Genomic DNA, 115,343 nt, shown 5'->3' with positions numbered 1-115,343 from the left:
AGGCGGCCGCGTCGGCGTGCAGCCCGGCCAGGACGGAATCGGAGCGGGTCACCCGGTCTATGAAGGCGTGGACAGCCTCGGTCTGTTCCCCGTCCACATGCGGATGCGCTGCGCGCCCGGCGTCCAGGACTGTCGCCACCGCCTCCGTCAGCCGCTGCCCCAGTTCCTCACGGCCGGGCAACTCCCGGACGATCGTCGCCAGATGCCGGTGCAGCCACTCCGCGGCCCCGGGCTCGGCGAGACGGTCGCGCAGGCCCAGCAGGACCGCCCGCGCGTCGTCGGTGACGGTGTCGGACGACGACGGCGGCAGGCCCGCCACGAAGACGCTGTGGACTCCGGCCCCGTTCAGAATGTGCCGTAGGGCCGCTGCCCCCCGCCGGCCGACGACAGCTTCCGAGTGCGCGTCGACAAAGTCCAGGTACGACCGCCGCGCTACCTCGCGAGCGGTGGCGTCCAGCAGCACCCTCTCGGCGGCCTGCCACGCCTCGGCGGCCTCCGCGAAGTCGCGGTTGGCCGCGGCCCCCCGCGACTTCGCGGTGGCCAGCGCGGTCTCGTGCCCTCTGAGTCGATCGACCAGATCGCGGTACCGCGACTCGAACAGCCGTGCCGCGGCCAGTGGGCGGTCCATCTCGAAGGCCGCGGCCGAGAACGCCTGCTCGGCAAGCCCCCGGGCGGCCGACTCCCATTCGGCGGCCAACCGAGGGGCGGTCTCCGGGTTCTCCCGTGTCCACCGGGCGGAAAGGCCGCCGAGCCGTCGCCGGATCGCCGCCACCTGGTCGGCGAATTCGGAGCGTAGCCGGAACTCCCGGATGAGCTCGAGGTAGGTGTTGTGCCGCGCGGGGTCGTTGTCACTCCGGTCGAACGCCTCGCCGGCGCGACGGAGGAAGTCGTCGAGGACTTCTCCCTGGTGTTGGCTGAAATCCCCGCTGAGGACACGGTGGTGGAAGTCCGTGGTGAGGTCCGGCCGGTTCGCCGGCGGCGAGGAAGGACCGGGGCGGCCGGGGCGCTGCCCGTCCGTGATCTGCCCGGCGGGCTGCGGGTACCGCTTGCGGATCATGTCCAGGAGTTGGCCCCGTACCCGGTCGTGAACCGCGCGGACGGAGCGGCTGATCTCGCCCGCACCGACCCACTCGGCCGTGCGGTGCAACCGCTTGCCGACGGCGTCGGCCAAGGCGCCCTCGCCCCGGTTGGTGCTGATGGGGCGGAGCAGGCCCGCGAGGTCTTCGGTCAACCGCCGGGCGAGCTCGTCGAGCTGGGCGAACTCCCACTCGTCGACCACCTGCCGGCGCCAGGCCGCTCGATGCTCGCTGACGGCCCGGTCTGCCAGTGTGGTGAGCGAGGCGACCATTTGCCGGTCGGAGAGGTGGCGGTCGAGTGCCGTCCGCAGGCGATCCCGGGAAACGATCCAGGCGCGATGCTCGGCAGCCCCGAACTCCTCGCTCTTGGCGACATGTCGATCGAAGATCGTGAGTAGGTCCTGCTTGATGGCCGCGCTCTCCGCATCGGTGACGCCGGGACCCGTGCCTGGCAGCCGGGCCACGGCCATCAGGTGGTCGATGAGCGTGGCGAACGCGAGGCGGGCCGCCGCCTTGCGCGCGTGCGACCTGACCCAGCCGTCCGCACGGGTCAGGTGCCCGGCGAGGACGTCCGGCCAGGGCGGCTCCGATCGGCCCGGTGCCCGCGACCCGCCGGCGGCGTCCTGGTTCACCTTGACGTGGTGCTCCCGCAACGCCGTGGTCACCATGTCGAGGAAGGCCCGCTCCGACGCCGGGTGCTGGCTGGTGTCGGCCGGCCCGCGCCGTGCCGCCACGGCGACGCGGGACTGGATCCACGCGTCCGCGACGGACAACTCGCCCGCGACGTGTCGTTCCCAGTCGGCGCGGTCGAAGTGCCAGGACTTGGCGCGGCGCTGGATGGCGTCACTGCGGAGCAGAGCGGCGAAGTCGCCGGCCGCCTGTCGGGCGGCGGCAGCATCCGGGCCGGTGAACCGGGCCACCAGCTTGGCCGTGACGTCGTCGACCCGTGTGGTCACCACCGCCAGTTCGGCGACGAAACCGGAGCTTCCGGATACGGAGATCGGGTTCGTGGCCACCGAGCGCAGGAGATCGGTGCGCAGTCCGTCGGCGACGCCGGCCACCCTGACGACGGCGGCACCGATCTCCTGGGCCAGAGACTTCTGTTCGGCGACCCCGAGGGACGGAAGCGGCGCCGGCCGCCCCACGTCGAGCAACGGCCGGAGCACGTCGTCGACGGCGGCGGTGAGATGCCCACGTGTCGCATCGTCCACCGCCAGATCCTCGATGAGCGCCCTGGCCCGTCCGCCGATCAGGTGTGTGCTCAGCCAGGCGTCCGCGGTCACGAGGAACCCGTCGAGACGGAGGTCCCACGTGCGCGCGTCGTCCTCGGTGAATCGCTCGAGCCGTGGGTACGCCCTCTCGAAGTGATCAACGACTTTGGCGTGCAGGGCCGCGGCCGCTTCCTCGGCAGCCGGCCGGGTCAACTCCGGCTGCCGGGCGAGCACGAGCGCCGTGGTCTCGTCGACCTTCGTCGGGATCCGGGCGAGCGCGGCCGACCTGCGCTCGTGGGTCGCCTTCCAAGCGGAGGCGCCGTCGAGGTGCTGTTGTAGCTTCCTGGTCCAGGCTCGGTCATCCAGTTCCCACCACCGTGGCCTGTGGGCGTCGAAGTCGGCCAGGATGTGGTTCAGGAGAGCGGCGCCGGCCGGGCCGTCACGCAACTCCTCGTGACGCTCCAGGCGCCGCCGCAGTGCATCGCGCGCGGACTCGCCCGTCGGCACCGGGACCGGTTCGGCCGCAAGCAACCAGACGGCGTCCGCCGCCCCCTCGCGTACGGCGGCGTGCACCTGATGATGGTCCTTCCCACGCGGGGCGCGCGGCTGTAGATGCGAGGTAAGGAACGTCGCCAGGCGATGCTGTTCCGCCTTCTCGAGGCGGGGCCAGAGCCGTGCGGAAGGCGCCTCGCCGAGCGTCGCGGGCAGCGTCAGCACATTGGCGATGCGCTTCTCCACCTCGCCGTCGACCGATCGGGTGATTGCCGTGCGCTCCGCTGGTGACAACCGGGCTTCGTCCCGCAGCCGTTGGTCCACCATCCGCGTGACGTCCTGCCGTAGCTGCTGCCCGAGCATGTCTACGGCAAGCCAGGAGTCCACCCCTTCGGTCAGCGAGCGGGCTTTCTCGCGCCACTGCGCCGCAAGGCTGTCGGTGAAGTGGTGGCTTGGCGCTCCGAGCGTCTGCCGTACCGCGTCGGTGAAGTGGCCGACCGCGGCGTCCGCGGCGGTCTCCTGACCTTCCTTGATGGTCATCCTTGTCAGCGCCTCGTTCGCGTTGCGCCGCGCGTCGGCGACCAACTGCTCGTGGAGCTCGAACGAGCGGCTCCAGGTGTCCCGGTTGGCGACATTGTGCTCGAAGCTTTGCCACCACGGCGCCCGGTCGAAGTTCCAGTCCTCGGCGTACGCGGCGTCGAAGCGCGCCAGTTCGGCATCGCGGAAGGCAGCCCCCGCGGCGTCGTTGGTGACGATCTCGCGCAGGCGCTGCTCGAGCGCGGCTCGTTCGGCCCTGCCGGCGGCCTCGTCCAGGACCGGACGCTCTGCCGCCGCACGCACCAGGTCGTTGCGCAGCGCCTCGCGGATCCGGCCCAGATGGTGGTTGGGCCTGCCCGGAAGGTGCGCGATGAACCGCGCACTGATCTCTGTCACCAGTGCCTCTTCGTCCACCCAGGTCGCGTTCAGTGCGCTGCGGCTGATGGTCTGGTAGCGGGAGAGCACCTCCTCCACGCTTCCGGTCAGGGCGGCGATCAGGTGCGGCCGGGGATTCTCACCCTCGGCATGCCAGCCGTTGCGGCGGGCCTGCTGATGCACGTGTGCGTGGACGAGCTGGCCGCGGACGTGGACCGTGAGCCATCCGGAGAGCGTCTCGGCGTGCGCCTGGTACCACTCCCTGATCTCTTTCACGTCTGCTGCGATGTAGGACTTCCCGGGGGCGGTGCGTTCACTTAGGTGCTGCTGGGCCTTTCGACGGAACGTGTCGGCGGCATTCTGCAGTTCGTCGTTCATCCAGTCCCGGCGTGGAATCTCCTGCATCGCGCGGCCCAGGTCGGCGTCGAGCTTGGCGGAGAGTTCGGTTTTGAGCAGGTGCATCGGCACCCAGGAACGGAACGAGCCGATCGCCTCGTCGTAGCGCTCGCGCCACTTTCCGTGATCGAGGGGTCCGGGCATCTGCGGATAGGTCGAGTGGAACAGATCGTCCACCGTCTTCTTGAAGGCGGCACCGGCCTCGAGGTGTTCATGGGTGGGCTCGCCCGGCGTGATCTTGGAAAGCTGGTCCCTGAGGTCGCGGTCGAGTAGGTCGGACAGCCCGCGTTCCTCCTGGATCCGTCGAGCCGACGGCACGATGGCGGCGTGCAGCGCCTCCGGCTCCAACCTTTCCCGGAGCGTGGTCGCCCACCGGGTGCGGTCGAAGTTCCAATCCTTGGCATGCAGCGCATTCAGATCGGCAAGAATCCGCTCACGGACGAGGGCGGCTGCCGCCTTATGATCGGCGCTCTGATCGATGGTCGTGGGCGGATTTTCCCGCCACCGTTTCAATGCCTTGTCGAACGCCTCGGCCGCCTGGGTGTGTGCTGTCGGCAGACGGGTGGCCGCCACCGGGCTCTGCCGGAGCGACTGCGTCAGGACATTAATCAGTGCCACCACGTCCGGACTGCGCACGCTGGCGGGGAGACGGCCCTCCACCTCCTCCACCAACCGGATCTGCTCGGCGGGCCCGACCGCCCCGGGGGCCAGCAGGTGCGCCCGCAGGCCGAGAAGCGGCGTCAGGGCCCCCGTGACCGCCTGCCGTGCCCGCTCGAGGCGCTCGCCGTGCAGGCCGGCGACAACCATCCCCTCGGCCCGGGCTCTCACCAGATACACGCTGGCCCAGGAGTCGGACGAGGCCATGGCTCTGGCATAGCGTTCCTGCCACGCCTTGTGGTCGGCGAGGCTCGGTACCGTCGGATAGGTCGAGCGGAACAGGTCACGCACGGCGGACGTGAAATGTGCGCTGGCAAACTGGATCTGCACTTGTGGCGTCCGGTTCTGCTCCATCCGACCCATCTGCCGCAGGACGGCGCGATCAAGATCCTCGCCCAGCGCCAGCTGCTCCCGGATGCGCCACCTCGTCGCCGCTATGGACACGCTGAGACTCGCCACTGCGGAACGGAACTCCCGGTGTCGCTCCGCATGGTCGTGATCCCAGCCCTGGGCATACCGGGAATCGAGTCGGTCGAGGATCCTGTTCCGGACGGTGGTGGCCGCGTCCCGGCTCACGTGGTCACCCGCCGGCACCGTGTCCAACAGCCCGGCCAGGGCGCGGTCCAGCTTCTGCTCCGCCCTGGCGCGTTCGGCGGCGAACCCGGTCCCGGCGGCGAAGGCCGCCGGTTGCAGACCCGCGAGCTGCGCGCCCACCCGGGCCTGTACGTCGGCCACCACGGAGGCCGCTGCGCCGGCTGCCGCGTCGGCCGCCATGCCAGCCTCCACGCCGGGCACCGTCGCCGCGACCAGGTCCGGCGCCTTGACGTTCTGCCATATCTGCGACAGCAGGCTCTGCTGCTCCGCGGTCCCGAGTGCCGCCGGGAGGCCCTTGGTGATCTGCCCCTGTAGGGCACCGTCGAGGTGGGTCTTCAGCGCGTCGACGGAGCCGCGCACCTGCTCCAGAGCGTGCGCTCCGAGACCGGCCGGCGTCCCCTCGGCGAGCGCCCGATCCACGACCTCCGCCACACGACGGCGCATCAGCTGCGCCGTCAGGTGCGCGTCGGCGGTGCGAGACAGCGTCGCGTACTGCTGCCGCACGGCGTCGAGGGCCTCGACGCTCCCGGACGCCGCCTTCGCCGTGTCGTCCAGGCTGCTGAGGAACCGCGTCGACACGGTCTGCGCGGCGTTCTGCAGCTCCCGCAGGTCGGCGCCGGACACCTGGAACCGGCTGATCGCTGCCTCGAGTTCTCGGCGCAGGGCTGACCCCAGCTCCTCCCGCAGCCCTCTCCACCGCCGCTCGTTCAGGGCGCGGCCGAACTCGTCACCGTGCGCCTTCTCCCGCTCCAGCCACCACCGCCGGTCCGCCGCTCGCGACAGCGAGGTGTCGTGAGCGGCGAGGAACTCCTCGCGATGGACGACCGCCACCTCGGCGACGTACTCGGGGCGCTGAAAGCCGACCGAACGGGCCGAGGCGGCGAATTCGATCTCCTGGAACTCGGCCGCGGCGGCCCGCAGGTGTGTGTCGGCCACGCTCAGGTGATCGGTGTGGCGCCGCAGGTCGGCGCGGAAGGCGTCCTTGCGGGCCGCCCACTCGGCGTCGAGTTGTACGCGGGGCACGTCACCACGATCGGCGGCGTGGAAGATCTCGTCGTGGGCGCGCTTGAGGCTGATCGCCAGATGGGTCTCGGCGAGCGGCCAGTACCTGGTCTCCAGGGAACGGTTCGCGTCATCGAGCGTGTTGAGCGCCCGCTCATTGGCCATGACGTCGTCGAGCGCGGCGCTGACCCGTCCCTCGCGGGCGATCTCGTCGAGTTCGGCCCGGAGCCGGTCGCCGGTCAGGCTGTCGAAGGACGACCTGAACTCCGCTACCCGCGTCTCGGCCCGGTCGCCGGTGACGTCGGCCAACCTGTCCTGCGCCATCGCCTCCGCGCGTTCGCGCACGCTGTGTCGCAGCCGGGTGAGCTGGGCGTCGGTCAGGTCGGGAGTGAAACCCTCCGCTCGGCGTGCCGCATTTCGCGCGGCGACCGCCTCATCGACCCGTATGTTGATCTGATGCGCGAGCGCCAACCTGGCCTCCGCACCCACGGAGCCGAGGGCCTTCACCTCGCTCTCGATCCCGGCGCTGGTGGGTAGCCGGAATTCCGCGCCGGCCCCGGAGCCGCCGGTGGGCCGCCACGGATTCTCCGCGGCAACTGTGCCGGCCTCGACGTCGATCCTCGCCGCGGCGCTCAGGAACCCGGGATCGTGCTGGACAAGCAGGTCGTACGCCGCTCGTACGTCTGTCTCTACCTTGAGCGTCCGGTTCGGCGCGAGAAGCTCGTCCAGCCGCGTCGCCCAGACGCTCTCCACCGCGGGCGCGTCCGGCGACCACCGCTCCATGCTCAGGTCACCATCGGCGCCGAACAGCCTCTCGTGCTCCTGCCGGACCATCTGGCGCGCGGTGGCGCGCAGTTCCGAGAGAACCACAGCCGGAACGGGAAGGTCGTCGGTGGCCGTGACAGCGAGGGCGACACGGTCGCCGTGTGCACCCGCTTCCCATCCCGCCAGGTAGCGCTCGACGCGCCGGGTCAGCTCCACGTCCAGCAATGTGTCGAGACGCTCCCGGATCTGCTGCTCGGGGGTCGGCTCGCCCCCGGTGGCAACCGGAGCGCGCGGCACCGCCACGTCGCCCTTGGCGACGTCGTCCAGGGACCGGGTGATGAAGGCCTCGTACCGCTCCCAGAACGCATCGCGTACCGCCGTGTCGGACTCCGCGTCCCGGACGCCGAGCAACCGTGTGCGGTCGCCCGTCGCCAACAGCCGGTCGAACACCTCGTCGACGCGGGCGCGGGCCGCACCTGCCTGCTCGTCCCACAGCGCCCGGGCATCGAGTCTTTGCTGGTGGGTGTCGATCAGCTTCTGGTAGGCACCCTGGAAGCCGACCACGTCGGAGTGATCGTGCCAGGTGGTCTCGCCCAGATAACGCTTCGTCAGGGCCCGGACGTCGGCGAGGAACGCCTCCTGAACGGCGTCGTAACCCCGCGTCGACGGCACCATCGCATTCCCGGTCGCCCCGACGGGATCGAATTCGTCCCGCGCGCGCCCCAGGAGCATCTGCACGGTGTTGTGCAGGTCAAGCTGACCTTCGGTTTTCTGCCGCCGGACCGCGTCGGGGCTCTCGTTGACCGGACCCTGCATCGGTGCGCCGGCTTCGTCCGGGCGCCCGCCCAGCCAGACGATCCGGTCGCCGCCACGGGGCGGCAACTGCCGCGCGAAGGCTTCCGCCTCAGCGGCCACCCACGGCGGGGTGGGTTGTCCCTTGACGCCGACGACCACGTCGCCGTCGCGTGCGTAGGCGCCGCCGCGGATGTCGACGGCCTGGTCGATCGGTGCGTTCGGCGGCCGGAACCACACACCCAACCGATCGGACACCCGCGTCCAGCCGTCGAACAGCGGGCGGGAGCCCAGGCTGCCCGGCTGCCCGGGACCGGCCGGTGCCGCTGGTCGGGGGCTCCCGCCGGACGGGCGGATGTGCCACTCCGCGGCCAGGTGCGGCAGCGTCGGCCGACCCTCCGCGTCGACAGGTGTCGCCCGCGCCGCAGCCGACAGGTCCGGTTCGGGGGGCCCGGCCATGGCGACGGTCAGCCCGATCCGATCCGCCAGGGCCGCCTGTTCCACCGGTTTGAGGAAGGGGGCGTGCACCACGGTGCGCGGCCGTACCGCCGGCGTGAGCCCGGACAGGGGCGCCTCCGGGTCGACGCCGGCGCCGAACACCACCCGGTGGCGGCCGGGCAGCTCGGAGAGCTTGGCGGCGGCTGCCACGATCTCCCGGTCGGCGGGAATCTGGGTGCCGTCCACATGGACGACGGTGCGGCCGCTCATCGAGGTGATGCCCGCGCCGCTGCCTTGCAGGTGGGACCGGATCACGCCCGCTTCCACCGACGGTGAGCGGCCCGGCCGTACCAGGTCTGCCGCGACGTCGCCGGCCGGCAGCGGCTGTTGTGCCACGACGGCGCGTTCCCGCACGTACGCCGCCGCCAGGCGGCTCACCGCGTCGTCGGGCACCAGCGCCATCGCGCGCGGATCCAGGCGGCCGAAGTCGGCGAGCGCGGGATGGCCGGCCACCGGCGGGGCGGCCGGCCCGTCGCCAGGCGTGCCCCCGCCCGGCGTCGCCGGCGGCCGGACCTCGTCCACCGGCTTCGGCGCCGAACCCGCCGCTGTCCGGCCCTCCTGGACGGCCCCGTCGGTGAAGTAGCGCGGAATCCGGTCATGCATGTCCCGCTCGAACGAGTCCCACCGCCGCAGCGTCTTCGCGTCGAACGCCGGCCCCCGGTACGACAGGTGCCCGCCGGATCGCAGCAGATCGGCGACCCGGGCGTGGATGTGTTCGTGCGCCCGTTGCAGCGCGGCGACCCGGTCGGCCTCACCCACCCCGCGCGCCGCCGCGTCGGCGTATGCCTGCTCGATGTGTTTGTGCAGGCGGGCCGTCTCGTGGTGGGCGACCCCCTGTTGGACCAGCTGAGCGCGCAGGTTGCGTAGACCATCGGCGAAGGTGATCTCCGCGAGCTGGAACTGCCTGCTCCGGGGACCCAGGCCGGCGGCGATGACAGGCCCGAACGTCCGGTCGAACAGGCCGTCCACCGCCGCGCCGTGCTGCGCGCGGAAGCGTGCCGCGTTCTCTGCGCCCAGGGATTCGAGCGAGAACAGACGTTGCTCCCCGTCCGGCCCGCGCGAGCGCCCGGCCAGATATCCGGCATGCCGCTCCGCCTTCGCGTACTCCACCGCGATGTTGGGCCGCAGGCCTTCGGCGCTCGCCGCCGAACGAAGCGCCGCGGTGTATCTGGTGTCCACCTCCCTGACCGAGGCGGGTGGGGGAGACGGATGCGTGACGTACGCCGTCTGCGCCTCACGGACGAAGTACCCGCCGAACTTCTGCTTGAGGGCGCGGAACTCCTTGTCCCGGCCGGTGGCCCACTTCTGCGCCGCCCGCTCGTCGTCGCCGTGCAGAACGCGTCCCTCGGCGAGCGTGCGGTCCCGGTCGACGGCCAACGCCGGAGAACGCACCTCGGGGGATTCCCCGGACCGGTGCGCGCGCAGGCCCGCCCGGAAGTCGTCGATCGCCTCGAGAACCTTCCCCGGTGACCGGCTGCTGAACCGGTCGGTGAGGGCGGCTGTCTCCTTGGGCCCCATTCCGGCCCGACGGGCGATGTCGGCGGCGACCTTCCCGAGCGCGTCCTGCATCTCGCCGTGGCGCAGCTGGCCGAAGTCGCGGTGCACACCATGCCGGATCTCGTCGATGTGCCGGGCCACCCCGGCCTCGGCGGCGAAGAAGTCGACGAACCGGTCCAGCCGCCGGGCGGCCAGCGCGTTGTGCTCGGCCACCGGGTTCGGTGCCAGTTCCCGCAGGGCCATCCCCTTGACCGAGGGCCAGAAGTCCTGCCGCATCTCGCTGAGGCGTTCGGATCGCCAGGCGCGCTGGCGCGCACCGTCGGTCACACCCCGTACGCTGCCGTCGCCCACCTCGGCGAGTCGGTCGTGCCGAACGGTGTTGTTCTTCGCCGCCGTCTCCAGCAGCGCGTGGGCTTCACGGACCCTCGCCGCACCGTCGACGCCCGTGCCGACGCCGTGCTGCCCGGGGCGGGAGTCGGCGGGTGCGCCGGGGTGGCCGCCCACTGCCCGGGGGAGCTCCGGCGCCACGGGCACAGGGGCGTCGACGGGATTGCCCGCGACGCCGGGCTGCTGGCGGAGCTGCGCCGGCTGGGCGGCGACACCGTGGCCGCCGTTGGCACCCGCCGCCGTACGCTCGACGGCCAGCGGCTCGCTGCTCACGCCGGGATGGCCGTCGCGTGGTGGGGTCGCTGGCGGGCTGCCGTGCTCGGTGGGCAGCCGGCCGGGTGCCGTCGGATGCGCCCCCTCGGCGGGGACGTTGCGGGTGCTGGCGGGGGCGGTCGTTTCGGTGGGGACGTTGCGGGTGCTGGCGGGGGCCACTGTTTCGGCGGGGACGTTGCGGATGCTGGCGGGGGTGCTTCGGGAGCCCTCCGGGAGGTTGCCCGGCGCGCCCGGCTCGGTGGCCTGGACCCGGCTGGGCGCCGGTGACTCATGTCCGGCCTGGAGGCTCGGGCCGGTGCCCCGCTCGCCGGGAGCCGGCGCCCGGGGGCCGACCGATGCGGCGTCGGGCACCGGGCCGGGCGTCTCGGCCCGCGCCCCCTCCGCGCCGGGCGGCCCGTCGGCGCGGAAACCGGCTGGGGCGGTGGTGGTGGCGTGCGGGGGCGGGGTGGTGGGGTGCGGGGTGGTGTGCGTCGGTGCGCTGGCGCTGGCGCTGGCGCTGGCGCTGGTGTGCGGGGGTGGGCTGGCGACCTTGCCGCCGTCGAAGACATCGTGGGGGGTCATCGGCATGCGCCCCGGGGTCGGCTGGGCCAGTGACCGCGGCAAGTCGTCCAACACGCGCTGCACCCGCGCCGGGTCCGGCCCGCCGCCCACGGTCACTCCCGGATCGACCTGTCGCACGGAGACCGGCAGCTCGCCGACCGGATGCGTCGCGCCCACCCGGCCCGTGCCGGGGCTCCCCGCGTCGAGGTGCGGGGTCGGCGGCAGCGGCGACGATGAGCCGTGCGGCGGGTCGACGCGACTCGCCGACCCGGCCGGCGACGACACGGTTGGTGACGGTGGCTCGCCGTGAGCGGTGGTGGGCCGGCCGGCGTCGAGCCGGGCCGGCGCGATCGCGTGCGGCCCGGCCGGCGAGGGAAGTGACCCGCCTGGGGTGTCCCCGACGGGGAGCGGGCGGCTGGTCGGCGGTGGGGACTGGGCGCCGACCGAGGGAACTCTGTCGATCTGCCGGTCGGTGTCCAGCCGCGCCGCGGGGTTGCCACGAACAACTGACGTGTTGGCCTGCGGAGCCATCGGCACCCCGGCACCGCTGCCGGCACTGGCGACATGGGTCTCCACTCTGCCCGCGACGCCGGGGGACCCGCCCCCGATGTCGACCCTGCCAGAGATGTTCGCCGCGGTCTCCGGGTTGACGGCCGTGCTGCTGACCGCCCGGGACGGGTTGACGTTGATGTCCAGGCCGAGGTTCCCGGTGGCCGGGCCGCCGACATTCGTCTGCGCCGGACGCACGGACATGCTGAGGTTGGGCATCGCCGTGTCGCCCGAGCCGGTGCCGGGACGCTGGACGCTGTGCAGGCCGGTGCTCTGCTGATTCGGCCTGGCCACGTTGGACGGCAGCGTGGCCGGCACGTCGGTGATGCCCGGGTTCGCATCCATGGCACGCAGCGCGGAATAGTTGATCGAGAACAGGCCGCCGAGCAGCGCACCGAGCCCGACGCTGATTCCTTCGTACTTGTTGATGTGGAAGGTGCTGTCGGTGGCGAGCGCGCCGATGCCCTCGGCGACCATGTCGATGGCGAAGGCCTCGATGCCGTAGACGACAAACCCGGCGAGGAACTCGACGAACATGCGCCCCAGCGCGCTGGAGAGGCTGACGATCCGGGGTACCACCTGGACGGCCAGCCAGGTGATCGCCGCCGGGATGAGGAAGAAGTCCAGCGGCAGCATCACGAAGAACAGCAGGGCGCTGACCAGCGCCATGATGAACTGCTTCTCGAGCTCCTTGATCCGCTTCTCGGTCTGGTTGGCCATGTACCGGAGCTGGTTGGCCCAGGAACGCGCCGAGTCGGCGACCTGGCCGAGGACGACGTTGAGGCCGTTCGCCGCCTTACCGGCCGCCGGACCCGCCTGGCCCGACCAGACCGTGGAGTTGACCGCCGCCAGCACGTTCTGGCCCAGCAGCACGAGCCGGTCGGCCTGGGCGTCCCACTCCGCGGCCTCGGCCCGCAGATTCGCGGGATCCGGAAGAACCGGTTCGACGCTGGCCACGACCGCCTATTCCTCCGCAGTCCCGGTCAGCCGACGCCGGGGGGCAGCGGCAGGGGAGTCGTACCCTCCGTGCTGAGCCTGTGGGTCTCGCCCCTGTCGTCCACCCACGTCGCGGCCTCGACCCGGTAGATCTCCTTGTGTGCCTTGCCCTCCTCGTCGATCCGGGTCTCCTCGACGCCGTACGCCCAGACGGTGATCGTCTCGCCGTTGTGCTCGTACGTGAAGTCGGTGAGTTCCGGCTTCGGCGTCTTTTCGCCCTCGTACAGCAGGTGGATGCCTCCGGACGAATCCTGCCACTGACCCACGATGTCGCGGTTGTCGTACCGGACGCCGTTGTGGTTGTCGTAGTGGATCGAGATGGGGCCACCGTCGACGTCCTGGGGGACCTGGGCGCCGGGTTCGGCGGGGGCGCCGAGCTCGTTGAGAAAGTCGTCGAAGATCTTCGTGACGGTCATCTCGGCCTCGTAGTAGCTGGCGGAGGCGTGCACCGCGACAGCCCGGGAGAGCCGCATGATGCCGGGCTGGTCCTGATCCTCGGTGGCGCCCTTCTTGCCGAACATCTCGTTCTGAGCCGTCTGCAACCGGTCGTTGAACTCCTTGGCCGCCTCGGAACTGCTGCCGGTCCAGCCCAGCTTCAGTTCCTCCCAGACGTCGCCGATGCTCTTCCAGTTCTCCTCGATGTCGGCGATGACGCCGGGCATCCACCGATGGGCATACTGGTACATGGCGTTGGGATAGATGACGAACGTCTTCTCCGGGGCGGAGCTGTTGTAGTCGGACGGAGAGTTCGCAGAGAACTCGTTCGGCACGATCCCTGTCCCTCCGCGCACTGACGTCAGCCTTGAGCCGATGTTACGTAACCGCCGGCCGGGCGGACAGTTCCCCGTTCGCGTACGCGCCCGTCACCCCAAGAGGGACGTTGTCCCCGCCGCCAGCACCGGCGAGCATTCGGGGATGGCAGAATCGGACGACTATGTCATCAATCCTGCGGAGAACCAGGACGGCGACAAGCTCGTCGACCTGACCCAGAACTGGCCTACCGCACGCACGGTTACCGGTGAGAGTTCCGACCTCGTCACTCCACCGCCGGCCCCGGAGGTCAAGCAGGAGTCCGACGGCAGCTACTACGTTCTCGGCGAGAACGACGAACACATCCCCACCGACGGCCAGGGTGTGCCGACTCCGAAGACCGATCCGACCAGCGGGGAACCCCTCGACCCGGCGGAACCGGGCGATGTCACCGTCAAGGTGAATGTCGGCAGTCTCTACGACGCCGAAACCGCGATTCTTAGATTGACCAACGCGGCGATTGACGACTTCGAGAGTTTCAAGAACGGCCGCCTGGACAACGAAACGTGGGTTTTCTATGCCAAGAACAGGGAGTCGACCATACCTCGTCACTATTTGGACGAAACCGAGGCCGGTGAGGAGTGGATGATGCCCACAGAGGCCTACGGGCCGGACGTCGAGGATCCGGATCCGGAGAAGACGGCCGAGATCGTCCAGACCCAGAACGCGTTGCTGCAGGCTATCGGTGGCGCCATCCAGCGGGTCGGTCGGTTCGCCGGCATGTACAACGACGCCGCGCAGATCTACGCCGCGGCTGACCGTAGCTCCTGGATCGACTGACATCGGTCACGCAGCAGATCGCCGCGGCCCTCGGGGCCGCGGCGGAGCTGCTTCGCCAGGTCAGCGGGTGGGTAGCCACGTCTTGACGTTGGCCCACTCGCAGTCGGAATAGTTGGCCCAGCTCAGATTGAGCGCGTAGGCGATCTTTCCGAGCACCCCGGTCGGGCCGAACAGGCCGTCAGCCGCCAGGTTCCACTCACCCTGCAGGCCTTCGTAGTGCGTCTTGGCCGTACCTGTCCAGGTCTGTGAGATCGGCCCCAGCTGTGTCTTGAGATCCTCCAGCCGCTGGGTGATCTGATCCGCCTTGGCGTTGATGTCGTGGCCCGCCCTCTCAAGTTCCATCGGAACCTTGAGATTGCTGGACGCGGGATCCGGCATTGTCTACTCCTTGTCTGCCGTGCGGCCGCCACCGGCTCCTGCTACAGGCGGGCGCCCGGGATGTCGCCGTTGACCGCCTGCAACTGGTTGATGTTCGCCCACTCGGCGTCCTCGTAGTTCACGGCGTTGCCCCGCAGGCCGCTCGCGATGTCGGTCAACGAGTTGTGCAGCATCCGGCCGTAGATGTCGAAGTCCGTCATCAAGGCGTTCCACTGATCCGCGGCCACACCGCCCCAGATCGAGTGCATCTGGGTGACGTACGCCTTCAGGCTGGCCAGTTCGGCATCGATGTCGGTCGCCGTAACGTCACAGCTCGTCGCCGCCGCGGTCACCATTTCCGGTGTTACGTTGACCGGAGTCATGCCCATGGATGTTCACCTGCTCCCGATCTCTCATGACATGCCGGTCAAGAGTCGCGTGACAGCGCGGCGTCAGTCGACGTCCCGCTTAGGGGGACAGCATCTGTGCCACGCCGCCTACTTCGGCGGGGGGCGGTTGCCGTCGGATGACGTCGGCGAGGATCTGCGCCACGACGGCCGCGTTGTAGGTGTCGGAGGACGACGCCGGAATCAGGTTGTTGAGGTTGCCGCCCTCGGCTTCGAGGTAATGGTCGTACGATTTCTGCATCGCCGTGACAGAGTCTTTCAACACCTCGTTGATTTTGTCGGAGGCCGCCTGGAGAGTGGTGGCCGATTCGGCGAAGGGGTCGCCCGCGGGGCTGTCCCAGGAGTCCGTGATGGCGCTGTAGTGGTTCTTGATCGACCTGAGGTCCCCCTCGATGCGCTCCTGTCGCTGCGCCACCATCTCCTTGGCGAGCTTCAGCTTCGGGATCTCCACCGCGAAGGCCGCCGGCACACCGTCGACGATCTGGAAGATCGGGCGGCCGGCGGCGTCCGTACCGATGATGCTCCAGTGACCGTCCGGCGTGATGAAGGTCGACTCCGTGATCCCGTTCGGGTCGTACTTGATGGTGACCTGCTCACCGTCCCTGGTGCCGTACAGCGGGCGGCCGTCGGCGTCGAAATCCGTGTAGGTCCAACCGCCCTGCTCCAGCTTCACGACGTCCCCGGCGGTGTCGCGGGTCAACACGGTCGTGGCGCCCTCGCCGTCCACGTACGTCCAGACACTGCCGTCCCTGTTGTACTCGATCATCACCGACTCCGGCTTCCCGCCGTCCTCGCCCGGCTTCGACCCCCGCAGCGGCCGGTCCAGCGAATCGAACTCGCTGAAGGTCCACCCGCCGCTGGTCATCAGAATGACCCGATCGTCGGTGTTCTTGGTGATGACTGTGACATTGCCCGTGCCGTCGTCATAGGTCCACCGGCTGCCCGCCCCGGTGTACTCGACCTTCACCGTCTCACCGGGCGCGCCGATCCTGTTGCCGCTCAACGGCTTGCCGTCGGCGCTGAACTCGGTGAAAGACCAGCCGCCCACGTCCATGCGCGTCGTGTTGCTCAGAGCATCACGAAAGATGAGCGTCTTGTCGCCCGTACCCTCGTCGGTGAACGTCCAGGTGCTGGTGCCGTCCTGGTTGTAGGTCACGTCGATCGTCTGTGCGGGCCTGCCGTCCCTCGCCGGGACGAATCCGTGCGAGGGGTCGCTGTTCTCGTTGAAGGCGTCGTACACCGTGCCGTCAGGGAGCTCCTGCCGAATGACGCGATCGTCAGCGTCGCGGAAGACGTTGGTCATCCCGTCCGGACCTGAGTACGTCCACTTCGACCCCGATGCCGAGTATTCGATGGTCACGTCCTGGGGGCCGCTCTTGCCCGGCGCCTGACCGTGTGTGGGGTCACCATCGCTGTTGAACCTGTCGTAGACGGTTCCGTCGGACATTTCCTGCCGGACAACGTGATCCTGCGCATCTCGGTAGACGGTCGTGGAACCGTCCAGGTCCGAGTATGTCCACTTCGATCCGGCGGGGGAGTACTCGATCGCCACGTCCTGCTGTGGATTGCCGTCACTCGCCGGCACGGTGCCGTGGAGCGGCCTACCGTCGGCGTCGAACCGATCGAACTCGGTGCCGTCGGACGTAAGCATGCGCAGCGGGTTGCCTTCGGCGTCCCGGTTGAGGGTGGTGCCGTCGGTGTAGGTCCAGGTGCTCGCGTCCCCGTGGTAGGCGATGGCCACGTCCTGCCCGGGTGAGCCGTCTTCGCCGGGCATGGTGCCGTGGGTTGGTCGGCCGTCGGCGTCGAACCGGTCGAAGGTGGCGCCCTCGGAGGTGCGCATGTGGGTGACTTGGCCGTCGGCGTTGCGGTTGAGGGTGGTGCCGTCGGCGTAGGTCCAGGTGCTCGCGTCCCCGTGGTAGGCGATGGTGACGTCCTGCGCGGGCTCGCCATCGGTGCCGGGCATGGTGCCGTGGGTTGGTCGGCCGTCGGCGTCGAACCGGTCGAAGGTGGCGCCCTCGGACGTACGCATGTGCGTGACTTGGCCGTCGGCGTTGCGGTTGAGGGTGGTGCCGTCGGCGTAGGTCCAGGTGCTCGCGTCCCCGTGGTAGGCGATGGTGACGTCCTGCGCGGGCTCGCCATCGGTGCCGGGCATGGTGCCGTGGGTTGGTCGGCCGTCGGCGTCGAACCGGTCGAAGGTGGCGCCTTCGGAGGTGCGCATGTGGGTGACTTGGCCGTCGGCGTTGCGGTTGAGGGTGGTGCCGTCGGTGTAGGTCCAGGTGCTCGCGTCCCCGTGGTAGGCGATGGCCACGTCCTGCCCGGGTGAGCCGTCTTCGCCGGGCATGGTGCCGTGGGTTGGCCGACCGTCGGCGTCGAACCGGTCGAACGAAGCGCCCTCGGAGGTGCGCATGTGGGTGACTTGGCCGTCGGCGTTGCGGTTGAGGGTGGTGCCGTCGGTGTAGGTCCAGGTCGAGGCGTCACCGTGGTAAGCGATGGTCACGTCCTGCCCGGGTGAGCCGTCTTCGCCGGGCATGGTGCCGTGCGTCGGTCGGCCGTCGGCGTCGAACCGGTCGAACGAAGCGCCCTCGGAGGTGCGCATCTGCGTGACCTGGCCGTCCGCGCCGCGGTTGACGGTGGTGCCGTCGGTGTAGGTCCAGGTGCTCGCGTCACCGTGGTAAGCGATGGTCACGTCCTGCGCGGGTGAGCCGTCTTCGCCGGGCATGGTGCCGTGGGTTGGCCGGCCGTCGGCGTCGAACCGGTCGAACGAAGCGCCCTCGGAGGTGCGCATCTGCGTGACCTGGCCGTCGGCGTTGCGGTTGACGGTGGTGCCGTCGGTGTAGGTCCAGGTCGAGGCGTCACCGTGGTAAGCGATGGTCACGTCCTGCCCGGGTGAGCCGTCTTCGCCGGGCATGGTGCCGTGGGTTGGCCGACCGTCGGCGTCGAACCGGTCGAACGAAGCGCCCTCGGAGGTGCGCATCTGCGTGACCTGGCCGTCGGCGTTGCGGTTGACGGTGGTGCCGTCGGTGTAGGTCCAGGTCGAGGCGTCACCGTGGTAAGCGATGGTCACGTCCTGCCCGGGTGAGCCGTCTTCGCCGGGCATGGTGCCGTGGGTTGGCCGGCCGTCGGCGTCGAACCGGTCGAACGAAGCGCCCTCGGAGGTGCGCATCTGCGTGACCTGGCCGTCGGCGTTGCGGTTGACGGTGGTGCCGTCGGTGTAGGTCCAGGTCGAGGCGTCACCGTGGTAAGCGATGGTCACGTCCTGCCCGGGTGAGCCGTCCTTGCCGGGCATGGTGCCGTGGGTTGGCCGGCCGTCGGCGTCGAACCGGTCGAACGAAGCGCCCTCGGAGGTGCGCATCTGCGTGACCTGGCCGTCGGCGTTGCGGTTGACGGTGGTGCCGTCGGTGTAGGTCCAGGTCGAGGCGTCACCGTGGTAAGCGATGGTCACGTCCTGCCCGGGTGAGCCGTCTTCGCCGGGCATGGTGCCGTGGGTTGGCCGGCCGTCGGCGTCGAACCGGTCGAACGAAGCGCCCTCGGAGGTGCGCATCTGCGTGACCTGGCCGTCGGCGTTGCGGTTGACGGTGGTGCCGTCGGTGTAGGTCCAGGTCGAGGCGTCACCGTGGTAAGCGATGGTCACGTCCTGCCCGGGTGAGCCGTCTTCGCCGGGCATGGTGCCGTGCGTCGGTCGGCCGTCGGCGTCGAACCGGTCGAACGAAGCGCCCTCGGAGGTGCGCATCTGCGTGACCTGGCCGTCCGCGCCGCGGTTGACGGTGGTGCCGTCGGTGTAGGTCCAGGTCGAGGCGTCACCGTGGTAAGCGATGGCCACGTCCTGCCCGGGTGAGCCGTCTTCGCCGGGCATGGTGCCGTGGGTTGGCCGACCGTCGCCGTCGAAGCGGTCGAAGGTGGCGCCCTCGGAGGTGCGCATGTGGGTGACCTGGCCGTCGGCGTTGCGGTTGAGGGTGGTGCCGTCGGCGTAGGTCCAGGTGCTCGCGTCACCGTGGTAAGCGATGGCCACGTCCTGCGCGGGCTCGCCATCGGTGCCGGGCATGGTGCCGTGCGTCGGCCGACCGTCGCCGTCGAAGCGGTCGAAGGTGGCGCCCTCGGACGTACGCATGTGCGTGATGGCGCCGTCGGCGTTGCGGTTGAGGGTGGTGCCGTCGGTGTAGGTCCAGGTCGAGGCGTCACCGTGGTAAGCGATGGCCACGTCCTGCCCGGGTGAGCCGTCCTTGCCGGGCATGGTGCCGTGCGTCGGTCGGCCGTCGGCGTCGAACCGGTCGAACGAAGCGCCCTCGGAGGTGCGCATCTGCGTGACCTGGCCGTCCGCGCCGCGGTTGACGGTGGTGCCGTCGGCGTAGGTCCAGGTCGAGGCGTCACCGTGGTAAGCGATGGCCACGTCCTGCGCGGGCTCGCCATCGGTGCCGGGCATGGTGCCGTGGGTTGGTCGGCCGTCGGCGTCGAACCGGTCGAAGGTGGCGCCTTCGGCGGTGCGCATGTGGGTGACTTGGCCGTCGGCGTTGCGGTTGAGGGTGGTGCCGTCGGCGTAGGTCCAGGTGCTCGCGTCCCCGTGGTAGGCGATGGTCACGTCCTGCCCGGGTGAGCCGTCTTCGCCGGGCACGGTGCCGTGGGTTGGGCGGCCGTCGGCGTCGAACCGGTCGAACGAAGCGCCCTCAGTGGTACGCATCTGTGCCAGGGCGCCGTCGCCGTTGCGCTCGACGGTCGTGCCGTCGCCGTAGGTCCAGGTGCTCGCGTCACCGTGGTAGGCGATGGTCACGTCCTGCCCGGGTGCGCCGTCCTCGCCGGGCACGGTGCCGTGCGTCGGCCGGCCCTCGCCGTCGAACCGGTCGAACACTGCGCCGTCAGCGGTCTGTTGACGCACCGGGTCACCGTCGGCATCGCGGGTGACCCGGCTCCCGTCGCTGTACGACCAGGTGCTCAGGTCACCGTCGTACGTGATGGCTACCCGGTCGCCGGACCCGGCGAGAACGGCCTGTCCGGGGCGGCCCGCCGCATCGAAGTGGTCGAAGACCGTGCCATCGGGGGTGACCTGGCGGATTGCCCGGCCGTCCGGGTCGTACGTGACGACCGAGCCGTCGGACATCGTCTGGGTGCTCTCCGGCACAACGCCTCCTCGCATGCGCAGACTGCTGCGATCGAAGGCTAGGAAGGGGGCCGGGAACGGCCGCAATCCCTTCTTCGGGGCGGGGTACGTCCTCGACGGGGCGACCGGCAGATTTTTTGCTCGACCGTGAACCGGGGACAGCCGCCCGCCGTTTGATGGCTGCCCTCACCGTGCCCGGGTGGGGGGCAGAAGCCTGGAGGAGCACGTGTTCACAGTTGCGATCGTCGCGGAGCATCCGATCTCCCGCGCCGGCATGGAGAAGTTGGCGTCCGACGACGCCAGCATGCGGGTGGCGGCCGCCGTCGCGTCGGTGGCGGAACTCGACCGGACACCGGACTCGTACGACGTGGTGGTGTTGGATCTTCCGCACATCGACGTGGCGACGGTGGCTCAGATAGCGCAGGTGGCCACCGTGGGTCGGCCGCTGATCAGTGCGGCGTGGACCGGCTCGCCGACGTTGCTGGCCACGATCCGGGCGGGCGCGCGCGGCTGCATCAGCCGGTTCGCCGAGCAGGGCGACGTGCGTGAGGCGATGCGGGTGATCGTGCAGGGCGGCTTCTACCTGTGTCCGAAGATGGTGGGCCGCTTCCAGTCGGAGCTGACCAACTCAGGTGACGAGGACACCAACGGCCTGGCGCCGCGGGAGATCGAGACGCTGCGTCTGATCGCGTCGGGGTTCACCCACTCGCAGATCGCGACCCGGATGGGCCTGTCGCAGGCCACCGTCAACACGTACGCGAAGCGGATCCGCGCCAAGCTCAACGTCAACAACAAGGCCGACCTGACCCGGATGGCGATCGAGCTCGGCCACTACTCGCAGGGCCGGCGGTCCACCTCGGCCGCGTGACCGGCTGACGTGGACCGCCGGTTCAGAAGAGCGTGCGGCCAAACCAGACGAGGTCGCTGAAGACGCCGAAGACGCCCATCGTCAGGGGGGCCACGGCCACGGCGGCGATCGCCCCGATCACCTCCGACCGGCTGCGCTTGCGGGGCTTGCGGGGCCGGTCGGCGTGCGGCTCCGGCTGGTCCGCGGGGGACCGCAGCAGGATGCTCGTGCCTATCCCGATGGCCAGCACGACGAGCCCTGCGACGAACAGCAGCGCCTGGGCGGCGGTCCCGGTGACACCGATCAGGCGCACCATCGGGATCAGCAGCGTGAACAGGCCGATCATCGCGGCGCCGCCGGCCATCAGCAGTTCGTTGGTGAAGGCGGCGTGTCGCGCCCGGGCCAACAGCCCGATGGTGAGGATGACGGCGCTGGCGAGGGCGAAGGCGCGGCCGGAGAGGGCGAGCATCGGCAGGGTCACGGCGAGCGCGAGCGTGGGCCCGGCCATCACCACGGCCAGCACGCGGCTCGAGAACGACACCATCCGGGTGGTGGCCGCCGCTGCCGCCTGCCGGCCCTTGGGGACCCGGTTGCCCCAGGCGGTGAGCATGGCGGCGATGCGCCGGGAGATGGCGAGCAGACCGACGGCGACCGCGGCGACCAGGGCCGCCGTTTCGACCCGGTCGGCCTCCAGGCCGAACGCCAGCGGTACGAGGACGGCGGCGACGGCCAGTTGCGCCTCGACGGCCATCAGGACGACGCCGGGACCGGCGGCGAGGGCCATCAGCACGGCCAGGTTGGCGCCGGCCACGGCGCCGGTCCACCGGTGACCGGGTCCGAGGATGTTCTCCGCGATCTGCATGCCGGAGACCGCGAAACACGGCACCGCGGCCAGTGCGACGACGTGCGTCAACCAGCCCGGGACCGCGCTGGGGCGTTGGCGCAGGCCCCAGCCCGCGCCGAGCAGCAGCAGCCCGACGAGCAGCAGGGTGATCGCCGAGGCGGCGTTCGCGGTGGTGCGCCAGCCGGTGAGGACGGCCGCCGCGATCAGCCAACCGAGTCCGAGGGCGAGAATGACGGGCCCGGCGTGCATCCGCTGGCGGCGTAGCCGTCCGGCCTCGTCGGCGACGACCTCGTCGACGTCCATGACGACGGGTGGGTCGCCGGGTTCCACCGCGATGTCGCGCAGGTACAGCACCTGACCGTCCAGGATGCCCATGTCGGCCAGAGTGGCGTCGAGGGGGATCGCCGGTGCGTAGGCCGGCGCCAGCGACCAGGCGGCGGGCATGGCCGGGGATTCCTCTTCGCCGCACAGTGCGACGAGCTGGGGAACGAACTCGCCGATGGGTGTGGTCGCGGGAACCGCAAGGTCGATGCGCTGCCGCGTGCCGACGACGGTGATCCGGCTCTGCTCGGTGGCCATCACGTTCACCTTCCGTACGGGTGGGGGGTCGTCATGTGGTGGCCGTCACCGCGGCCGGGGTGGGGTCCGTGACGGCGACCTGGATGAGCCGGCCCGGGGCGCCGCGGCGGACGAGGACGCCGCGTCCCGGGGGGCGCTGGGCGGCGCGTTCGTCGCCGAGCACCACGCCCTCGCGGTGGTCGCCGGAGAGCACCACGCCGCCGGTCCCCATGTCCCGGATGCCGGAGATGAGGGGATCGCTCATGAACCGGGAGACCCCGGCCACCCGGCGGGTCAGTAGCACGTGCAGGCCGATCTCCCGGGACTGCGGGATGAACCGGGCCAGTGGCTGCAACGGGGACGACGCGCCGCCGCCGATCATGTCGTAGTCGTCGACCACGACGTACAGCTCGGTGCCCTCCCACCAGTCCCGCGCCCGTAGCTGGGCCTGGCTGAGGCCCCGTGGCGGCACCCGTTCCTGCAACTTCTCCACGACCTGCTTGACGTAGACCTGCGCGCTCGCGGAGTCTCCCGCGTACGCGCCGAGGTGCTCTTCGGGGACCACGTCGAGCAACGAGCGCCGGTAGTCGAACAGCACCACCCGGACGTCGTACGGGGAGGTCCGCTCGGCCAGCCCGGTGAGGAACGTGCGCAGCAGCGTCGACTTGCCGGAGCCGGCGTCGCCGTACACCAGGAAGTGCGGGTTGTCGCCGGTGAGGTCGATGCTGACGGTGTCCATGTTGGGCTCGGCGATGCCGATCGGCACCGCGTCGCCGGCCGGTGCGGCATCCAGCTCACCGACCCCGATGCGCGTCGGCAGCAGGCGCACGGCCGGCGCACGGGTTCCGCTCCAGTGGCTGTCGATCGCCGCCAGCGCCGCGTCCTGGGCCTCGCGCAGCCCGTCGGTGGTGTCCTGGCCGTCCAGCCGGGGCAGCACGAACTGGAAGAAGGCTCCCGGCGCGCTGATTCCCCGACCGGGGACGTCGGCCGGCACCCGCGAGGCGACCCGGCGGTTGATCTCGGATTCGCTGGGGTCGTTGAGCCGCAGCTCCACCCGGGTGCCGATGCTGTCGCGCAGGGCCGGCCGGATGTCGTTCCAGCGGGCCGCGGTGAGGATCAGGTGCACGCCGGCGCCGAGACCACGGGCGGCGATCTCCGTGACGATCCCTTCGGCGTGTTCGTACTCGCCGCGCATCGCGCCCCAGTTGTCGATGATCAGGAAGACGTCCGCGGCGCGGATGCCGGCGGGTAGCGTGCCGGCCCGGCGCCGGTCCCGGAAGTCGGCGATCGAGTCCACGCCGAGGGAGCGTAGGACGTGTTCGCGCTTCACGATCAGGCTGCGGATCTCGCTGAGGATGCGGTGCGTGAGTTCGGCGTCGTGGCGGCCGGCGACCGAACCGACGTGCGGGGCCTGGGTGAAGGCGTGCAGGCTGCCACCGCCGAAGTCGATGCAGTAGAACTGCATCTCGTCGGGGGTGTGGGTGAGCATGCTGGAGAGCATGATGGTGCGCAGCAGGGTGCTGCGTCCGGTACGCGGTGCGCCGACCGCGGCGATGTGCCCGTGCGCGCCGCCGAAGTTCATCATCAGCGTTTCCTGCTCCTGCCGGTGCGGCAGGTCGAGCAGGCCCAGCGGGATCGACAGGCTGCCGCTCATCGGCCAGTGCGCCGCGGCGTAGCCGCGGTCCTCGTGTGGCCGGGGTCGGCCGACGAGGTGGTCGAGGGCGAGCGCCCGGGGCAGCGGCGGCAGCCAGACCTGGTGGGCCGGCGTGCCGACCGTGTGGAGCCGGTCGACGATGATCTGCAGCTCGGTCGGGCCGGTCGCGGCGTGCGTCTCGGTGTCGCCGGCTTCGTGCTCGATCTGCTCCGACGCCGTCCGCAGGTCGAAGGGCGCCAGGGTGGGACCCTGTCCGCCGCTGGCCGCGGCGCGCTCCTCGGAGCTGAGGTACGGCGTGGAGACGTGCGCCACACGCAGCCGCTCGTAGATGGACTCGTCCACCTTCAGGTATGCCGAGCCGGGGATCGACGGGAGCTTGTAGGCGTCGGCGTTGCCGATCACCGTCCGACTCTCGGAGGCGCTGAACGTGCGCAGGCAGATCCGGTACGACAGGTGTGAGTCCAGCCCTCGCAGCCGTCCCTCCTCCAGCCGCTGTGACGCCATCAGCAGGTGCATGCCGAGGCTGCGGCCGACGCGGCCGATCTGGGTGAACAGCTCGGCGAAGTCGGGGCGACCCGACAGCAGTTCGCTGAACTCGTCGACGATGATCAGCAGGTAGGGCAGGGCAGCAAGCGGCTCGCCGAGGGTGTCGGTCCGGCCCGCGGCGCGCCGGACCTGGTACTCGCGGATGTTGTCGACGTTCCCGGCGTCGCGCAAGGCCTGCTGCCGCCGTTGCTGCTCACCCATCAGCGCGGCCAGCACCCGGTCGATCATGGCCGCGTCGTCGGCCAGGTTGGTGATCAGCCCGGCCACGTGCGGCAGCCCGCTCAGCGGCGCGAACGCGGCACCGCCCTTGAAGTCGATGAGGACGAAGCTGAGCAGGTCGGGCGGGTGGGTGAGGGCGAGACCGGTGACGAGGGTACGCAGCAGCTCGCTCTTGCCGGAGCCGGTGGCGCCCACGATCAGCCCGTGCGGGCCGGAGCCGCCCTGGGCGGATTCCTTGATGTCGAGGACGACCGTCTCACCGTCACCGTTGGTGCCGATCGGGGTGCGCAGCAGCCCGGGATCGGTCGGCCCCACCCAGCGGCTGGTGACGTCGACGGAGAACGGCTGCGGCCCGAGCACCATCTCGCTGAGCGCGGTGACCCGGGAGAGCACCTGTTCGCGTTCGTCGCTGAGCCGCAGCGGCGCGAGATTGCGCGCGATGAGCTCGGCGAGGTCGGGGGTGACGGCGTCCGGCGTGCAGCCCAGCGCGGGCGCGGTGACCAGGGCGGGATCGCCCTCGGTGAGCAGTTCGCCGTTGCCGTCCAGCCGGATCCGCAGGTCGACCCGGCTGGGCTCGTCGGCGTCCCGGTCGGCGAGGAAGATCAGCGTCACCCCCGAGGCGGCTCCGGCGAGGGTGAGCAGGGCCCGCATCAGGTCGGAGCGCCCCCACTCGGAGACCGGTTCGAAGCTGGTGAAGACCATGATCAGCCGCCGGACGCGCGGGGCCTGGCCCCCGACGCCCTGCAGCCGGCCGCGGTTCTGCAACTCGGCCCGCTGGGCCACCTCGCGGTGCAGGAACGGGGCGAGCAGTTCGGGCTCGGGCGCGACGAGCGACACGGTGCCGGCCTCACCGCGTACCTTCGGCTCGAAGGTGTGCGGCAGCCATTTGGCCCAGTTCCACTGCGGTGATCCGCCGGTGTCGACGGCGATCGTCACGTCGTCCGGGGCGTGCAGCACCGCGATGTGGCAGAGCAGGGCCCGCAGCAGCGGCTCGGTGCGCGCCACCCCGCCGGACAGGCTGATCACCCCGGCGCTGCCCACGTCGATCACCATCGGCTGGTGGTCCACCCGGCCCATCCGGTCGATCAGGTTGGTGGCCGCCTGCAGGGAGTCCCAGTCGTACTCGGCCAGCGGGTCCAGCCGGTCGTCGATCTGGATGGGGGTGGCGAGCTGCACCGCGCCGTGGCCCAGGCGTACGTGCAGGAAGTCCTTGTCGTGCTGCCGGCGCTCCCACACCCGGTGCCGGGTGGTGGTGATGGACCACAGCCGTACCGGTTCCGGGTTGGCCAGGGCGGCGACCGTGCGCTGACTCGCCGCCACCGCCCGGGCGCTGTCCCGCGACAGCTTCAGGTGCGCGCGGTAGCGGGCCCGCTGTTTGCGTACCGCCTTGCTGGCGACGCTGCGCTGGTTGGCGCGCATCGCGATCACGGCACCGGCGGACGTCACGAAGAACAGAACCCCGATAATGATCATCGCGGGTCGCCCGAACGTCACCATGTACGCCGACATGCCGATGCTGCTGAGCAGCGGCAGGACCAGCGTCCAGCCGTTGTTCTGCGGATTGTCCTGCGGCTCCTCGGGCGGGGTCGGCAGCACCACCCGGTCGGTCGGCAGGTCGGGCAGCAGGAACCGGGCCGGGCGGTGGAAGGCGAAGCGGCTCACTGTTCTCCTCAGCCACGGACGTCGACGTCGACGAGATCGCTCGGCTCCAGGGTGCTGAGCTGCTCGTCGGTCGGGTCGGCCAGCGCGGTGACACGTCCGGCGTGCTGCTCGGTCATCTGCTGGAAGAGCTTTCGCGCGAACCGGCCGTTGCCGAAGCCCTCGCCGCGGTCGACCGCCGCCAGGTAGTCCCAGAGCGTCGCCCGGGCCTCGTCGGACAACCGGTAGTCGTGTTCCCGGGCCTGGACCTCGACGATCCGCACCAGTTCGTCGGCGGAGTAGTCGTCAAAGGTCAGCGTGCGGGAGAACCGCGACGACAGGCCAGGGTTGGCGGCGATGAAGTGCCGCATGTGCTCCGGGTAGCCGGCGACGATGACCACCACCTCGTCGCGGTGGTCCTCCATGAGCTTCACCAGGGTCGAGATGGCCTCGTACCCGAAGTCGCTGCCCTGCCCGTCCGGCACCAGGGCGTACGCCTCGTCGATGAAGAGCACCCCGCCGAGGGCGCGGCGGAACGCCGCCTGGGTCTTGGGCGCGGTGTGTCCCACGTACTCGCCGACCAGCGTTCCCCGGTCCACCTCCACCAGATGGCCGCTGGTCAGCATGCCGAGCTCGGTGAGGAGCTGGCCGTACAGCCGCGCCACGGTGGTCTTGCCGGTGCCCGGGTTGCCGGCGAAGACCAGGTGCCGGGACATCGGTGGCGGCGACAGCCCGGCCTCGCGGCGGCGCTTGACCATCTGCACCAGCTTGACCATCGTGCCGACGTCCTGCTTGACCCGGGTGAGGCCGACCAGGCCGTCGAGCCTGGTGAGCAGCTGATCGAGGTCGCCCGGCTTCGCCGCACCGCGGTCGGCCCCCGCCACCCCGTTCGCGACCGATCGGAGATCGCGCCCGGCGGCGGGCAGCGCGCGGGTCACCGCGCCGGAGGCGGGGAAGGTCGCGTCGGCGACGTCGGTGCTCCAACAGCCCTCGTACGTCGCGGCCGCATCGTCGGCCCGGCTGACGTCCTCGTCGGCGTGGTGGACGTGGCAGCGTACGAGGGTCGGATCCGCGCCGGAGCCCACGTAGATCGCCGGGTACTCGGTGCCGGACACCTCGCAGTCCACGAACCTGCCGTGTGCCCCGGCGGCGAAGTAGAGCCCGTTCTTCCGGCAGTCCGCCACCCGCAGCCCGCGGACGCTCGGCCGGGCCCCACCCCAGACGGCGAGGCCGCTGCCGCCGGCGCCGGCGACCGTGCACTCCTCCAGCAGCGGCTCGGCCCCCTCGTCCAGGAAGAACCCGGCCGCGCCGCAGCCCGAGACACGGACGTCCTGCACCGTGGGTGCGCCCCCGGCGGCGATCTCGACGCCGGTCTGCGTCACGTCGCGGATGTCGCAGTCCCGCAGCAGCGAGCGGTGCGGGGTGTCCAGGTGCACACCCACCTTGCCGCCGGTGATGGTCAGGCCCTCCAGGACGACGTCCGCGGTGTCGCTGATCTGCACCCCGCGCAACTCCGCGCCCTCCACCGCGCCGCCCCGCACCCGCACCAGCGACCGGTCCACCGCCCGGATGCCGATCTCCGGGGTCACGGCGACTACGCAGCCGGACAGCGCCACCGAGGCGGCACCGAGGACGTGCACGGCCGTGCGACCGGAGCGGCGCAGCTCGCAGTCGCGCAGCAGCACCCGCCCGCCGGAGGCGTACAGGGAGTTGGCGGCGGAGTCGTGGAACCTGGCGCCAGCGGCCCGGACCTCCGCGTCGTCGCAGACGGCCAGCGCGGTCTGCGCGCTGTCGGTGATCCGGATGTCGGTGAGCTCGGCGCGGGACTGGTCGGCGGCGAGGACGCCGGCCACGCCGGCCCGCTCCACCTGGGAGTCGGAGAGCAGCAGCTGGGCGGTGCCGCCGAGCCGGATGCCGGCGCCCTCGGTGCGGCTGACCCGGCAACGTTCCAACCGCACCCCGCCCACGGCGCCCGCCTCACCGGTGCCCGTCTGCGGCACCTTGAGCGGCGGCAGCGGCTGCCACCAGCCCGCCGCGAAGGGGGCGCCGTCGTGCACGTGGACGCCGTCCCCGGCCAGGTCGTGGACCGTGGTGTCCCGCAGGTGCGCCTGCCCGGCCCCGGTCACCTCGACACCGGCCGGCCCCACGTGCCCGATGTCGCAGTGTTCCAGCACCGCCGTCGCGCTGTCGCTGACCCGTACGCCGACGCCCGTGACGGCGTGCAGGACGGCTCGGGACAACTCCACCCGGGCGGCGCCGGAGGCGGCGATTGCGGCGCCGTCCACGCGCTCCAGCCGCAGGTCGTGTGCCGCCAGCTGAGCGCCGTCCCGCGCGGCCAGGCCGACGCCCACGGTGTCGGAGACGGTGCATCGGCGCAACGTCACCGCCGCGCCGCCGCTCACCTCGACCCGCCCACCGGTCACCACCGTCTCGTCCAGCGTGAGCTGACCGGCGGTCACCTCGACGGCGACGGCGTCCGCCCGGGCGCCGCGGACCGTCAGGCCCCGCACCAGCGCGGTCCCGGAGCGCACCGCCAGCGCGGGACCGTCCGGGCAGGCCAGCTCGACGGCGCCGCCGCCGTCCTCGGCCACGATCGTGACCGACCGGTCGAGCACCAGCCGTTCCCGGTAGACGCCGGGCGCCACCGTGATGACCGTGCCCTCCCTGGCGGCCCGGACCGCCGCCCCGATGGACCGGTGCCGGCTCCACGGGCGCGTCGAGACGCGTTCCACCCGTCCGCTCGTGGTGATGCCGGACTCGGCGCTCGCCGCGACGCTGCGGCCCGGGCCGTCACCCACCGCAGTCCACCTTCAGCTGGCCCAGCATCAGCCGGCTGTCGCGGTCGCCGCGGCTGCCCGCGGGATCCAGTCGGACAGCTAGCTCGGTCTGGTTGACGGGAAACGAGCCGACGTCGACCCAGCGGCCGGCCTGGGCGCCGACGTCGACCGTGAAATGGGCGTACGCGACGCTTCCCGCACCGGGCATGACCGAGTAGGCGACGTCGCCGGCCCGGGGGACACCCGGGGCCGCGGCCGGCACGTGCACGAAGATCCGGCACGCCCTAGTGCCCGTGGGTGGCCGGAACCACCAGAGCGCCGACTGTCGGCTCTTCTCGTCCCGCATGGTCCGCAGCGGCGCGGTCGCGTACATGCCGCGGCAGCCGTCCTGCGCCCAGCCGCCGGAGCCCACGGTGCGCCAGTCGCCGTCGCGGCCCTCCGCCGTGAAGCCCCGGTCCGGCGTCGCGGCGCAGTCCCAGCCCGCGACCGCCGCCCACCTGTCGACCCGCGCCGGGGCGGGGGCGACCGCCCTGCCGTCGGGCCGCCTGTCGCCGGGTTTGAGCGGACGGATGAGGTTCCAGAAGACGCCCACCACGATGGCGACGACCGCGACCAGCGCCGTCACGGTCATCAGCGTGGGCCAGCGCACCGTGAGGCGTTCGCTGGCCGGCACCTCGGTCGCGTGCTCGACGAACGCCCGGACGAACTCGTTGCGCTGGGTCAGCTTGGCGGACGGGGCGCCCGGGTCGCGCGGCGGCATCACCACCGGCGGCCCGGAGCGGATGCCGGTCATGACGCGTCGGGACGCTGCTGGGGCGACCTGGCCCCGATCGATGCCTTCGGCAGGGCCACGGTCTCGCCCCGGGTCCCCGGCTCGGCGCTGACCACGGACGCCGGACTGTCGGCCTGCTCGTCGTCCGGGTCGGGCTTCCCGCCGTCCGGCGGCGGCGGATCACCGCCGGCTTGACGGGAGACCGATGGCGCCCGGGGCACGGAGGCCGGCGGCAGGGTGCCGCTGCGCCCCGTCGGTGCGGCGGTCACCGGCCGGGGAGCGTCGTCGTCACCGTCGTCCTCGTCGTCCCCGGTCTCGTCGCGCAACAGCCGGCGGATCCGGAACACGAGCAGCACCGCCGCCGCGAGCGCGACCAGCGCCACGATGGCCAGCAGGGTCGACCGTCCGCCCGAGCCGCCGGAGGTGACCTTTCCGTCCGGCTCCCGGCCCGACGAGGCAGCCTCGGCCTCCTCGGGCAGCACCTTGGTGACCGCGGTGGCGGGACTGATCATGCCCCAGCCGTAGCGGCCGTCGGGCTGCGCGCCGTCGCCCATCTTGTCCGAGGTCACCTGGAGACGACGGGCGACCTGCTCCGGGTTCAGGTCCGGGTACGCGGCCCGGACCAGCGCGACGGTGCCGGCGACGAAGGCGACCGCGTACTGGGTGCCGCTGCCCGCGACGGCGCCGACCCCGGTGATGCCGACGCTGTTGACGTTGACACCCGGGGCGACCACGTCGATGCCCCCACCGCGGTAGTCGGCGGCGCGCTGGCCGTCGACGGCCACGCCACCCACCCGCAGGACACCGGGGCCGATCGCCGCGTCCGGGTTGACCGGCACCGAAGCACGTGACGCGCCGACCACCACGACGACGTCCCGGTCGACCGCCGCCATGATCGCCTTGGCCACCTCGGGCTTGGTCGTGTCGACGAAGTTGCCCAGCGCGATGACGGTCGCGCCGGCTTCGACGGTGGCCTCGATGGCCGCTGCGCCGTCGGCCGGCTGGACCTTGGCGTCGTTGCCCACGACCCGGACCGGCATCACCGTGGCCTCGGGGGCGACGCCCTTGACGCCGTCACCCTTGGTGGACTGCCCGACCACCAGAGCGGCCATGGCGGTGCCCGAGCCGAGGCAGTCGGTGTCGCCGCGGCCGCTGCCGCTGACGATGTCCATGCCGACGGCCACGTGACCACTGAGCGCCGGCAGACTGCCGTCCACACCGGAGTCGATGATCGCCACGAGCTGCCCCTTGCCGCGGCTCTGCGGCCAGGCCTGGTCGGCGGCCAGGCGCAGGCTCGCCCAGTCGGAGCGGCTGCTCGACGCCGCCCTGGTCGCACACTGCCCACCCTTCGCGCGGCGCGGCGCCAGCGCCTTGCTCGGGACCGTGGCGGCACCGGCGACCCGCGCGGGTGAAACGGTGGGTGGGGCCTTGGCGGTCGGTGTCGCCCTGGGCCTGTCGGGCTTCGGTTCGACCGGCGTGGCCGGGGCCTTGTCGGGCAGCACACCGTACCGGACGCCCTCGCCGACGGCGTCCCACGGCAGCACCAGCAGCCAGCCCGCCCGCAACCGGTCCGGGTCCCTGAGGATGCCGCCGTCGGGTTGCCGGCGGCCCGTGTTGAGGTTACGGATCTCGACGGAGCGGGCCCCGTCGTTGAGGAACCGGGCGGCGATGCTGGTGAGGTTCTCCGGCTCTCCCTGGTACGACGACCCGACGGCGTAGAACTTGACGTATTCGTCGGCGGCCGAAGCCGGGGCCGCGGCTCCCACGATCAGAGCCATCATGACGCACACCGCGAGGTAGGCACCGCGTGCCGACCGGGTGATCCCGAACATTCCCACTTCCCTTTGTCGTCGCCCAGGGCGGATCCGCACACAAGACGGCGGATACGGCGCCGTGGTTCACGGCCGGAACGCTTTCTGCGCCGGCGTCGCGATCCCGTCCTGCCACGCCGCCATCCGGCGCACCCGCTGCGAAGGCGGACGTCAGCGCGGGGCCGCGGGCGAGGCCCGGGGGAGATGCACCGTGACCGCCGGAGGGCCGTTCGCCGCGCTGACCGTCACGAAGGCCAGGTCGCCAAGTGCCCCCGGCAGGTCACCGGAGACCTCCTGCACGCCGTCGGTGCCGGTCCACTTCGCGATCTCGCGCGCCTGGCCGTCGAGCGTCACCGCGTACAGCTGGTAGTCCGTGCCCGCGCGCAGGCCGGTGACCGTGACCCGCACCCGCACCCCGCCGTCGGTCTCCGACGCCAACACCGAGGCGGTCGCACCGGTGCGGGGCTCACTCCCGGTCGCCGCGACCGTCACCACCTCCGGCCCGGCCTCGTCGCTCGCCCGCTCCATCACGAAGAGGGCGCCGAAGCCGACGAACAGCACCACCGCGAGCGCAAGACCGGCCCGCATCAGCGCGAGCCGCTGCCGCCGCGGCCGCGGTTGCCGCCCGGGCCCGGCGGGCACCGAACGCCCGCCGGCCGGCCGGACCGCGTCGGCACGGCCGCGGCGGGGAGCGGGCGCCGCCGGCCTGGCGACCGGCGACGCCTCCCCGACAGCGACATCGTCGGTGAGCAGCGCGAGGGCGGCGACGACCTCGCACACCTCGCCGGCCGCCGCCCGGCACTGCGCGCAGTCGCGCAGGTGCCGGTCGACGACGTCACTGTCAGCCGGATCGAGGGCACCCATGTAGTGCGGACCCAGCAGGTCCGTCACATGTTCACCCGGGGCGAGTGGGTCCGGCACGCCGCTCAGCTTCCCGGTCCGCCGCGCCCGGCCGGCATCACTGCTTCACGAATCGCCACTTCTGGTCTCTCTGGTTGTCACGGCGCTCCAACTGTTCGACCCAGTATCCGTTCCAGGTGGTGCCGTTCTCCTTCGGCGGGCCCAGGTCCTCGCCGAGCAGCTCCATCACCTGGCCGGAGTGCCGGTTGGTCATGACCACGTTCCCGCCGCCGACGTCCTCGATCAGCCACTGCTGATTGTGGTCGTTGTCGTCACGCGCGTACACCGCCATCTTCGCGTTCTGCTGCATGGACCGGTCCTCCACGGCCAGCGCCATGTTGTTCCACGCGTTCGCGATGACGACGTGCCGCCTGTCCGGCGCCGGATAGAGCCGCCAGCGCTGGTCCTCGTACCCCTCGTCCTTCCACAGGTGGACCCGGCTGCCGGGCCGCGTGTTCTGGTTGATGCCCGGGAGTTCCACGAGCGACCCGGCCCACGAGCTCACGAGGCGGTACGTGGCGCCTGCCTCGTACGCGAACAGCTTCGGCCCCCGGGGCTTCTCCTCGACGGGCGAGCTGGGCTTCTTCGTGGGCTGGGCGAGCGGGCCCCTGCTCGGCGAGGCCTCGACGCTCGGGCTCGCCGACGGCGTGGGGCTCGGCTTCGCGGCGACCCTGGCCAGCCGGTGGTCCTTCTCGTACTCCGCGACGTGGGCCGGAACCTCGTCGGCCAGTTGGCTGACGTTGACGCGGGGCAACCCGGCCGCGCGCCGCACCGGGTCGATGCCCCACTGGTACGCGCTCAGCGCCAGCCGGTACGGATCCTCGCCGTTGAGCTCGGAGAGCTGCTGCGCCATGTCGCACATGGCGACGCCGAGAGCCGGGATCGCGTCCGCGGGCCGCCACACCGACGTGCCCGTGCCCGGCTGGTACTGCTCCCACATCGCGGACGTGAACTGGGCGACGCCCTGGCGGTCCGACGTTCGCTTGTTCACGTCGAAGCCGGACAGCGTGCGCAACTGTGCCGCGATCCGGGCCGGCGTGATCTGCGGACACATCTTTCCGGCGGTCTGGATCGGCTTCACTAGAGCGTCGGGCACCTTGAGTTCGCCGGCCGCGCCGGTGCCGGCCGGCTGGGCCCTGGCCTTCTCGGAGAACTGCGGCTGCTCGGCGTACCAGGACGCGTACGCCTTCACCTTGTCGACGTGGGGCTTGGCCGCCTTCGGGATGCCGCGGGCGTCGAGCACCGCCTTGATTCCGACCCGCTCCGCCGCGATGGCGGCCGGCCAGAGGTCACCGTCGAGGTCGGCGGCGCGCAGGTGGCCCACGTTCTCACAGGTCCGGTGACCCAACGCGACGATGTTCGCCCGCCGGTCGGCCCGGCTGGCATCGGACGAGGGGCGCCACTTCTCCCACGCGGCCTCGTCGAGGCCGGCGATCGTGTCGGGGCCACCCTTGAAGCCGGACGCCGCCATGATCTGCGCGGCGAGCTTCGGCGGATTGAGGGCGGGGCAGGACAGGGCCGCCTCCACGATGGCGGGCACGTCGCCGTCCGGAACCGCCTCGCCGACCAGCTTGTCCGGGTCGGCGGTGGCGGCCATTTCCAGACCGACTGCCCCGCACGCCACGATGATGCCGACCAGAGCCACGATTTCGACACGCCTACGCGTCGACGACATGAGCCGTCGCCACGGGCGGCGCTGGCCACTTGCGGATGCTTTCATCGACTCACTCTTACGCTCAGTGGTGGTGGAGGGGTCTCGTGCACCTGACGGCCCGGCACCCACCCCGGTTCACGGCTGCTCGGATTTTCTTGGCTCACCCCTGACCGCCTCGCCATTGCCGGTTGGTCGGCGCTGACCCGCGGGACCGAAATCGAAACCACGGCCGACGAGCGCCTCTCGCATGGCCCGCAGCGCATAGAAGGTGCGTGACTTGACGGTGCCGGCCGGGACGTCGAGCGCGTCCGCGGCCTCAGCTACCGACCGTTCCCGGAAGAAGATCTCGACAAGCGTGATACGCAGCCGCTCGGGCAGGGAGTCGAGCGCGGCCCGCACCTCACGCGCGTCGAGCAGACGCTCGAACGCGTCGTCCGGCTGTGCGTGATCATCGATGTAGCCGACCGGCAGCTCGGCCGGCCGGACGTCGGCGGAGCGCATCTGGTCGATCAGGATGCGCTTGGCCACCGTGAACAGCCAGGCGCGGTTCCAGTGCCCCTCGGCGTTGCGCGCCTCCGGATTCCGCCACGCCCGCAGCACCGTTTCCTGCACGATGTCCTCGGCGCGGTGGACGTCACCCCTGGTCAGTCGAGTCAGGAAGCTCAGCAGCACGGGCGCGTGGACCTGCTGAAGGTGCCGCAGTGCGGCGGCCTCTCCCGGCCGGTCCGTGCTCGGAGCCGCACCGTCCGCGGGGGACTCCGCACCGGCCGCCGTACCGCTGGCGCCGCTGACTTCTGGGGAGGGTCGCACGCGGCAAAGACTTACACCGGGATTGCCGATTGTCTACTCACCGACACTCGACGAGGACGGCCAGACCTGCGAAGGCTCGGAGCAGACCGTCGACCATGGAACTGCGTCCGGCGGTGTGGTAGCCGACGAAAGAGTGTGCCGTCACGGGTGGTCGCGCCCGGGCCATGGCGCTCCGGCGATGGGCGCGCCGGTCCGGTCGCCCACGGCTGCGTCGACGAGGGCCACTTGCCCTGCGTGCGCGCCCCCGCGTCGAGCCCAAGGGCGACAGGCGGTGGCGGCTGCTCGGCGCGTCCGCGGGACCGGCTGGCAGCGCGGCCGGTGCGGGCCCACGTGCGGTGTACGGACCGGTTCTGCAGGCATCCGCGGTGTCAAGCGAACGACACGGCGGGTAGTCCCTTGGCGAGCTGATCCAGCACTGGTGACAATCCCCACGCCGACGAGGACCGACGCCGGGAAGAGCCGGCGCCAGCCGCCGGCCGTCGCCTTCTCGCGCGGGGGCGCCCGGCGCTCGGAAGCGGTGACCTCGCCCCGCGCTGCGGTCTCGCCCCGCGCTGCGGCCTTGCCCGGCGCGGTGATTTTGCCCGGCATGGTGGTCTTGCCTAGCGTGGCAGCCTTTCCCCGCGTGGGGCCCGCCGCTCGCGTGAGCGCGAAGGTGATCAGGACGTCATGGACGTTATTCGGCAGTTTTAACGTCCATGGCGTCCTGATCAGCTTTGGCCGGGCCGTGATCTATTGGGGCGTTCGTGGGTCGCGTCCCTGGTCAGGGGACAATTCGGGTCGGGTGCCGCAGTACGTCGTCGGCCGTGAGGTGCAGCACCATTCAGCCCCCAGAGACCCCCTGGCTGCACCCGATGTGTGGGCATGGGCGGCCGGCCCGACTGCCGGGCGACGAGCGCGGGGGCGTGACGGCGGTTAGAGTCAGCGCCGTCAATCCCCGACCGAGGAGCGTTCCGTGTCGATCCAGGCATTTCTCTACGTCATCGCCGTCATCCTGATCGCGCTCGCCGCCCTGCCGCTGCCCACCCGAGGCGTTTCGCTCGCGCTCCTGGGTGCCGCCTGCGCCCTGCTCGCCTACGCCTGGCCCGTGATCACTGCCTGATCGGGATGACCGTGATGGGCGCCTCCGCGACGGACCGGCCGGCGCCGGCGTCCTGCCCCGAGCCGCCGGTGCCACCGTCCTGTCCCGAGCCGCCGGTGCCCTCCTGATCGGGTCGTTCGGCGTCACGCGGCCTCCTCGGTGACGGGGTGAAATGTCTGGTCCTCGGCCGCCACGCACGCGGCCCGTGTGCCAGTATCCGATTTACCCACGGCGATGCAATCGGTGTGGTGGCATTGTTGACAGCCGATGGACGTATCTATCTGATTGGTTCCGTCGTTCATTGTTCGACCTCGCTCCGGCTGGTCGTGCCGATGGAACTGACGCCCGCCCCGGTGCCACCGCTCGTCCACCTCGGGGCGCTCGTCGAGCTCTCAGCGCGCAACCACACCGGCGCCGGTCGCGGCCGGCATCCCACCACGAGTCAACCCCTGGAGGACGAATGCGAATGCTCGCGTGGACCGAACCCTGGCGCCCGCGCCCACGGCTCCTGGCGGCGGCGGTAGCCACGGTGGCGCTGCTGACGGTGGCCGTCGGTGTGCCGGCGTCGGCAGCCGGCCCCTCGACCGTGGTCGGTGCCGCGTCCGGTCGTTGCCTGGATGTGGTGGGCAACTCCAGGACGGCCGGTGCGGGGATCAACATCTACGACTGCAACGGGCAGGCCAACCAGTCGTGGACCCTCACCGCCGCCGGTGAGCTGCGGGTGTACGACGCGACGATGTGCCTGGACGTGGTCGGCGGGGACACCACCTCGCCGGCCGCGGCGCAGATCTACGGCTGCCACGGCGGGGACAACCAGCGCTGGCGGATCAACACCGACGGCACCATCGTCGGCGTGCAGTCGGGCCTGTGCCTGGACGTGACCGGGGCGAAGATCGCCAACGGCACGGTGGTCGGCCTCTGGACCTGCCACGGGCAGGCCAACCAGCGATGGACGACGCCCCTGGGCGGCGCCGACAGCCAACCGCCCTCGGTGCCGGGCAACCCACGGGTGAGCGGCTTGACCTGCGACTCCGTGACGTTCGCGTGGAATGCCTCGACGGACGACGTCGGTGTGGCGTTCTACGACATCTACCACGACGGCCAGTTGATGAGGTCGGTGCCCGGCGGCACGCTCTCCACCCTGCTCACGGTGGTCCCGGGCGCGACGTGGGGCCTGTACGTCAACGCGCGCGACGCCGCCGGCAACGTGTCGCAGGCCAGCGCCACGGTGACCATCACCCCGCCGCAGTGCCAGGCCGACACCGTGCCGCCGACGGCACCGGCACAGCTCACCGCGTCGGCGTCGGGCACCACCGTGACGATGCGCTGGACCGCGTCGACGGACAACGTCGGGGTCCGGGCCTACGACATCTTCCGGGACGGCGTGAAGGCCGGCACGGTCACCGGCGCCCCTCCGTCCACCACCTTCGTCGACAGCGGGCTGGCCGCCAACCGGAGCTACCAGTACCACGTGGTGGCTCGCGACGCACAGGACAACGCCTCGGCGCGTAGCAACACCGTCACGGTGACCACCGGCGCGGCGTGCGGGGGCGCGGTGTGCGCGGTGCGGCAGGTCGCCACCGACACCGACATCCCGTGGGGGCTGGTGACACTGCCGGACGGGACGGTCCTGTACAACCGCCGCGACGCGCACGACATCATCCATCTCAACCCCACCACCGGGGCGAAGACCACCGTGGGCACCGTGCCCAACGTGCAGAGCACCGATGGTGAGGGTGGCCTTCTCGGCCTGGCGATCTCGCCCGGCTTCGCCAGCGACCACTGGCTGTACATCATGCACACCTCGCCGAGCGACAACCGCATCGTCCGGATCAAGATCGAGAACAACCGGCTCGCGACCGCCACCGAGCAGATCCTGGTCAGCGGGATCCGACGCAACAAGTTCCACGACGGCGGTCGCCTGCGCTTCGGCCCGGACGGCAAGCTCTACGCCAGCACCGGGGACGCGCAGAACGGCAACTACGCGCAGGACAGGAACAGCCTCGAGGGCAAGGTCCTGCGACTCGACCCGGACGGCGGCGTTCCCTCGGACAACCCGTTCGGCAACTACGTGTGGAGCTACGGGCACCGCAACCCGCAGGGTCTGGCGTTCGACTCGCAGGGCCGGCTGTGGGAGCAGGAGTTCGGCAACTCGGTCATGGACGAGACCAACCTGATCACCAGGGGCGGCAACTACGGCTGGCCGGCGTGTGAGGGCACCAGCGGCACCTGCGACACACCCGGGTTCATCGCGCCCGCCCGCACGTACCCCACCGCGGAGGGCTCCTGCTCCGGCATCGCCATCGTGCGCGACGCGCTCTACGTGGCCTGCGCGCGGGGCGCCCGGATGTACCGGGCGGTGATCAGCGGCGGAAGCCTGACGAATGTGCAGACCTACTTCAACGGCACCTACGGGCGGCTGCGCACCGTGGAGCCCGCGCCGGGCGGCCTCTGGCTGACCACCACGAACGCCGGTGACAAGGACAGCGTCCCGAACAACAGCAACGAGAAGATCCTGCACGTCACGCTCGGCGGTTAGCCGGGCGGCAGCGGCGGTTCGAACCGACCGACGAGGCGGCTGCCCGCCGGCGGTCCTCCGACGACGTGGGGGCCGCCGGCGGACGCCCGGCCCGGACCACCACCGAGGTCGTCGGGCCGTACCGCGAGGGGGTCCCGGGCTCCTCCGCGCGGGCCTCGCATGCGTCGGCACCGGCCCGGCCGCAGACGCGTCGCCCGGCTGACGGTCGGCGCCGGGGTCATCTCGTCGCTCGCCGGGCAGCGGTGGTGAGCATGTCCCGGCGGATGCGGGGGTGCGAGATCCGGTCGGCGTCGCGAGCACGACCCCGTACCCGGGGGCACCTCGCGTGCCGCAACCGCCGGCCCGGTGCCGGTCGCGCACCACCGGGCCGTGATCGGCGGCCCTCGACGACGGTCCGGCCGGCGGACTGACGGCATCGGGCCGGTCCGGCCTGCCCTGGTGGCTGGCGTCGGACCGGCCCGCTTGCCGCTACCGGGTGAGGTAGCAGGACTTCGGCACGCCGGGCAGCGGGTCGCCGCCGAACGCGGCCGTGGAACACGCGGCGCTGCCGGTGAAGCTGCGGTAGGTGTACCTGCCGCGGGCGCCGTACGCGACGGTCTGCTGCCCGGAGAAGGTGCAGGTCCCGGTCTCGGCGGCGCAGGCGGTGTCGTAGCCGCCGGGGCCGCCGGTGGTGCGCCAGTAGCAGGCCTTCACCGTACGGTCGATCGGGTCGCCGAACGTGGCGTTCGTGCAGGAGATGTCTCCGGTGGCCGTCCGGTAGGCGAACGCGCCGTTGGCGCCGTACGCGACGGGCTGGCCGTTGGCCGCGGCGCAGGTGCCGAACTCCGCCGCGCACTGCGTCCAGCCGCCGGCCGGGCCGCCGCCCGGCGGCAGGTAGCAGGCCTTCGCGGTGTGGTCGAGCGGATCGCCGAACACCTCGTTGGTGCACGCGGTGCCGTCCACGGCGAGCCGGTGGCGGAACGCGCCGTTTGCCCCGTACGCCACGTTGCGGGTGCCGGCGAAACCGCAGGTGCCGTCCTCCGCGGCGCACCGGGTGTAGCCGCTGGGGCCGCCGAGGGGCGCCACGTAGCACGACTTCACCAGGTTGGCGGCGGGGTCGGCGTTGAACGCGGTGCTCGTGCACGCGGTGCCGTCGGTGACCGTCCGGTAGGTGTAGGTGCCGGCCCCGTAGGCCACCACCCGGGTGCCGCTGAACGAGCACTGCGCGTTCTCGGCGGCGCAGCGGGTGAATCCGACGGGGAGGTCGATCCCGGCCGGGGTGGGCGGCGGGTTGCCCAGGCCGGTGGCGGTGAACGTGTAGCTGCCCGGGGTGACGCCGGTCAGGTACACGTACCGGGCGTCCTGGGTGCCGCCGCCGATGCCGGGCCGCGGGTGGAAGGTCCCGTTGCTCCAGACGACGGCGCCGTTGACGAGGACCGTGATGTCGCCGGTCAGCTTCGGGATGCCGACCCGGCCGGTCGTACCCGCCGGGCTGGTGATCTGGGCGGCGAAGGTGCCCGCGGACGGGTTGCGCGACCAGGCGGCGTCGACCGCGCCCTGCGGCATGGTGATGCGCCCCTCGACGCTGGTGAGATCGCCGGGATGGGGCACGAAGCGGTAGTGCCCGATGGTCGGCTCCGGTGCCGTGCCGAGGACGTGGAACGTCAGCGCCGACGTCGGCCCGGTCGACCAGCCGTGCGCCAGGCTCATGAACGACGGGTTGTAGGCGAGCCCGCCGGTGGCGCTGATCCCCTCCCACATCGTGCTCTTCGTGCCGATCGGGCTGTCGAGCATGTGGCCCCACGTACGGCGGATCTGCGCCAGGGCGGTGTCGTCGTCGTTGGCGGTGAAGTGCGCGTGCACCTCCATCGAGCCCGGGAACGGGTGGACGTCGCCACCCCATTCCGGCGTCGTCGCGCCGTACGCGTTCCATCGCTGCGCGAGGCGCCGCACGATGCTGGTGTTCTTGGCCGTCGTGTCGGTGAGGCCGTACCAGACGGCCATGGAGTTGCCGTCCTGCGGATGCACGCTGCTCGTGGGGTTGTCCCGGTACATGCCGGCGGTGGCATCCCAGAGCCGCGAGTTCGCGGCCGCTCTCAGCGCCGCCGCCCGGTTCGCGTACGCGGTCGCCAGCGTGCTGTCCCCCTGGGTCGTCGCGAGCCTGGTCGCACCGACGAGCGTGGCGTACATCAGGGCGTTGGCCTGCAGGTTGAGCCCGCCCTGACCGTTGCGGGCCCAGTCGGCGGTGTTCGTGACGTTCACCAGCCCCGTGCCGTCGGTCTTGGCGGCGATGTAGGTCATGGCGCGGGTGAACCGCGGCCACACGCTGTCGAGCCACGCCTTGTCGGCGGTGTAGTTGTAGTACGTCGCGCTCACGTTCAGGGTCCACAGGTGGTACGTGTCCGAGCCCCACAGGTTGAACGGCGGGCCCGCGTAGGGCAGCTCACCGGAGGCGTTCTGCATGTTGTAGAGGGTGGTCAGGGCGTTGCGGGTGGATTCCATCTCGTTGGTGGACGCGTACGCGGTGGGCGTGGCGATGCCGAGGTCGCCCGGCCACACGTTGCGGTCGCGCTTCGCGGCGTCCGACAGGATCGCGGTGCCGACGCCGGCCACGGCGGCGTTGTTCCACAGCGTCGCCGGGGCGGGCCAGGCCCGGCCCTGATGGGAGGCGATCGTGTTCAGCTGCACGGTGTAGGCGCCGCCGTACCAGATGCGGTTGAGCAGGTCGTCGTTGGAGTAGAAGTAGTTCGCGTAGTCGGCCGGGTTCGCCTTGCCGGGCGCGGCGGTGAAGTTCAGCGAGACCCGGGTCAGGTCGACCCAGCCGGGGGTCCGCAGGAAGACCGTCAGGTAGCGGAAGCCACCGCGCAGGTACTCAGCCGGCATGGTGTAGGTGCCGTTGGCGGGCGCGGCGGCGGTGAGCGCGCCGTCCCCGCGACCCTCGTGGGTGGCGCTGGTGTCGCTGTCGTTGCCGACGAAGAGCGAGGACTCGGTGAACGCCAGCCCGAGTCGCTGGCCGCCGTCGCTCGCCGCACCGAAGGTCAGCGTCGCCAGGCCGCCGACCTCCTTGCCGAAGTCGAGCGTGATGGACGAGTTCGTGCCGGTGAGCCGCGTCGCGAGCCCGGACAGGACGTTCTGCGGGTTGGCGACCGCGCCGGTCGTGCGGTAGATCGCCGTCGGGCGGACCACGCGCGAGGTGGGCGACAGGTTCAGCGCCTCGATCGCTCCGGGGGGCGGCGCCGCCACGACGCGCGCGCGTTGGCCCGCAGTCGCCCGGGCGACCTGGCCCGGAGCCGCGACGGCGGGTAGCAGTGCTGCTGCCAGCGCGGAGCAGATGATGAGGGAAGCGCTCCGGCGGACGGACAATCTGCGCATACCTACTCCCGGGGGTGTGGTGATCGGCGCGTGTCGAGGCAGTCGGATGGTTTGGGGGAGCAGGAGCGCCGCCGCCGTGCGGAGCTGCGACGACGGCCGGCGTGGGAAGCGCCGCGGCGTCGCCGGAGGTGGTGGGGTGTGGCGGCTCCGGGAGTGCGATTGTAACGTTTCAGACTGTGCCGTCGTGGGCCCGCACTTGTCAAGGCGCGGACGGAAATCAGTTAACAAACTTCGGTGTTCATGGCCGTCGACCCCGAGGCGGAACCGGTGGTCGTGGGGGTGGCGGGCGTTAGCGCCCGGGCGAGGACCGCCGACCGCTCCCGGGAACAGCGCCGGCGCGGCAGGCGCGGCACGGCGGCACGCTGCTGACGCCGACGGCCCGCGCCGCCGAGCGCGGGCCGTCGGAGGAGGTCAGATCAAGACCGTGGCGAGGGCGCGGAACGCGTCGGCGGGGAACACCTTGGCGTCGCCGCCGTTGAGCACCTGGACCGCTATCTCGTCCGCGCCGGCCTGGTAGTGCTTCTCCAGCCCGGCGGCGACCTGCTCGGCCGTGCCCCAGGGGATCAGGGCGTCGACGAGGCGGTCGCTGCCCCCCGCAACGAAGTCCTCGTCCGCCCAGCCGAATCGCCGCAGGTTGTTGGCGTAGTTCGGCAGCGCGAGGTACGGGCTCATGTACTGCCGGGCCGTGGCGCGCGCGGTGGTGGCGTCCGGATCGAGGACCACCGCGACCTCGGGCGCGAGCAGCCGGTCGGGGCCGATTACCGCCCGGGCCTCGGCGGTGTGCTCGGCGGGGACGAAGTACGGGTGCGCCCCGGCTGAACGGTCGCGGGAGAGCTGGAGCATCCGCGGGCCGAGCGCGGCCAGGATCCGCCGCTCGGGGGGAAGCCCGGCCGCGTCGAGGCCGTCGAGGTATTCCACCATCTTCGAGTACGGCTTGCGGTAGGCGGTGCCGGTGCCCTCCACCGCCACGGCGTGGCTGGCGCCGAGACCGAGCAGGAACCGGCCGGGATGGGCCCGTTCCGCGTCCTGGACGAACGCCGCCGCCTCGGGGGGCGACGAGTGCCAGATGCTCACAATCCCCGACGCGACCCCGATGCGGCTGGTCCCGTCCAGGATCTCGCGGAAGCGCGGGGCGACGTTCTCCTGGAAGCCGCCCGAGAACCAGAGCCGTGAGTAGCCGAGCTCCTCCAACTCGGTCGCGGCATCGACGGCCGCGGCCTGACTCTCGCTGCCGAGGAAGAAGGGTTGCCATACGCTGACGAGTCGTTGTGCCATACCGGAACACTACGCATCGGTTCCTGTCGGCGCGCGGATCCCGCACCACCGGCGGTGGCCTCGCCGCCCGCGCAGCCCGTCACCCGGGGGCGCGGCCGGCAGCCCGTCACCCGAGGGCGCGGCCCGCAGCCCGTCACCCGGGGGCGCGGCCCGCAGGACGCGCAGCCCGTCACCGCCGGGCTCGGCGCCCGTCCGGGTCCGGATGGCTGTCCGGGGTGTGCCGGTCGGTGCCGGCCCATGAGTGGCGGGTCACGGGCCCGGACGGCTGGTGACGCCGTCCAGGATGGTGGTCAGGTTGTGGTGGAAGGTCTGCTCGGCGTCGAGGTGGGCGCCGTCGACGACGAGCCGGGCGACCGTGGGGTAGCGGCCTGTCTCGAGCATGCGTGTCAGGTAGGGCCCGAGGGCGGCTTGCCAGGCGGGCACGTCGGTGCCGGTTGAGCGGGCGGTGCGACGCTCGGTGATCTCCCCGCGGAGCGCTCCGACGATGAACGCGTTGAGGGCGCCGACAGCCCGCTGGAGGTCGTCGGTGCCGTGGACGCCGGGGGCCCGGCTGAGCGCGGCCGCGGTCGATTCGCCCACCGCGAGCGCGTGCGGCCCCAGGTGTGGCCTGGCGCCCAGCAGGTCGGCGAACCACTCGTGATCGAGAGCGGCCTCGCGGGTCCGGTGAGCGACGGCCAGCACCGCGGCCCGCCACTCGGGGTGCTGGTCGGCCTCGGCGATCCGGGCGTACACGGCGTCGACCATCAGGTCGAGTAGCTCGGATCTGTTGCGCACGTAGTCGTAGAGCCGCATCGGGCCGATGCCGAGTTCCTTGGCGATCTTGCGCACGGACAGCCCGTCGAGGCCGTGCGCGTCGGCGAGCCGGATCGCCGTGGCGGCGATCTTCGCGCGGCTCAGCGGCACCGGCGCCGCCCGCGGCTGAGGCTCGGGCCGTTCCCAGACGGGCAGCGGTGCGCTACCGTACGGCGTATCCATAAGGTACAGCGTACGGTAACGGGGGATGACGATGCGAATGGCGATCGCCGGCGGCGGCCTCGGCGGCCTGACACTGGCCCGGATCCTGCACCTGCAGGGCATCGACGCGGTGGTGTACGAACGCGAGGCAGGCCGGTCCGCCCGAGCGCAGGGCGGATCGCTCGACCTGCACCCGGAGTCCGGGCAGCGGGCCCTGGCCGATGCGGGCCTCGCCGACCGGTTCCGGTCCGAGGCGCGGCCGGAGGGCGAGGAGCATCGCATCCTCGACCCGGCCGGACGCACCCTCGTGCACCACCGGCCACCACCCGGCTCGTTCTCCGGCCGCCCCGAGATCGACCGCAGCGCGCTGCGCGATCTCCTGCTCGACTCGCTGCCTCGTGACACGGTCGCGTGGCGGCACCGGGTCGTGGCGGTGACGCCACGACCCGAGGGAGGCTTCGTGCTGACGCTCGACGGCGGCGACAGCGCCGACTGCGACGTCCTCATCGGCGCGGACGGCGCGCGCTCGGTCGTCCGGTCGCTGCTGACCGACGCGGAACTGTCCTCGGTGGCCACCCTGGTGGAGCTGAGCATCAGCGACGCCGACCGGCGTCACCCGGATCTCGCCGAACTGGTCGGCCCCGGAAATCTGTGGTGCGTCGGCGTGAACCAGATCCTGGCCGCGCAACGTCTCGGTGACGGCAGCATCCGGGTCGGGATCACCCTCCGCGCCGACGGGCGTCACCTGGACGCCTACCGTGGCAAGCGCGCTCTGTTGGACGTGTTCGATGGCTGGGACCCCGGCCTCACCGCGCTCATCGAAGCCGGCGACGCCCCGCCGAAGCCACGCAGGATCGAGGTGATGCCGGCCGGCACCCGCTGGGCCCACCAGCCGGGCGTCACCCTCATCGGTGACGCCGCGCACCTCATGCCGCCGGTCGGCGAGGGCGCCAACCAGGCCATGCTCGACGCCGCCGAACTCGCCGCCGAACTCGCCGGCAGCCGCGCCGACCCCGAGCCGGCGATCCAGGCGTACGAGGAGGCGATGTTCGCCAGGATCCTCCCGATCGCCGAAATGTCCGCGCGCGTGCAGGCGATGATGCTGTCCTGCACCGCAGCCGACGACATCGTCCGGTTCTTCACGCCACAGCCCACCGAGCCGGCGCCCGCGAACTGACGACGCGCGTCACGGCGAGTCATCCGTGCCGGCCCCGGGTCGGCGTGCGGTCAGGGCCGAAGGTCGCGGGTACGCCGCGCCGGCTGCCCACCTGGCCGGTCGTCCTGATCGTTCTCCCCGCGTTCCACGGGCTCGGGCGTTCGCCGGGGAGCCGGTGTCGTCGGCACGCGTGCCGCCGCCGACTGCCGGTCCTGGTGGGTCTTGGTCGCCACCAGCGAGATCAGCAGGATCAGTTCGAAGAAGTTGGTCGCGGCGCCGGTGGGCAACGGGAGCGGCACGGCGCTCGCGACGATCATGAGGGTGGCGCCGATCATGAACCACGGCCAGCGCTGCCTACGGAAGACGATCACCGAGGCGATCAGCTGGACGAGGGCGATCGTCAGCACCATGATCGGGGGGCCGTCGGACTCCGCCGGCGCGTACCGCAGCACGCCGTGTTCGAGGGTCGGCTCCAGGGTCAGCTTCGCGAGCTCGGTGACCAGTTCGATGGTCACCAGGGCGAGGGTGAGCAGCACGGCCCCGGCCGCCGCGATCCGGGTGCCCGCCCAGCGCACGCCCGCGCGCCGGACCGCGTCCCACGCGAAGATCGTCAGCAGCGGGGTGAGCAGCGCGTGCGACCAGAAACGGACCAGGTTGAGGTTCTCCAGCAGGGGCCCCTCCCCGATGAGGGTGCCCAGCGCGATCAGGCCGTTGTCGTAGAGCAGCCCGGCGACCACCGGTAGCAGCACGACGGAGGGAGTGGCGAAGGCGTGGCGCGTGCCGAGCCGGATCAGCCAGGCGAGCAGAACGACGTAGGCGAGCGCGTAGAACACGAAGAGGGCGACGTCCATCCGGGCGCTGCTCCAATCATCGGGTGGCGATGCGCCCAGGGTGCCATCGCCACCCGACGATTGGTAGGGCGGGTTTTCGCGCGGGTCCCGTGCGGGGCCGCACCCGGTGTCACCGCTGGTCGGTGTCGCCGATCGCGCCGGGCCCGCCCACAGCGGCAGCCCGTGTCGCGACTCAGCGTTGCAGGGTCAGCAGGCCCGGTCGGTAGGGCAGGAGGCCGTAGTCGCCGCCGGAGTTGGGGGAGCGCCCCTGGTAGAGCAGCCGCAGGTCGCAGGGGTCGACGGTCATGCTCTGGTCGGCGTTGCGGCGGATCAGCTCGCCGTGGCTGATGTCGTTGGTCCAGGTGGCGCCACTGTTGGCCCTGCCGGCGAAGGGGTTGCTCTCGGTGGCGGCCTGCGGTGTCCACGTGCCGCCCAGGCTGGTGGCCGTGAACGAGCGGAAGTAGCGACCCTGCGCGCCGATCGCCTCGACGAGCATGAGGTACCGGTTCTGGCCCTGGAGCCGGTATACCTGAACCGCTTCGAACAGGTTGTTCGTCGTGTCGCTCATGATGGTCGTGTAGGTCGAGCCGAAACTGCCCGGGAAGTTCCCGATGGGCATGCTGGCCCGGTAGATCTTGCCGTTGTCCCCGGCGAAGAACAGGTACATGTTCGTGTCGTCACCGATGATCGCCTGGTCGATCGGCCCCGTACCGGAGCCGGAGATGCTGCCGGTGAAGAGCGCCTGCTCCGACGACCACGAGTTGACGTTGGTGGGGTCGGTCGACGTCCGGTAGGAGAAGGCGGTCCCACCCCACTGATAGGCGAGGACCCAGATGTTCCTCGGCGCGAAGTAGAACAGGCTGGGCGCCACAGCGGCGAAGGGCATCGTGTTCTGGCTGGCCGAGCCCATCTCGGACCAGTTCGAGAAGAGCCCGAAGTTCATCGATCCCCACCTCGTGCCCGTGTCGTGCGTCGTCGCGTAGACGAGCTGCCGGCCGTTGTAGGGGGCGTGGGTGAAGTCCTTGAGCGAGACCCACCCCGACTTCGGGTTCGCCAGTTGGCCGGTCGAGTTCCAGCGGTACGTCGACGGCAACGCGCAGGTGCCGGGCGGTGGGGTCGTCGGCGGTGGAGTGGTCGGGTCGCCCCCGCCGCCGACGCGGACGAGCTGCCACTGCTGGTTGTTGCCGTTCCAGTCGTCGTACTGCACGATGTTGCCGCCGTCGGCGGTCGAGCCGCCCTGCACCTCCACCACCTTGTTGCTGTTGCGGTTGATCAACCGGACGTGGCCGTCGGCGGAGTCGGCCAGCCGGAACTGCTGGTTGGTGCCGTTACCGTCGGTCCACTGCACGATGCTGGCGCCGTTGGCGGTGGAGTAGTTGAAGACGTCGAGCACCTTGCCCGAGTGGCGCGATTTCAACCGGTAGTAGCCGCCGCCGGAGTCCACGAACTGCCACTGTTGCTGGTTGCCGTCGTTCCGGGCCCACTGGGTGATCCGTGCGCCGTCGTTCGTGGCGAGGTTGTAGACGTCGAGGGCCTTGCCGCTGTTGCGGTTGACCAGCACGTACCACGCGCTCGTGTCCACCGTCGCGGCGGCGGCGGGTGTCGACGCCACCGCCGTGACGGCAGCACCGGCCAGCATCGCCGCCGCGCCGGCGGCGACGACCCGTGGCAGCCACCCTCGTCGCCGCGTCGGCGGCGCTGTCGATGGAGATGTACCTGAGGCAGACATGTTTCTCCTTTGCTGGCCGAGAGCCGAACGCTCTACCCGAAGTGGGGCGCAGCGCGACGCGGTGGCCGGGCGCAGGCGTCGACGGGACGCCCGCATGCCCGGCGCACGGCGGATCCGAGGTTGACGAAGCGGGCTCGCCCGGTAAGCCACAGGCGTCGTCGTCCCTGGCCATCGACTGTGAGCGATAACATCGCGTACGTCAAGTCGGGACGTTCCCGCCGCCCGCCGGTTGGCGCGCCCCGTTCGCGGGCGGCCCGCCGGTGGCGCTCCGAGCGGTGCGCCTTCCCGTGCTCGAGCCGGGGACGCCCGACGCGGGTTGCGGCGCGCGAGCGGTGCCATCGGTGCGGGGAGCCGTCCGGGCGCTCGATTTTCGAAGCCGGGCGAGGTGAATCGCCTCGTACCAGCCGGCCGACACCCGCAAGGTCATCGATATGCGTGCATCGTCGGGGCTTGCCGGCGCAATCATTTCGTTCGATACTCGAAATGCTCGCAGGGTCAGGCGGGGCGAGGGCGACGGGCGGTCCCCGGCTCAGCCTCCTGCGGATCCAGCTCAGGTGGCGCGGGATCGACGGGGTCGCTCGCGTGGGCGTCAGGCGGTACCTGACGTTAGCGCTAACAGCACTGGGTGCAACGCTGCCTCGGCCGGTTTCCTGAGCAGGCCGCGCCGGGCGCGCCCGCCTGCGCGCCTCGAAGTGCCGCCGGGGGTCCACAAGGTTCGAGGTTCCGCTCGGCCGCAACCGGTGCGGGCACCGCCGTCGACCCGACTGGCTCTAGCATCGTCGGTATGGCAACGCGGCTCGTGCAGATCAACCTGAAGGCCCGGGACGACTCCGCGCTGGGCGGTTTCTGGGCGGAGGTGCTCGGCTGGGGAGTCTCCAGCGAGGGACCGGGCGTGACCAACCTCGAACCCGAGGGCTTCGTCTACCCCGACCCCGTCGCTGTCTGCATCGACCTCGTCGTCTCCCCGGAACCCAAGACGGTGAAGAACCGCGTGCACGTCGACCTCGCCACCACCTCGGCGGCCCATCAGGCGGAGGTGGTCACGCGCCTGCGGGACCTCGGCGCGACACCTGCCGACGTGGGCCAGGGCGACGTCCCCTGGACGGTCATGGCCGACCCGGAGGGCAACGAGTTCTGCGTGCTGGATCCCCGACCGCTCCACCGGGACACCGGGCCGATCGCCGCGGTGGTGGTCGACTGCGCGGATCCGCGCGCCATGGCCCGCTTCTGGGGCGAGGCCATGGACTGGGCCGTGCACGAGGTGAGCGACCACACGGCGGTCCTGCGCTCCGCCAGGGGCGTCGGCCCGTACCTGCGGTTCCTCCGCACACCCGACGTGAAGACCGGGTGGAACCGCGTCCATCTCGACGTCCGCCCCTACCCCGGCGACGACCCGGCAGCCGAGGCGGCCAGGCTGCGCGCGCTCGGCGCCACCGCCGTCGACCTGGACCCGGACGTCGCGTGGACCGTCCTCGCGGACCCGGAGGGCAACGAGTTCTGCCTTCTCGCCCCGAGCTGACCCGAGCCCGCGCCCGCGCCAACCGTCCACCACGGCCTCCGGCCGCGCCGTCGCCAGGTCGCCCGCCGGCCGTCGCCACGGCGCCCGGCCGGGCCGTCGCCACCGCGCTCGACGCGTACCTCACCAGCCGCGCCGGATCCGTCGTGCCCCGGCGGATCGGCCGGGCACTATCGTGCTGACCGTGCACATCAGTTTCGACGTCCCAGCCGATCCCGCCTACCCGGGCCGCGTGGCCGCTGCCCTCAGCGGTGTTCGACTGCGCAGGTACGGCTACATCGGCGCGGTGCTGGCGGCGGTCGGAGCGCTCGGTCTCGCCGTCTCGCTCGGGTTCTCGTGGGGCGATCAGGTCTCGTCGCTGTGCATGGCGATGGTCATGGGTGGCCTGCTGTCGATGCTGTACTCACCGTGGGTGCGGTTGCGCGCCCGGCGTCGCTCCGGTCGCTACGCTGTCGAGGGCGGCTACGACATCACGGCCGACAACATCATGATGCGCAGCGGGTCGGAGTCCGGCGGCATCGCCTGGGACGGGGTCACCCAGGTAGGGGACACCCCCGAGTTCTGGATCGTGTACGTCGACCGGATGCCGGCGACCGTGATCCCACGCCGCCTGATGTCCGGCGAGGACGCCGCGACGTTGCGAGCCTTCATGGCCGAACGCGGGTTGCTCCAGCCTCGGTGAGATCGATCCCGGCCGACCCGGCCCACCGAGCGGTGCCCGCGCCCTCGCGGGTGCCAGCACCGCTCGGGACGTTCAGCTGATGGTGGCCAGCAGGTCACGGCAGGCCCGCTCGCAGGCGCGGCACGCGTCGGCGCAGATCCGGCAGTGTTCGTGCATGTCGGCGTGCCCGGCGCACTCGTCCCCGCACGACTTGCACGCCGTGGCGCACGCCTCCAGCAGGGCGCGGCTGATGTTCGCGTCGTAGCCGGTGTGGCGGGAAAGCACCCGGGCGGTGGTGGCGCAGATGTCGGCGCAGTCCAGGTCCGTCCGGATGCACTTGGTCAGCTCGGCGACCATGTCCTCGCTGAGGCAGGCGTCCGCGCACGCGGTGCAGGCCTGGGCGCAGTCGTTGAGGGCGTCGATCGCCGCTGCCAGCTTCGCGCGGTCCAGATTGATCGACTTCGGGTACGTCTTGAGCATGGGCATCGTGGTGCTCGGCATCAGGGAATCCTCTCCGTCGGCTGCCTTGGCCCTACCCGAAGCTGTCGGGGACACACCTCCCGGGCACCGGCGGAACGGCGTGCGGCTCCGCGGGGACGGTCCACCTCGCCCACCCGGGCACGGCACCGTCAGGTCCGGGACGCCCCCGTGGCGCGGTCGACCAGGGCCTGGGCCACGTCGCGGACCTTGCGGTTGGAGTCCTGCGAGATCTTCGCCAGGATCTGGAACGCCTCGCTCGGAGTGCAGCGGCGCTCGGCCATGACGATGCCCTTGGCCTGCTCGATGACCGCCCGGTTGGCCATCGCCTCCTGCATCTGCCGGGCCAGCGTGGCGGTGCTGTCGTAGAGCTGCGCGTTGGCCAGGGCGACCGCGGCGTACGCGGCGAACGTCCGCAGCACCGCCACCGCGTCGTCGTCGAAGGCGTGCGGTGTGGGCGCGTACACGTTGAGCGCGCCGACGACGGCCTCCTGGATGGGCAGGCCGACCGAGACCGAACTGCCGACTCCGGCCTTGCGGCCCTGTGCGGCCCAGTCCGGCCAGCGGTCCTCCGCGCCGAGGTCGGGCACGGTCAGGATGTCGCCGCTGGTGGCGGCGTCCAGGCACGGGCCACCCCCCTCGGTGTACTGCCGCTCGTCCATGCTGCGGGACAGGTCGTCGGTGAACGCGGCCGTGTGCCCCGTCCCGCCGCGTACCAACGTGACCGACACCTCCACCGGGACGGGCAGGACGCGTTTGGCCAGCTCGGCGACGCGTTGCAGGACGTCGTCGAGGCCGACCTCGCCGAGCTTTATGCGGCCGAGCTCGGCGAAGGCGTCAGCGGGGTCGGTGGGCGGGTGGGTCATCGAGCTGATCCTCACGGCCGGCGCCTGCCCGTTCAAAACTCGAGGTCGGCGCGGGCACGCGAGTGGCAGCCCGCGCACGCGGACCGCTGAACGGGCCCACCATCGGCGGAGCCGGGACCCACGCCGCTTGCTCGACGCCGGTTCGCTACACCCGGTCCTGCGGGTGCGGGCTACAGTTCCGCCAATGTACACGCTCCGGCCGCCGGGAGGCTCCGGCGGCCGGCTGCGCCGTCGGCCGAACCGGTCAGAAGGCGATCGGCGGGACGGCCGCCGTGCCTGCTCCGGGGACCGCCCCGGCGGATCGCCCGGGCACGCCCGCGAGGTGTCGTCGCCGTGGTGGCGGGTAGCCGACGAACATGTCACCGCGCAGCAGGATTCCCGTCGCCGGCGCGACCGGCGCACGCGCCGCCGACCGGATCGCCGATCTCGTACCGCGCCCGGCCCGGGGCACGGTCGTGGCCGCCGCTCGCAGGGCGCTGCGATGACCTCCCCGGCCAGCGACGAGCCCGTCGGTGAGTTGGCGGTCGTGCACACCTTCACCGGGCCGATGCCGACCGGCGTGAGCGTGTCGCACACGGGGCGGGTCTTCGTCAACTTCCCGAAGTGGGGCGACGAGGTGCCCGCCACGGTGGTCGAGCTGCGCGACGGCGCGGAGGTGCCGTTTCCCGACCAGCGGTGGAACAGCCCGTCGGCCGACGACGACGCCCGGGCGTTCGTCTCCGTGCAGAGCGTCGTCGTCGACCCGGCCGACCGGCTCTGGGTGCTCGACACCGGCAGCCCGATGTTCCAACCCACCCGGCCCGGTGGGCCGAAACTCGTCCGGGTCGACCTGGACACCGACACCGTCGCCCAGGTGATCACCTTCCCGGCCGACGTGGCGCTGCCCAGCACGTACCTCAACGACGTGCGCTTCGACCTGCGCCGCGGCGGGGCCGGCGTCGCCTACGTCACCGACTCCTCCGACTCCGGCCCGAACGGCCTGATCGTGGTCGACCTGGCCACCGGCGAGTCCTGGCGGCGACTGCACGAGCATCCGTCGACGAAGGCGGAGCCGGTCGAGACGTTCCGCCCGGTGGTCGAGGGACGACCGTTCCTCGAGCGTCCCGCCGACAGCGCCCCGAAGCCGGTGAGCATGGGCTGCGACGGCATCGCCATCGCCGCCGACGGCTCCCGCCTCTACTACTGCCCGCTGGCGTCGCGGCGGTGGTACAGCGTCGCCACCGACGCGCTGGCCGACCGCACGGTCGGCGACGACGAGGTGGCCGCGACGGTGCGCGACGAGGGCGACAAGGGCGGCGGCGCGGACGGTCTGGAGACCGACGACGCCGGTCGGATCTACCTGACCTCCTACGAGCACGACGCGGTGCTGCGCCGCCGCCCCGACGGCGGGTACGAGACGGTGCTCCACGATCCGCGGCTGTTGTGGCCGGACACCATGTCCGTGGCCGTCGACGGGCACCTGTACGTGACCGCCAACCAACTGCACCGCCAGGCGAAGTACCAGCGCGGGCAGGACCTGCGGCGCAGGCCGTACGTCCTGTTCCGGACCCGCATCGACGCGGGCCCGGTCCTGCTGCGCTGACCCCGCTGGCGGCCTGTGTCGCCGGCGCACCGCCGGTCGACGGCGCCCGCGCCGCGGCGGACTTCGCCACCGCGACGCCTCCCGGGAGAGTTGACGGCACGCCGGTTCCATGGAAACACTGTTGCTTCCATGGAAACGCGACCGAGGTGCCGGAGGTGGGCGTGCCGACCACGATCGTTGTGGGCGCCGGGCCGGGTGGCCTGGCCTGTGCCATCGCCGCCGCCGACGCGGGCGGCACCGTGCTGCTGCTGGAGAAGGCGCCGGACGTCGGGGGAGCCCTGCCCTACTCGGGCGGGCACCTCTCCGCCGGCGGCTTCTCGCTGCAACGGGCGCGGGGCATCGACGACGACCCCGAGCGGCACTTCGACGACGTCTGGCGGATCAGCCGGGGCACCGCGCGGGCGGACCTGACCCGGCTGACGCTGCGCGAACAGCCGGCGGTGCTGGAGTGGCTGCTCGCCGCCGGGCTCAGCGTCGATCCGGAGACCCCCCGCATCGTGTACGGGCACGAGCCGTACCGGACGGCGCGGACCGTGCACGCCAGCACCGTCCCCGGCGGCTCGGCGATCCTGGCCGCGCTGCGTCCGATGCTCGACGCGCACCGGGCCGCCGGCCGCATCGACCTGCGGTGCGGGGTGCGCGTCACCGAACTGCTGACCGAGGGCGGGGCGGTGTGCGGGGTGGCCACGGCCGGCGGCGCGCGGTGGCGGGCGCCCACCGTGGTGCTCGCCACGGGCGGCTTCGGCTACGCGCCGGAGCTGTTCGCCGAGCTGGAGGGCGCCCCGCTGACCACCTCCGCGGCGCCCACCTCGACCGGCGACGGCCTGCTCATGGGCCGGTCGGTCGGCGCCGGCCTGCAGGGCACGGGCCGCTACATCCCCACCTTCGGCGGCCTGCCCCCGGTCGGCGGCGACCTCCGGGTCGACTGGGTGCACCGGCCGCACCTGGTCGCGCCGGAGCGGCCACCCTGGGAGATCTACGTCGACGGGGCCGGGCGGCGCTGGATCGCCGAGGACGAGCCCAGCATCGACCGCAAGGAGCGGGTGCTGACCACTGTCGACCGGATGACCTTCTGGACGGTCTTCGACGCCCGCGCCCTGCGCGAGTCGCACCCGATGGTGCACGGCTGGAGCGCGGCCGAGCTGGACGCCCGCTGCGGACGACGCCGGGGCGTGCACCGGGCGGCCGGGCTGGCGCAGCTCGCCGGGCTGGCCGGCATCGACCCGGCGGGGCTTTCGGCCACGGTGGCCCGCTACAACGGTTTCGTCGCGGCCGGGCGGGACGCCGACTTCGGCCGGGCGCACCTGCCGGCGCCGATCGTCGAGCCGCCGTTCTACGCGCTGGAGAACCATCCGGTCACCCTGATCACGTTCGCCGGCCTGGACGTGGACGAGACGCTGCGGGTCCGCCGCGCGGACGGCACGACGATCCCCGGCCTGTACGCCGTCGGCGAGGTGATCGGCTCCGCCGCCGTCAACGGCAACGCGTTCTGCTCCGGCATGTGCCTGACGCCGGCCATGGCGTTCGGCCGGCTGGTCGGGCGTCACCTGGCGCGATCCGCGAGCTGAGCCGGTCCCGGCCGGCCGGGTGCGCCGGGGGCCGGTTTCAGTGCGCGAAGGCGAAGCCCTCCGCGCGCAGCTTGCCGGAGCTGATCGGCACGAACGGGGTCCTGATCTCGCCCCGGTAGGTCAGCGCGGGCCAGCCCCCGGCGGCGCAGAGCCCGTCGAGGACGGTCTGGTTGGTCTGCGGCACGACCGCGTCGGGCACCACGTTGAACACGCCGGTGAGGTCGCGGCCGACCACGAAGTCGAGTGCGGCGGCGGCGTCGCGGTAGTCGATGCGGTAGTGCAGGGCCTCGGCCGAGAACGGCACGCTGCCGCCGAGAATCTCGTGGGCCAGCTTCACCCGGGTCGGATAGTCGAGGTCGCGCGGATGCCCGTACACGTCGGGGATCCGCAGCGCGGCGCCGCGTGCGGTGGCCAGCACGGCGGCCTCGGCGGCGATGAAGTTGCGCGGTGAGGCGTCCGGGTCGTCGGTGACGGGACTGGACTCGTCGACCAGTTGGCCGTGGCCGGCGCCGTAGACCGACACCGAACTGGTGAAGACCACCCGGGGGTGCACGGCGGCGGCGGTACGCGCGGACGCGGTGAGCGTGTCGGCGTACTCGGCGACGCGCTGGTCGGCGTCGAACGCCCGGGCGATGCGCGGGCTCACGGTGAGCACGACCGCGTCGGCGTCCCGGGTGGCCCGCTCGACGGCCGCGCGGTCGCTGCCCCGCAGGACCGCCACCTCGGTGCAGACCGGCGTCAGCTCGGGCACCCGCTCGGGGGAGGTGGTGGTGCCGACCACGTGGTGGCCGGCCGAGACCCAGTGACGGGCCAGCTCCATGCCGACGTTGCCGCAACCGATGATCACATAACGCACCTGGACCTCCTCAGGGAAACGCTGTTTCCCACTCTGCCCCATCGCCCGCCCCCTGCCAAGGCCGGAGCCCGCCGGCGACGCCCCGCCGTCGGCGAAGTCGATCGCATCGCCCGACGTCAAATCGCCTGTCGGGCTATTGACAGGAGGGCGTGCCGGCTGCGTTTATGAAACCTATCCAATTTTGGAAACCGCTGTTTCCATCAGCGAAACAGCGGCCAGGGGTGCACCGTTCCCCACAGGAAGGAGAGCGGGACCGCAATGGGATTGCTCAGAACAACGGCAACAGCGGTGGGTGTGGCGGCCTTGGCCGTCGCCGCGACCGCGGTCTGCGTGTCCCCCGCGCAGGCGTACGGCCCCACCCCAGGCAACCTGGGCTGTCGGCTGTACTTCAACGACGCCGGTACCGGCAGCTCACCGACCAACTGGGCCGACACGTTCGGGCTCACCCAGACGCCGGCGACGCCGAGCCCCGGACAGACCGTGACGGTGACCTTCACCGCGGCGACCGGCCCGAACAACGGCCCGGTCGCGATCAACCCGGGTGACGTGCCGATCGTGGTGGAGGCGGCACTGGGTGGCTCGCAGAGTGGCCCGGTCACTCTCACCCAGACCAACTACCCGGCCGCCCCGATCCCCGGCAACGCCCCCACCGGCCCGATCACCGCCACCGGCACCTACGTGGCGGGAACGACGACGGGAGCCGCGACGCTGACCGTCAACCGGGTGATCCTCAACAACCCGATCGCCAAGACGTACTGCTCCGCGGCGGGCGACCGGGACCACAAGGCGGCACCGGTCCCGACCTCCATCGTGGAGAGCTTCACCGTCTTCGGTGGCACGGTCTCGGTCACCTCGGTGACCGGCCAGACCGTGACCGGGCACGCCCGGGCCGGCAACGTCGTCAACTACGCGGTGACCGGCCTCGCGCCGTCCACCGCCCTGACCGCGACACTGCGCGCACCCGACGGCACCGGAACGCCCGACGGCTCCGGCACGGGCACCACGGACGCCGCCGGCGCCGGCACCGGCACCCTCACGGTGCCCAGCGGCGCCACCACGGGAGCACGTACCCTGGCGGTCTCGGACGGGACCAACACGGTCTCCGTCCCGATCACGATCCTCGGCTCGCCGAGCATCGCGATCACCCCCGGCGGTGGCGGCTCCGGCACCGTGGTGACGGTCACCGGCACCAACTGGAACCCGGGCAGCACGGTCACGATCCGCGGCTTCCAGGCGCTCACCGGCGCCCCGCCGCCGCCCGCGACGAGCGACCCGGCGACGACGGCCACGGCCGGCGCCACCGGTGGGATCAACGCCACCTACACCGTCAGCGACAGCACCACCGCGTACGTCGGCGCGCTCTCCGGCGCCCTGTTCGCGATCTCGGCGTGGACGGGGTCGGCTGACTCGTGCACCGCCAAGACCGGCTCGGCCACGACCGGCAACTGCACCCTGTCGTACAACCTGTCGGAGACCGTGACCGCCGGAAACCTGTCGATGGCTCGCGCCGCCGGCACCGGCAACATCGCGTTCTCCGGCGTCACCGTCGGCGGCACCGTGCAGACGGCGACCGGCGACCTGCCGGCCGTCACGGTGACCGACCACCGGGGCAGCACCTTCGGGTGGAGCCTCGTCGGCACGGTCACCGACTTCACCGGCACCCCGGGCGGCACCATCGCCAAGAGCAACCTGTCCTGGACGCCGGCCTGCGTCGACACGGCGGGCGCGACCAACGCGGTCACCGCGGTGGCCGGTACCCCGGGCACGGTCGACACGGCGACGCTCTGCTCCGCACCGACCAGCGCCACCGGCACGGGCGGCAGCTTCGACGCCTCGGCCGGACTGACCCTCTCCGTACCGGCGAACCAGCTCGCCGGTACCTACGCCGCGACCCTCACGCTCACCCTGAGCTGAGGACCGCCTCGAGGTGGGGGCGGCCGGTGCGAGCCGACCGCCCCCGCACCGACCAGTCGAAGGGTGCAACCGCGTGCGTCACCCACTCTGGCCACGTCGCCTGCGCACCGGTGCGGCGGCCCTCGCCGCCGCTGTCGCCACCGCCGCGCTGACCGTCGTCCCGGTCGGGCCGGCCGCCGCAGCGGACAACGGCGAGTGGGCCGTCGTACCCACTCCACCGACCAACGCCGGGCCCACCCCCCGGCTCTACTTCTTCCTCGAGTCACCCGCCGGGCGGACCCTCGCCGACTCGGTGCGGGTGATCAACCGCACCGACACCGAGCGCACCTTCACCGTGTACGGCGCGGACGCCTACAACACCGCGCGCGACGGCGGGTTCGCGCTGCGCCGGTCGGACGAGAAGCAGTCGGACATCGGGGTGTGGACGGCGGTCGGCGCCGGCACCGTGGTGATCCCGCCCAAGGCGCAGGCCGACATCCCGTTCGTCATCACCGTCCCGACGAACGCCAGCCCCGGCGACCACGTCGGCGGCATCGTCGCGATGGAATCCGTCCCGGGCGGCCGGAGCGAGAGCAACGGCGTCGCCATCGCGGTGCAGCGGGCCGTCGGGGCCCGCATCTACCTGCGGGTCGCCGGGCCGGAGGTGCCCGGCCTCAACCTCGCCGACCCGGACCTGACGCACCCGACGCCGTGGCTGCCCACGCCGGTCGACGGCGCCCTGGAATACACCCTGGCCAACACCGGCAACCTGCGCCTCGCCCCCGCCGTCACGGTCACCGCGTCCGGCCTGTTCGGACACCGGATCCGGCAACGGGGCGCCACGCCACAGCTCGACCTGGTGCCGGGCGCCGAGGCGCGGATGCGTGCCCCGCTCACCGGGCTGTGGCCGGTCGACGTCGTCACCGCCACCGTGACGGCGAAGGCCGACGGCGGCGTGCTGGCGGTGCGCACCACCCGTACCGTGGTGGTCTCCTGGACCGGCCTCGCCGTGCTCGCCGCGCTGATCGCCGCCGGGGTCGTGGCCTGGCGCAGACGCCGCCGCGCCCTGGTGGCCCGCCCCCGGGGCGTCCGGCACGACCGCGCGCACGCGGAGGTCGGATGACCAGGATCGCGCGCGCCCTGACCGCCGCCGTGTGCGGGCTGGCCTGCGGGCTGGCCCTGCCCGCCGCACCGGCCCGGGCGGCCGAGCAGCTCATCCTCGCCGCCGCCGCGGCGGCACCCGGCGACCGGCTGGGGGTGACCGGCGCCGGCTGGCCCGCCGGCGCGCTGGTCCAGCTCGTCACCTGCGGGCAGCTCGCCATCGGCGGATCGGCCTCCTGCGACACGCGGGCCGCCCTGGCCGTCCCGGTGCGCCCGGACGGCACCTTCGCGGTGCAACTCGTGCTCGGCACCCCGCCGGTGCCCTGCCCGTGCGTCGTGCACGCCACGCTGGTCGGCGGCGCCGCGCGCGGCCAGGCCGACGCGCCGCTGGAACTCACCGGGCACGCCACGGGGGAGACCCCCACGGTCTCGGCCGCCCCCGTCCGCCTCGACCTGGTCGAGGCGAGGATCGCCGGCCGGCAGGGCTGGCGGAGCCTGTTCGGCGCGGCGGCGACCCGGACCCTCGTCTACACCGTGCACAACCCCGGGCCGCAGCCGCTGCCCGACCCGCCCCTCAGCGTCCGGGTCGGCCGCGACGGCGGCGGCGACCGGGTGAGCACGCCCGGCACCGGCATCCGGCCGGGCGAGACGCGCACCTACCGGGTGCCCGTCACCACCCCGTTCGCCGCGTTCGGCCGGTACACCGTGCAGGCCGACCTGGGCGGGTTCGCACCGGCCGAGGCGACGCTCCGGACATACCCGTGGGGCCTGTTCGTGGTGCACCTGCTCGGCGGGGCGCTGATCGTCGTGGGCCTCGCCCGCCGCCTCGCCGAACGCCGCGACCGCCCGCCGACGCCCGCGACGGCCGCCGCCCCGGCCGGCACGATGCTGCCGTCCGTCGTGCGGGTCGGCTCCCTCGGGGCGTACCTCGTCTTCGACGACGCCCCCGGCGCCGGTCAGCTACGTCGGCGGGCCGGCGCCCACCTGAGCGTGGCCGCGCTGCGCGACCTGCTCGGCGACGCCGGAGCGCCGAACGGCTCCGGCACCGGGCCGGCCGCCGGGGCCGCGGTCGTCGACCTCGCCGCCCTCGACGCGGTGCTCGCCGCCCGGCCTGGCCCGCCCACGCCGGCCGGAGCCCACGGCGGCAACCAGTCCGCCGCCGCCGTGATCGACCTGGCCGCGCTCGACACCCACCTCGGGAGCCCTCGATGAGCCGTGATCCCGGCATCCCCGCCACCGGTCCGGACCGGAGCCTGACGATCCGGGCGGCCGTCGCCGCCGTCGCCGCGCTCCTCGCCTTCGTCAGCTGCGGCGCGGTGCTGCCCGGCGTGGGCAGCGCCGACGGCACCGGCGTCGGGCCCGGCGTCACCGCCGACACGGTCACCGTCGTCTTCGTCGGCACCGACCTGACCAAGACGGCGAACCTGACCGGGTTCAACACCGCCTCGGCCGGCGACCCGGTGCGCCAGATGCGGGCGCTGGAGAACCACGTCAACGCCAACGGCGGCATCGCCGGCCGGCGGCTACGGGCGGTGTTCCGCAACTTCGAGGCGAGCGACGACTCACCCGCCGCCGAGGAGAAGCTCTGCAACCAGATCACCCAGGACGACCGGGCGTTCGCGGTCGTGCTCACCGGCCAGTTGCAGGCCAACGCCCGCCCCTGCTACGCGCAGCGGCACACCCTGGTGCTGGACGCCACCCTGATCACCATCGACCAGGCGACGAACGAGCGGCTCGCGCCGTACCTGTTCGCCCCGGCCTACCCCGCGTACGACGACTTCGTGCGCGCGTACCTGCCGGCGCTGGCCGCGCAGGGCTTCTTCGACGGGGCCCGGCAGGCGGGCATCGTCGCGGTGGACGCGCCGGCCAACCGGTCGATGTACGCGCAGCACGTGGTGCCGTACCTGAGGCAGCGGGGCGTCACCCCGACCGTGGCCTGGATCGACTCCACCGACCTGGGCACCCTCAACACGGGGCTCAACCAGGCCGCCGTCGACCTGCGGGCCAAGCGCGTCGAGCGGGTCTTCTTCCTCGGCGGGACCCGGCTGGCGTCCTTCTTCCTGACCTCGGCCACCGCGCAGGGCTTCACGGCCCGCTACGGCATCTCCAGCTACGACAATCCGAGCTTCCTGATCGGCAACCCGGACATCATCCCGCGCGAGGCGCTGACCGGGGCGGTGGGCATCGGCTTCAACCCCAGCCAGGACGTCGCCGACCGGGAGTACGCCTTCCCCGCCACCGACGCCGAGCGCACCTGCCTGGGCATCTTCGCCGCGGGGGGCGAGTCGTTCGGCACCCGCGAGAACGCGCGGGTGGCCTTCCCGTACTGCGACGCGATCCTGCTGCTGCAGGCCGGCGCGAAGGACCTCGGCGCGGACCTCAACGCGCACCGGTGGCTGGCGGCGGTGGGCGGGCTCGACACGACGTTCCAGCCGGCGACGGGCTTCTCGGGGCGGCTCGCGGCGGGCCGGTTCGCCGCCTCGAACGGCTACCGGGCGTTCGGCTACGACAGCGGCTGCGCCTGTTTCACCTACCGCGGGGAGGACGTGTCCTTTGCGACCCGATGACAACACCCGCCTCAACGCCCGGCCGGGCGTCGCGCCCGACGACGCGGCGACATGGCGTTCCCGCGGCGCGGGCTGGGGCGCGGGCACCGCCGGCGGCCTCCTGACCGGGGTGCCGCTGCTCGGCGCGGCGGGACTCGCCCGGGGTCTCGGTGTCGACCTGACCAGCGTCCTGGCCGCGGTGATCGCCGCCGCGGTGGTCGGCGCGGCCGCGACCGTCGCGGTCGTGCAGCGGGTACCGCACCGTCATCCGGTACGGGTCGCGCTGCCCGCCGGTGCCGGGCTGGGTGCCGGGCTGCTGCTGGTGGTCGACGTCGTCGCCCCGGTGCCGGGGCTGTTCGCCCTCACCGCGTTCGGGTTGCCCTGGGCGGTCCTGGTGGTGGCCGGCCGCGCGGTCGCCGCCGCGACGAGCACCCTGCGGTACTGGCACGTGGGGCTGCTCACCGGGCTCGGCCTGGCCGCGCTGCTCGCCGCCGGCACCGGCGGTGGGTCCGGGTACCACCGGGCGGCGGCGGGCGTCCTCGTGGCGCTCGGCGTGCTGGCCGGGATGACCGCCGGGGAACTGCCGGGCGACGCCGAGTGGCCACCGGCGCTGCGTACCCTGTTCGACAACGCCACCCGCCCACCGACCGCGCGTACCGTCGTGCTGGCCCAGGCCGGCCTCGGCATGGTCGTGCCCGGCGCGTTGGTCTTCGCCGCCGACGTGCTGCGCACCCGCTTCGGCCTCGGTCCGCGCGGCGCCGTCGGTGTGGTCGGTGACGCCCTGCTCGCCGGGGCCGCGCTCGCGGTGCTGCTGCGCGGCGAACGGGCACTGCGCCTGGCCGTCTTCGCGGCGCCGGCCGGGTTGCTCGTCTGCGCCGGCGCGCTGCGCGTCGGGGCCGCCCCGGCGGCCGGCGTCGTGCTGTTCGCCTCGGGCCTGGCCGTCGCCGTCGGCGCGCTGGTCGCGCTCGCCGTCGCGGGGGAGCGCGTCGCCGCCGAGGTGCTCCACCCGGACGCCCGCCCCGCGTTCGTGGCGGCGACGTCGGTGCTGTTACTGGCCGGTGGCCTGGGCGGCGCCGGCCTGCTCACCCTGATCGACGCCCGCTACGGTGCCGGTCCGGCGCTGGCGGTGGCCGCGGCGGCGGTGCTGGCCGGTGCCGGCTACGCCCGTCGGCTGCGGCGCACCGCCCCGGCCGACGCCGAGCGGTTGGCCCGGGTGCTCGCCGACGAGGCGGAGGTCGCCCGGCTACGGCACGGCGGCGCGCGTCCGGCCGCCCTCTCCTGCTCCGGCGTCGACGCCGCGTACGGTCCGGTCCAGGTGCTCTACGACGCCGCCGTACGCGTCGACGACGGCGAGATCGTGGCGCTCTGCGGCCCGAACGGGGTCGGCAAGACCACGCTGCTGCGGGTGCTCTCCGGGCTGCACCGCCCCGCCGCCGGGGTGGTCCGGCTCGGCGGGGTCGACGTGACCGCGCTGACCGCGCCCCGCCGGATCGAACTGGGCATGTCCACGGTGGTCGGGCAGGCCGTGTTCGGCTCGCTCACCGTCACCGAGAACCTGCGCATGCACGGCTACGCGTTGGGTCGGCGCAGCGACGCGGTGCACCGGGGGGTCGACGCGGCGTTCGCCGTCTTCCCCCGCCTCTACGAGCGGCGCGACCAGGTCGCCGCCACCCTGTCGGGCGGGGAGCGGCAGTTGCTCGTGCTCGCCAAGACGCTGATCCAGCGCCCCCGGATGCTGCTGGTCGACGAGCTGTCGCTCGGCCTGGCCCCGGTCGTCGTCGGCGGCCTGCTGGAGATGCTGCGCCGGCTCAACGCGCGGGGCACCTCGCTGCTGGTGGTGGAGCAGTCGGTCAACGTGGCGCTGTCGCTGGCCGACCGGATCTATTTCATGGAGAAGGGTGCGATGGTCGCCGAGCACACCGCGGGCGAGCTGGCCGGCCGGCCGGACCTGGTCCGGGCCCTGATGCTCGGCGGCCACGCGGCCGCCGGGCCCGCGCCCCGGGCACCGGACGCCGAGACCGCGTCCCGGGCTCCCGAGGCCGGGCCCGCGCCCCGGGCTCCCGAGGCCGGGCCCGCGTCCCGGGCACCCGACGCCGAGGTCGCGCCGCGGGCCGCCCCGACGGACGGGGCGGTGCTGCGGTGATCGCCGGTTTCGACTTCGGCCCGGACCGCATCGTGCTGGGCCTGTTCACCGGCCTCACCTACGGGCTGCTGGCCGTCGGGCTGGTGCTGGTCTACCGCTCCAGCCGGTTCGTCAACTTCGCCCACGGCGCGGTCGGGGTGTTCGGCGCCGCCGTGCTCGGCCGGCTGGTCGGTGACGGCGTGCTGCCGTACTGGCTCGCCCTGCCGGCCGGGATGCTCACCGCCGCCGCGGTATCCGCCGCGATCGAGCTGAGCGTGGTGCGCCGGTTGCGGCACCGGCCACGGGTGATCGGCATGATCGCCACCCTCGGGCTGTCCCAGTTCGTGCTCGTGCTCGCCCTGCTGGTCAACAGCTCCGGGGCCAGCGGCCCGGCGTTCCCGGTGCCGCCCGGCATGCCGTCGTTCACCGTCGGCAACACCCCGGTCGGCCCGGCGTTCACCGCGATGCTGCTGCTCACCCCGGTGCTGCTGGTCGGGCTCGCCATGTTCCTCAAGCGCAGCCGGTTCGGGCTGGCGATCCGGGCCGCCGCCGACGCCCCCGACACGGCCACCCTCAACGGCGTCACGGCGGCCCGGATGGCGACCCTGGCCTGGTCGATCGCGGGCGCCGTGGCCGCCTTCTCGGCGATCCTCGTGGCGCCGACCCAGGGCACCCAGTCGATCGAGTCGCTCGGCCCGGCCCTGCTGGTACGGGGGCTCGCCGGCGCGGTGATCGCTCGGTTCTCCTCCGTGCCGATCGCGTTCGGCGCCTCGCTGGGCATTGGGGTGGGGGAGCAGATCCTGCTGTCGGGGCAGTCCAGCGGCGGCCTCGTGGAGCTGGCACTGGTCGGGGTCATCCTGGTCGCGCTGCTCGCCCAGCCGGTCCGCGCGCGCCGCGACGGCGAGGACGGCGGCTGGGGCCGGATCGGCGCACCGCCGCTGCCCGCCGCGTACCAGCGGATCTGGCTGCTGCGCAACCTTGGCCGGGTCGTCGCCGGGGTGGGCTTCGCCGTCGCCGCCGCGCTGGCCTTCGTGATCAGCAACGAGAGCGCCTCGGTGCTCATCGCGATCATCGGCTTCACCCTGGTCGGCCTGTCGATCGGGCTGGTCACCGGCGTGGCCGGCGAGCTGTCCCTGGGCCAGTTCGCGTTCGCCGGCATCGGCGCCGCGGTGTCGGTGCAGGTCTCCGTGCGCACCGGCAACCTGTTCCTGGGGATCGTCGCCGGCTGCGTGGCGGCGGCGCTGGCCGCGGTCGCGGTCGGGGTGCCGGCGCTGCGCCTGCGCGGGCTCGCCCTCGCCGTCACCACGCTCGCCTTCGCGCTCGCCACCAGCGCGTTCCTGCTGCGGCAGGGGTGGCTGCTCGGCGACGGCGCGCAGGTGCCCAAGCCGCGGATCTTCGGCCACACCTTCGAGCTGGCCACCGACTACTACCTGCTCGCGCTGGTGGCGCTGCTGCTCGGCCTGTGGGTCACCGCGAACCTGCGTACCGGTGCCTTCGGGCGGATCCTGGTGGCGCTGCGCGACAACGCCGACGCCGCCCGGGCGTTCACCGTCGCGGTGCCGGTGCGGGTCCTGCAGGCGTACGCGGTCGCGGGTGCGCTGGCCGGTCTCGGCGGGGCGGTGATCGGCCACGGGCAGACCCAGCTCACGGTGAACACGTTCCCGGCCTCGGCCAGCATCGACGTCGTCGCCACCGTGGTGGTCGGCGGGATCACGCTGCTGGCCGGCCCGCTGCTCGGGGCGTTCCTGATCATCGGTGTGCCCGGGTTCGTCGAGTTGGACATCATCGGCCAGGCCGCGCTGACCCTGGTCTGGCTGGTCGTGGTGATCGCGCTACCGGCCGGGCTCGGCGGGCCGGTGCTGTGGCTGCGTGACCGCATCGCCGCGCTGGTCGCCCGCGGCCGCGGCGCAGCGGTGCCGTCCGCCGCCGATCCTGCGGACGGGCAGGACGCCGGGCCCGCGTCGGTCACCGCCGGGCAGGACGCCGGGCCCGCGTCGGTCACCGCCGGGCAGGACGCCGCGCCCGCGTCGGCCACCGCCGGGCAGGACGCCGGGCCCGCGTCGGCCACCGCCGGGTCCGGTGGCGCGATCACGCTGCCGCCGCGCACCGTCGGGCTGCGGCCGGCGGTTGCCGGCGAGCCGCTGCTCTCGGTACGCGGGGTGGCCCGCTCCTACGGGGGCGTGCGGGCCGTGGCCGGTGCCAGTCTCGACGTCGCCGCTGGCGAGGTGGTCGGCATCATCGGCCCGAACGGGGCCGGCAAGACCACGCTGTTCGAGATCGTCGCCGGCTTCACCCGCCCGGACCGGGGCGCGGTCCTGTTCACCGGCCGTCCGGTCACCGGGCTGTCGCCGCAACGGCGGGCCGGTCTCGGGCTGGTGCGCTCGTTCCAGGACGCCCGGCTCTTCGCCACCCTGACGGTGCTGGAGACCGTCATGGTGGCCGGCGAACGCACCGCGCCGACCAGCCTCGTCGCCGCCGCGCTAGGCGCAGGTGGCCCGGACCGGGCCAACCGCCGGCGGGCCGGGGAACTCGTCACGCTGATGGGTCTGGCCCCGCTCGCCGACCGGCTGGTCGGGGAGCTGTCCACCGGTACCCGCCGGATCGTCGAGATCACCTGTCTGCTGGCGCTGGAACCGTCGCTGCTGCTGCTCGACGAGCCGTCGTCGGGGGTGTCGCAGGCCGACGGCGTCGCGCTGGGCGAGGTGCTGCGCCGGGTCCACGACGAGCTCGGGGTCACCATGGTCATCATCGAGCACGACCTGCCGCTGCTCGCCCGGCTCGCCGACCGGCTGGTCGCGATGGACGGCGGTCGGATCATCGCCGACGGCACCCCGCAGGAGGTCCGCTCCCACCCCGACGTGGTCCGCTCCTACCTCGGCACCGACCACGCCGCCGTCAACCGCTCCGGCGTGCCCGTCCAGAGTGCGGCGGTGCCGTCGTGAGCCCCGTCGCCCCGCCCCTTGCCCGCGCCGGCCTGCGCCGAACCTGTCAGGAGATCGCCGTGCGAACCATCCGCCGACGGGCGCTTGCGCTCGCCGTCCTGCTCGCCACCAGCGGCGGCCTCGCCGTCGTGGCGGCGCCACCGGCCGCGTTCGCCGCGCCGGCCCTCACCGTCAGCGTGACCACCGGGCTGACGGACAAGCAGCAGGTCGTCGTCAACGGTTCGGGATTCACCCCGAACCTGAAGCAGATCGCCGTCGGCCAGTGCGTCGCCGGCTTCAAGGGCCCGACCGACTGCAACCTCGCCGGCGGCGCCGCGTTCGTCAACGCCGACGGCAGCGGGAAGCTGCCCACGGTCACCCTGAAGCTGTCCCAGAAGTTCGGCGCGTTCGACTGCACCGCGCGCGAGTGCGTGGTCGCGGCGCAGATCCTGCCCACGAGCGGCAACGCCGACCAGGTGGAGGCCAACAAGGTCTCGGTGGCGTTGACGTTCGGCAAGAAGCCGGCGCAGAAGCCCGCACCGGCAGCCCCGTCCGCCACCCCGGCCGCGCCGGCGGCACCCTCGGCTCCGCCGGCGGCCACCGCGTCCCCCTCGGCCACGCCGGCGGGCGCCGCCGGCACGTCCGCTCCGACGTTGGTCAACGCCAACCCGGTGAACGCCGGCCCGGACCGGTACGCGGTCACCGTGCTGGTCGGCTCCGGCCTGCTGTTGCTCTGCATCGGCCTGCTCGTGCTGATGCCCTACCGGAACCGGAGGTCCACATGACCCGACGTCGTCTTCCCGCCCGGGTAGCAGCGTCCGCGCTCGTCGCGGCGCCGCTGCTGCTGCTACCCGCGCTACCGGCGGCGGCTCCCGCCCGGGCGGCGCCGCCGGCCGCGGCGGTCGGCCCGACGGCCGCCACCCTCGGCTGCCGGCTCTACTTCAACGACGCCGGCACCGGCAGCTCGCCGACCGTCTGGCAGGACACCTTCACCCTGACCCAGTCGCCGGCCGAGCCGAAGGTCGGCGACACGGTGACCGTCACGCTGAAGGCGCAGGCCGGGCCCGACAACGGGCCGGTGGGGCTGAACGCCGGGGACGTTCCGGTGGATCTGACGCTGGCTCTGGGCGGCGTACTCTCCGGCAGCGCGACGCTGCGGATGTCGTCGTACCCGGCGAAGGCGGTCGCCCCGGCGGCGCCGCTCGGCCCGATCACCGCGACCGGCACCTACTTCGCCGCCGCCGCCGGAGCGGCGACGCTCACCGTGCAGCGGATCAGGTTCGCCAACGCCTCGGCGACGACGTACTGCGCGGGGGCCGGTGACCGCGACCACAAGGCCGCGCCGACGCCGACCTCCGTCGTGGAGCGTCTCACCGTCGGCGGCACCGGCACCGCGAGCCCACCGCCGGGCCCGTCCGCCTCCGCGACGCCGTCGCCGTCCGCGTCGCCGTCCGCGTCGCGGTCTCAGCCGCCGTCGCTCTTGCCGTCCGCGACGGACGACCCACCGCCCACGACCAGCGATGAGGTCGACACGCCGGCCGAGCCGTTCGGCCCGAAGAGCGTGAAGCTGAACTGCAAGACGCTGAGCAGCCTCTCGGCGTGGACCGCGACGCACACGTTGAGCATGTCGCCCACCAACCCCGGGCGGGGCGCCAGGGTGACGGTGAGCCTGAAGTTCTCGGCCGGCCCGAAGAGCGGACCGGTGCCGGTCGGCGCCGGTGACCTGGTGCCCAAGGCGACCGTCAAGGTCGGCGGCGTGGGCAGCGGCACGGTCAACCTCCAGGGCCCGGCGTACGGCGCGATCGACGCCAACGCCGTCCTGCCCGGCGCGACGCTGACCGGGACCTACACCACCTCGCAGCCGGGGCTGGTCTCGCTGACCGTCACCAACGTCGTCTTCGACCACCCACAGGTCGACACCGAGTGCAACGCCGGCACCGACCCGGTGACCGGCCCGAAGGCGACGTCGATCGTCGCCAAGTTCACTGTGAAGTCGCGGGCCGCGACCGACGACGAGGGCAAGGGCGACGGCGGTGGCAGCGGCGACGGCGGCGGGTCGCTGCCGACCACGGGCGAGGGGGGCGTGACGGCGCTGCTGCTGCTCTGGTCGAGCGCGGCGCTCCTGCTCGGCGTCGGCCTGGTCGTGGTGCTGCCGAGGCGCCGCCGCCTGCTGCGCGGCTGAAGCCAGCAGACGGTGCGGGGACGGGGACGCGTCCCCGTCCCCGCACCGGGTGCCTTCCGCCCGTCTGATTGGCGACTTCCCGCTGACGCACGCCGACAGCGACGCATAGCGTTACGGAGTGCAGCCGAACGAGCCGTTCCCCCCGCAGGCCTCGAGACCCCCACCGGCATCCGTCCGACCCGCTTCCCTCAGGCCGGTGCCGGTCCACCGCGACGAGCCGAACCGCCCGCCGTCGGAAACCGTCGGCCCCGCACCGGCCCAGGCACCAGCCCCGCGTCCGGATCAGGCACTGACGGCACGCCTGGCGCACTGGTCCGCAGCCGCGCAGGTGGTCACCGATGTGGTGCACGCGCTCAACACCACGCACGGCACGCGGCTGAGCGTGGCCATTCTCGACAGTCCCGTCGGCAGTGACTACCTGCCGGCCACCAACACCATCGTCCTGTCCACGAAGTACACCACGTCGGCGCTCGCCAGCATCGCCGACAAGCTGATCCTCTACCGGTTGGCCACAGCATTCGAACAACTCGGCGTGGACACGCGCGATGCGGAGGCACTCGAGGCATACAGAGGGCGGCAGCTGCGGCTGTGGCAGTTGGCGAACCCGCCCCAGGACCCGCCGCCCGAGGACGTGTACCGGTTCTACCACGGCACCAACCGATGCAACTACTACGGCGATGGCATCCAGGTCACGGGTCTGACGCCGGGTAAGGCCGGCAGCGACATCGGCTGCAAGCGTTGGGAGAAACACGACCTCGCCAGGGAGAGCAAGGACCAGGGCTGGAACACGGTCACCCGCGACTTCGGCACGGCGCTGTCCTACGCCCGGCAGCACACCGAATGGGCCATGGGGAGGAAACGCAACGAACCGACCCTGCGCGACGTCGCCGACCAGGGCGGGCTCGTCCTCGCCTTCGACCTGCCGAAGTCCGCCGTCGACGGCAACGACCGGTGGCGCCGGGACCGCAGCGGCGACCCGAACAACTTCCAGACCGTGGAGGCGATACCGGCGGCCGGAATGTGGGTGGTGGAGGAACTGGGCATCCCCGGGCCCGTCACGGCCATCGTGCCACCCGCCATGGGGGCGGGAATCATGGTGGGCCCGACGCCGGGCGCCAAGCGACGCCACTACCCGAACTCGACATCTTAAGGGCCATGACCACATGCTCCAGGAGACGAACCACCGTTTCGCCACCACGTCGTGGATGTGGCTGACCGACCCGGACGAGATTGAGAACGACGAACTCATCCAGCCGTTCGACTGCGAGATCTTCCGGATGGTCCCGGCCCGGACCGCACAGGCCAACCCGACCGCCGTACCCACCGGCGACGAATACCAGTTGGACGACGACGACCAGGCCAGGTTCGACGCGATCCACCGGCCGGCGCTCGCGCGCGCCGTAGCCACGCTGCCGCACGACGGTCGGATCGCCGCCGGAAACACCGCCCTGCTGCACCCGGATGCCGAGGCAGGCATGGAGACCGGGCCGACCGCCGCTGTCGGGGCGACTGCTCTCGTCGGCACCAGCGGGGTCAGCACATGCGTCGCCGTGCTGGCGCGCGCGCCCGTCGGCGGCGGTCGGTGGCGGGTCGCCTGCAGCCACCTGAGCGCCAATCAGATGAGCAGCCTCCAGGGGGCCAGAGACGCCGTCGACCAGCTACTGACGAGCCTGGCCGCGGTCAGCCGCGACCCGTGGAACGCGCCAGCCGAGCTCTACGTGGTCGGGGGCTGCGAGGACGAGGATGTCGCGTACGAGGAGTTCGGGCGGGTCGTCGCCGCCGCCCAGTTGCGGGCGGCCGGCCCCGGCCCCGACCAGGCGCTGCTCGCGGGTGCCCGGGTGCCGGCCTGTGCCGGCGAGCAGTACGTCGACGTGTACATCGGTACGGACGGTGTGACGTACTCGGTCCATCGGGGCAACTGACCCGCCAACCCGCAGCACTGAAACCGCCTGGCGCCGGCCCACCCCGCGGCGGACGGTCAGCCCCGAACCACTCCTCAGTGCTCGCGCAGCAGGGAACCGGCGCCGTACACCTTGTCGTCGATCCCGTTCTCCCGCAGCGCCATCCACCAGGTGGCGGCGTTGATGGCGATCACCGGCTTGCCGAGCCAGCGTTCGGCCTCGTCGGCCAGCCCGACCATCGACAGGTTGGTGCCGCACTGGACCAGGGCGTCGACGTCCGGGCCGTCGACCGCCAGCAGCGCCCGGCGCAGCTCGTCCTCGGTAACGTGGGCGATGGAGACCGCGGTCGGGCACTTCAGCCCCTCGATCGCGGCCACCTCGAACCCGATCTCGGAGAAGAACTGCACGACGTTCGTGTCGCCGATCGGCTGGTACGGCGTCACCACGCCGATGCGGCGCGCGCCGTAGAGGCGCAGTGCCCGCTCGCACGCCTCCGCCCCGGTCGCCACCTCCAGCCCGGTGGCCGCCTTGATCTGGGCGACGAACTGCCGGTTGCCCTCGACACCGCCCCAGAACGTCTCCGCTGACATGCCCATCACCATGTAGTCGGGCTCGCAGGTCAGGACCCGCTCGCAGGCCGCGCCGATCTCGCCGCGGATCTGCGTCAGGAGGTTCTCGAAGTTGCTGTCGCTCGAGAGGTCCTGGTCGCGGATGTGGATCCGGGAGAAGTGCGCGGTCACCCCGGGCACCGTCATCCGGTAGAAGTCCGGCTCGACGATGGTGTTGGTGGACGGGGCGATGACGCCGAATTTGCGGCGCCAGCCGAGCGCGTCGGTCATGACCTCACGGCTCCTTCCTGGGCGGGGGTCGGGTGGGCACTGGCCGAGGCCAGGGTGTGGGCGCGTACGGTCAGCCACGCCGCGAGCAGCAGCGCCGCCTGGCCGAGGGTGTTGGTCCCCTGCTCCGCCCACTGGATGGCAAGGGTCTCGTGATCGGGGTGGTTGCGCAGCGGCACCAGCAGCAGCACGCAGGTCAGCCCGGCGACGTAGAGCGCCACCGCCCCCCAGGCGCGCAGCCGGCCGGCGATGATCGCGGCCAGGACGCTGATGGCGGTCACGCTCGTGGTGGCGAGGGCGAAGACCGGCTCGATGAGGGCGTACGCGATCGCCACGCCGGCGGTGACGACCAGCACGGCGGCGAACGGCCACCACCGCACGGCGCGCCCGGCCAGCGCGCTGGACAGGCCCCAGAGCAGCCCGGCCGCGCCGAGCGCCATCAGCGGGAACAGCGCCGCCTCCAGCCAGGGCAGGTCGATCGAGAACCCGGCGAGCAGCAGCTTCCAGGTCGACTTGGCCAGGCCGCCGAGGCCGATCAGGACGGCGCCGACGCGGGCGACCGTGCCCACCCGGGGCACGACCCGACCGGACAGGTCGGCCAGGAGCCAGTACCCGGCCAGCGCCAGACCGACCGGCACGAAGTCCTCCAGCGCGAGGACGATCGTGTAGTCGTTGTCGTTCACGACGCACGCTCGCGCCGGGTCACCGGGGGCCTCCGGTGGAGTCGCCGAAGAGGTCGCGCTTGCGGAAGCCGGCGAGGGCAAACCGGGCGGCGGCCTTGCGGTTGGTCAGCCAGGCGGCCCGGCTGCCGTTGCGGCCTCCGGCGAGGACCCGGTCGGCCAGCCACGGGGTGACCGTCTCCACCCGGTCGCCGAGGATGTTGAAGACCTTCTTGGCCTTCGCCAGCTCGTCCGGCGGGTAGTCGCGGGTGAGCAGGTCGGTCACGACGATGCCGGGGGAGAGGTGGTGCACGGTGACCTTCCCGGCGACCCCGGCGGCGGCGAGTTCCTTGGCCAGCCCGTCGGTCAGGTAGGTGACCGCGCGTTTCGACGCCCCGTACCCGGTCAGTCCCGGCCGCGCCTGACCGTTGGAGCCGAAGCCCTCCATGTTCCACAGCGCGCCGTGGCCCTGCGCGAGCATCGCGGCGAGCACCACCGCGCTGGCGCGGGCCACCCCGCCGAGGTTCGCGGCGAGCACCCCGTCCAGATCCTCCGGCGCCAGCTCCCACAGCGGGCGGCGGGCGTGGTTCGCGCCCGCGTTGTTGATCCAGATGTCGACGCCGCCGAACGCCTCGGCGGCGGCCGACCAGAGCGCGGAGACGTCGGCGCGGTCGGTGACGTCCGCGCGTACCCCGATCACCTCGGCGCCGGCCGGCGTCGAGGCGTCGGAGCGCAGCGCGGCGAGCGCCGTGGCCACCGACTCCGCGCCGCGCCCGCAGAACGCGACGCGGGCGCCGCGGGCCAGCAGCGCGCGTACCAGGCCGGCGCCGATGCCGCGGGTGCCGCCGGTCACCACCACCGTGGTCATCCGGCGGCCTCCCAGGTGAGCAGGCCGTGCAGGACGCTGTCCAGTACGTTGCCCCGGAACAGCTCGTACACCACGGCGAGGCGCCCGCCGGCGGACATGCCCGGCTCGGCGTCGATGGCGAACTCGCGGCCCTTGACCTTCCACACGTCGCCGCCGTCGGCGTGGAAGTGCCAGGACGGGTAGCTGGCCCGGCCGAAGCCCTGGGCGTTGCCCCAGGCGTCGGGGCCCTCGAAGAACAGCCGGTCGCCGTCGCGGCGCTGCTCGACCACGTACCGCCGGTCCAGGTCGGCGCCGACCCAGCTCACCACCCGGCGGGTGCGCAGCAGATTGATCGGCTCCAGGCCGAGGCGCACCGCGACCTCGCCGCGCAGCTTCTGGTCGGCGCCCCACAGCTCGCAGCTGCCGGTGAACGCGCCGGCCTGCTTGGTCGGCAGGATGTACGGCACCGGCCCGCGCCGCTCCTCGGCGGTCAGGAACCGCGCCACCCGCTGCCGGGTGTCCGGGCTGGTCTCGTGGTCGAAGCTGCGGGTGTAGACGCCGTTGAAGCAGCCCACCACCGCCCAGCCCTGGTGCAGCATCGACGAGTAGACCTGGGTCTCACCGTCGGGCAGCACCTGGTTCCAGGTGTTGAGGTCGACCTGCCAGCCGGGGCCGTAGTAGTGCGAGTCCACGAACGAGCCGTACGGTTGGCCGGTGCCGAAGAAGTCGGGGCCGGTGTAGACCCGGTCGGCGTCGGAGTCGATCACGCCGAAGGCGAACGGGGCGCCCAGCCGGTAGCGCCCGGCCAGCTCGCCGCCGCCGACCAGCCCGCCGTCCATGTAGTAGGTCGTGACGCCGTCGGCGTGCACCGAGGAGCGGTGGATCTCCTCGTAGCCCTGCCAGACGCCGGTGGCGGTGAACAGCGACGGCCGGCCGTGCCATTCGCCGGCGATCCGCTGCTGCCAGGCGCTCGGCTCGGTGGCCGCCGCTGCGTTCGGTTCACTCATTGCCGATCAGCTCCGCCCGGATCCGGTCGGTCGCCGGCTCGCCGATCAGCCGGGTGACCCGGGCCCAGACCGGGTCGACCTCGGGGCTGAACAGGTTGACCCGCACGGCGGTGTCCCGGGCGGCCAGGTCGGTGTCGGCCAGGCCGGCCACGACGTCGGCCGGCAGGCCGTCGGTCACCAGCGCGGACCAGTGCTCGGCGTACGCGGAGACGGCGGCTCCCATCTTCCGGAACGCCTCCTCGGTGGCCCGGCCGACCAGCATCCACGGCGACATCAGCGCGTACTGGCGTGGCCCGATGTCGGCCCGGCTCAGCCCGTCCATCGCGCCGGCCTCGGTGAAGACCTCGGTGAGCGGCTGGTAGGCGGCGTCCATGTAGGACAGGTGGCTGCTCAGCTCGGCCCGGGGAATCAGGTCGAGGTGGTAGGCGTGGTAGTCGCCGCCGTACACCGAGTCGAGGGTGAAGTGCGGGATCGCGCTGTCGGCGGCGGTGAAGGCGAAGACCATGTGGCTGTCGAGGTGGATCATCGGCACGACCAGCCCGACGTAGACCACCTTGACCACCGGCTGCCCCGGCGCGCCCCGCCAGACCCGCAGCGCACCCACCGGGTCGGGCGACATCGGGCTGCTCAGCGGCTCGTCGATGACGGCGGTGAGCGGGTGGCGGGTGGTCAGGTGGGCCACCGCGTTCTCGCAGAGTTCCAACGGGAGGCTCATGCCTGCTCCTTCGTCGCGCTGGTGGTCGGCTGGGGGCTGGTCTGCGCCTCGGCTCCCGCGGCGGCGTCGGCGCCCTCTTCCTCGGTGATGCGTTCGAGCCCGATGCGCTGCGACTCCGCCACGCTCGGGTGCTCGCCCCTGGCCTTGTGCACCCAGGCGCGGGCCAGCTCCGGGTTCTCCCGGCGTGCCGGCGAGGGGATGACGGTGGCCTCCCGGCGCGGCACGTCGCCCGTCACCCGGTCGGCGTCGGACAGCATCCAGCCGCGCTCGGCCAGCTCCTGGCGGCGTCGCCGGTAGTGCACGGCGATGAGGTCGCTCTTGACGTGCAGTTCCGCGCCGAGGTCGAACGGGAGCAGCTCGGGGCGGACGTTGTTGACCACCTCGGCGTCCTCGTAGAAGATCCGGATCACGCGTTGCACGGCGTTGCGGTTGGCCCAGGTGCCGGTGAAGAAGGTGCGCAGCGCGACCCACTTGACCAGCGTGGTGGTCTCGTCGATGGGGATGTTGGTGTCATAGATGATCAGCTCGCCGATGGGGAGCCGGACGTGCAGCTTGATCATGTTGGGCAGCATCCAGCCGGCCGAGGTGACCACCGGCGGGCGGTTGGCCAGGTCCGCGTTGTTGCGGTTGACAAGCGACCAGAGGCCCTTGGAGCGCGGCGGGTGCAGGCTGACCGTGGCGAACGCCGACCACTCGTCGGGGATCTCGACCTCGTACTCGGGAACCTCGGGCTTCTCCCGGTTGCCGAACACGTTGCCGTGCACGAAGGGCGCGTGCGCGATGTCGCAGCCGTTCTCCAGGATCCGCTCGTAGTTGGCCTTCCACAGGAACTCGCCGGTCACCGCGCGGTACTTGCCGTCGTTCTCCACCAGGTGGTCGAACTCGGGCCAGATGGGGATCGGCGGCCGCTCGGCCTCGGGCAGGTCGCCCATGAAGACCCAGACGAAGCCGTAGCGCTCCTGCACCGGATACGAGTCGACCCGGGCCTTGTTGGGGATGCCCCGGCCGGGCTGGTTCGCCGGGATCTTCGTGCACGCCCCACCCGGCTCGAACTCCCAGCCGTGGTAGGGGCAGACGATGTTCTCGCCGGCGGTCGAGCCGCCGGAGAGCGCCGCGCCCCGGTGCACGCACAGGTCGGACAGGGCCACCACGCGTCCGCGCGGGGTGCGGTAGAGGGCCAGGTACTGCCCGAGCACGGTGACCCGGGCCGGCTTGGTGGTGACCCGGTCGGAGAACTCGACCGCGTACCAGAAGTTCTTGAGCATGGTGGCTACCTCCGCCGGAACGAGGCGATCGAAGAGGTGGTGTCGAGCGTTGCCAGCAGCCGGTCGAAGCCGTCGGCCGGCTCGCCGCGAAGGTGGACGGCGAGGAACCCGGACAGCAGGTCGGCCAGCAGTGCGCGGGTGGTCTCCGGGTCGACGCTCGCCTCCTGGTCGAGGAAGGCACGCGCCGAGGTGTGATCGGGCGGGTGCACGATGCCGAAGTGGTTGGCGCCGGTCAGCCGCACCAGCAGGTTGGTGCCGTCGGCGTCGGGCAGCGCCTCGTCGAAGGTGCGGGTGATCGGGTCGGCGCGGGTGGCCGCGTCCTCGCCGTACCGGTCGGCTGAGCCGTTGATCACGCCGTCGTTGGTGCCCGCGAGCAGCATGACCGGGCAGTCCACCTGGGCCGGCAGCACGGTGCCGGCCGGCCAGCCGAGCATGGTCGCCACCATGGTGTGCGCCCCGTAGGTCGCCACCGCGCGGACCTCGGGCAGGAACCGCGCCGACTGGAGCGCCACCGTGCCGCCGGCCGAGTGGCCCAACAGCGCCACCCGGTCGAGGTCGAGCAGCCCGTCGAGCGGCCCGGTGAGCTGCGCCAACGCGTCGAGCACCGGGCGCAGCGAGGGGCTGGTGGGGCGGTTGCCGTAGCCACCCGGGCGGGCCGCGTCCAGGTCGACGCCGGGAGTTATCCCGTGCAGGCCGGCGAAGAGCACCCCGACCCAGTCGTAGGTCACCGCGACGACGCCCCGCGCGGCCAGCTCCACCGCCAGCCAGCGGTAGCTGTCCTGCCCGACGTTGACCCCGGAGACCAGCAGCACCACCGGGTACGGTGCCCCGGCCGGGTCGGCCGCCAGCACCCCGCTGAGCCGCTCGGCGTCGGAGCCGGTGGGCCGGGCCGGGTAGTGGACCCGCAGGTGTGCGGTGTCGAACGGGGCCGGCGCCCCGGGGATCCGCGCGGCCCACCAGAGCGACCGGACACCGCCGCGGTGCGGAGGGCTCATGCCGAGGGCCGGGGGAGTTCGCGGTCGCCGCCCCAGAGCCCGCGGACGAGCCGGTTGGTGGTCTCCTCGCCGAAGTAGCGCACGCCCATCACGTTCGCCGGGTCGCGGTCGGTGATGTTGCGCCGGATGCGCAGATCGGTCTCGGCGAGCGCGGCCCGCTCCTCGGCCGGCACCGGCTCGGCCTCGTCGACCCAGCGCAGCCAGCGGTCGACGTGGGCGTGGGTCACCTGGCTGACCTTCTCGATGTTCTCCGGGCTGCGGTCGAAGGAGTAGCAGTGCGCCGTCGGCGACAGGCTGGCCCGGATGAACCCGGCCCGGCTGACGAAGTAGTCGAAGGCCGGGTCGGCGCGCAGTTGCAGCCACTCCTCGTTGACCGGCTCGTAGTACCGGTCGTAGTAGTCGCCGTCCTCCACCATGTTGACCCGGGGCACGGAGTCGACGTAGAACCAGCCGCCGGGCCAGACGAGCAGGGCCAGACCCAGGTGCGGGACCCTGACCTGCGGGCCGAGCCAGCACGTCAGGTGCAGGTTGGCGAAGCTGGCCGCCGGGTTGCCCAGCCAGGAGTGCACGAGCCAGTCGACCTCGGGGCCCGTGTACGCGGCGAGCGAGCCGCCCGGCCCGTTCGGGTAGTCCCCGTAGTGCTCCAGCGGCTCGGTGGACGGGTCGCGGGTCAGCTCGAACCGTGCGGTGATCTTGGCCTTCAGCTCGTCCAGGAGCACCTGGTAGCGGTGGAACGTCTCGTGGACGTCGACCGTGGGGGAGTCGTCGAGCATGTCCTCGACATGTTTCATGGTGTCGGCCACGGTTCAGCGCCTTTCGGTGAGGGCCTGGACGAGCCGCCACGGGCGGCCGTCGACGAGGTCGGTGCGGCGGGAGACGAGCCGGTTCGCGGCGTGTGCCGGGGCCACCACGGCTTGCGTGACAGGCTGGTCGGCGGCGATGTCGGTGCGCAGCGGGCTGCTGATCCGGCCGGTGAACGGCCCGGCCCAGGTGGTCCAGAGGGTGAAGTCGGCGCTGAGCGTGAAGACCGCCGCGCCCGTGCCGAGCGGCCCGGCGGCGATGAGGTTGAGCCGGTTCTCCGCGGCCCGCTCCGGCAGGCCCAGCGCCAGCTCCCAGGGCTCGCGCGGAGTGAACGGCACGGCGACCACGTCGGCGTCGGCGAGGGCGGCGAGCCGGAACGTCTCCGGGAAGATCGCGTCGTCGCCGACCACGATCGCCAGCCGCCCCCAGGGCAGGTCGAAGGTGCGCAGGCCGTCGCCGGGCCGGGCGGCGTCGCGGGCCGCGCCGGCCCGGTGCAGTTGTGGTTGCTCGCCGAGCACGCCGTCCGGGCCGACGAGCAGCCCGAGCGGGCCGTCGGCGCCGCGGGCGGTGGCCACGGCGTACGCCTCGGTGCCGCGCAGCGCCGGTGCCAGCGCCGCGGCCACCTCGGCCGGCGTGGCGTGCGGGCCGAGGGCGTTCTCGGCGAGTACGGCGAGCAGTGCGCCCCCGGCGACCGACGTGCCGAGCAGGTCGGCGGCCTGGCCGGGGTCCCGTGGCCGGACCACGGCGACCGGCAGGCTCGCCGCGCCGGGCGGGCGGCGACGGCCGGTCGGCGCCTCCCCGAGCGGGCCGTAGAGTTCCGGCCGGCGGGCCGCGAGGATGTCGGTGCCGTCCGGGCGCTGCTTGTCGTCGGCGCGTTCCACGTCGATGTCGGCGATGACGACGGCCTCACCGGTGCGCGGACCCCTGGCCACCACCGTGCCGTCCGGTGCGACGATCTGCGACTCGCCGGCCCCGTGCAGCCACTGCTCCGGCACGCCGAGGCCACGGCTCATGGCCGGCAGTTGCGCGGCGGGCAGCAGCGGGCCGACCTTGTTGGCGGCGATCACCCAGGCCCGGTTCTCCGCGGCCCGCACCGGGATGTGCAGCGCGGCCTCGTCGGTGGCGAACGAGTTCAGGCTGTTCAGCAGCACCTGCGCGCCGCGCAGCGTGAGGCCGCGGGTGGTCTCGGAGATGACGCCCTCCATGCAGGCGTACATGCCGAGCCGGCCGATCGGGGTGTCGAGCACCGGCCCGACCTCGGTCGCCGGGTCGAGGTGGTCGTTCTCGGCGCCCATCAGGACCTGCTTGTCGCAGCTTCCGAGCACCGCCCCGTCCGGGCCGAAGAGGAAGTTGGTGCCGCCGGTGCGCCCGTCGGGACGGGCGTGCGTGACGTTGATCTTGATGTACACCCGGTGTGCGGCGGCGCTCGCCGAGACGGCGGTGAGGAAGTCGTCGCCCGGCCGGGTGGCCAGGGCGTGCGCCTGGGCGCGGTCGGCGTACCAGGCGAGGTGGTTGCAGAACTCGGGCAGCACCACGAGTCGCGCGCCCCGCCGGGCGGCCTCGGCGACCAGGCGCAGGCAGGTGGACAGATTGGCCTCGATGTCCTGGCCGGCTTCGAACTGTACGGCGGCAACCCTGATGGCCATTCCCGCTCCGGTTCCCCTGGCGAAACGCTGTTTCCAGAACATACACTCGGGCGACGCCGGGGAACAGGGGGAAGAGCAGGTGTTTACCCACGTGGTACTGATGAAGTTCGCCGATTCGGCCGATGCCGTCGAGGCGAAGTCGCTGCTGGAGGGCCTGGTGGGCACAGTGGACGAGATAGCGACGCTGACGGTCGCCCTCGACACGCTACGGACCCCGGTCTCCTACGACCTCTGCATGATCAGCACGCACACCGACGCGGACGCGCTGCGCGCCTACCAGGCGCACCCCGCCCACCTGGAGGTGGCGGGCTGGCTCAAGCCGCGCCTCGAGGCCCGCGTCGTCGTCGACTACTGACGCGGGACCCGCCGACGCGGCCCGGCCTCAGCCCGGGTACGCGTCGGCGGGCAGCCCGGCGCCACCGGGCCGGAACGGGCCGGGGGCGTGCACGACGCAGGTCTGCGCGTACTCGGCCAGCCCCTCCTCGGCATACTCGCGGCCGTAGCCGGAGCGCTTCACCCCACCGAACGGCGCCCGCAGCGACAGCCCGGTGCGGTTGTGCGTGTTGACGAAGACGAAACCCGCCTCGACCCGGCGGGCCAGCGCGAACGCCCGCTCCTCGTCGGCCGACCAGACGGAGCCACCGAGGCCCAGCTCGTCGGCGTTGACCCGGGCCAGCAGCTCATCCTCGTCGTCGTAGCGCAGCAGCGGCACCGTCGGCCCGAACTGCTCCCCGGCGACCACCTCGGCGTCGTCCGGCACGTCCAGCACGAGCGTCGGGGCCACGAAGTATCCGCCGGCCAGGTCGGTGCCGCCGTCGACGGTGCCCAGCGGCAGCGCGGTGGCTCCCCGGGCGACGGCCGCCGCGACGATCCGCTCGACCCGGGCGGCGGCGCCGGCGGAGACGACCGGGCCCATGCTCACCCCGGGTGTGAGCGCGTCCCCGACACGCAGCACCTCCGCGGCGGCGTCGGCATACGCCGCCACGAACTCGTCGTGGCGGCTGCGGTGCACGTACAGCCGCTTCGCCGCCATGCACACCTGGCCGCTGGTGGCGAAGCTCGCCAGGACCAGCCGGCGCATCGGCTCGGCGCCCAGGTCGGCGTCGGGCAGGAAGATCGCCGCGTCGTTGCCGCCCAGCTCCAGCACGACCGGGGTGGTCTGGGTGGCGGCGGTCGCCGCCACCTGCCGGGCCGCCGGGCCGCCGCCGGTGAAGGCCACCTTGCGCACCAGCGGGTGCCCGACCAGCGCCGCCCCGGCGGCGGCGTCGCCGTGGACGACCGCCAGCGTCGCGTCCGGCAGCGCCCCGGCGAGCAGGCGCAGCGCCTCCGAGACCGCCAGCGGGGCCAGCGGCGAGGGCTTGACCACCACCGCGTTGCCGGCGGCGAGGGCCGGGGCCACCTTGAGCAGGGTGAGGATGATCGGCGCGTTCCACGGCGTGATCGCGGCGACGACCCCGTACGGCCGGGGCAGCCGCAGGAGCCGGCCGGCCGCGTCGTCGATCTCCCGCTCGGCGTATGCCGCCGGGGCGTGCTCGACGACCCAGCGCAGGTACGTGGCGGCGAAGCCGACCTCGCCACGGCAGTCGGCCAGCACCTTGCCCGACTCCCGGGCCAGCAGACCGGCCAGCGCCTCGCGCCGTGCCCCTATCGCGTCGGCGCCGGCGGCCAGTGCGGCGACCCGCCGCGCGATGCCGGTGGCCGCCCAGCCCCGCTGCGCGGCGTCGGCCCGGCGGACCAGGGCGTCGACCCGCGCGGGCCCGCTGACACCGACCGTGCCGACCAGCTCGGTGACCCGGGACGGGTTCTCCCGCTCGATCACCGCGTCGTGCGGGCCGTCGCCGGATGCCGTCATGCCCGTGCCGCCGGCGCCCCGGCGTCGGGGCGCAGCGAGGCGATCATGGAGCTGCGCAGCAGGTGTGCCCGGGCGGCCACCGGATCCTCGGCCAGCGCGCGCAGGCCGGCGAACTGCGCCGACCGCACCTGCGGATCGGTGGTCCGGATCCGGCGGTAGTTCTGGTCGGAGACCTCCTGCACGTAGGTCAGGGCGATCCGGCGCCGCTCGGCGGCCACCGCCGTCACCGCCCGGTCCAGCTCCCCGCCGTCGGGTGCCGCGCCGCCCGGGGCCAGCACCCGCGCGTACGCGACCGCGTCGTGGATGCCCGAGTTCATGCCCAGCCCGCCGAGCGGGTTGTTGACGTGCGCGGCGTCGCCGGCCAGCAGCACCCGCCCCTGCCGGAACGCCCCGGCGACCCGCTGGTGCACCCGGTAGAGGCTGGCGTGCGCCACCCGCCACGGCCGGCCCGGGTCGGCGATCGCCCGCAGCCGCCGGTCGAGCCGGCCCAGCTCGTGGGCGTCGGGGGTGTCCTCGGGGGTGGGCAGCAGCACCCGCCAGTGCTCCGGCGTGCGCAGCAGCACCGACCACTCGACCGGGTCGAAGACGTAGTTGACGTACGCCAGCGGGCCGAGCAGCGCCGGCAGGTCCTCGTCGGTGGAGGCCACCAGGAACCGCTCGGGATAGGTGATCCCGTCGAACGGCAGCGCCAGCGCCCGCCGTACCTGGGAACTCGCGCCGTCGGCCGCGATCAGCCAGTCGCCGGCCACTTCCCGGCCGTCGGCGGCGACCGCGACCACGCCGTCCGGATCCGCGCCCTGCCGCACCGAGTCGACCGGCCAGCCGAAGTGGACCCGGGCGGCCGGATGGCGGGCCAGGTGGGCCAGCAGGATCCGGGTCAGCTTGGACTGCTCGCACTGCACCCGGTACGGGTACGGGGTGTCGCCGGCGAGCAACGCGAGGTCCAGCTCCGCGATCAGCCCCTCCCGGCGGTCCCGGTAGGCGAACGTCGCCGCGACCAGCCCGCGCGCCAACAGGTCCGCGCCGACCCCCAGCGCGTCGAGCATCTCCAGCGTCGGCGGGTGGAACGTGGAGGCGCGGGACTCGGCGGCGAGCTGGTCGCCGGCCTCCAACACGGTCACCTCGCAGCCCCGGCGGGCCAGCGCGAGCGCCGCGGTCAGCCCGACGGGCCCCGCTCCGGCGATCAGCACGTGCATCAGGCGTACCTCCGATCGAGAGTCAACGCGTCGTCCTGGCCGACCAGTGCGGTGAACGACGACCAGGCGAGCCGGGGCACCGCGTCGGCGTGACCGTCCCGGCCGATCGCGGCATAGGCGGCGGCAGCCGCGGAGAGCGCGGCCAGCATTGGCGCGACGGGGTGCAGCACGATCCGGACCCCGAGCGCGCCGAGCGCGTCGTCGGGCGGGAAGGCGCGCCCGCCGGCCGCCTCCGAGCGGTTCACCACCAGGGGTACGCCGGGCAGCGCGGCGCGCGCCGCCGCCAACTCCTCGGCGGTGTCCACACCCTCCAGGAAGACCGCGTCGGCGCCCGCGGCGGCGAACCGGCCGGCCCGTTCGATCGCCTCGTCGAGGCCGGCCACCGAGTAGGCGTCGGTGCGGGCGATCAGCACCAGCCCGGTGCCCGCATCGGCGACGGCCCGGATCTTCGCCGTCGCGCCCCGGACGTCCAGCAGCTCCTTGCCGGCCAGGTGGCCGCAGCGCTTCGGGCTGACCTGGTCCTCCAGGTGCAGCCCGGCGACGCCGGCCGCCGCGTACCGCTGGGCGGTCCAGACCGCGTGCAGCGGATTGCCGTAGCCGGTGTCCGCGTCGGCGATCAGCGGCACGCCGGCCAGCGCGGGGACCAGCCGGGCGGCCCGCTGCGCGACGTGCGTGCCGTGCAGGTAACCGAGGTCGGGCAGGCCCAGCTCGACCGCGGCGCAGACCGCACCGGACAGGTGCGCGGCCCGGTGCCCGGCCTCGGCGGCCAGCGCGGCGGTGAGCGGGTCGTGCACGCCGGGGGCGTGCACCGGCGAGGCCCCGCCCAGCAACGCCCGCAGCACCTCGGCGGGGCGTGCGGGCGCGACCGGGGGAGCATCCCTCGACGGGACGGTCTCGCCCGGGCTCATGGCCGGCCGTGCAGCGCGAAACCGCCCTCGACACCAACGACCCGCGGGTTGGTGAAGAACCGCAGGGTCTCGGTGGTGCCCTCCTCGCCGTACCCGGACAGCCCGAACGCCGGGCGCGGGCTGAACAGGTGCAGGCTGAGCACCGAGGAGCCGTTCACCTTGACCTCGCCGGCCCGGATCCGGCGGGCCACGGCCAGCGCGGCCTCCTCGTCCGCACCGAGCACGTACGCCTCCAGCCCGTACGACGTGCCGTTGGCCAGCGCCACCGCCTCGTCGACGGTGCCGTACGGGTGCACCGCCGCCACCGGCCCGAAGATCTCGTCGCCGGTGTGCGCCGCGGCGACGCCGGTGACCAGCGTCGGGGCGAGGAAGTTCCCGCCGGCCAGCGGCCCGGTGCCCGGCAGCGTGGTGCCGGTGACCGCCGTCCCGCCGTGGGCCAGCAGCTCGTCGCGGGCGGCCACCACCCGGGCCAGGTGCCGGGAGTGCACCAGCGGGCCGAGGTCGGTCGCCGGGTCCAGCGGCGCGCCGGCGACCAGGCCGGCTAGCCGCTCGGCGATCGCGGCGACGATCTCGTCGTGCCGGTCGGCGGGCACGATCAGCCGGCCCAGCGCCCGGCACCACTGGCCGTTGAGCGTGCTGAGCAGGTCGACAGCGGCCCGGGCGACGTCGGCGACGTCGGCGTCGGGGAGCACGACCAGCGGGTTGTTGCCGCCGAGTTCGAGCTGCACCGGCTTGATGTCGTAGGCGCAGGCCGCCGCGACCGCCCGCCCGGCGGCGAGCCCGCCGGTGAAGGAGACCGCCCGGATCCGGGGATCGCCGACGAGGGCCGCCCCGGCCCCGGCACCGCCGTGCACGAGCTGGAACACCCCGGCCGGCACGCCCGCGGCGGCGAGCGCCGACCCGACGACGGCGGCGAGTCGTTGGCTGCCGTGCGGGGCGTACTCGCTGGGCTTGAGGATCGTGGGGCAGCCGGCGGCGAGCGCGTTCGCGACCTTGTGCGCGGCCATCGGCGCGGGCGCGTTCCACGGCACCACGCAGGCGGCCGGGCCCCAGGGCAGCCGTTCGGCGTGCGCGATCCGGCCGTCCTCGCGGTGGAACTCCTGGCTCTGCGGGCCCTGCCGGAGCTGGGCGGCGGCGAGCCGGAACGCGCCGCCGAGGATCACGCCCAGCGGGGTGGTCTGCCCGATCGGCACGCCGGTGGTCGCCGACTCCAGCGCGCAGATCTCGGCCGCGACGCCCTCGACGGCCTCGGCGACGCCGTCCAGCACGTCGGCGCGGGCCGGCGCCGGCAGCGCCGCCCAGCCGCCGGCCTCGTGCGCGGCCGAGGCGGCGGCGACGGCGGCCCCGATCCGCTCCGGCGGCGTGCCGGCGGCGGGCCGCCGCACCGCGCCGGTCGCGGGATCCTCCAGGTCGAACCCGAGCGGTGCGTCGCTGCGCGTCCAGACCCCGTCGACCAGGTCGGCGAGGTCGGGCAGGTCCGGCTGGTCGGAGCCGGTCACCCGGCCACCGCCGCGAACAGGTCGTTGGCGCGGTCGCTGGTGATCATGCCGGCCGCCTCCAGCCGGCCGCGCTCCGGCGGGAACGTCATCACCAGCCCCATCGCCAGGTCGCGCAGCGCCCGGCCGACGGGGCCGTTCATGGTGGCGCTCGACGTGCCGGACGCCTTGAGCGCGCCGACCGCCACGTCGAAGCACGCCTCGCAGATCGAGCCCTTCGCCAACCGCCACTGCCGGTAGACCTCGGCGTGCGGGCGCAGCGGCGGCTCGCTGGTCTCCAGCAGCAACTGGCGACGCAGCCAGAGGTACGCCGTCTCCAACCGTTCGGTCATGTCGCCGATGAGCACCTGGTGCATGGGGCTCTCCGCGATCGGCCGGCCGGTGTCGGCGAAGGTCTTCTGGGTGAGCCTGGTCAGCGTGTCGTCGTAGACGCCCTGGGCCGCGCCGACGTAGACCGCCGTGATGGCGAGCTGGTTGCCGACGAAGCTGCCCCGGCTGCACTGCAGCATCTTGACGAACGCGCCGGGCACGGTGAGCGCCTCGTCGGCCGGAACGAAGACGTCGTCGAGCCGGATGCCGTGGTTGGCCGAGCCGCGCATGCCGATGCCGTCCCAGACGGGCCGTGAGGCGACCCCGGCGGCCTCGCGGGGGACCAGGAACAGTGCCAGCCCGTCCGCCGTCTCGTGCCCGGCGAGCCGGGCGGTGACCAGATAGGTGTCGGCGACGCCGGTGGCGCAGCCGAACGACTTCTCGCCGCTGAGCGACCAGCCGTCGACGCCGTCGCGGCTGGTCGGGGTGGCGGTGGTGGAGATGGCGATGTTGGCCGACGAGCTCTTCACCGCCTCGCTGGCGAAGTTGGCCAGCCACATCCCACCGGCCATCCGGGTCAGCACCTTCTCGGCGAAGGCCCGCACGGCGGGGACGTCGGCGTCGTCGAAGAGGCCGCGCTCGATCGCCTCGAGTGGCAGCAGACCCCGGGATGCGCTGGTGTTGTGGAAGAAGAAGGCCAACGCCGTCGACGGGCACGCGCTGCCCATCGCGAAGGTGGCGGCGGCGAGGTCGCGCAGGCCGCCGCCGAGGCCGCCGTACTCCTCGGGGACGACCAGGCCGAGCAGCCCGGCATCGCGCAGCAGCGCGACGTGCGCGGCGGGGAACACCCCGTCGGCGTCGGCCTGCGCGGCGGCGGCCCGCAGCGCGGGCAGCACCTTCTCCACCCGGGCCGCGCGATCCTGCTCGGCCGGGGTGAGGTCGTCGATGAGCCGTCCGCCGGTGGACATGTCTGTCACTCCTCTGGTTTGTTGGCGGGGAGCCGGGGACAGGACACCCCGAGTTGCCGGGCGAGAAAGACCAGGTCGCGGGTGCGCAGGGCGCCCGCCCGGCCGCCGAGGGTGGTGTCGAAGCCGGTGACGCCGCTCTTCATCGCGACCGTGGCGTTGACCAGGCCGAGACCGCGCTGGGCCCGCAGCCGCACCCGGAGGGAGGCGCGCCGGGCGCGCACGGTGGCGTCCGCGAGTACGGCGCGCACCTGCACGGGGCTGGCATCGGCCTGCTCGACGAGGGTGACGGCGGTGTGCCCGGCGTGCAGAAGCTGGTCCAGCTCGGCGAGGGTGGCCTCCTCGCCGCCGGGCCGGAAGGCGTCGGCGATCAGCGGGCCGGGGGCGGCCCGCACCGTGAAGCCGGCGGTCGCCAGGGTGCTCGCGCGCAGGCGGGAGAGCCGGCCTCCGATCGCGATGTCGATGCGCTCCGGCAGCGGGTCGGCGAGCTGGCTCCACGCGCTGGAGTGGAACAGCAGCGGGGCGCCGACCCGGGGGGTGCTGGCGGCGAGCACCTCGCCGACGAAGATCGTGTGGTCGCCGCCGGGGTAGGCGTGCACGACCCGGCAGTCCAGCCAGGCGGTCGCGTTGGACAGGACCGGGCAGCCGGTCTCGGCGTGCGCCCAGTCCAGCCCGGCGAAGCGGTCGGTGACCTCGGGACGCATGCCGGCGAAGCGCTGGCCGATGCCGGCCTGGCCCTTGCCGAGGAAGCTGATCGCGAAGACGCCGGCCCGCTGCACCAGGGCGTGGCTGGGCAGGTGGACGCCCAGGCAGACGGAGACCAGCGGCGGGTTGAGGCTGACCGAGGAGAACGAGCTCGCGGTCATGCCGTGCGGCTGGCCGTCGATGACCGTGGTCACGACACCGACGCCACTGGGCCACTGGGCGAGCGCCGAGCGGAACGTCATGCTGTCGACCGACACTGGCAGCTCTCCGTTTCGCATTAGGAAACGCCGTTACCAGAAACGTAACGAGGGGCGCTTCGTGTGTCAACCGCCGTTCGGTCCGGGTGCCCGGCCCGCCGCGGACCGGCCCGCGGCGGGGCGGCGCGGCCGTGCGTCGACGGCGTTTCAGGACACGCCGTTTCGCTGGGTGGAATTAGACTGCTCGGGAGACCGGACGGACGAACAGCGCTGTGGAGGCCCACCCATGACCAGTCGGACATCCGAGGCGACGGTGCCCACCGTGGCGGAGGACGGCGACGGCCAGTCCCGCTCGATCGCGGCGGTCGAGCGGGCGATGGACGTGCTGCTCCACTTCGGGCGCAGCGGGCGCCCGGACCTGGGCGTCACCGAGATCGCCACCGCGCTGGGGCTGACCAAGGCCGCCGTGCACCGCATCCTCACGGCGCTGCGCAGTCGGGACCTGATCATCCTCGACCCGAGCACCCGTCGCTACGCGCTGGGTCACGCGGCCGTCACGCTCGGCCGGGCCTACCTCGCCCGCACCGACCTGCGCGCGATGGCCGGCCCGGAGCTGCGCGCGCTGGCCGCCGAGTCCGGCGAGACCGCCACGCTGTCGCTGCGCCGGGGCGACACCCGGCTGTATGTCGACCAGGTGGTGCCCGAGCACGAGCTGCGGCTGGACGTCAACATCGGCATCCCGTACCCGCTGCACGCCGGCAGCTCGTCGAAGGCGTTCCTGGCCTTCGTCGACGACGACGAGCTCGACGCCTACCTGGCGCGGCACCGGCTCGACGAGCTCACCGACCGCACCATCACCGACCCGGCGAAGCTGCGCAAGGAGCTGGCGGCCATCCGCAAGCGCGGCTACGCCACCTCGCGCGGCGAACGCCAGCCAGGCGCGACGTCGATCGCCGCACCGGTCTACGACCACGACGGGCACGTGGTGGCGGTCGTCAGCGTGGCCGGGCCGGTGGGGCGGTTCAAGCCGGAGTCGCCCCAGCTGGCGAAGTCGCTGCTGAAGGCGACCAGCCGGATCTCCGCCCAGCTCGGCTACAGCGGCGCCTGACCGGCCTGCCCGGGTCACAGCGCCGCGAGCGGCTTCAGTACGCCGAGCGCCGCGGCCGCCAGCACGCTGCCCCAGATGCCCCACACGTACGGTAGGCAGCCGTCGATCGCCTGCCGCATCGTGCGCTCCACCTCCGGCGTGGAGCCGGTCGTCATCAGCGCCCCGAAGGCCGGCCCGAACGGGCGCAGGGTGAGCCGGATGCCCAGCCCGCAGGCGATCGCGACGCTGTAGAGCAGGATCTTGCCGCCGAGCCACTTCGGGTTGGTGTCCACGCCGAACGGCGCGGCGGCGAGGAGCGTGTAGAGCGAGACCCCGGCAAGCCCGGTGATCAGCGCGATCCGGACCGTCCAGTCCGCGCGGCGCACCCACGGGCGGCGGCCCGGGTGGTGGTGGTCGGAGATCGTGGCGGCCAGCCAGGCCGCCGCGAACACCCAGAGCAGCGCGACGACCGGCCAGCCGAACGGGTTGATCCCGAACACGCGCGCGCCGTGCGGGTCCAGCGCCATCAGCGTGACGCCGCTGGGCAGGAAGAGCACCAGGCAGATCTTGGGACCCAGGTCCAGCCCGCCCATGATCTTCAGGGCGGTGGCCCGGGCCGCCGGCGTGAGATCGGGCTTGAGGACGAACCGGCTCGACCAGAAGACCCCGAGATCCCCGCCCAGCCAGAAGACGAAGAGCACGATGTGCAGCAGAATCCACCAGCCGTACGGGTGCGGTCCCATGAAGCCTCCTTGACGTCTCGACCACTAGTGGAAACACTGTATTCGTAGTCGAAACAATGCCCGGCATCGCCGGGGCACCGCCGAGCGGAAGGCCGCACGCCGTTGAGGTCGTACCTGTACGTGCCCGGGAACGCGCCCGACAAGCTGGCCAAGGCGGCGGGGCGCGGCGCGGACGCGGTGATCGTCGACCTGGAGGACGCGGTGCCGCCGGCCGGCAAGGACGGCGCCCGCTCGGCGGTCGCCACCTTCCTGCGCACCGCGCCGCCCGGGGTCGCCTGGTGGGTGCGGATCAACCCGGGCCGGGCGGGCCACGTCGACGCGGCGGCCGTCGTGGGGCCGCGGCTCGCCGGGCTCTGCGTGGCGAAGGCCGAGTCCGCCGCCGAACTGGCCGCCCTCGACGAGGTGCTCGACGCCGCCGAGTCGGCGGCCGGGCTGCCGGCGGGCACGACCGCCGTGGTGCCGCTGCTGGAGTCGGCGGCGGCGGTGGTCGCGGCCCTCGACATCGCCCGCGCCCCCCGGGTGCGGCGGCTGCAGCTCGGCGAGGCGGACCTGCGCGCCGACCTCGGTGTCACGCTCGGGCCGGACGAGCGGGAGCTGCTGTTCGTCCGCTCGCAGGTGGTGCTGGCCAGCGCCGCGGTCGGCATCGAGCCCCCGGTGGCGCCGGTCAGCACCGACTTCCGGGACCTCGACGCGCTGCGCGCGTCGACGATGGCGCTGCGGCGGCTCGGCTTCGTCGGCCGGGCCTGTATCCACCCCGCGCAGGTCCCGGTGGTGAACGGGGCGTTCACCCCCGCACCCGACGAGGTGGCCTCGGCGGCGGACCTGGTGGCCCGCTTCGACGCGGCGGTCCGCGACGGCGCGGGGGTCTGCCTCGACGCGCGGGGCCGGCTGGTGGACGAGGCGGTGGTCCGCTCCGCCCGGCGCCTGCTCGCCCTGGCGGTGTAGGCCGCCCGCGCCGGGGTCTCCCGGCGCGGGCGGCGTGGGGTGTGGCGGGCCCGGAACCGTCAGCCGGGCCGGGGCCGCCCTCAGGCAGCCGGCGCGGTCAGCGCGAGGAGCGCCGATGGCGTCACCCCCGCGCCGGTGGCGCCGAGCACGGCGTCGCGCAGCGCGGCGATGCGCTCCGGTGCAACGGCCCGCTCGGCGTTGAGCTGGAACTTCGTCGCCAGGTCCGCCGCGCTCAACGGATGCTGCGGCCCGCCGCGCGACGAGTCCACCCGGTGCTCCAGGACGGCGCCGCCGCGGGTCCATACCCGCAGCACCGCCGCGAACGCACGCGGGAACAACTCCGACGCCCGGGGATCGGCCACGCACCGGACCCGGGCCGCCAGCGCCAGCCGGTCGGCCGGCAGCTCGCCGGCGAAGTCGTCGAGCGACAGTCCCAGCCCGCCGCCGCCGAGCAGCGCCGCCGCGATCGTGTACGGCCCGGAGAACTTCGCGTGGTACGCGCTGCGCGGCCGGATCTTCTCGGCGATCGGTTCGGCGATGGTACGCAGCACCGGGGCGGCCACCCCCAGCTCGATCTCGGCGACGTCGGCCGGGTCCAGCCCGCCGGCCCGCAGCGCCAGCGCGCAGTCGACGCCGGGGTGGGTGAAGTGGTTCGACGGGTACGGTTTGTAGACCGTGCGCAGCACCTCCCAGTCGGTGCCCAGCCCGCCCAGCAGCGCGTCGGCCGTGAAGTCGCCGGTGTGCGCGGTGAAGAAGCCGAACCGCCCCTCCAGTACGGTCGGTGGCCCGGTCAGCCCGTCGGCGGCCAGTACCGCCGCGCTCACCCCGGCGTGCGCGGCCCAGCCGCAGTGGGCCTGCTTGACGGAGCCCCCGGTGCGGTTGGCCTCCAGGATGCCGGCGCCCATGCTCGCGGCGATTCCGATGGCGTGGCCGATGCCGGCGGCGTCCAGGCCGTGGAGCAGGCCGGCGGCGACGGCCGCGCCGATCGTGCCGCAGATCGAGGTGGCGTGCTGGCCCCGCTCGAAGTAGACGTTGACCCCGGTCTCGGGCAGGTAGCCGGCCATGCCGAGCCGGTTGGTGACCTCGATCCCGGCGGCCACCGCCGGGACCAGGGCCGCGCCGCCGGCCCCGACCGCCTCCGCGGCGGCGAGCGCGGCCGGCACGACGCTGGCGCTGGGGTGCAGCACCGAGGGCAGGTGCGTGTCGTCGAAGTCCAACGAGTGGGCCAGCACGCCGTTGACCAGTGCGGCGGCCGGTGCGGGCAGCCGGTCGCCGGAGCCGATGACGGTGGCCTCGCCGACGCCGCCCCAGCGCCGCACGGAGCGCAGCGCGGCCGCCGCGGCCTCGGCCCCCGGGTCGGCGTGCGCGGCCAGGGCCAGACCCAGGATGTCCAGCACCCGGCCGGGGATGTCGGCGCGCACGGCGTCGGGCACCCCGTGGTCGCGGCAGTCGACCGCGAAGCGCGCCAGCCGGGCGCTGAGCGTGGGCTCGTGCGTGCCCGCGGCCGCCGTCACGGCAGGACCGCCAGCGGGCGGACGGGGGCGCCGGTGGCCCCGACGATGGGCAGCGGGTTGAGCACGAACAGGAACTCCCGGGCCCCGGTGTCCAGCAGCGGGGCCAGGTTCATCGTCTCCACGATGTTGATCCCCGCCTCGACCAGCAGGATCCGGTGCACCGGCAGGGCGGCGTGCCCGCGGCCGGGCGGGAGGTGCTCGAAGGCGATCGTCTCGCCGCCGACCACCCTGGGGGCGCGCTCGGCGAGCCAGCGCGCGGCGGCCACCCCGGGACCGGGCACGCCGTCGGCGAGCCCGACGAAGGCCGCGCCCTCGCTCCACCGGCGCGACCAGCCGGTGCCGATCAGGACCGCGTCGCCCGGCGCGATCCCGGTGTGCCCGGCGGCCCGCTCCAGGTCGTCCGGGGTGATCTCGTAGCCCGCCGGCAGCACGGCGGTGGAGTGCACGGCGGCGACGTCGAGCAGCACGGCCCGCCCGACGTACGGGTCGAACGTCTCGATGCCCAGCTCCGCGAAGCCCTCGTGCGACTGCGCCGCCGCGGCCGGCCGGCCGCCGTGCACGAGCCCGTCCTGCGAGACGTGGGCCAGCGCGTCGACGTGGGTGCCGACGTGCCCGCCGGTGATGATGACCTCGTTGGCGGCGCTGCCGCCGTCGGCGCGTACCAGGTCGCCGTGGCGGCGCTCGATCACCATCCGGAACGGCGGGTGGTTCGGCGACTGGGGCATGCCCCGGCGCATCGGCTGGGCCAGGTCGACGACCCGGGCCCCGGCCAGCGTCGTCCACAGCGCGGTGAGGCCGGGGGCGAGCTCGGGTTGCGGTCCACCGGTGCGTGGGCCCACTCAGATCACGCCTCTCGACTGCAGGTCGGCTAGCTCGTCGGCGCTGAGGCCGAGGCGGTCGCCGTACACGGACTGGTTGTCGGCGCCGGCCGGGCGCCCGGTCCACGCGATGGCGCCGGGTGTCTCGGACATCCGGTACAGCACGTTGGGCATCCGCAGCGGGCCGAGCACCGGGTCCTGCACCGTGGTGACGGTGTCCAGGGCCTGGTACTGCGGGTCGGCGAAGACGTCGGCGATGTCGTAGATCGGGGCGACCGCCGCCTGGGCCGCCTCGAACTCGGCGACCACCTGGTCGAGGTCGCGCTCGGCGATCCAGCCCCCGACGTAGCCGTCGAGCTCGTCGGCGTGCTGCGCCCGGCTGACACCGCTGGCGAACCACTCCTCGTCGATCACCTCGGGGTGCCCGACGAGGCGTAGCACCCGTTCGGCGATCGCCTGGGCGCTGGTGGAGATCGCCACCCAGCGGCCGTCGCGGGTGCGGTAGGTGTTGCGCGGGGCGTTGTTGACCGACCGGTTGCCGCTGCGCTGCTGCACGGTGCCGAGCTGGTCGTACGCCATCGCCTGCATGCCGAGCACGGTGACCAGCGGCTCGATGATCGCCAGGTCGATGACCTGGCCGCGGCCGCCGCCGGCGGGCCGGCCTGCGTCGCGGTGGTAGAGCGCGGTCGTGACGGCCTGGGCGCAGGTGAGCGCGGCGATGCCGTCGGCGAGCCCGAACGGCGGCAGCGTCGGTGGCCCGTCCGGCTGGCCGGTGATGGCCGCGAAGCCGCTCATCGCCTCGGCGAGGGTGCCGAAGCCGGGCCGGTCACGGTACGGCCCGTGCTGGCCGAACGCGGTGACCCGGGCGACGACCAGCCCGGGGTTGTGTTCCCGCAGCGATTCCGGGGCCAGGCCCCAGCGCTCCAGCGTGCCGGGCCGGAAGTTCTCGATCAGCACGTCGGCCTGGGCGAGCAGCCGGCGGGCCAGCGCGGCGCCGTCGGGCTGGCCGAGGTCGAGGGTGACCGTCTGCTTGTTGCGGCCGAGCATGGCCCACCACAGTGGCACGCCGTCCTTGGCGGGGCCGTGGCCCCGCGCGGGATCGTTCTTGACCGGATGCTCGATCTTGATGACGTCGGCGCCGTAGTCGCCCAGGATGGTGGCGGCCAGGGGGCCGGCGAAGAGCGTGGAGGCATCCACCACGGTGATGCCGTTCAGTGCACCGGGCACGGGACCTCCGCTGGGGACCGTTCGAGGTTCGGGACGCCAATCTAACCGCCCTTTCCCGACAATGGAAACCCCGTTACATTGTCCGAAACGCTGAAGGTGAAGGGGGTGCGCGGTGGCGCGTTACGACCTGCTGGTCAAGGGCGGCACGCTGGTGTTGCCGTACGTGGGGACGGTCCGGGCCGATCTGGCCACCCGGGACGGCCGGATCGCCGCCATCGGGACCGATCTCGACCCGGCCGACGCCGCCGAGGTGCTCGACGCCGACGCCAAGCTGGTCTTCCCCGGGGCGGTGGACGCGCACTACCACCTGGGCATCTACCGGTCGCTCGCCGAGGACGCCGCCGAGGAGACCCGCTCCTCCCTGGTCGGCGGGGCGACCACTGTGCTGTCCTACTTCCGCACCGGCCAGCACTACCTCAACCGCACCGGCGCGTACGCGGAGATCTTCCCGGAGGTGCTCGCGGCCGTGGGCGGGCGCGCCTACACCGACTACGGCTTCCACCTCGCGCCGATGGACACCGCGCAGATCGGCGAGGTGCCCGCGCTGGTCGACGGGCACGGCGTGTCGTCGTTCAAGTACTACATGTTCTACAAGGGCTTCAACCTCAGCGCGGACTCCCGCGACGCCAAGTCCTTCACGATGAGCGACGAATACGATCTCGGGCACCTCTACCAGATCATGGAGGCGGTCGCGGCGGCCAACCGCACGGACCGGCGCGTCTCGCTGTCGCTGCACTGCGAGCAGGCCGAGCTGATGCGGCTGTTCATCGACCGGGTCCGGGCGGCCGGCGACCCGCAGACCCTCAAGGCGTACTCGGACGCCCGCCCGCCGCTCACCGAACGGGTCGCGATCGGCGAGGCCACCACCCTGGCCGGCGCCACCGGCTGCCCGGTCAACCTGCTGCACCTCTCCTCGGCCGACGCGCTCGACGCGGCCCGGGCGGCCCGCGCCGCGCTGCCCGGCGCCGACATCCGGGCCGAGGTCACCCTGCACCACCTCTGCCTGTCCTACGACGCGCTGACCGGGCTGGGCGGCAAGGTGAACCCCCCGATCCGCACGGTGACCGACACCGAGGCGCTGTGGGCCGGCGTGCGCGACGGCTCGGTCGACTGGGTGGCCTCCGACCACGCGTGCTGCCTGGAGGAGAACAAGGGCGACGCGCTCTGGCCGGCCCTGCCGGGCTTCGGCGGCAGCGCGCTGCTCTATCCACTGCTGATCAGCGAGGGGATGCACAAGCGCGGGCTGTCACCGACCCGGATCGCGGAGCTGGCATCGGCGAACCCCGCGCGGGCCTACGGGTTGTGGGGGCGCAAGGGCAACCTCGTCGTGGGCGCGGACGCCGACCTCGCGATCGTCGACCCGGAACTGGAGCGGGAGGTGACGACCGACCTGCTGCTCTCCGGGCAGGACCACTGCCCGTTCGAGGGGCGCAAGGTCCGCGGCTGGCCGGTCGCGACGGTGGTACGCGGGCACGTGGCGTTCCGCGACGGGGCGGTCGTCGGCGAGCCGCGGGGTGCGTACGTCGCCCGGTAGCCGGAGCCGCGGGCACCTCACGGGCGGGTGATCGACCCGGCGCGACCCGGGGCCGGGGCGCGCCGGGCGTCCGTGCCGCGGGTCGGCTCGTCGTCCCGGGCCATCGGGGACATCCGCCAGCCATCGGGGACATCCGCCAGCCGGCGGGGGGTCCGCAGGGCGGGCGCGGTCGGGATGTGCCACGGCCGCCGGCCGCGGCACATCCCGTCGTCGTCACATGCCGTCGCCGGACCACGGGCCGCGCGAACGGGACCGCACCGGCAGGCTGGAGATGACCGGCGCCTCGTCGTGCTCGTGGTAGTTGGTCGCCGTGCCGCCCCACTTGACCCACTCGTCGGTGGTGTACCAGTTGACCAGCTCGCCGTCGGAACGGATGATCCAGTCGATGTCGGTCTCGGCGACGAAGTGGCCGTGCTTCACCCCGGCCGGCCGAAAGCAGTAGGTGCCCTCGTCGATGTCGCCGAAGTTGTACGCCATCTTCCCGCCGAGCGTGTAGAACTCCTCGTAGCAGGGGTGGTGGGCCAGCCGGTGGTCGCTCCAGCCCTTGTGGGCGCGGATCAGCCGGGTGTAGAAGTTGGTCACCGGGTCGCGGTGCAGCAGCTTGATGTAGAGCGGGGTGATCGGCCCGATCGTCGGCGCGGCGGTCCACTCCATGGCGTTGGAGTCCACCACCGACACCTCGCCGACGGCGGTGTCCCACCGCGCCGACACCGGGTCCCACTGCGCCTTCTCGACGTCGAAACCGCAGTCGCCGTACTCGCGCCAGTGCAGCACCGACGAGCCCTCGCGGATCTTGATCCAGTCCATCGGCACGCCCCGCGGCACCTGTAGGTAGCCGCCGGGGCCGATCTCCTGACCGCCGTAGGTCAGCGAGCCGGACTGTACGAAGAACTCGGTGTCGGCGTGCGGCACGCCCGGGCCGCGCCCCCAGTCGCTGTCGAACCGCAGTGACAGCGAGGACGACCCGTCCTCCTCGTCGGTCGAGAGCCGGCGTTCGCGGACCCCGCCCTCGCCGTGCGGCAGCTCGCCGACGTGCCAGATGTAGTCGTTCTCGTGAATCAGTTCGACGTGCGCTCGCACCGCTGCTCCTCAGTTCGCGTTACAGGGTCTTCCCGGCGGCGTCGCGCCCGGTGCGCCCCCGGTCACCGGGCACCGGGGCGCCCGGTGACCGGCGATGGTGACTTCGGTGCCGCCCGGGACCAGCATGGCTGCAATGGAAACACTGTTTCCACGGGCGCGGCAAGCCCGTCGCCCGCATTGTTCCCCCTAGCGAAACGCCGTATCCGAGGCATACGATGCGTCGGACGACTGCGCCGAGCTGTCCGTCCCGGCGCCGTCAGCCGGGCCGGGTCGGCACGACGACGAGGTGCACCGGCCTGCCCGGGTCCGACGTCGAGCGGCGCGCCGCCCCGCGCGCGGAGGGATGGTCTGAGATGTCCGACGGCACGGCGCTCGGCGCCGACTACACCGGTGCCGGGTTCGCCCGCCGGCTCGGCTGGGGCACCCGGCCGGCGCTCGTGCTGGTCGACCCGGTCGCCGCGTACGCCGTACCCTCGTCGCCGCTGTTCCTGCAGACCGCGCAGGCCGCGCTCGCCGCGATGGCCGCGCTGGTGGCGGCGGCCCGCGCGGCCCGGGTCCCGGTGGCCTTCACGGCGGTGCGCTACGCCGACGAGTCCTGCGCCGAGGCGCCCCTGTTCGCCGCGAAGGTGCCGGCGCTGGCCGCGTTCGCCGCCGGCAACCCGCTCGGTGACTTCCCGGCCCAGGTGACGCCCGCCCGGGGCGAGCACATCGTGTACAAGCACTACGCCAGTGCCTTCGCCGGCACCGCGCTGGCCGCCTGGCTCACCGCGGCCGGCATCGACACGGTGGTGCTCGGCGGCTTCTCCACCAGCGGCTGCGTCCGCGCGTCGGCTGTCGACGCCCTGCAGCACGGGTTCCGCCCGATGGTGGTGCGTGAGGCGTGCGCCGACCGGCATCCCGGCCCGCACGAGGCCAACCTGTTCGACCTCGACGCCAAGTACGCCGACGTGGTGCCGCTGGCCCAGGCGGCGGCCCGGCTGGCCGGCGACTGACCGGACCCGCTCATCCGACCTGGACAGGAGCCGTCATGCGTAAGGCAGTCATCACCGGCAGCACCAGGGGGATCGGCTTCGCGCTCGCCCGCGAGCTGCTCGCGCGGGGCCACCGCGTCGTCGTCTCGGGGCGCTCGCGCACCGCGGTGGACGACGCCGTCGCCCGGTTGCGCGGGCGGGCCGAAGCGGCGCCCGCCGTGCACGGGTTCGCCGCGGACGTCACCGACGCCGCGCAGGTCGAGCGGCTCTTCGGCGCCGCGACCGACGCGCTGGGCGGCGTCGACCTGTGGATCAACAACGCCGGCGTCGCCAACACCACCCGGCCGATCGTCGAGACCACGCCGCAGGACGTCCGCACGATGGTCACCACGAACATGCTCGGCACCGTGTACGGCTCGCAGGTCGCCGTCCGCGGCATGCTCGCCGCCGGCGGCGGCCAGGTCTTCAACGTGCTCGGCGGCGGCAGCGACGGCCGGATCCGCCCCGGCATGGGGGTCTACTCGGCCACGAAGCGCGGTCTGGACTCCTTCACCCGGGCGCTGGCCCGGGAGGTCGCCGGCACCGGCGTGCGGATCGGCCAGATCCGCCCCGGCATCCTCATTACCGAGGGGTGGCTGCGCGAGGCCGCCACCGCGCCGGAGCAGGTGGCGCGGCAGCGCAGGCAGCTCAACATCCTGTGCGACCACGTCGACGAGGTCGCGCCCTACCTGGTCGAACGGATGCTGGCGAGCACCCGCAACGGCGACGCGATCGCGTGGCTCACCACCGCACGGATGACCCGCAAGTTCCTCACCCCCGGCAGGCGGGACGTGCTCGCCCGCTACGGCCTCTGACCGGGCCGGGCCCACGCTCACCGACGATGCAGCCCGAACCGCGTCACCAGCAGCGCGTACACCGCGCACAGCGCGATGATCCCGCTCGCGCCGGTGAGCACCAGGGTCAGCGACGTGTCGCCCAGCGCCAGCCCGGTCGCCACGGAGGCGCCGCCGAGCGCTACGAACGCGCAGACCATCCAGGCGGCGTAGGTCTCGGCCCGGCGGTGCGCGGGAGCGTACTCGCCGATCAACCGGTTCGCGCCGAGCAGCGTGAGCCCGCCACCGAACCCGATCAGCGCGGTGCCGGCGAACGTCGCCGGGGCGCTGGCCACGTGCAGGGCGAGCGCCGTGGTGGCCGTGCCGGCCGCGGTGCCCAGCACGCCGAGGCAGGCCGACCGGGCCGCCGGCAGCCGGTGCAGGGCGAGCTGCGCGAGCAGCGTCGAGCCGAGCAGGAGGCTCAGCAGGCCACCGGTGCCGCCGGTCGAGGCGCGGCCGGCGCCCTCGGCGAGGATGCGCGAGCCGAACGTGCCGAACAGCGCCATGCAGCCGTTGAACATCATCAGCGACAGCGCGGCGACGCTGAACGGGAGCCAGATCCCGCGCGGGACCCGGACCGCCCGGACCATCCGGGCCCCACCGGTGACCCGCCGGTCGCCGGGTGCCGGCAGGACGAGCGCCAGCGGGGCGAGCGCGAGGGCGGCGAGGACGGCGTACGGCACCACGAGCGGGCGGTCGGTGCCCTCGGCGAGCACGCCGGACAGCAGCGGGCCGAGTCCCATCCCGACGGTGGTGCAGACCGCGTGGGCCAGGCTGCCGGCCCGCGGGCCGCGCGGATGGAACTCCAGCAGCGCGGCGGCGCTCGTGCTGGCGATCAACCCGGTCGCCATGCCCTGCACGATCCGCCCGGCCACCAGCGCCGGCAGCGACCAGGCGGCGGCGGTCACCACGAACGCGGTCAACACGAGCGCGGCGCCGAGCAGCAGCATCCACTTGCGGCCGATCAGGTCGGACAGGCCGCCGAGGAGGGTCATCACGATGAGCACGCCGACGGGATAGCCGGCGAAGGCGACGCTCACGTGCGCCGGTTCGAGGTCCCAGGCCGCGCTGTAGAGGGGGAAGAGCGGCGTCGCGGCGAAGCTGCCGAAGAGCGCGACGAGCTGGAGCGCGCCGGCGCCGGCCGCCATGAGCGGCGAGGACTGTCGCCCGCCGTCGTCACGCACGCGTCGTCCCGCTCGCGTGCCCGGGCCGGCGGGGTGCGCCGCCCGGTGTCCAACCGCCCGGTGTCAACACATCGGCACCGCCTTCCGGCGAAAAGTCTGAGGAAAGGGTGGCCGACCTGTCAAGGTCGGCGCGATGCCCGCGTATGCGTGCCGTCTGGCACCCAATGCGCGAACAAAGAGCCGATCGGGTGCTGACTGTGGTGCCCGCCTTGACTAACGTCAGACATATTGGGCCACGAGGAAGGACGGCACCGGGTGAAGGGTGTTCAGCTCAACATGGCCGCCGGGATCCGCGAGTTCGGTCGGGCCACCCCCGACCGGGTCGCGGTCGTCGACGGCGGGAATGCCGTGACGTTCGGCGCGCTCGACGAGCGCTCCAACCGGCTCGCGTCCGCGACGCTCGCGCGCGGCATCGCCCCCGGTGAGCGGATCGCGGTGCTGAGCAACAACCGCCACGAGTACTTCGAGATAGCGGCGGCGATGGCCAAGGCCGGCATCCCGACCGTGCCGCTGAACACGAAGAACAACAGCTCGGACAACGCCTACATCCTCGCCCACTCGCGGGTGCGGGGGATCATCCTGGCCGACGAACTCGCCGGCAACGTCGACGGGCTGCTCGACGACCTGCCGCTCGTGCTCAGCTTCGCCGGCGGGGTCGGCGAGCGGTACGAGACGTTCCTGCAGCGGGGCCGGGCCGTCGATCCGCAGGTTCCCGTCGACGAGCTGGACCCCTTCTGCGTCACGTACACCTCCGGCACGACCGGGCGGCCCAAGGGTGTCCTGCTGACCCATCGGGGACGGGTCCTCACCGCGTTCGGGGTCGGGCTGGACTACGGGCTCGGCCCCAACCGCAGCACCATCGCCGTCGCGCCGATGTACCACGGCGCGGGGTTCGCGTTCGCCTACGCCGCCCCGATGCTCGGCGGCTCGTGCACGGTGCTGCCGACCTGGGATCCGGAGCGGCTGCTGGACATGATGGTGGCCAGCCGCGCCTCCACGGTGTTCCTGGTGCCCACGCACGCCCAGCACATCCGCCGGTTCTGTGCGGAGCCCGCCGCCCGGTACGACCTGTCGGCGCTGCGGACGCTCTACTTCAACGCCGCCGCGTTGCCGGTCGCGCTGAAGGAGTGGGTGATCGCCGCGTTCCCCGGCGTCGAGGTGCACGAGCTGTACGGCTCGACCGAGTGCTCCATCGTCACCAACCTGCGCCCGGAGTTCGCCCTGCGCCGGGCCGGCAGCGTCGGGCATCCCTGGTTCTTCAACGAGGTGCGGCTCACCGACGACGACGGCAACGAGGTCTCCCCGGGTGAGCCCGGCGAGCTGTTCGCCCGCTCGCCGCTGCTGATGGCCGGCTACCTCGACGACGAGGAGGCCACCCGGGCCGGGTACGACGCGGACGGGTTCTTCTCCGTCGGGGACGTGGCGGTGCGCGACGAGGAGGGCTTCATCACCATCGTCGACCGGAAGAAGGACATGATCATCGCGGGCGGGATCAACATCTTCCCGCGCGAGATCGAGGAGGTCATCGCCCGCCACGCGCCGGTCGACGACGTCGCCGTGCTCGGCGTACCCGACGAGACGTACGGCGAGCGCGTCGCCGCGTTCGTGGTCGGCCGCCCGGGGACGCGGATCGACGTCGGGGCCCTGGAGGGCCACGTCCGGCAGCACGTGGCGCGCTACAAGGTGCCCCGCGAGTGGCACGTCGTCGACGCGTTGCCGCGCAACCCGAGCGGCAAGATCCTCAAGCGGGTGATCCGCGACGAGTACCTCGCGGGGGGCGACGTGGCGCGCGGGCGAGGGTGATGCGCCGGCACCCCGGTGGGCATGCCCTACCGTTGTTGGGTTCGTGACGAACCCCCGCGGGTCGACGTGGCCGCAGGATCGGGCTTGTTCCGGCCGGGTGCGCGGGCCGGCAAAGCGTGAGGAGCCGAGGTCAGCATGGCGAAGGACGTGAGCACCGGTCGCGCGCGGCGGCCCGTGGGCACCGGCGCGGGCCGCCCCGGCGCCGCCGGGCCGCTGGCGGTCACCCGCGTGCTGCCCGCGTACCAGCAGGTCGCCGACCAGCTTCGCGACCGGATCCTCGACGGCTCGCTGGCCTCCGGCGACCGGCTGCCCACCGAGGTCGAGCTCGCCGAGATCTTCGGGGTCAGCCGCAGCACGGTCCGGGAGGCGCTGCGCGTGCTCGCCTCGAAGGACCTGATCCGCACGACGCGGGGGATCACCGGCGGCACGTTCGTCGCGCGGGTGCGCTTCGACCAGGTCAGCGAGTATCTCGAGATGAGCCTCGGGCTCATGTCGGGCGCCCGCGACATCGCGCTCGACGACCTGCTCGAGGCGCGCGAGTGCATCGAGGTCCCGGCGGCGGCGCTGGCCGCGCTCCGGCGCGAGGACCAGCACGTCGAGCTGATGCGCCAGGCGGTCGAGCGGGAGAAGCTCACCCGGGCCCGGGGGACGAAGTTCCGCGAGCACCGCAACTTCCACGGCGTCCTGGTCGACGCGACCGGCAACCAGTTGCTCGGGGTGATGTCCGAGCCGCTGTTCCGGGTGTTGCAGGCCCGCACCGAGCAGCACGACATGCCCGCCGACTACTGGTCGCAGATCGACGCCGAGCACACCAGGATCTGTTCGTACGTCGAGTCCGGTGACGTCGAGGGGGCCCGCACGGCGATGCGCGAGCACCTCGCCACCGTGCGCCGCGCGTACGAGGGGACCGACCCTCTGTCATAAAAGGTCAGGGTTTTTCGGTCGAGACACCGGCGGATCATCGTCGTGTCGCCTAACTCCCTGGTGGCGGGCGTCGTGCATCGATGCGGATCCTTGACAGCTAAATGTCTGACAAATAGGCTCGGGGCCGGTGTTCGGTATCGGGAGGAGATCCGCCGGTGGGACTCAGGCAGGGCTGGACCGGGCGGTTCTTCGAGGACTTCGAGGTCGGAGACATCTACCAGCATCCGCTGGGGCGCACCGTCACCGAGACCGACAACACCTGGTTCACGCTGCTGACGATGAACACCAACGAGATGCACTTCAACGCCGAGTACGCCGCCCGGTCGGAGTTCGGCAGGCCGCTCGTGGTGTCGACCCTCACGGTGGCCATCGCGGTCGGGCAGAGCGTCACCGACCTCACCCAGAACGCGTTCGCGAACCTCGGCTGGGACGAGATCCGGATGACCCACCCGGTGTTCGCCGGCGACACGCTGCACAGCGAGTCGCTCGTGCTGGCCAAGCGCGAGTCCGCGTCCCGCCCGCACGCCGGCATCGTCACGGTGCGCACCCGCACGCTCAACCAGCACGGCGACGAGGTCTGCTCCTTCAAGCGCACGTTCTACGTCTACCGCCGGGGTGCCGAGCAGGTCGAGAACAACTTCCCCGTCGGGAAGTCCCCGCTGGCCCCCGAGCGCGACGGCAGGGAGACGGCATGAGGCTCACGTACCAGCCGTGGGGTGCGACGCTCGCGGAGCTGGCCGACGCCGGGCGCCGGGCGGAACACGCGGGCGCCGAGGTGCTGTGGGTCTCGGAGCTGCACCGCAGTGCGACCGGCACCGCCGCGGCCCTGGCCGGGGCGACGTCGACCGCCCGGATCGGCACCTCGATCGTGCTGGCGTTCACCCGCAGCCCGATGATCACCGCCCTGGAGGCGCTCGACCTGGACGAGCTGTCCGGCGGCCGGTTCGTGCTCGGCATCGGCTCCGGGGTGCGCCGGCTCAACGAGGACTGGCACAACGTGCCGTTCGGCCGGCCGGTCGGTCGCCTGCGCGAGACGGTGCGCAACATCCGGCTGTTCTGGGACGCCTGCGCCACCGGCGCCGAGATCCGTGCCGACGGCGAGTTCGCGCCGATGCTCGTCCGCGGCTACCAGCGGCCCTACCCGGTGCCGCAGCGACCGATCCCGGTCTACCTCGCCGCGATGGGCCCCCTGATGACCCGGCTGGCCGGCGAGATCGGCGACGGCTGGATCAGCCACGAGCTGTGCTCACCGGGCTACCTGCGGGAGCAGATCCTGCCCGACCTCACGCTCGGCCTGGACCGCGCCGACGGCAGGGCACGCCACGACCTCGACGTGGTCGTCTCCGCGTGCTGCGCGGTCGCCGCCGACCCCGCGCTCGCCCGCCGCCGCGCCGCCGGGCTGGTCGGCTTCTACGCCACGGTCCGCACGTACGCCGACTTCTTCGCCTTCCACGGCCTCGCCGACGACCAACAGGCCGTCATCGACGCCTTCCGCGCCGGTGCCGGCGCGGGCCAGCTCGCCGACAGCGTCAGCGACCGGATGGTCGACGCGCTCACCATGGCCGGCACCCGCGACGACGTCGCCGCCCGGATCGCGGCCTACGACGGCATCGCCGACACCGTGAAGCTGAGCCCGCCGACGCACGGGCTGCCGCCCGCCGAGATCCGCGCGGCCCAGGACGAGATCATCGCGCTGATCGGTGAGTTGACGGGGGCGTCCGCATGAGACCGCTGGAGGATCTGCGCATCATCGCGGTCGAGCAGTACGGCGCCGGGCCGTTCGGCAGCGTGCACCTGGCCGACCTCGGGGCCCAGGTCATCAAGATCGAGGACCCGGGGGCCGGCGGCGACGTCGGCCGGTACGTGCCGCCGTACGCCGAGGACGAGGACTCGCTCTTCTTCGAGACGTTCAACCGCAACAAGCGCAGCATCTCCCTCGACCTGAACACCGCCGCCGGGCGCGGCGTCTTCGAGCGGCTCGTCGGGGTCTCCGACGTGGTCTACTCCAACCTGCGCGGGGACGTGCCGGAGAAGATGCGCATCCGGTACGACGACCTCAAGCACCTCAACCCGCGCATCGTGTGCGTGTCGCTCACCGGGTTCGGGATGACCGGCCCGCGCAAGCGGGAGCCCGGCTACGACTACGTGTTGCAGGGTCTCGCCGGATGGATGGAACTGACCGGCGAGCCGGACGGGCCGCCCACCAAGTCCGGGCTGTCGCTGGTGGACTACTCGGGCGGCTTCGTGGCCGCGATCTCGCTCCTGGCCGGGGTGCACGCCGCCCGCCGCGACGGCGTCGGCATGGACTGCGACGTCAGCCTCTACGACACGGCGGTGTCGATGCTGACCTACCCCGCGACATGGCACCTGAACGCCGGGTTCCGGCCGGTCCGCACGCACCACTCCGCGCACCCGTCGCTCGTGCCGTTCCAGGCGTTCGAGGCCAGGGACGGCTGGCTGGTCGTCGGCTGCGCGAAGGAGAAGTTCTGGGCCCGGCTGTGCCGCATCGTCGGCCACCCGGAGTGGGCCGAGGCCGGCTCGCCGTACGCGACCTTCGCCACCCGCCGCGAGCACAGCGCCGACCTGGTGCCCCGGTTGGCGGCGATCTTCCGGCAGCGGACGGTCGACGACTGGCTCGGGCAGCTCTACGCCGCCTCGATCCCGTGCGGCCCGATCAACGACGTCGGCGCGGCCCTGGCCGACGAGCACACCGGCGCCCGCAACCTCGTGGTCACCACGGACCACCCCCGCTACGGCGAGGTGCGGCAGCTCGCGTCCCCGGTGCGGGTCGGCGACGAGCCGCCCACCTACCGCCGGGCACCGCAGCGCAACGAGGACGTCGCGCTCGTCACCGGTGAGATCCTGGGCCTGGACGCGCAGCAGGTGGCGGCGCTGCGGGCGGCCGGCGCGTTCGGCGCCGCCGGGCCGGCACCCGGCGCGTTCGGCGCCGCCGGGCCGGCACCCGGCGCGGGTGCCGCCGACAACCCCGAGCCGACGGCCGCGTCACGATGATCGCCGAGGAACTCGCCGAGTGGGGGACCGGCCACGTCGAGGTGCCGGCCGAGGTGCGGGCCGCGGCGCTGCGGCACCTGCTCGACGGGGTCGGCACGGCACTGGGCGGGTTGCGCGCCGCCACGCCGACGGCGGGGGAGCCCGGCGGGTGGTCCCCGATCCCGGCCGTCGCCGTCGCCCGGGCGCTCGGCGGGCCGCCGGAGGCGACGATCATCGGGTCGCGGGACCGGGTCGGGGCGCCGGCCGCCGCGCTCGCCAACGGCACGCTCGTGCACGCGCTGGACTTCGACGACACCCACGCCGGCGGCCTCGTGCACGCGACAGCCGTGGTGCTGCCGGCCGCGTTCGCCGTCGGTGAGCAGGTCGGCGCGGCCGGCCGCGCCGTGCTCGAGGCCGCCGTCGTCGGCTACGAGACCGTGTGCCGGGTCGCCGCCGCCGCGCCGCACGGCTTCCACGCCCGCGGCCTGCACGCCACGATGGTGGCCGGCGTGTTCTCCTCGGCGATCGTCGCGGCCCGGCTGCTCGGCCTCGGCGCCGCACCGACCGCCGACGCGCTCGGCATCGCCGGCAGCCAGGCCGGCGGGCTCCTCGCCTTCCTGCACGGCGGGGCGTCGACGAAGCAGCTGCACCCGGGCTTCGCCGCGCACGCCGGCATCCTCGCCGCCCGGCTGGCCGCCGCCGGGGCCAGCGGCCCGGCGAACGTCTTCGACGGCCCGCACGGCGTGTACGAAGCGCTCGCCACCGGCCCGGTCGACCTCGCGTCCGTCACCGCCGGGCTCGGCACCCGCTGGGAGACCACCCGGATCGGCATCAAGCCCTACCCGGCGTGCCAGCTCTCGCACGCGGCGATCGACGCGGTCCGCGACGCGGTGCGCCGGGGCGGGGTCGGGCCCGGCGACGTCGCCGCGATCGACGTCGACGTGCACCCCGACTCGGTGCCCACGGTCTGCGACACCCGCCGGGACCTGACGCGGCCGGCGTCGCCGTACGCGGCGAAGTTCTCGCTGCCGTGGAGCGTCGCCGCCGCCGTCGTCGACGGTGACCTGGGCACTGCGACGTACGAGCCGGGCTCGCTCGGCCGGCCGGAGGTGCACCGCGTGGCCCGGCTGGTGCGCTGGCACGTCACCCCCACCGGCGGGGCCGCGGCCGACGCGCCCGGCGCCGCCCGCGTCACGCTCCTCGACGGCTCAACCGTCACCGGGGGCGTGCCGCGCAGCGGAGGCGGCCCGGACAACCCGCTGACCGACGCGCAGCTCCTCGCGAAGTTCCGCGCCAACGCCGGCGGCGACCCCACCGAGGTCGTCGACCTGCTGCGCCGCCTCGAAGAGCTGGACACCCTCGAACCGCTCATGGCGGCGCTGGCCGCCGCCGGCACAGGCAGGGACCGCCCGTGACACCACACGCCATCAGACCGCAGTCCTTCCCCTGGTTCCCGTACGACAGCTTCACGTTCTGCCTCGGCCTCGCCGAGGGCGACGCGGCCTGGACCTCCGGGCACACCTCCGCCGCCCTCGACGAGGCCGTCGGCAGGATGACGGTCACCGGGGACATGGCGGCGCAGGCACGCACCGCGTACGAGAAGGTCCTGACGATCCTGGCGGCGGCCGGGTTCGGGCCGCGGGACGTCACCCGGGTCACCGAGAACGTGACAGTCGCCGGGCTCGCCGAGTACGAGGCGGCGGCGACGCTGCGGCGGGAGGTCTTCGGCGACCACGAGCCCGTGCTGCGGACGGTCGTCGTCGAGCGGCTCGTGCGGCGTACCGCGCTGCTGGAGGTCGAGCTGCACGCCGTGCGCGGCGGCGGCGAGCTGCTGGTCGCCAGCGAGCCCCGGCGGTCCGGCACCTGGCGGGCCAGCACCGCGCGGACCGGCCACGACGGCGCGGTGTACCTGCCGACGATGCTCCCGGTCGACGCCACCGGCGCCGTGGTCCACCCCGGCGACTTCGCCGCGCAGTACGCCTACTGCCTGGACCGGGCGGGGGACCTGCTCACGGCGGCCGGGCTCTCCCTCGACTCGGTCGTCACGACCTACGACTACTCGACCCCGCGGACCCGCGACGTCTACCGCCGCACGCACCGCGTGCGCAGGGAACGCCTCGGCGGCGCCGGCGTCTACCCGGGCGCGGGCGGCATCCTGATGAGCCGGCTGCACCACCCGGACGCGCTCGTCGCGATCGACGTCACCGCCTCCCGGCACCCCCTGGAACTGGTCAACCCCGGCTGGTCGCGTTACGACACGCTCACCTACGCCCCCGGGGTCAGGGCCGGCCGGACGCTGTACATGTCCGGCTTCGCGGCGCTGGACATGCAGACGCAGCAGGCCCTGCACCCCGACGACATCGTGGCGCAGGCCGAGGCGACCTACGGCGCGATCCTGCACCTGCTGCGCCACGCCGGTCTCGGCCCGGAGCACCTGCTGGAGACGACCGAATACTGCGTCGAGTCCGCGCTGCCGGCGTACCGGGGCGTGGCCGCCGTGCGGGAACGGCTGCTGCGCCCGCCCTGGCCGGCGTCGACCGGGGCGATCTGCAAGGCCCTGCTGCGCCCCGAGTTCCTGTTCGAGGTGTTCCCGACGGCGGTGTACCCGGCAGCGGCGCCGTCCGGCGTGGGGGAGGAGCCGGCGTGAGCCTGCTGACCGACGACCTGCGCGCGCTGCTGGGCACGAGGAAGGTCTACACCGCCCCGGAACCGCTCGGCGCCGCGGCCGGCCGATACTTCGGCCTGGCCGTCGGCGACGACAATCCGCTGTACTCCGACCCGGAGTTCGCCCGCGCGCAGGGCCTGCCGGGCGTGACCGCCCCACCGACGCTGATCTGCGAGACCAACCAGTACGCGAACCTCCCGATGGACGGCGACGGTTACGCCGGGCACTCCTGGCGCCTCGACGTCCCCGGTACCCGCCAGGTCCGCGGCGGCAACAGCTACACGTTCCACCGCCGGGTACGCCCCGACGACGTCATCACCGCGACGTGGGAGATCCACGACCTGACCGAGAAGCAGACCCGCACCGGCGCGGACATGCTCGTGGTCTCCTCGCGCGCGACGTACACCAACCAGGACGGCGAACTGCTCGCCGTCAACGAGGAGACGATCATCCTGGTCGGTCTGGACGGTGCCGGATGACATCCCGGGTCACACCGAACGTCGGGGACGCGCTGCCCCCGCTGGAGCGCACCATCCGGCTCACCGACATGGTCGCCTACGCCGGCGCGACCTGGGACTGGTACCGCCTGCACTACGACCCCGAGTTCGTCGCCGCCGCGCGGGTCCCGGGGCCGGTCGTGGACGGTCAGGTCTTCGGCGCGCTCTTCGTCGAGCTGCTGCAGGACGCGCTCGGCCCGCGTTGCTTCGTGCACGAGCTGTCGTTCACGTTCCGCAACCTGATGTTCGCCGGCGAGACCGTGCGGTGCGAGGGCACCGTGGTCGAGGTCGGCGCCGACCGCGTCCGGGTGGACCTGCACGCCACGATCCTGGCCAGCGGGTACGGCCCGCAGCGGCCGGCGGCGCGCCCCGCGCACGCGACGGTCCTGCTGGGCGCCGCCGACGGGCCGGGCGCGCGGTGACCGGCGCCGCGATCGTCGGTGCGGCCGAGTGCGACCTCGGCAGCACCGGGAAGTCCACGCTCACGCTCCAGACCCAGGCCGTCACCCGGGCGCTCGCCGACGCCGGGCTGACCCTCGCCGACGTCGACGGGCTGGCCACCACGGGGGTGTCCCGCTTCTCCACCACGCAGCTCGCCGAGTATCTCGGGGTGCGACCCCGCTGGGTGGACTCGACGTTCGTCGGCGGGTCGGCCGCCGAGATGATGGTCGCCCGCGCCACGCAGGCGATCGAGGCCGGCCAGGTCTCCACCGTGGTGATCAGCTTCGCGTCTAACCAGCGCTCCGCGCGCTCGCGCAGCCTCGGCGGGACCGCCGAGGAGCACACCCCGCAGGCCCAGTTCGAGACGCCGTACGGCCCGCTGTACCCGCTGTCGTACTACGCGATGGCCGCGCAGCGGTACCTGCACCGCTACGGCGGGACGCGCGAGAAGCTGGCCGAGATCGCCGTCGCCGCCCGGCAGTGGGCGCTGCTCAACCCGGTCGCGTTCCGCCACGGCGCCGGGCCGCTGACCGTCGACGACGTGCTCGCCGCGCCGATGGTCTCCAGCCCGCTGACCGTCGCCGACTGCTGCCTGGTGACCGACGGCGGCGGGGCGGTCGTGCTCACCGCGCTGGAGCGGGCCCGCGACCTGCGGCACCCGCCGGTGCGGGTCCTCGGCTACGGCGAGCTGTCGACGAACGCGTCGATGACCGCCGTCGACGACCTGACGGTCACCGGCGCGCGCGAGTCCGGCCGGGAGGCGTTCGCCCGGGCCGGCATCACGCCGGCCGACGTGGACGTGCTCCAGGTGTACGACTCCTTCACCATCACCGCCGCGCTCAGCATCGAGGCGCTGGGCTTCTGCGGACCGGGCGAGGTGCTCGACCTCATCTCCGGCGGCCGGATCCGCCCCGGTGGCGAGTTGGCGCTGAACACCTCCGGCGGCGGCCTGTCGTACTGCCACCCCGGCCAGTTCGGGGTGCTGCTGCTGGTGGAGGCGGTCCGCCAACTACGCGGCGAGGCGGGCGCCCGGCAGGTGCCCGACGCCCGGGTGGCCGTGGCGCACGGCACCGGCGGGATCCTCTCCACGCACGCGACGGTCGTGCTGGGGGTGGGGTCATGAACGTGCCGCCGCCCGACGACGTGACGGCCGGCTGGTGGGACGCCACCCGGGAGCACCGCTACACGCTGCAGACCTGCGGGTCCTGCGGGCATGTCCAGCACCCGCCGCGAGCGCTCTGCGTCGGCTGCTCGTCCACCGCCGGCCTCGCGTTCGTCGAGGCTTCCGGCGACGGCGTCGTGGACACGTTCACCGTCGTGCACCGGGCGCCCGCGCCGGGGGTCGCCGTGCCGTACACGGTGGCTCGGATCCGCCTCGCCGAGGGGCCGATCGTGCTCTCCACGCTCGACGGCCCGGACTGGCGGATCGGCGAGCCGGTCCGCGTCGGCTGGCGCGACCTCGACGACGGCCGGGCGCTGCCGGTCTTCCACCGCTGACGGAGGCTCACAGATGGACTTCACGCTCACCGAGGAGCAGCAGGACTTCCGCGCCCTGCTGCGCACGTTCGTCGACCGCGAGATCATCCCGGTGGCGCGGGAGTGGGAGCAGGCCGGGCGCTACCCGACGGAGATCGTGCGGGGGATGGCCGAGCTGGGGCTGTTCGGCATCACCGTGCCGGAAGAATACGGCGGCCTGGACCTCGACCCGGTCTCGTTCGCGCTGGTGTTCGAGGAGCTGGCCCGGGGCTGGATGGGCATCGCCGGCATCCTCGGCAGCCACTCCCTGGCGTGCCGGATGATCGCCATGCACGGCACCGAGAAGCAGAAGCGGGCCTATCTGCCCGACCTCGCCACCGGCGCCCGGCGCACCGGCATCGGCCTGACCGAGCCGGACGCCGGCACCGACCTGCAGGGCATCCGCACCACCGCCCGCCTCGACGGCGACCACTACGTCGTCAACGGCACCAAGATGTGGATCACCAACGCGCGGTACGCCGACCCGCTGCCGGTGCTGGTCAAGACCGATCCGCACGCCATCCCCGCGCACACCGGCATGAGTGTGCTGCTCGTCGACGCGACGCTGGCGGGCTTCGCGGTCCTGCGGGACATCCCGAAGCTCGGCTACAAGGGCACCGAATCCTGCGAGGTCCTCCTCGACGACGTGCGGGTGCCGAAGGACCGGTTGCTCGGCGGCGTCGAGGGCGTCGGCCTCAAGCAGACGCTGTCGGCCCTGGAGTGGGGCCGGGTCAACATCGCCGCGCGGTCGGTCGGCATCGCGCAGCGCGCCCACGACGAGGCACTGGCGTACGCCCGGCAGCGCAAGGCCTTCGGCAGGCACATCGCCGAGTTCCAGGCGGTCCAGCTCAAGCTCGCGACCATCGCGATCCAGTTGCAGGCCGCCCGTCTGATGGCGTACTGGGCGGCCGACGCGGTGCGGCGCGGTCGCGCCGACGGGCAGACCGGCATGGCCAAGGTGTTCTGCTCGGAGGTCGCCCTGGAGGCCGCGATCGACGCGATGAAGGTGCACGGCGGCTACGGCTACTCCACGGAGTTCGAGGTCGAGCGCCTCTACCGGGACTCGATCCTGATGAGCATCGGCGAGGGCACGAACGACATCCTGCGGACCGTCGTCGCGAAGGCGCTCGTGCGCGGCGAGGTGACCGTCTGACGCTTCCGTGGCCCGACCCGGCGAGGAGGCACAGGGGGCGTTCGCGCTGTTTCTCCACAGTGGATGGCATATAGCATGACGCACGCCTGAATGCGGCGGGTTTCACCGCTGTCGTACCGGCCAGCCGACCACAGCCTCGACCGGAGGAAACCCCTGAATGAATCATCTCCCAGAGCCGAGGAGCGCGCCCCGGCGCCGTCTCCTGCCGGTGGCCGCCGCACTGCTGGCGCTCCCGCTGCTGGCCGTGACCGCAGCGGCGGTCGTGCCGCAAAGCCCTGATCCCGACACCTCCGTGGCCGCGCCGATCGCCGGCACCCCCACCGCCCCGACGCCGCCCCGGCCGGCTCCTGCCGCCCCGGCCGGCACCGCGGTCGCTCCGGCCGCCGCCGCGCCCGGGGCCACTGCGGCGGCCGCCCCGAGCGTGGTCACCGCGGACGCCACCGCGTCCCGGCCCGCGCAGGGCGCCACCCCGGCGGCCGGCACGGAGATTTCCGGCAGCTACATCGTCACCGTCAAGGCGGCCAAGGCCGACCGGATCCGCTCGGACGCCCGCGACCTGGCCGCCGACTACTCGGGCAGGCTCGGCGATGTCTGGACCGCCGCGCTGCACGGCTTCTCCGTACGCATGTCCGCCGCCGACGCCGAGCGGCTCGCGCACGACGCCCGCGTGGCGACCGTGCAGCCGGACCTGGTGGTCACCACCACCGGCACCCAGACCAACCCGTCCTGGAGCCTGGACCGGGTCGACCAGGCCGTGCGGACCCCCAGCGGCACCTACGACTACGACAACGACGGCTCCGGCGCGCACGTCTACGTGTTCGACACCGGCGTGCGCGCCACGCACTCTGAGTTCGCCGGCCGGATCGGCAACAGCACTCCCGGCACCGACCACAACGACTGCGGCGGGCACGGCACCGCCGTGGCCAGCGCGGCCGCCGGCACGGCATACGGGGTGGCGAAGGAGGCGACCGTGCACCCCGTGCGGGTGCTCAACTGTGCCGGTGCCGGTGCGGCCGCCGACGCGCTGACCGCGATCGACTGGGTCACCAGCAGCGCGGCGCGCCCGGCCGTGGTGAACATGAGCTGGTCCACCGGCCCGCAGGATGCGCTGGACGACGCGATCCGCACGTCGATCGCGTCCGGCGTCACCTACGTCATCGCGGCTGGCAACTCCAACAACGGTGCCTGCGCGACCTCGCCGCAGCGCGTCGCCGAGGCGATCGTCGTCGGCGCCACCGACGACCGGGACCGCCGTGCGGGCTTCTCCAACTACGGTTCGTGTGTCGACATCTTCGCGCCCGGCACCGACATCAGGACCGGCGCCTGGACCGCCGACGACGCGACCGTCGCGTCCAGCGGCACGTCGCTGGCCGCACCGATCGTGGCCGGCGCCGCCGCCGTCCACCTGGCCGCGCACCCGTCGTCCGCACCCGCGCAGGTCCGCGACGCGCTGGTCAACTGCGCCACCACCGATGTGATCTCCGACCCGGGCGCCGGGTCGCCGGATCGGCTACTCAACACGCGGTGCGCCAACCCCACCGTCACGAACCCGGGCGCGCAGTACACCTCGATCGGTCAGGCGGTGACGCTGAGGAAGGTCGCCTCGCCGACCGCGGTCCGCTTCGCCGCCGCCGGCCTGCCCGCCGGCCTGTCGATCAACACCACGACCGGCGTGATCAGCGGCACCGCCACCACGGGTGGCACCAGCACCGTGCAGGTGACCGCGACCAACGCCGCCGGCGCCAGCACCACCGCGTCGTTCCGCTGGACGGTGATCCTGGGTCGTGGGGCGTTCACCGGGCCGGGCTCCATGTGCGTGGACAACAAGAGCGGCATCACCACGGACGGCAACCCGCTCCAGCTCTACTTCTGCCTCGACAACAACCCCCCGCAGTTGTTCACCGCCCACCCTGACGGCCGGTTCGAGGTGCAGGGCAGGTGCATGACCGCCGGGGCCGAGGTGGTGCTGCGCGGCTGTGACGGCTCCAGCGCGCAGGTCTGGGCCACGCGCAGCAGCGGCGAGCTGCTCAACCCGGCCACCGGGCGGTGCCTGACCGCAGCAGCCGCGACCTGGGAGGCGCGGCTGTCGCTGGCGACCTGCACGGCCGGGACGCTCCAGCTCTTCACACCGCCGGCCGGGTTGCGGCAGGACGTCATCTCGGTGGAGAACCCCGGCTTCCAGGGCACCCCCAGGGGCAGCACGATGCGCAAGGCGATGTTCGTGTCGAACCTGGACACCACGCAGCGGCTCACCTGGTCGGCGACCGGGCTGCCGGCCGGGCTGTCGATCCACCCCTCGACCGGGATGATCAGTGGCACGGTCGGCACGATCAGGACCTCCGCGGTCACGCTGACCGTGACGAACGAGGCCGGCCGCACCGGCACCGCGTCCTTCACCTGGCAGGTCGGCGACGGGCGCGTCCTCGGTGTCAACGGGCACTGCGCCGAGTCGGCGAACGACCGTGGCGACAACGGCAACCCGATCCAGTTGCAGAACTGCAACGGCGGCAAGGCCCAGGTCTGGACGGTCCGCACCGACGGCCGCCTCGAGGTGTACGGCAAGTGCGTGACCGTGGCCGCCGACGGCGTCGCGGCCGTGCTGAGCGACTGCGGCACCGCGGCGGCGCAGGTCTGGGCCGTCTCCGGCAGCACGCTGCGGCACACCGCGACCGCGAAGTGCCTCACGGCGCCGACTGCGGACGCCAACGTCAAGCTCACGGTCGCCGCCTGCAACGCCCGCGCCGGCCAGGTCTGGAACCTGCCGACCGCCCCGGTCGTGCTCGACGGCGTCTCGAAGCGGCAGTGGGCGACCTCCGCCGCCGCGGCGCTGACCATCGGCGCGCGCTCGGCGAGGACGATCAGCCGGTACGCGGCCACGGGCCTGCCGTCCGGCGTGACCCTGAACGCGTCGACCGGCGTACTGTCCGGCACGCCCACGGCCGTCGGATCCGGCGAGGCGATCGTCACGGTGACCGACTCGGCCGGCGGCACCGGCGCCACGTCGTTCCAGTGGACCGTCCTGCACGGTCAGATCCGCAACGCGAGCGGTTGGTGCCTGGACAACTCGCGCGGCGGGACCGCGGACGGCAACCCGATCCTGGTCTGGCGCTGCGGCGACAGCGAAACGCAGCAGTGGATCGTCCGCTCGGACGGCGCGCTACAGGTGCAGGGCGGCTGCATGGTCGCGTCCGCGCTCGTCACGCGCGGTGCCTGCGACGGCGCCGCGAACAAGGTGTGGCAGCCGACCGGGAACGGCGAGCTGCGCAACCCGGCCTCCGGCAAGTGTCTGACCGCGCCGTCGCTGAACTACGACGTGCAGTTCACGCTCGCGGACTGTGCGGCGACGGAGCTGCAGGTCTGGGCGCTGCCGACCGCACCGCGAATCACCACGCCGGTCCCGCAGCAGTCCGTCACCGGCACGGCCGTGTCGCTGGCGCTCGGCGTCACGGCCAACGCCGGCCAGACGCCCACCGTCACCGCGACCGGGCTGCCGGCCGGCCTGACCCTCACCGGGACCACGATCTCGGGCACGCCGACCACCACGGGCAGGTACCCGGTGTCGGTGCGCGCGCAGTCGACGTCCGGCGTGAGCACCGCGTCGTTCGAGTGGTTGATCGTCGCGCCGGGCGCACCCGGGCTGATCATCCACCCGGCCGGCAACTGCGTCGACCGTGGCGGCCCGAACCGTAGCCTCTGGCTGTACGGGTGCAACTACACCAACGCGCAGCTGTGGACGATCCGCGCCGACGGCCGCGTCGCGGCGGGGAACGACTGCATGATGCCGCTCGGTGGCGCCACGGCGTCCGGCACGCAGGTGGGCACCAGCGCGTGCGGCACCACGGACGCGGCCCAGCTCTGGGCCGTCGAACCCGGCAACGTGCTGCGGCACACCGCCTCCGGCCTGTGCCTGACGGCGCCCAGCCCGAACAACCTGGCCGGGCTCTACCTGGGCTCCTGCTCGGGCAGCACCTGGGCGCTGCCGACCCGGGCCTGACGAGTGTTGGCCGGGCCGCGCGACGCGGCCCGGCCAACCGGCGACCGAGCGACGGTGCGCCGTCAGGCGGGAAACCGACCCGCGCGCAGCAGTGCGCCCGCCAGATGCTTGCCGAGCCGGCCTTCCAGCCAGGAGACGGCCGAGGTGAGCTCCGCCAGATCCAGGCCGGTGGGCTGCCCCATCCGGTCGAAGAGGTAGACGAGATCCTCGGTGGCGACGTTCCCGGTCGCCGCCGGCGCGAACGGGCAGCCGCCCGTGCCGCCGATGCTGGCGTCGAGGGTGGTGACACCCGCCTGGACCGCCGCGACCGCGTTGGCCACGCCGGTGTGCCGGGTGTCGTGCAGGTGCAACCGCAGCGGCGTCCGGGATTCCGTGACCTCCCGGGCGAGCGCCAGCCGATCGGTGACATCGGTGGGTACGGCCACCCCGATGGTGTCGGCGAGGGCCAGCTCGTCGGGGCCCGCGTCGCGCACCCGGGCGAGCACCTCCCGCAGCCGGCCCAGCGGGACCTCACCCTCGAACGGGCAGCCGAACGAGGCGCCGATGGTCACCGTGGCGAACACCCCCGCGGCCCGAGCCGCCTGCACCAGCGCCGCCGCCGTGTCGCAGGCCTGGGCCGTGGTCGTGCCCTGGTTGCGGCCACAGAAGGTGTCCGTGGCCACGACGACGACGTTGATCTCGTCGACGCCCGCGGCCAGGGCCCGGTCCAGGCCGCGGCGGTTCATCACCAGGCCCGCGTACCGGACGCCGTCGTGGCGGGGGAGCGCGG

At 73.0% G+C, this 115,343-nt stretch carries 81 protein-coding genes (2 of these 81 running past the window's edge); 38 read left to right on the top strand and 43 right to left on the bottom strand.

Annotation, left to right across the window (positions count from 1 at the left end):
- Window positions 1-12,598 carry the 5' portion of a hypothetical protein gene (locus tag ACQ452_RS17765; RefSeq protein ID WP_433385998.1) on the bottom strand. The gene continues 1,634 nt to the left of window position 1, outside the view, so only the first 12,598 of its 14,232 coding nucleotides appear in the window; the start codon lies at window positions 12,596-12,598; its stop codon lies off the left edge, out of view.
- A 26-nt stretch (window positions 12,599-12,624) separates the two neighbouring features.
- The gene (locus ACQ452_RS17760; RefSeq protein WP_433385995.1) at window positions 12,625-13,407 is read right to left on the bottom strand and encodes a hypothetical protein; all 783 of its coding nucleotides are present in this window, start codon (window positions 13,405-13,407) and stop codon (window positions 12,625-12,627) included.
- Between the two features lie 145 nt (window positions 13,408-13,552).
- On the opposite strand from ACQ452_RS17760, the gene ACQ452_RS17755 reads away from it, so the two are divergent.
- Window positions 13,553-14,227 (top strand): hypothetical protein, encoded by a 675-nt coding sequence (locus ACQ452_RS17755; protein WP_433385992.1) that lies wholly within the window; start codon window positions 13,553-13,555, stop codon window positions 14,225-14,227.
- Between the two features lie 60 nt (window positions 14,228-14,287).
- On the opposite strand, the gene ACQ452_RS17750 is transcribed toward ACQ452_RS17755, so the two are convergent.
- The 3 genes from ACQ452_RS17750 to ACQ452_RS17740 all read right to left on the bottom strand — a co-directional run bounded on the left by ACQ452_RS17750 (window position 14,288) and on the right by ACQ452_RS17740 (window position 20,104).
- On the bottom strand, window positions 14,288-14,605 hold the full coding sequence (locus ACQ452_RS17750) for a WXG100 family type VII secretion target (protein WP_433385989.1): 318 nt from the start codon (window positions 14,603-14,605) through the stop codon (window positions 14,288-14,290).
- A 41-nt stretch (window positions 14,606-14,646) separates the two neighbouring features.
- Window positions 14,647-14,973, bottom strand: a complete 327-nt coding sequence (locus ACQ452_RS17745) for a WXG100 family type VII secretion target (RefSeq protein WP_433385986.1) — start codon at window positions 14,971-14,973, stop codon at window positions 14,647-14,649.
- Window positions 14,974-15,052: 79 nt separating this feature from the next.
- A complete protein-coding gene (locus ACQ452_RS17740; protein WP_433385983.1) occupies window positions 15,053-20,104 on the bottom strand; it encodes a hypothetical protein in 5,052 nt (1,683 codons plus the stop codon).
- A 178-nt stretch (window positions 20,105-20,282) separates the two neighbouring features.
- Between ACQ452_RS17740 and ACQ452_RS17735 the strand changes: the two genes are divergently transcribed.
- Window positions 20,283-20,951 (top strand): response regulator transcription factor, encoded by a 669-nt coding sequence (locus ACQ452_RS17735; protein ID WP_433385980.1) that lies wholly within the window; start codon window positions 20,283-20,285, stop codon window positions 20,949-20,951.
- 22 nt (window positions 20,952-20,973) lie between these two features.
- Here ACQ452_RS17735 and ACQ452_RS17730 read toward each other — a convergent pair whose 3' ends face one another.
- The 8 genes from ACQ452_RS17730 to ACQ452_RS17695 all read right to left on the bottom strand — a co-directional run bounded on the left by ACQ452_RS17730 (window position 20,974) and on the right by ACQ452_RS17695 (window position 34,975).
- Window positions 20,974-22,353 (bottom strand): EsaB/YukD family protein, encoded by a 1,380-nt coding sequence (locus ACQ452_RS17730; protein WP_433385977.1) that lies wholly within the window; start codon window positions 22,351-22,353, stop codon window positions 20,974-20,976.
- 31 nt (window positions 22,354-22,384) lie between these two features.
- On the bottom strand, window positions 22,385-26,413 hold the full coding sequence (gene eccCb, locus ACQ452_RS17725) for a type VII secretion protein EccCb (RefSeq protein ID WP_433385974.1): 4,029 nt from the start codon (window positions 26,411-26,413) through the stop codon (window positions 22,385-22,387).
- A gap of 8 nt (window positions 26,414-26,421) precedes the next feature.
- Entirely contained in the window at window positions 26,422-29,187 is a 2,766-nt protein-coding gene (locus tag ACQ452_RS17720) for a right-handed parallel beta-helix repeat-containing protein (RefSeq protein ID WP_433385971.1), read from the bottom strand.
- On the bottom strand, window positions 29,180-29,959 hold the full coding sequence (locus ACQ452_RS17715; protein WP_433385968.1) for a hypothetical protein: 780 nt from the start codon (window positions 29,957-29,959) through the stop codon (window positions 29,180-29,182). The genes ACQ452_RS17720 and ACQ452_RS17715 overlap by 8 nt, the downstream gene beginning before the upstream one ends.
- Window positions 29,956-31,770, bottom strand: coding sequence for a S8 family serine peptidase (locus ACQ452_RS17710; protein ID WP_433385966.1), 1,815 nt, complete (start codon window positions 31,768-31,770; stop codon window positions 29,956-29,958). The genes ACQ452_RS17715 and ACQ452_RS17710 overlap by 4 nt, the downstream gene beginning before the upstream one ends.
- 150 nt (window positions 31,771-31,920) lie before the next feature.
- The gene (locus ACQ452_RS17705) at window positions 31,921-32,670 is read right to left on the bottom strand and encodes a zf-HC2 domain-containing protein (protein WP_433385963.1); all 750 of its coding nucleotides are present in this window, start codon (window positions 32,668-32,670) and stop codon (window positions 31,921-31,923) included.
- Window positions 32,671-32,707: 37 nt separating this feature from the next.
- A complete protein-coding gene (locus tag ACQ452_RS17700; protein ID WP_433385961.1) occupies window positions 32,708-34,294 on the bottom strand; it encodes an RICIN domain-containing protein in 1,587 nt (528 codons plus the stop codon).
- Between the two features lie 144 nt (window positions 34,295-34,438).
- On the bottom strand, window positions 34,439-34,975 hold the full coding sequence (locus ACQ452_RS17695; RefSeq protein ID WP_433385958.1) for a sigma-70 family RNA polymerase sigma factor: 537 nt from the start codon (window positions 34,973-34,975) through the stop codon (window positions 34,439-34,441).
- A 1,090-nt stretch (window positions 34,976-36,065) separates the two neighbouring features.
- On the opposite strand from ACQ452_RS17695, the gene ACQ452_RS17690 reads away from it, so the two are divergent.
- Both ACQ452_RS17690 and ACQ452_RS17685 read left to right on the top strand, forming a co-directional pair.
- On the top strand, window positions 36,066-36,212 hold the full coding sequence (locus tag ACQ452_RS17690) for a hypothetical protein (protein WP_433385955.1): 147 nt from the start codon (window positions 36,066-36,068) through the stop codon (window positions 36,210-36,212).
- Window positions 36,213-36,657: 445 nt separating this feature from the next.
- A complete protein-coding gene (locus ACQ452_RS17685; protein WP_433385952.1) occupies window positions 36,658-38,730 on the top strand; it encodes a PQQ-dependent sugar dehydrogenase in 2,073 nt (690 codons plus the stop codon).
- A 468-nt stretch (window positions 38,731-39,198) separates the two neighbouring features.
- On the opposite strand, the gene ACQ452_RS17680 is transcribed toward ACQ452_RS17685, so the two are convergent.
- The 3 genes from ACQ452_RS17680 to ACQ452_RS17670 form a co-directional block, all read right to left on the bottom strand.
- Window positions 39,199-42,081: an alpha-L-rhamnosidase C-terminal domain-containing protein gene (locus tag ACQ452_RS17680; protein WP_433385949.1), complete on the bottom strand. Its 2,883-nt coding sequence runs from the start codon at window positions 42,079-42,081 to the stop codon at window positions 39,199-39,201.
- A gap of 411 nt (window positions 42,082-42,492) precedes the next feature.
- On the bottom strand, window positions 42,493-43,356 hold the full coding sequence (locus ACQ452_RS17675; RefSeq protein WP_433385946.1) for an LLM class F420-dependent oxidoreductase: 864 nt from the start codon (window positions 43,354-43,356) through the stop codon (window positions 42,493-42,495).
- A gap of 249 nt (window positions 43,357-43,605) precedes the next feature.
- Window positions 43,606-44,331 (bottom strand): TetR/AcrR family transcriptional regulator, encoded by a 726-nt coding sequence (locus ACQ452_RS17670; RefSeq protein ID WP_433385943.1) that lies wholly within the window; start codon window positions 44,329-44,331, stop codon window positions 43,606-43,608.
- Window positions 44,332-44,356: 25 nt separating this feature from the next.
- On the opposite strand from ACQ452_RS17670, the gene ACQ452_RS17665 reads away from it, so the two are divergent.
- Window positions 44,357-45,487, top strand: a complete 1,131-nt coding sequence (locus ACQ452_RS17665; RefSeq protein ID WP_433385940.1) for an FAD-dependent oxidoreductase — start codon at window positions 44,357-44,359, stop codon at window positions 45,485-45,487.
- Window positions 45,488-45,537: 50 nt separating this feature from the next.
- Here the strand turns inward: ACQ452_RS17665 and ACQ452_RS17660 are convergent, their stop codons facing one another.
- Both ACQ452_RS17660 and ACQ452_RS17655 read right to left on the bottom strand, forming a co-directional pair.
- Window positions 45,538-46,317, bottom strand: a complete 780-nt coding sequence (locus ACQ452_RS17660; RefSeq protein ID WP_433385937.1) for a hypothetical protein — start codon at window positions 46,315-46,317, stop codon at window positions 45,538-45,540.
- Between the two features lie 172 nt (window positions 46,318-46,489).
- The gene (locus tag ACQ452_RS17655; protein WP_433385935.1) at window positions 46,490-48,025 is read right to left on the bottom strand and encodes a non-reducing end alpha-L-arabinofuranosidase family hydrolase; all 1,536 of its coding nucleotides are present in this window, start codon (window positions 48,023-48,025) and stop codon (window positions 46,490-46,492) included.
- A gap of 784 nt (window positions 48,026-48,809) precedes the next feature.
- Between ACQ452_RS17655 and ACQ452_RS17650 the strand changes: the two genes are divergently transcribed.
- Window positions 48,810-49,544, top strand: a complete 735-nt coding sequence (locus ACQ452_RS17650; RefSeq protein ID WP_433385932.1) for a VOC family protein — start codon at window positions 48,810-48,812, stop codon at window positions 49,542-49,544.
- 181 nt (window positions 49,545-49,725) lie between these two features.
- The gene (locus ACQ452_RS17645) at window positions 49,726-50,223 is read left to right on the top strand and encodes a YcxB family protein (protein WP_433385929.1); all 498 of its coding nucleotides are present in this window, start codon (window positions 49,726-49,728) and stop codon (window positions 50,221-50,223) included.
- Between the two features lie 72 nt (window positions 50,224-50,295).
- On the opposite strand, the gene ACQ452_RS17640 is transcribed toward ACQ452_RS17645, so the two are convergent.
- Both ACQ452_RS17640 and ACQ452_RS17635 read right to left on the bottom strand, forming a co-directional pair.
- Complete coding sequence (locus ACQ452_RS17640) at window positions 50,296-50,703, bottom strand: four-helix bundle copper-binding protein (protein WP_433385926.1); 408 nt, start codon at window positions 50,701-50,703, stop codon at window positions 50,296-50,298.
- A gap of 128 nt (window positions 50,704-50,831) precedes the next feature.
- Entirely contained in the window at window positions 50,832-51,545 is a 714-nt protein-coding gene (locus ACQ452_RS17635; RefSeq protein WP_433385923.1) for a GAF and ANTAR domain-containing protein, read from the bottom strand.
- 481 nt (window positions 51,546-52,026) lie between these two features.
- Between ACQ452_RS17635 and ACQ452_RS17630 the strand changes: the two genes are divergently transcribed.
- Together ACQ452_RS17630 and ACQ452_RS17625 are read left to right on the top strand one after the other, a co-directional pair.
- The gene (locus tag ACQ452_RS17630) at window positions 52,027-53,127 is read left to right on the top strand and encodes an L-dopachrome tautomerase-related protein (RefSeq protein ID WP_433385921.1); all 1,101 of its coding nucleotides are present in this window, start codon (window positions 52,027-52,029) and stop codon (window positions 53,125-53,127) included.
- A gap of 155 nt (window positions 53,128-53,282) precedes the next feature.
- Window positions 53,283-54,695 carry an FAD-dependent oxidoreductase gene (locus ACQ452_RS17625; protein WP_433385919.1) on the top strand — a complete coding sequence of 471 codons (1,413 nt, stop codon included), beginning with the start codon at window positions 53,283-53,285 and terminating at the stop codon, window positions 54,693-54,695.
- A gap of 37 nt (window positions 54,696-54,732) precedes the next feature.
- Here ACQ452_RS17625 and ACQ452_RS17620 read toward each other — a convergent pair whose 3' ends face one another.
- On the bottom strand, window positions 54,733-55,551 hold the full coding sequence (locus tag ACQ452_RS17620; RefSeq protein ID WP_433385916.1) for an NAD(P)-binding domain-containing protein: 819 nt from the start codon (window positions 55,549-55,551) through the stop codon (window positions 54,733-54,735).
- 288 nt (window positions 55,552-55,839) lie between these two features.
- On the opposite strand from ACQ452_RS17620, the gene ACQ452_RS17615 reads away from it, so the two are divergent.
- The 10 genes from ACQ452_RS17615 (at window position 55,840) to ACQ452_RS17570 (ending at window position 70,238) form a co-directional block, all read left to right on the top strand.
- Window positions 55,840-57,465, top strand: coding sequence for a hypothetical protein (locus tag ACQ452_RS17615; protein WP_433385913.1), 1,626 nt, complete (start codon window positions 55,840-55,842; stop codon window positions 57,463-57,465).
- A gap of 73 nt (window positions 57,466-57,538) precedes the next feature.
- Window positions 57,539-58,567, top strand: a complete 1,029-nt coding sequence (locus ACQ452_RS17610; RefSeq protein ID WP_433385910.1) for a WxL protein peptidoglycan domain-containing protein — start codon at window positions 57,539-57,541, stop codon at window positions 58,565-58,567.
- A complete protein-coding gene (locus ACQ452_RS17605; protein WP_433385907.1) occupies window positions 58,564-59,757 on the top strand; it encodes a hypothetical protein in 1,194 nt (397 codons plus the stop codon). Before ACQ452_RS17610 ends, ACQ452_RS17605 begins: the two co-directional genes overlap by 4 nt.
- Window positions 59,754-61,112: a hypothetical protein gene (locus tag ACQ452_RS17600; RefSeq protein WP_433385904.1), complete on the top strand. Its 1,359-nt coding sequence runs from the start codon at window positions 59,754-59,756 to the stop codon at window positions 61,110-61,112. Before ACQ452_RS17605 ends, ACQ452_RS17600 begins: the two co-directional genes overlap by 4 nt.
- Complete coding sequence (locus ACQ452_RS17595) at window positions 61,099-63,234, top strand: ABC transporter ATP-binding protein (RefSeq protein WP_433385901.1); 2,136 nt, start codon at window positions 61,099-61,101, stop codon at window positions 63,232-63,234. The genes ACQ452_RS17600 and ACQ452_RS17595 overlap by 14 nt, the downstream gene beginning before the upstream one ends.
- Entirely contained in the window at window positions 63,231-66,155 is a 2,925-nt protein-coding gene (locus tag ACQ452_RS17590; protein ID WP_433385898.1) for an ABC transporter permease subunit, read from the top strand. Before ACQ452_RS17595 ends, ACQ452_RS17590 begins: the two co-directional genes overlap by 4 nt.
- Window positions 66,156-66,214: 59 nt before the next feature.
- The gene (locus ACQ452_RS17585) at window positions 66,215-66,919 is read left to right on the top strand and encodes a neocarzinostatin apoprotein domain-containing protein (protein ID WP_433385896.1); all 705 of its coding nucleotides are present in this window, start codon (window positions 66,215-66,217) and stop codon (window positions 66,917-66,919) included.
- A complete protein-coding gene (locus tag ACQ452_RS17580) occupies window positions 66,916-68,316 on the top strand; it encodes a hypothetical protein (protein ID WP_433385893.1) in 1,401 nt (466 codons plus the stop codon). The genes ACQ452_RS17585 and ACQ452_RS17580 overlap by 4 nt, the downstream gene beginning before the upstream one ends.
- 328 nt (window positions 68,317-68,644) lie before the next feature.
- Window positions 68,645-69,466 (top strand): hypothetical protein, encoded by an 822-nt coding sequence (locus ACQ452_RS17575; RefSeq protein WP_433385891.1) that lies wholly within the window; start codon window positions 68,645-68,647, stop codon window positions 69,464-69,466.
- A gap of 13 nt (window positions 69,467-69,479) precedes the next feature.
- Window positions 69,480-70,238 carry a hypothetical protein gene (locus tag ACQ452_RS17570; RefSeq protein ID WP_433385888.1) on the top strand — a complete coding sequence of 253 codons (759 nt, stop codon included), beginning with the start codon at window positions 69,480-69,482 and terminating at the stop codon, window positions 70,236-70,238.
- Window positions 70,239-70,312: 74 nt separating this feature from the next.
- On the opposite strand, the gene ACQ452_RS17565 is transcribed toward ACQ452_RS17570, so the two are convergent.
- The 9 genes from ACQ452_RS17565 to ACQ452_RS17525 are packed head-to-tail and all read right to left on the bottom strand — an operon-like array spanning window position 70,313 to window position 78,988.
- Window positions 70,313-71,056, bottom strand: coding sequence for a maleate cis-trans isomerase family protein (locus ACQ452_RS17565; RefSeq protein ID WP_433385885.1), 744 nt, complete (start codon window positions 71,054-71,056; stop codon window positions 70,313-70,315).
- Entirely contained in the window at window positions 71,053-71,736 is a 684-nt protein-coding gene (locus ACQ452_RS17560; protein ID WP_433385882.1) for a hypothetical protein, read from the bottom strand. The genes ACQ452_RS17565 and ACQ452_RS17560 overlap by 4 nt, the downstream gene beginning before the upstream one ends.
- 19 nt (window positions 71,737-71,755) lie before the next feature.
- Window positions 71,756-72,580 carry an SDR family NAD(P)-dependent oxidoreductase gene (locus ACQ452_RS17555; RefSeq protein WP_433385879.1) on the bottom strand — a complete coding sequence of 275 codons (825 nt, stop codon included), beginning with the start codon at window positions 72,578-72,580 and terminating at the stop codon, window positions 71,756-71,758.
- Window positions 72,577-73,566, bottom strand: a complete 990-nt coding sequence (locus ACQ452_RS17550; RefSeq protein ID WP_433385876.1) for a hypothetical protein — start codon at window positions 73,564-73,566, stop codon at window positions 72,577-72,579. Before ACQ452_RS17550 ends, ACQ452_RS17555 begins: the two co-directional genes overlap by 4 nt.
- Window positions 73,559-74,281, bottom strand: coding sequence for a hypothetical protein (locus tag ACQ452_RS17545; protein WP_433385873.1), 723 nt, complete (start codon window positions 74,279-74,281; stop codon window positions 73,559-73,561). The genes ACQ452_RS17550 and ACQ452_RS17545 overlap by 8 nt, the downstream gene beginning before the upstream one ends.
- A complete protein-coding gene (locus tag ACQ452_RS17540; protein ID WP_433385870.1) occupies window positions 74,278-75,546 on the bottom strand; it encodes a Rieske 2Fe-2S domain-containing protein in 1,269 nt (422 codons plus the stop codon). Before ACQ452_RS17540 ends, ACQ452_RS17545 begins: the two co-directional genes overlap by 4 nt.
- 5 nt (window positions 75,547-75,551) lie before the next feature.
- Window positions 75,552-76,541: an alpha/beta hydrolase family protein gene (locus ACQ452_RS17535; RefSeq protein ID WP_433385867.1), complete on the bottom strand. Its 990-nt coding sequence runs from the start codon at window positions 76,539-76,541 to the stop codon at window positions 75,552-75,554.
- Window positions 76,538-77,344 (bottom strand): oxidoreductase, encoded by an 807-nt coding sequence (locus ACQ452_RS17530; protein WP_433385864.1) that lies wholly within the window; start codon window positions 77,342-77,344, stop codon window positions 76,538-76,540. The genes ACQ452_RS17535 and ACQ452_RS17530 overlap by 4 nt, the downstream gene beginning before the upstream one ends.
- A gap of 3 nt (window positions 77,345-77,347) precedes the next feature.
- Window positions 77,348-78,988, bottom strand: coding sequence for a nitrilase-related carbon-nitrogen hydrolase (locus tag ACQ452_RS17525; RefSeq protein ID WP_433385861.1), 1,641 nt, complete (start codon window positions 78,986-78,988; stop codon window positions 77,348-77,350).
- Between the two features lie 79 nt (window positions 78,989-79,067).
- On the opposite strand from ACQ452_RS17525, the gene ACQ452_RS17520 reads away from it, so the two are divergent.
- On the top strand, window positions 79,068-79,343 hold the full coding sequence (locus tag ACQ452_RS17520) for a Dabb family protein (protein ID WP_433385858.1): 276 nt from the start codon (window positions 79,068-79,070) through the stop codon (window positions 79,341-79,343).
- Window positions 79,344-79,370: 27 nt separating this feature from the next.
- On the opposite strand, the gene ACQ452_RS17515 is transcribed toward ACQ452_RS17520, so the two are convergent.
- Genes ACQ452_RS17515 through ACQ452_RS17490 form a run of 6 tightly spaced genes read right to left on the bottom strand, consistent with a single transcriptional unit; the run spans window position 79,371 to window position 86,676 of the window.
- Window positions 79,371-80,840 (bottom strand): aldehyde dehydrogenase family protein, encoded by a 1,470-nt coding sequence (locus ACQ452_RS17515; RefSeq protein ID WP_433385855.1) that lies wholly within the window; start codon window positions 80,838-80,840, stop codon window positions 79,371-79,373.
- Window positions 80,837-82,036, bottom strand: a complete 1,200-nt coding sequence (locus tag ACQ452_RS17510; protein WP_433385852.1) for an FAD-dependent oxidoreductase — start codon at window positions 82,034-82,036, stop codon at window positions 80,837-80,839. The genes ACQ452_RS17515 and ACQ452_RS17510 overlap by 4 nt, the downstream gene beginning before the upstream one ends.
- On the bottom strand, window positions 82,036-82,944 hold the full coding sequence (locus tag ACQ452_RS17505; protein ID WP_433385849.1) for an isocitrate lyase/PEP mutase family protein: 909 nt from the start codon (window positions 82,942-82,944) through the stop codon (window positions 82,036-82,038). Before ACQ452_RS17505 ends, ACQ452_RS17510 begins: the two co-directional genes overlap by 1 nt.
- Window positions 82,941-84,443 carry an aldehyde dehydrogenase family protein gene (locus ACQ452_RS17500; protein WP_433385846.1) on the bottom strand — a complete coding sequence of 501 codons (1,503 nt, stop codon included), beginning with the start codon at window positions 84,441-84,443 and terminating at the stop codon, window positions 82,941-82,943. The genes ACQ452_RS17505 and ACQ452_RS17500 overlap by 4 nt, the downstream gene beginning before the upstream one ends.
- On the bottom strand, window positions 84,440-85,717 hold the full coding sequence (locus ACQ452_RS17495) for an acyl-CoA dehydrogenase family protein (RefSeq protein WP_433385843.1): 1,278 nt from the start codon (window positions 85,715-85,717) through the stop codon (window positions 84,440-84,442). Before ACQ452_RS17495 ends, ACQ452_RS17500 begins: the two co-directional genes overlap by 4 nt.
- 5 nt (window positions 85,718-85,722) lie before the next feature.
- Window positions 85,723-86,676, bottom strand: a complete 954-nt coding sequence (locus ACQ452_RS17490) for a flavin reductase (RefSeq protein ID WP_433385841.1) — start codon at window positions 86,674-86,676, stop codon at window positions 85,723-85,725.
- 226 nt (window positions 86,677-86,902) lie between these two features.
- Here ACQ452_RS17490 and ACQ452_RS17485 point away from each other — a divergent pair, with 226 nt between their 5' ends.
- Complete coding sequence (locus tag ACQ452_RS17485; RefSeq protein ID WP_433385838.1) at window positions 86,903-87,724, top strand: IclR family transcriptional regulator; 822 nt, start codon at window positions 86,903-86,905, stop codon at window positions 87,722-87,724.
- Between the two features lie 14 nt (window positions 87,725-87,738).
- On the opposite strand, the gene ACQ452_RS17480 is transcribed toward ACQ452_RS17485, so the two are convergent.
- Window positions 87,739-88,446 (bottom strand): hypothetical protein, encoded by a 708-nt coding sequence (locus ACQ452_RS17480; RefSeq protein WP_433385835.1) that lies wholly within the window; start codon window positions 88,444-88,446, stop codon window positions 87,739-87,741.
- A 102-nt stretch (window positions 88,447-88,548) separates the two neighbouring features.
- On the opposite strand from ACQ452_RS17480, the gene ACQ452_RS17475 reads away from it, so the two are divergent.
- The gene (locus ACQ452_RS17475) at window positions 88,549-89,391 is read left to right on the top strand and encodes an HpcH/HpaI aldolase/citrate lyase family protein (RefSeq protein WP_433385832.1); all 843 of its coding nucleotides are present in this window, start codon (window positions 88,549-88,551) and stop codon (window positions 89,389-89,391) included.
- An 80-nt stretch (window positions 89,392-89,471) separates the two neighbouring features.
- On the opposite strand, the gene ACQ452_RS17470 is transcribed toward ACQ452_RS17475, so the two are convergent.
- The 3 genes from ACQ452_RS17470 to ACQ452_RS17460 are packed head-to-tail and all read right to left on the bottom strand — an operon-like array spanning window position 89,472 to window position 92,950.
- A complete protein-coding gene (locus ACQ452_RS17470) occupies window positions 89,472-90,905 on the bottom strand; it encodes an MmgE/PrpD family protein (protein ID WP_433385829.1) in 1,434 nt (477 codons plus the stop codon).
- Complete coding sequence (locus tag ACQ452_RS17465; protein ID WP_433385826.1) at window positions 90,902-91,744, bottom strand: cyclase family protein; 843 nt, start codon at window positions 91,742-91,744, stop codon at window positions 90,902-90,904. Before ACQ452_RS17465 ends, ACQ452_RS17470 begins: the two co-directional genes overlap by 4 nt.
- Window positions 91,745-92,950, bottom strand: a complete 1,206-nt coding sequence (locus ACQ452_RS17460; protein WP_433385823.1) for a CaiB/BaiF CoA transferase family protein — start codon at window positions 92,948-92,950, stop codon at window positions 91,745-91,747.
- Window positions 92,951-93,062: 112 nt separating this feature from the next.
- Between ACQ452_RS17460 and ACQ452_RS17455 the strand changes: the two genes are divergently transcribed.
- The gene (locus ACQ452_RS17455; protein WP_433385820.1) at window positions 93,063-94,484 is read left to right on the top strand and encodes a dihydroorotase; all 1,422 of its coding nucleotides are present in this window, start codon (window positions 93,063-93,065) and stop codon (window positions 94,482-94,484) included.
- Between the two features lie 213 nt (window positions 94,485-94,697).
- Here ACQ452_RS17455 and ACQ452_RS17450 read toward each other — a convergent pair whose 3' ends face one another.
- Window positions 94,698-95,564 (bottom strand): DUF4437 domain-containing protein, encoded by an 867-nt coding sequence (locus tag ACQ452_RS17450; RefSeq protein ID WP_433385817.1) that lies wholly within the window; start codon window positions 95,562-95,564, stop codon window positions 94,698-94,700.
- 353 nt (window positions 95,565-95,917) lie between these two features.
- Between ACQ452_RS17450 and ACQ452_RS17445 the strand changes: the two genes are divergently transcribed.
- Together ACQ452_RS17445 and ACQ452_RS17440 are read left to right on the top strand one after the other, a co-directional pair.
- Entirely contained in the window at window positions 95,918-96,556 is a 639-nt protein-coding gene (locus ACQ452_RS17445) for an isochorismatase family protein (protein ID WP_433385814.1), read from the top strand.
- 35 nt (window positions 96,557-96,591) lie between these two features.
- Window positions 96,592-97,389 carry an SDR family oxidoreductase gene (locus tag ACQ452_RS17440; protein WP_433385811.1) on the top strand — a complete coding sequence of 266 codons (798 nt, stop codon included), beginning with the start codon at window positions 96,592-96,594 and terminating at the stop codon, window positions 97,387-97,389.
- A 17-nt stretch (window positions 97,390-97,406) separates the two neighbouring features.
- On the opposite strand, the gene ACQ452_RS17435 is transcribed toward ACQ452_RS17440, so the two are convergent.
- Window positions 97,407-98,591, bottom strand: a complete 1,185-nt coding sequence (locus tag ACQ452_RS17435) for an MFS transporter (protein WP_433385808.1) — start codon at window positions 98,589-98,591, stop codon at window positions 97,407-97,409.
- 255 nt (window positions 98,592-98,846) lie between these two features.
- On the opposite strand from ACQ452_RS17435, the gene ACQ452_RS17430 reads away from it, so the two are divergent.
- From ACQ452_RS17430 to ACQ452_RS17370, 13 genes are all read left to right on the top strand, one after another.
- Window positions 98,847-100,394: a class I adenylate-forming enzyme family protein gene (locus ACQ452_RS17430; protein WP_433385805.1), complete on the top strand. Its 1,548-nt coding sequence runs from the start codon at window positions 98,847-98,849 to the stop codon at window positions 100,392-100,394.
- 135 nt (window positions 100,395-100,529) lie between these two features.
- On the top strand, window positions 100,530-101,318 hold the full coding sequence (locus tag ACQ452_RS17425) for a FadR/GntR family transcriptional regulator (RefSeq protein ID WP_433385802.1): 789 nt from the start codon (window positions 100,530-100,532) through the stop codon (window positions 101,316-101,318).
- Between the two features lie 155 nt (window positions 101,319-101,473).
- On the top strand, window positions 101,474-102,013 hold the full coding sequence (locus tag ACQ452_RS17420) for a MaoC family dehydratase (protein ID WP_433385799.1): 540 nt from the start codon (window positions 101,474-101,476) through the stop codon (window positions 102,011-102,013).
- The gene (locus ACQ452_RS17415; RefSeq protein WP_433385796.1) at window positions 102,010-103,044 is read left to right on the top strand and encodes an LLM class flavin-dependent oxidoreductase; all 1,035 of its coding nucleotides are present in this window, start codon (window positions 102,010-102,012) and stop codon (window positions 103,042-103,044) included. The genes ACQ452_RS17420 and ACQ452_RS17415 overlap by 4 nt, the downstream gene beginning before the upstream one ends.
- A complete protein-coding gene (locus ACQ452_RS17410; RefSeq protein ID WP_433385793.1) occupies window positions 103,041-104,330 on the top strand; it encodes a CaiB/BaiF CoA transferase family protein in 1,290 nt (429 codons plus the stop codon). Before ACQ452_RS17415 ends, ACQ452_RS17410 begins: the two co-directional genes overlap by 4 nt.
- The gene (locus tag ACQ452_RS17405) at window positions 104,327-105,724 is read left to right on the top strand and encodes an MmgE/PrpD family protein (RefSeq protein ID WP_433385790.1); all 1,398 of its coding nucleotides are present in this window, start codon (window positions 104,327-104,329) and stop codon (window positions 105,722-105,724) included. Before ACQ452_RS17410 ends, ACQ452_RS17405 begins: the two co-directional genes overlap by 4 nt.
- Window positions 105,721-106,956, top strand: coding sequence for a Rid family hydrolase (locus ACQ452_RS17400; protein ID WP_433385787.1), 1,236 nt, complete (start codon window positions 105,721-105,723; stop codon window positions 106,954-106,956). Before ACQ452_RS17405 ends, ACQ452_RS17400 begins: the two co-directional genes overlap by 4 nt.
- Complete coding sequence (locus tag ACQ452_RS17395) at window positions 106,953-107,453, top strand: FAS1-like dehydratase domain-containing protein (protein ID WP_433385784.1); 501 nt, start codon at window positions 106,953-106,955, stop codon at window positions 107,451-107,453. Before ACQ452_RS17400 ends, ACQ452_RS17395 begins: the two co-directional genes overlap by 4 nt.
- Entirely contained in the window at window positions 107,450-107,893 is a 444-nt protein-coding gene (locus ACQ452_RS17390) for a MaoC/PaaZ C-terminal domain-containing protein (protein WP_433385781.1), read from the top strand. Before ACQ452_RS17395 ends, ACQ452_RS17390 begins: the two co-directional genes overlap by 4 nt.
- Window positions 107,890-109,035: an acetyl-CoA acetyltransferase gene (locus ACQ452_RS17385; protein WP_433385778.1), complete on the top strand. Its 1,146-nt coding sequence runs from the start codon at window positions 107,890-107,892 to the stop codon at window positions 109,033-109,035. Before ACQ452_RS17390 ends, ACQ452_RS17385 begins: the two co-directional genes overlap by 4 nt.
- Entirely contained in the window at window positions 109,032-109,409 is a 378-nt protein-coding gene (locus ACQ452_RS17380; RefSeq protein ID WP_433385775.1) for a Zn-ribbon domain-containing OB-fold protein, read from the top strand. The genes ACQ452_RS17385 and ACQ452_RS17380 overlap by 4 nt, the downstream gene beginning before the upstream one ends.
- A gap of 13 nt (window positions 109,410-109,422) precedes the next feature.
- Window positions 109,423-110,580: an acyl-CoA dehydrogenase family protein gene (locus tag ACQ452_RS17375; protein WP_433385772.1), complete on the top strand. Its 1,158-nt coding sequence runs from the start codon at window positions 109,423-109,425 to the stop codon at window positions 110,578-110,580.
- A 157-nt stretch (window positions 110,581-110,737) separates the two neighbouring features.
- A complete protein-coding gene (locus ACQ452_RS17370) occupies window positions 110,738-114,574 on the top strand; it encodes a ricin-type beta-trefoil lectin domain protein (RefSeq protein WP_433385769.1) in 3,837 nt (1,278 codons plus the stop codon).
- Between the two features lie 62 nt (window positions 114,575-114,636).
- On the opposite strand, the gene ACQ452_RS17365 is transcribed toward ACQ452_RS17370, so the two are convergent.
- A protein-coding gene (locus ACQ452_RS17365; RefSeq protein ID WP_433385766.1) for a hydroxymethylglutaryl-CoA lyase crosses the window boundary here: on the bottom strand, window positions 114,637-115,343 show its 3' portion. It continues 184 nt past the right edge of the window; 707 of the gene's 891 nt are visible here — the last part of the coding sequence; its start codon lies beyond the right edge, outside the window; its stop codon occupies window positions 114,637-114,639.

Origin of the sequence: Micromonospora sp. KLBMP9576, assembly GCF_050941805.1 — a bacterium.
GTDB lineage: Bacteria > Actinomycetota > Actinomycetes > Mycobacteriales > Micromonosporaceae > Micromonospora.
The sequence above is the reverse complement of the archived record's forward strand: the minus strand, read 5'-3'. Positions and strand labels throughout refer to the sequence as shown.

What these genes read in the sequence shown, in the direction of transcription:
- ACQ452_RS17545 (WP_433385873.1), bottom strand. Translation starts at nt 74,281, where the DNA reads ATGAGCCTCCCGTTGGAACTCTGCGAGAACGCGGTGGCCCACCTGACC.
- ACQ452_RS17600 (WP_433385904.1), top strand. Translation starts at nt 59,754, where the DNA reads ATGAGCCGTGATCCCGGCATCCCCGCCACCGGTCCGGACCGGAGCCTG.
- ACQ452_RS17570 (WP_433385888.1), top strand. Translation starts at nt 69,480, where the DNA reads ATGCTCCAGGAGACGAACCACCGTTTCGCCACCACGTCGTGGATGTGG.
- ACQ452_RS17580 (WP_433385893.1), top strand. Translation starts at nt 66,916, where the DNA reads ATGACCCGACGTCGTCTTCCCGCCCGGGTAGCAGCGTCCGCGCTCGTC.
- ACQ452_RS17415 (WP_433385796.1), top strand. Translation starts at nt 102,010, where the DNA reads ATGAGGCTCACGTACCAGCCGTGGGGTGCGACGCTCGCGGAGCTGGCC.
- ACQ452_RS17375 (WP_433385772.1), top strand. Translation starts at nt 109,423, where the DNA reads ATGGACTTCACGCTCACCGAGGAGCAGCAGGACTTCCGCGCCCTGCTG.
- ACQ452_RS17425 (WP_433385802.1), top strand. Translation starts at nt 100,530, where the DNA reads ATGGCGAAGGACGTGAGCACCGGTCGCGCGCGGCGGCCCGTGGGCACC.
- ACQ452_RS17380 (WP_433385775.1), top strand. Translation starts at nt 109,032, where the DNA reads ATGAACGTGCCGCCGCCCGACGACGTGACGGCCGGCTGGTGGGACGCC.
- ACQ452_RS17680 (WP_433385949.1), bottom strand. Translation starts at nt 42,081, where the DNA reads ATGCGCAGATTGTCCGTCCGCCGGAGCGCTTCCCTCATCATCTGCTCC.
- ACQ452_RS17660 (WP_433385937.1), bottom strand. Translation starts at nt 46,317, where the DNA reads ATGGACGTCGCCCTCTTCGTGTTCTACGCGCTCGCCTACGTCGTTCTG.
- ACQ452_RS17535 (WP_433385867.1), bottom strand. Translation starts at nt 76,541, where the DNA reads ATGAGCCCTCCGCACCGCGGCGGTGTCCGGTCGCTCTGGTGGGCCGCG.
- ACQ452_RS17565 (WP_433385885.1), bottom strand. Translation starts at nt 71,056, where the DNA reads ATGACCGACGCGCTCGGCTGGCGCCGCAAATTCGGCGTCATCGCCCCG.
- ACQ452_RS17510 (WP_433385852.1), bottom strand. Translation starts at nt 82,036, where the DNA reads ATGCACGTGCTGATCGCCGGAGCGGGGCCCGTCGGGCTGACCGCGGCG.
- ACQ452_RS17670 (WP_433385943.1), bottom strand. Translation starts at nt 44,331, where the DNA reads ATGGATACGCCGTACGGTAGCGCACCGCTGCCCGTCTGGGAACGGCCC.
- ACQ452_RS17555 (WP_433385879.1), bottom strand. Translation starts at nt 72,580, where the DNA reads ATGACCACGGTGGTGGTGACCGGCGGCACCCGCGGCATCGGCGCCGGC.
- ACQ452_RS17370 (WP_433385769.1), top strand. Translation starts at nt 110,738, where the DNA reads ATGAATCATCTCCCAGAGCCGAGGAGCGCGCCCCGGCGCCGTCTCCTG.
- ACQ452_RS17635 (WP_433385923.1), bottom strand. Translation starts at nt 51,545, where the DNA reads ATGACCCACCCGCCCACCGACCCCGCTGACGCCTTCGCCGAGCTCGGC.
- ACQ452_RS17630 (WP_433385921.1), top strand. Translation starts at nt 52,027, where the DNA reads ATGACCTCCCCGGCCAGCGACGAGCCCGTCGGTGAGTTGGCGGTCGTG.
- ACQ452_RS17665 (WP_433385940.1), top strand. Translation starts at nt 44,357, where the DNA reads ATGACGATGCGAATGGCGATCGCCGGCGGCGGCCTCGGCGGCCTGACA.
- ACQ452_RS17440 (WP_433385811.1), top strand. Translation starts at nt 96,592, where the DNA reads ATGCGTAAGGCAGTCATCACCGGCAGCACCAGGGGGATCGGCTTCGCG.
- ACQ452_RS17655 (WP_433385935.1), bottom strand. Translation starts at nt 48,025, where the DNA reads ATGTCTGCCTCAGGTACATCTCCATCGACAGCGCCGCCGACGCGGCGA.
- ACQ452_RS17715 (WP_433385968.1), bottom strand. Translation starts at nt 29,959, where the DNA reads ATGACCGGCATCCGCTCCGGGCCGCCGGTGGTGATGCCGCCGCGCGAC.
- ACQ452_RS17505 (WP_433385849.1), bottom strand. Translation starts at nt 82,944, where the DNA reads ATGAGCCCGGGCGAGACCGTCCCGTCGAGGGATGCTCCCCCGGTCGCG.
- ACQ452_RS17410 (WP_433385793.1), top strand. Translation starts at nt 103,041, where the DNA reads ATGAGACCGCTGGAGGATCTGCGCATCATCGCGGTCGAGCAGTACGGC.
- ACQ452_RS17745 (WP_433385986.1), bottom strand. Translation starts at nt 14,973, where the DNA reads ATGGGCATGACTCCGGTCAACGTAACACCGGAAATGGTGACCGCGGCG.
- ACQ452_RS17540 (WP_433385870.1), bottom strand. Translation starts at nt 75,546, where the DNA reads ATGCTCAAGAACTTCTGGTACGCGGTCGAGTTCTCCGACCGGGTCACC.
- ACQ452_RS17485 (WP_433385838.1), top strand. Translation starts at nt 86,903, where the DNA reads ATGACCAGTCGGACATCCGAGGCGACGGTGCCCACCGTGGCGGAGGAC.
- ACQ452_RS17495 (WP_433385843.1), bottom strand. Translation starts at nt 85,717, where the DNA reads ATGTCCACCGGCGGACGGCTCATCGACGACCTCACCCCGGCCGAGCAG.
- ACQ452_RS17525 (WP_433385861.1), bottom strand. Translation starts at nt 78,988, where the DNA reads ATGGCCATCAGGGTTGCCGCCGTACAGTTCGAAGCCGGCCAGGACATC.
- ACQ452_RS17515 (WP_433385855.1), bottom strand. Translation starts at nt 80,840, where the DNA reads ATGACGGCATCCGGCGACGGCCCGCACGACGCGGTGATCGAGCGGGAG.
- ACQ452_RS17675 (WP_433385946.1), bottom strand. Translation starts at nt 43,356, where the DNA reads ATGGCACAACGACTCGTCAGCGTATGGCAACCCTTCTTCCTCGGCAGC.
- ACQ452_RS17755 (WP_433385992.1), top strand. Translation starts at nt 13,553, where the DNA reads ATGGCAGAATCGGACGACTATGTCATCAATCCTGCGGAGAACCAGGAC.
- ACQ452_RS17710 (WP_433385966.1), bottom strand. Translation starts at nt 31,770, where the DNA reads ATGTTCGGGATCACCCGGTCGGCACGCGGTGCCTACCTCGCGGTGTGC.
- ACQ452_RS17480 (WP_433385835.1), bottom strand. Translation starts at nt 88,446, where the DNA reads ATGGGACCGCACCCGTACGGCTGGTGGATTCTGCTGCACATCGTGCTC.
- ACQ452_RS17550 (WP_433385876.1), bottom strand. Translation starts at nt 73,566, where the DNA reads ATGAGTGAACCGAACGCAGCGGCGGCCACCGAGCCGAGCGCCTGGCAG.
- ACQ452_RS17605 (WP_433385907.1), top strand. Translation starts at nt 58,564, where the DNA reads ATGACCAGGATCGCGCGCGCCCTGACCGCCGCCGTGTGCGGGCTGGCC.
- ACQ452_RS17390 (WP_433385781.1), top strand. Translation starts at nt 107,450, where the DNA reads ATGACATCCCGGGTCACACCGAACGTCGGGGACGCGCTGCCCCCGCTG.
- ACQ452_RS17405 (WP_433385790.1), top strand. Translation starts at nt 104,327, where the DNA reads ATGATCGCCGAGGAACTCGCCGAGTGGGGGACCGGCCACGTCGAGGTG.
- ACQ452_RS17685 (WP_433385952.1), top strand. Translation starts at nt 36,658, where the DNA reads ATGCTCGCGTGGACCGAACCCTGGCGCCCGCGCCCACGGCTCCTGGCG.
- ACQ452_RS17730 (WP_433385977.1), bottom strand. Translation starts at nt 22,353, where the DNA reads ATGGCCACCGAGCAGAGCCGGATCACCGTCGTCGGCACGCGGCAGCGC.
- ACQ452_RS17650 (WP_433385932.1), top strand. Translation starts at nt 48,810, where the DNA reads ATGGCAACGCGGCTCGTGCAGATCAACCTGAAGGCCCGGGACGACTCC.
- ACQ452_RS17445 (WP_433385814.1), top strand. Translation starts at nt 95,918, where the DNA reads ATGTCCGACGGCACGGCGCTCGGCGCCGACTACACCGGTGCCGGGTTC.
- ACQ452_RS17640 (WP_433385926.1), bottom strand. Translation starts at nt 50,703, where the DNA reads ATGCCGAGCACCACGATGCCCATGCTCAAGACGTACCCGAAGTCGATC.
- ACQ452_RS17750 (WP_433385989.1), bottom strand. Translation starts at nt 14,605, where the DNA reads ATGCCGGATCCCGCGTCCAGCAATCTCAAGGTTCCGATGGAACTTGAG.